At 49.4% G+C, this 115,343-nt stretch carries 95 protein-coding genes and 3 tRNA genes (1 of these 98 only partly in view); 55 read left to right on the forward strand and 43 right to left on the reverse strand.

Annotated elements, in window-relative coordinates; translation table 11 throughout:
- From ACYP03_RS13075 to folE, 8 genes are all read right to left on the reverse strand, one after another.
- Positions 1–2,118, reverse strand: partial view of an immune inhibitor A domain-containing protein gene (locus tag ACYP03_RS13075; RefSeq protein WP_459780272.1) — the 5' portion only. Its footprint begins 639 nt before the window's first position; the window shows 2,118 of its 2,757 coding nt (coding positions 1–2,118); it begins with the start codon at positions 2,116–2,118; its stop codon lies off the left edge, out of view.
- 94 nt (positions 2,119–2,212) lie between these two features.
- Positions 2,213–2,497 carry a hypothetical protein gene (locus tag ACYP03_RS13080; protein WP_248140190.1) on the reverse strand — a complete coding sequence of 95 codons (285 nt, stop codon included), beginning with the start codon at positions 2,495–2,497 and terminating at the stop codon, positions 2,213–2,215.
- A gap of 730 nt (positions 2,498–3,227) precedes the next feature.
- Positions 3,228–3,704 (reverse strand): N-acetyltransferase family protein, encoded by a 477-nt coding sequence (locus ACYP03_RS13085; protein ID WP_459780274.1) that lies wholly within the window; start codon positions 3,702–3,704, stop codon positions 3,228–3,230.
- A 107-nt stretch (positions 3,705–3,811) separates the two neighbouring features.
- Positions 3,812–4,837, reverse strand: a complete 1,026-nt coding sequence (locus tag ACYP03_RS13090) for a hypothetical protein (protein WP_459780276.1) — start codon at positions 4,835–4,837, stop codon at positions 3,812–3,814.
- Positions 4,838–5,428: 591 nt separating this feature from the next.
- Positions 5,429–6,826, reverse strand: coding sequence for a peptide MFS transporter (locus ACYP03_RS13095; RefSeq protein WP_248140180.1), 1,398 nt, complete (start codon positions 6,824–6,826; stop codon positions 5,429–5,431).
- A 408-nt stretch (positions 6,827–7,234) separates the two neighbouring features.
- A complete protein-coding gene (locus ACYP03_RS13100; RefSeq protein WP_459780279.1) occupies positions 7,235–8,644 on the reverse strand; it encodes an FAD-dependent oxidoreductase in 1,410 nt (469 codons plus the stop codon).
- 154 nt (positions 8,645–8,798) lie between these two features.
- Complete coding sequence (locus ACYP03_RS13105; protein WP_459780281.1) at positions 8,799–10,574, reverse strand: L,D-transpeptidase family protein; 1,776 nt, start codon at positions 10,572–10,574, stop codon at positions 8,799–8,801.
- A 337-nt stretch (positions 10,575–10,911) separates the two neighbouring features.
- Positions 10,912–11,565 carry a GTP cyclohydrolase I FolE gene (folE, locus tag ACYP03_RS13110; protein ID WP_248140171.1) on the reverse strand — a complete coding sequence of 218 codons (654 nt, stop codon included), beginning with the start codon at positions 11,563–11,565 and terminating at the stop codon, positions 10,912–10,914.
- Positions 11,566–11,748: 183 nt separating this feature from the next.
- Here folE and moeA point away from each other — a divergent pair, with 183 nt between their 5' ends.
- The gene (gene moeA / locus ACYP03_RS13115; RefSeq protein ID WP_459780284.1) at positions 11,749–12,984 is read left to right on the forward strand and encodes a molybdopterin molybdotransferase MoeA; all 1,236 of its coding nucleotides are present in this window, start codon (positions 11,749–11,751) and stop codon (positions 12,982–12,984) included.
- Between the two features lie 24 nt (positions 12,985–13,008).
- The gene (gene moeB / locus ACYP03_RS13120; RefSeq protein WP_459780286.1) at positions 13,009–13,764 is read left to right on the forward strand and encodes a molybdopterin-synthase adenylyltransferase MoeB; all 756 of its coding nucleotides are present in this window, start codon (positions 13,009–13,011) and stop codon (positions 13,762–13,764) included.
- A gap of 76 nt (positions 13,765–13,840) precedes the next feature.
- On the opposite strand, the gene ACYP03_RS13125 is transcribed toward moeB, so the two are convergent.
- Together ACYP03_RS13125 and ACYP03_RS13130 are read right to left on the reverse strand one after the other, a co-directional pair.
- The gene (locus ACYP03_RS13125) at positions 13,841–15,457 is read right to left on the reverse strand and encodes a peptide ABC transporter substrate-binding protein (protein WP_459780288.1); all 1,617 of its coding nucleotides are present in this window, start codon (positions 15,455–15,457) and stop codon (positions 13,841–13,843) included.
- A gap of 257 nt (positions 15,458–15,714) precedes the next feature.
- Complete coding sequence (locus tag ACYP03_RS13130; protein WP_248140163.1) at positions 15,715–16,554, reverse strand: CvfB family protein; 840 nt, start codon at positions 16,552–16,554, stop codon at positions 15,715–15,717.
- A gap of 276 nt (positions 16,555–16,830) precedes the next feature.
- On the opposite strand from ACYP03_RS13130, the gene ACYP03_RS13135 reads away from it, so the two are divergent.
- Together ACYP03_RS13135 and ACYP03_RS13140 are read left to right on the forward strand one after the other, a co-directional pair.
- On the forward strand, positions 16,831–18,174 hold the full coding sequence (locus ACYP03_RS13135; RefSeq protein WP_248140161.1) for a hypothetical protein: 1,344 nt from the start codon (positions 16,831–16,833) through the stop codon (positions 18,172–18,174).
- Between the two features lie 171 nt (positions 18,175–18,345).
- The gene (locus tag ACYP03_RS13140; protein WP_248140159.1) at positions 18,346–19,815 is read left to right on the forward strand and encodes a protein adenylyltransferase SelO; all 1,470 of its coding nucleotides are present in this window, start codon (positions 18,346–18,348) and stop codon (positions 19,813–19,815) included.
- 59 nt (positions 19,816–19,874) lie between these two features.
- Here ACYP03_RS13140 and ACYP03_RS13145 read toward each other — a convergent pair whose 3' ends face one another.
- The gene (locus ACYP03_RS13145; RefSeq protein WP_459780291.1) at positions 19,875–20,744 is read right to left on the reverse strand and encodes a putative PEP-binding protein; all 870 of its coding nucleotides are present in this window, start codon (positions 20,742–20,744) and stop codon (positions 19,875–19,877) included.
- Positions 20,745–20,991: 247 nt separating this feature from the next.
- Here ACYP03_RS13145 and ACYP03_RS13150 point away from each other — a divergent pair, with 247 nt between their 5' ends.
- From ACYP03_RS13150 to ACYP03_RS13170, 5 genes are all read left to right on the forward strand, one after another.
- The gene (locus tag ACYP03_RS13150) at positions 20,992–22,044 is read left to right on the forward strand and encodes a 3-deoxy-7-phosphoheptulonate synthase (protein WP_459780293.1); all 1,053 of its coding nucleotides are present in this window, start codon (positions 20,992–20,994) and stop codon (positions 22,042–22,044) included.
- A gap of 81 nt (positions 22,045–22,125) precedes the next feature.
- Positions 22,126–22,611 carry a YajQ family cyclic di-GMP-binding protein gene (locus ACYP03_RS13155; protein ID WP_248140153.1) on the forward strand — a complete coding sequence of 162 codons (486 nt, stop codon included), beginning with the start codon at positions 22,126–22,128 and terminating at the stop codon, positions 22,609–22,611.
- Positions 22,612–22,869: 258 nt separating this feature from the next.
- Positions 22,870–24,492, forward strand: a complete 1,623-nt coding sequence (locus tag ACYP03_RS13160) for a glycoside hydrolase family 19 protein (RefSeq protein WP_459780295.1) — start codon at positions 22,870–22,872, stop codon at positions 24,490–24,492.
- Positions 24,493–24,720: 228 nt separating this feature from the next.
- A complete protein-coding gene (locus ACYP03_RS13165; protein WP_459780297.1) occupies positions 24,721–25,338 on the forward strand; it encodes a DNA-J related domain-containing protein in 618 nt (205 codons plus the stop codon).
- 157 nt (positions 25,339–25,495) lie between these two features.
- Entirely contained in the window at positions 25,496–26,338 is an 843-nt protein-coding gene (locus tag ACYP03_RS13170) for a pirin family protein (protein ID WP_459780299.1), read from the forward strand.
- 70 nt (positions 26,339–26,408) lie between these two features.
- Here the strand turns inward: ACYP03_RS13170 and lpxL are convergent, their stop codons facing one another.
- Positions 26,409–27,338, reverse strand: coding sequence for an LpxL/LpxP family Kdo(2)-lipid IV(A) lauroyl/palmitoleoyl acyltransferase (gene lpxL, locus ACYP03_RS13175; RefSeq protein ID WP_459780301.1), 930 nt, complete (start codon positions 27,336–27,338; stop codon positions 26,409–26,411).
- Between the two features lie 529 nt (positions 27,339–27,867).
- Here lpxL and ACYP03_RS13180 point away from each other — a divergent pair.
- The 5 genes from ACYP03_RS13180 (at position 27,868) to ACYP03_RS13200 (ending at position 34,256) form a co-directional block, all read left to right on the forward strand.
- Positions 27,868–28,161, forward strand: coding sequence for a winged helix-turn-helix domain-containing protein (locus ACYP03_RS13180; protein ID WP_248140143.1), 294 nt, complete (start codon positions 27,868–27,870; stop codon positions 28,159–28,161).
- A gap of 394 nt (positions 28,162–28,555) precedes the next feature.
- Positions 28,556–29,158, forward strand: coding sequence for a DUF2760 domain-containing protein (locus ACYP03_RS13185; RefSeq protein WP_459780562.1), 603 nt, complete (start codon positions 28,556–28,558; stop codon positions 29,156–29,158).
- Entirely contained in the window at positions 29,158–30,993 is a 1,836-nt protein-coding gene (locus tag ACYP03_RS13190) for an Hsp70 family protein (protein ID WP_459780303.1), read from the forward strand. The genes ACYP03_RS13185 and ACYP03_RS13190 overlap by 1 nt, the downstream gene beginning before the upstream one ends.
- Before the next feature lie 116 nt (positions 30,994–31,109).
- The gene (locus tag ACYP03_RS13195; RefSeq protein ID WP_459780305.1) at positions 31,110–33,935 is read left to right on the forward strand and encodes an Hsp70 family protein; all 2,826 of its coding nucleotides are present in this window, start codon (positions 31,110–31,112) and stop codon (positions 33,933–33,935) included.
- A gap of 111 nt (positions 33,936–34,046) precedes the next feature.
- Positions 34,047–34,256 carry a helix-turn-helix domain-containing protein gene (locus ACYP03_RS13200; protein ID WP_248140138.1) on the forward strand — a complete coding sequence of 70 codons (210 nt, stop codon included), beginning with the start codon at positions 34,047–34,049 and terminating at the stop codon, positions 34,254–34,256.
- A gap of 74 nt (positions 34,257–34,330) precedes the next feature.
- Here ACYP03_RS13200 and ACYP03_RS13205 read toward each other — a convergent pair whose 3' ends face one another.
- Positions 34,331–34,639 carry a hypothetical protein gene (locus tag ACYP03_RS13205; RefSeq protein WP_036752808.1) on the reverse strand — a complete coding sequence of 103 codons (309 nt, stop codon included), beginning with the start codon at positions 34,637–34,639 and terminating at the stop codon, positions 34,331–34,333.
- Positions 34,640–35,191: 552 nt separating this feature from the next.
- Here ACYP03_RS13205 and ACYP03_RS13210 point away from each other — a divergent pair.
- Together ACYP03_RS13210 and ACYP03_RS13215 are read left to right on the forward strand one after the other, a co-directional pair.
- Positions 35,192–35,268 (forward strand) — tRNA-Pro (locus ACYP03_RS13210).
- Between the two features lie 772 nt (positions 35,269–36,040).
- On the forward strand, positions 36,041–37,522 hold the full coding sequence (locus tag ACYP03_RS13215; RefSeq protein ID WP_248140136.1) for an alanine/glycine:cation symporter family protein: 1,482 nt from the start codon (positions 36,041–36,043) through the stop codon (positions 37,520–37,522).
- 226 nt (positions 37,523–37,748) lie between these two features.
- On the opposite strand, the gene ACYP03_RS13220 is transcribed toward ACYP03_RS13215, so the two are convergent.
- Positions 37,749–39,008: a Y-family DNA polymerase gene (locus tag ACYP03_RS13220; protein WP_459780307.1), complete on the reverse strand. Its 1,260-nt coding sequence runs from the start codon at positions 39,006–39,008 to the stop codon at positions 37,749–37,751.
- Position 39,009: 1 nt separating this feature from the next.
- The gene (locus ACYP03_RS13225) at positions 39,010–39,417 is read right to left on the reverse strand and encodes a S24 family peptidase (protein ID WP_459780308.1); all 408 of its coding nucleotides are present in this window, start codon (positions 39,415–39,417) and stop codon (positions 39,010–39,012) included.
- Between the two features lie 104 nt (positions 39,418–39,521).
- Between ACYP03_RS13225 and ACYP03_RS13230 the strand changes: the two genes are divergently transcribed.
- On the forward strand, positions 39,522–40,076 hold the full coding sequence (locus ACYP03_RS13230; RefSeq protein WP_459780309.1) for an SOS response-associated peptidase: 555 nt from the start codon (positions 39,522–39,524) through the stop codon (positions 40,074–40,076).
- 82 nt (positions 40,077–40,158) lie between these two features.
- On the opposite strand, the gene ACYP03_RS13235 is transcribed toward ACYP03_RS13230, so the two are convergent.
- The 3 genes from ACYP03_RS13235 to ACYP03_RS13245 form a co-directional block, all read right to left on the reverse strand.
- Positions 40,159–40,635: a protein-tyrosine phosphatase family protein gene (locus ACYP03_RS13235; RefSeq protein WP_459780310.1), complete on the reverse strand. Its 477-nt coding sequence runs from the start codon at positions 40,633–40,635 to the stop codon at positions 40,159–40,161.
- Between the two features lie 156 nt (positions 40,636–40,791).
- Entirely contained in the window at positions 40,792–41,193 is a 402-nt protein-coding gene (locus tag ACYP03_RS13240) for a putative signal transducing protein (protein ID WP_459780312.1), read from the reverse strand.
- Between the two features lie 190 nt (positions 41,194–41,383).
- Positions 41,384–41,770 carry a hypothetical protein gene (locus tag ACYP03_RS13245; RefSeq protein WP_459780313.1) on the reverse strand — a complete coding sequence of 129 codons (387 nt, stop codon included), beginning with the start codon at positions 41,768–41,770 and terminating at the stop codon, positions 41,384–41,386.
- Between the two features lie 528 nt (positions 41,771–42,298).
- On the opposite strand from ACYP03_RS13245, the gene ACYP03_RS13250 reads away from it, so the two are divergent.
- Together ACYP03_RS13250 and ACYP03_RS13255 are read left to right on the forward strand one after the other, a co-directional pair.
- Positions 42,299–42,448, forward strand: a complete 150-nt coding sequence (locus ACYP03_RS13250; RefSeq protein ID WP_248140375.1) for a hypothetical protein — start codon at positions 42,299–42,301, stop codon at positions 42,446–42,448.
- Positions 42,441–44,252 carry an ATP-binding protein gene (locus tag ACYP03_RS13255; RefSeq protein WP_459780315.1) on the forward strand — a complete coding sequence of 604 codons (1,812 nt, stop codon included), beginning with the start codon at positions 42,441–42,443 and terminating at the stop codon, positions 44,250–44,252. Before ACYP03_RS13250 ends, ACYP03_RS13255 begins: the two co-directional genes overlap by 8 nt.
- Before the next feature lie 324 nt (positions 44,253–44,576).
- Here ACYP03_RS13255 and ACYP03_RS13260 read toward each other — a convergent pair whose 3' ends face one another.
- The 11 genes from ACYP03_RS13260 to ACYP03_RS13310 all read right to left on the reverse strand — a co-directional run bounded on the left by ACYP03_RS13260 (position 44,577) and on the right by ACYP03_RS13310 (position 54,547).
- Positions 44,577–44,882 carry a hypothetical protein gene (locus ACYP03_RS13260; protein ID WP_459780317.1) on the reverse strand — a complete coding sequence of 102 codons (306 nt, stop codon included), beginning with the start codon at positions 44,880–44,882 and terminating at the stop codon, positions 44,577–44,579.
- An 843-nt stretch (positions 44,883–45,725) separates the two neighbouring features.
- Complete coding sequence (locus tag ACYP03_RS13265; protein ID WP_459780319.1) at positions 45,726–46,376, reverse strand: ArsR/SmtB family transcription factor; 651 nt, start codon at positions 46,374–46,376, stop codon at positions 45,726–45,728.
- A gap of 59 nt (positions 46,377–46,435) precedes the next feature.
- Entirely contained in the window at positions 46,436–46,819 is a 384-nt protein-coding gene (locus ACYP03_RS13270; RefSeq protein ID WP_330959448.1) for an amino acid-binding protein, read from the reverse strand.
- Between the two features lie 15 nt (positions 46,820–46,834).
- Positions 46,835–47,137 (reverse strand): antibiotic biosynthesis monooxygenase family protein, encoded by a 303-nt coding sequence (locus tag ACYP03_RS13275; RefSeq protein WP_248140380.1) that lies wholly within the window; start codon positions 47,135–47,137, stop codon positions 46,835–46,837.
- Between the two features lie 376 nt (positions 47,138–47,513).
- On the reverse strand, positions 47,514–49,136 hold the full coding sequence (locus ACYP03_RS13280) for a peptide ABC transporter substrate-binding protein (RefSeq protein WP_459780321.1): 1,623 nt from the start codon (positions 49,134–49,136) through the stop codon (positions 47,514–47,516).
- 165 nt (positions 49,137–49,301) lie between these two features.
- Positions 49,302–49,634 carry a hypothetical protein gene (locus ACYP03_RS13285; RefSeq protein WP_248140382.1) on the reverse strand — a complete coding sequence of 111 codons (333 nt, stop codon included), beginning with the start codon at positions 49,632–49,634 and terminating at the stop codon, positions 49,302–49,304.
- Between the two features lie 125 nt (positions 49,635–49,759).
- Entirely contained in the window at positions 49,760–50,365 is a 606-nt protein-coding gene (locus ACYP03_RS13290; RefSeq protein WP_459780322.1) for a beta-phosphoglucomutase family hydrolase, read from the reverse strand.
- A gap of 88 nt (positions 50,366–50,453) precedes the next feature.
- Positions 50,454–51,254: a transporter substrate-binding domain-containing protein gene (locus tag ACYP03_RS13295; RefSeq protein ID WP_330959443.1), complete on the reverse strand. Its 801-nt coding sequence runs from the start codon at positions 51,252–51,254 to the stop codon at positions 50,454–50,456.
- Between the two features lie 284 nt (positions 51,255–51,538).
- Positions 51,539–52,249 carry a helix-turn-helix domain-containing protein gene (locus ACYP03_RS13300; RefSeq protein ID WP_248140384.1) on the reverse strand — a complete coding sequence of 237 codons (711 nt, stop codon included), beginning with the start codon at positions 52,247–52,249 and terminating at the stop codon, positions 51,539–51,541.
- Between the two features lie 472 nt (positions 52,250–52,721).
- Positions 52,722–53,132, reverse strand: a complete 411-nt coding sequence (locus ACYP03_RS13305) for an ester cyclase (protein ID WP_248140385.1) — start codon at positions 53,130–53,132, stop codon at positions 52,722–52,724.
- 749 nt (positions 53,133–53,881) lie between these two features.
- Positions 53,882–54,547 (reverse strand): HAD family hydrolase, encoded by a 666-nt coding sequence (locus tag ACYP03_RS13310; protein WP_459780325.1) that lies wholly within the window; start codon positions 54,545–54,547, stop codon positions 53,882–53,884.
- A 302-nt stretch (positions 54,548–54,849) separates the two neighbouring features.
- On the opposite strand from ACYP03_RS13310, the gene ACYP03_RS13315 reads away from it, so the two are divergent.
- Positions 54,850–55,161 (forward strand): high-potential iron-sulfur protein, encoded by a 312-nt coding sequence (locus ACYP03_RS13315; protein WP_248141649.1) that lies wholly within the window; start codon positions 54,850–54,852, stop codon positions 55,159–55,161.
- A gap of 73 nt (positions 55,162–55,234) precedes the next feature.
- On the opposite strand, the gene ACYP03_RS13320 is transcribed toward ACYP03_RS13315, so the two are convergent.
- The 8 genes from ACYP03_RS13320 to ACYP03_RS13355 form a co-directional block, all read right to left on the reverse strand.
- Positions 55,235–55,308, reverse strand: a tRNA-Cys gene (locus ACYP03_RS13320).
- A gap of 114 nt (positions 55,309–55,422) precedes the next feature.
- Complete coding sequence (gene btuD / locus ACYP03_RS13325) at positions 55,423–56,205, reverse strand: vitamin B12 ABC transporter ATP-binding protein BtuD (protein ID WP_459780327.1); 783 nt, start codon at positions 56,203–56,205, stop codon at positions 55,423–55,425.
- A 6-nt stretch (positions 56,206–56,211) separates the two neighbouring features.
- A complete protein-coding gene (btuC, locus tag ACYP03_RS13330) occupies positions 56,212–57,204 on the reverse strand; it encodes a vitamin B12 ABC transporter permease BtuC (RefSeq protein WP_459780329.1) in 993 nt (330 codons plus the stop codon).
- A gap of 157 nt (positions 57,205–57,361) precedes the next feature.
- Entirely contained in the window at positions 57,362–58,408 is a 1,047-nt protein-coding gene (locus tag ACYP03_RS13335; protein ID WP_459780330.1) for a succinylglutamate desuccinylase, read from the reverse strand.
- A gap of 259 nt (positions 58,409–58,667) precedes the next feature.
- Positions 58,668–58,964: an integration host factor subunit alpha gene (ihfA, locus tag ACYP03_RS13340; protein WP_248140391.1), complete on the reverse strand. Its 297-nt coding sequence runs from the start codon at positions 58,962–58,964 to the stop codon at positions 58,668–58,670.
- A gap of 441 nt (positions 58,965–59,405) precedes the next feature.
- A complete protein-coding gene (gene pheT, locus ACYP03_RS13345) occupies positions 59,406–61,790 on the reverse strand; it encodes a phenylalanine--tRNA ligase subunit beta (RefSeq protein WP_459780332.1) in 2,385 nt (794 codons plus the stop codon).
- 20 nt (positions 61,791–61,810) lie between these two features.
- A complete protein-coding gene (gene pheS, locus ACYP03_RS13350) occupies positions 61,811–62,794 on the reverse strand; it encodes a phenylalanine--tRNA ligase subunit alpha (RefSeq protein WP_248140393.1) in 984 nt (327 codons plus the stop codon).
- A gap of 246 nt (positions 62,795–63,040) precedes the next feature.
- Positions 63,041–65,134: a TonB-dependent receptor domain-containing protein gene (locus ACYP03_RS13355; RefSeq protein WP_459780334.1), complete on the reverse strand. Its 2,094-nt coding sequence runs from the start codon at positions 65,132–65,134 to the stop codon at positions 63,041–63,043.
- 407 nt (positions 65,135–65,541) lie between these two features.
- Here ACYP03_RS13355 and ACYP03_RS13360 point away from each other — a divergent pair, with 407 nt between their 5' ends.
- Complete coding sequence (locus tag ACYP03_RS13360) at positions 65,542–66,855, forward strand: polysaccharide deacetylase family protein (protein WP_459780336.1); 1,314 nt, start codon at positions 65,542–65,544, stop codon at positions 66,853–66,855.
- Positions 66,856–66,920: 65 nt separating this feature from the next.
- Here ACYP03_RS13360 and rplT read toward each other — a convergent pair whose 3' ends face one another.
- From rplT to thrS, 4 genes are all read right to left on the reverse strand, one after another.
- Positions 66,921–67,274 (reverse strand): 50S ribosomal protein L20, encoded by a 354-nt coding sequence (gene rplT, locus ACYP03_RS13365; RefSeq protein WP_248140397.1) that lies wholly within the window; start codon positions 67,272–67,274, stop codon positions 66,921–66,923.
- 40 nt (positions 67,275–67,314) lie between these two features.
- Positions 67,315–67,509, reverse strand: a complete 195-nt coding sequence (gene rpmI / locus ACYP03_RS13370) for a 50S ribosomal protein L35 (RefSeq protein ID WP_036752866.1) — start codon at positions 67,507–67,509, stop codon at positions 67,315–67,317.
- A gap of 96 nt (positions 67,510–67,605) precedes the next feature.
- Entirely contained in the window at positions 67,606–68,157 is a 552-nt protein-coding gene (gene infC, locus ACYP03_RS13375; RefSeq protein ID WP_248141651.1) for a translation initiation factor IF-3, read from the reverse strand.
- Positions 68,158–68,160: 3 nt separating this feature from the next.
- Complete coding sequence (gene thrS / locus ACYP03_RS13380) at positions 68,161–70,089, reverse strand: threonine--tRNA ligase (RefSeq protein ID WP_330959431.1); 1,929 nt, start codon at positions 70,087–70,089, stop codon at positions 68,161–68,163.
- A 285-nt stretch (positions 70,090–70,374) separates the two neighbouring features.
- Here thrS and hutC point away from each other — a divergent pair, with 285 nt between their 5' ends.
- The 8 genes from hutC (at position 70,375) to ACYP03_RS13420 (ending at position 79,564) form a co-directional block, all read left to right on the forward strand.
- Positions 70,375–71,082, forward strand: a complete 708-nt coding sequence (hutC, locus tag ACYP03_RS13385; RefSeq protein ID WP_248140399.1) for a histidine utilization repressor — start codon at positions 70,375–70,377, stop codon at positions 71,080–71,082.
- A gap of 262 nt (positions 71,083–71,344) precedes the next feature.
- Positions 71,345–72,574: an imidazolonepropionase gene (gene hutI / locus ACYP03_RS13390; RefSeq protein ID WP_459780340.1), complete on the forward strand. Its 1,230-nt coding sequence runs from the start codon at positions 71,345–71,347 to the stop codon at positions 72,572–72,574.
- A gap of 11 nt (positions 72,575–72,585) precedes the next feature.
- Positions 72,586–73,587: a formimidoylglutamase gene (gene hutG, locus ACYP03_RS13395; protein ID WP_248140401.1), complete on the forward strand. Its 1,002-nt coding sequence runs from the start codon at positions 72,586–72,588 to the stop codon at positions 73,585–73,587.
- 24 nt (positions 73,588–73,611) lie between these two features.
- Complete coding sequence (hutU, locus tag ACYP03_RS13400; RefSeq protein WP_248140402.1) at positions 73,612–75,294, forward strand: urocanate hydratase; 1,683 nt, start codon at positions 73,612–73,614, stop codon at positions 75,292–75,294.
- A 21-nt stretch (positions 75,295–75,315) separates the two neighbouring features.
- A complete protein-coding gene (gene hutH, locus ACYP03_RS13405) occupies positions 75,316–76,848 on the forward strand; it encodes a histidine ammonia-lyase (protein ID WP_459780342.1) in 1,533 nt (510 codons plus the stop codon).
- Positions 76,849–77,300: 452 nt separating this feature from the next.
- Entirely contained in the window at positions 77,301–78,170 is an 870-nt protein-coding gene (locus ACYP03_RS13410; protein WP_248140404.1) for a fructosamine kinase family protein, read from the forward strand.
- Between the two features lie 97 nt (positions 78,171–78,267).
- Positions 78,268–78,921, forward strand: a complete 654-nt coding sequence (hxpB, locus tag ACYP03_RS13415) for a hexitol phosphatase HxpB (protein WP_330959428.1) — start codon at positions 78,268–78,270, stop codon at positions 78,919–78,921.
- A 439-nt stretch (positions 78,922–79,360) separates the two neighbouring features.
- On the forward strand, positions 79,361–79,564 hold the full coding sequence (locus tag ACYP03_RS13420) for a CPXCG motif-containing cysteine-rich protein (protein ID WP_248140406.1): 204 nt from the start codon (positions 79,361–79,363) through the stop codon (positions 79,562–79,564).
- Positions 79,565–79,637: 73 nt separating this feature from the next.
- Here ACYP03_RS13420 and ACYP03_RS13425 read toward each other — a convergent pair whose 3' ends face one another.
- The gene (locus ACYP03_RS13425; RefSeq protein ID WP_459780345.1) at positions 79,638–80,246 is read right to left on the reverse strand and encodes a riboflavin synthase subunit alpha; all 609 of its coding nucleotides are present in this window, start codon (positions 80,244–80,246) and stop codon (positions 79,638–79,640) included.
- 165 nt (positions 80,247–80,411) lie between these two features.
- Here ACYP03_RS13425 and ACYP03_RS13430 point away from each other — a divergent pair, with 165 nt between their 5' ends.
- The 24 genes from ACYP03_RS13430 to ACYP03_RS13545 all read left to right on the forward strand — a co-directional run bounded on the left by ACYP03_RS13430 (position 80,412) and on the right by ACYP03_RS13545 (position 112,167).
- Positions 80,412–82,277, forward strand: a complete 1,866-nt coding sequence (locus ACYP03_RS13430) for a sensor domain-containing diguanylate cyclase (protein ID WP_459780347.1) — start codon at positions 80,412–80,414, stop codon at positions 82,275–82,277.
- A gap of 104 nt (positions 82,278–82,381) precedes the next feature.
- Positions 82,382–83,752: an MATE family efflux transporter gene (locus ACYP03_RS13435; RefSeq protein ID WP_459780349.1), complete on the forward strand. Its 1,371-nt coding sequence runs from the start codon at positions 82,382–82,384 to the stop codon at positions 83,750–83,752.
- Positions 83,753–83,867: 115 nt separating this feature from the next.
- Positions 83,868–84,929, forward strand: a complete 1,062-nt coding sequence (locus ACYP03_RS13440) for a DUF3080 domain-containing protein (RefSeq protein ID WP_459780351.1) — start codon at positions 83,868–83,870, stop codon at positions 84,927–84,929.
- Positions 84,930–84,973: 44 nt separating this feature from the next.
- Positions 84,974–85,234, forward strand: a complete 261-nt coding sequence (locus ACYP03_RS13445; RefSeq protein WP_036753032.1) for a DUF5062 family protein — start codon at positions 84,974–84,976, stop codon at positions 85,232–85,234.
- Between the two features lie 160 nt (positions 85,235–85,394).
- Positions 85,395–85,471: transfer RNA gene (locus tag ACYP03_RS13450), tRNA-Val, on the forward strand.
- A gap of 899 nt (positions 85,472–86,370) precedes the next feature.
- Positions 86,371–86,805, forward strand: a complete 435-nt coding sequence (locus ACYP03_RS13455; protein ID WP_459780352.1) for a hypothetical protein — start codon at positions 86,371–86,373, stop codon at positions 86,803–86,805.
- A 1,286-nt stretch (positions 86,806–88,091) separates the two neighbouring features.
- On the forward strand, positions 88,092–88,898 hold the full coding sequence (locus ACYP03_RS13460; protein ID WP_459780354.1) for a hypothetical protein: 807 nt from the start codon (positions 88,092–88,094) through the stop codon (positions 88,896–88,898).
- A gap of 310 nt (positions 88,899–89,208) precedes the next feature.
- Positions 89,209–89,541, forward strand: coding sequence for an STAS domain-containing protein (locus ACYP03_RS13465; RefSeq protein WP_459780356.1), 333 nt, complete (start codon positions 89,209–89,211; stop codon positions 89,539–89,541).
- 16 nt (positions 89,542–89,557) lie between these two features.
- Positions 89,558–90,391 carry an OmpA family protein gene (locus ACYP03_RS13470; protein WP_459780358.1) on the forward strand — a complete coding sequence of 278 codons (834 nt, stop codon included), beginning with the start codon at positions 89,558–89,560 and terminating at the stop codon, positions 90,389–90,391.
- A complete protein-coding gene (locus tag ACYP03_RS13475; protein ID WP_330959420.1) occupies positions 90,391–92,493 on the forward strand; it encodes an SLBB domain-containing protein in 2,103 nt (700 codons plus the stop codon). Before ACYP03_RS13470 ends, ACYP03_RS13475 begins: the two co-directional genes overlap by 1 nt.
- Positions 92,490–93,200: a P-loop NTPase family protein gene (locus ACYP03_RS13480; protein ID WP_459780360.1), complete on the forward strand. Its 711-nt coding sequence runs from the start codon at positions 92,490–92,492 to the stop codon at positions 93,198–93,200. The genes ACYP03_RS13475 and ACYP03_RS13480 overlap by 4 nt, the downstream gene beginning before the upstream one ends.
- Before the next feature lie 71 nt (positions 93,201–93,271).
- Positions 93,272–94,855 carry a SpoIIE family protein phosphatase gene (locus ACYP03_RS13485; protein ID WP_459780362.1) on the forward strand — a complete coding sequence of 528 codons (1,584 nt, stop codon included), beginning with the start codon at positions 93,272–93,274 and terminating at the stop codon, positions 94,853–94,855.
- Positions 94,856–94,903: 48 nt separating this feature from the next.
- The gene (locus ACYP03_RS13490) at positions 94,904–95,716 is read left to right on the forward strand and encodes a phosphate/phosphite/phosphonate ABC transporter substrate-binding protein (RefSeq protein WP_459780364.1); all 813 of its coding nucleotides are present in this window, start codon (positions 94,904–94,906) and stop codon (positions 95,714–95,716) included.
- Positions 95,717–95,727: 11 nt separating this feature from the next.
- The gene (locus ACYP03_RS13495; protein WP_459780366.1) at positions 95,728–98,802 is read left to right on the forward strand and encodes a PAS domain S-box protein; all 3,075 of its coding nucleotides are present in this window, start codon (positions 95,728–95,730) and stop codon (positions 98,800–98,802) included.
- Between the two features lie 195 nt (positions 98,803–98,997).
- Entirely contained in the window at positions 98,998–100,077 is a 1,080-nt protein-coding gene (locus ACYP03_RS13500) for a glycosyltransferase family 4 protein (protein ID WP_459780368.1), read from the forward strand.
- Between the two features lie 105 nt (positions 100,078–100,182).
- Positions 100,183–101,454, forward strand: a complete 1,272-nt coding sequence (locus ACYP03_RS13505; protein WP_459780370.1) for a glycosyltransferase — start codon at positions 100,183–100,185, stop codon at positions 101,452–101,454.
- A complete protein-coding gene (locus tag ACYP03_RS13510; protein WP_459780372.1) occupies positions 101,441–102,619 on the forward strand; it encodes a glycosyltransferase family 4 protein in 1,179 nt (392 codons plus the stop codon). The genes ACYP03_RS13505 and ACYP03_RS13510 overlap by 14 nt, the downstream gene beginning before the upstream one ends.
- The gene (locus ACYP03_RS13515; RefSeq protein WP_459780374.1) at positions 102,612–104,036 is read left to right on the forward strand and encodes a lipopolysaccharide biosynthesis protein; all 1,425 of its coding nucleotides are present in this window, start codon (positions 102,612–102,614) and stop codon (positions 104,034–104,036) included. Before ACYP03_RS13510 ends, ACYP03_RS13515 begins: the two co-directional genes overlap by 8 nt.
- Positions 104,033–105,544 (forward strand): O-antigen ligase family protein, encoded by a 1,512-nt coding sequence (locus ACYP03_RS13520; RefSeq protein ID WP_459780564.1) that lies wholly within the window; start codon positions 104,033–104,035, stop codon positions 105,542–105,544. The genes ACYP03_RS13515 and ACYP03_RS13520 overlap by 4 nt, the downstream gene beginning before the upstream one ends.
- 86 nt (positions 105,545–105,630) lie before the next feature.
- The gene (locus ACYP03_RS13525) at positions 105,631–106,392 is read left to right on the forward strand and encodes an acyltransferase (RefSeq protein WP_459780376.1); all 762 of its coding nucleotides are present in this window, start codon (positions 105,631–105,633) and stop codon (positions 106,390–106,392) included.
- Positions 106,382–107,509 (forward strand): glycosyltransferase, encoded by a 1,128-nt coding sequence (locus tag ACYP03_RS13530; RefSeq protein WP_459780378.1) that lies wholly within the window; start codon positions 106,382–106,384, stop codon positions 107,507–107,509. The genes ACYP03_RS13525 and ACYP03_RS13530 overlap by 11 nt, the downstream gene beginning before the upstream one ends.
- Positions 107,506–109,002, forward strand: coding sequence for a GumC family protein (locus ACYP03_RS13535; RefSeq protein ID WP_459780566.1), 1,497 nt, complete (start codon positions 107,506–107,508; stop codon positions 109,000–109,002). Before ACYP03_RS13530 ends, ACYP03_RS13535 begins: the two co-directional genes overlap by 4 nt.
- An 86-nt stretch (positions 109,003–109,088) precedes the next feature.
- On the forward strand, positions 109,089–110,243 hold the full coding sequence (locus tag ACYP03_RS13540; RefSeq protein ID WP_459780380.1) for a glycosyltransferase: 1,155 nt from the start codon (positions 109,089–109,091) through the stop codon (positions 110,241–110,243).
- Positions 110,244–110,280: 37 nt separating this feature from the next.
- Positions 110,281–112,167 (forward strand): sugar transferase, encoded by a 1,887-nt coding sequence (locus ACYP03_RS13545; RefSeq protein WP_459780382.1) that lies wholly within the window; start codon positions 110,281–110,283, stop codon positions 112,165–112,167.
- A 151-nt stretch (positions 112,168–112,318) separates the two neighbouring features.
- Here ACYP03_RS13545 and ACYP03_RS13550 read toward each other — a convergent pair whose 3' ends face one another.
- Positions 112,319–113,377, reverse strand: coding sequence for a DUF2278 family protein (locus tag ACYP03_RS13550; RefSeq protein WP_330959407.1), 1,059 nt, complete (start codon positions 113,375–113,377; stop codon positions 112,319–112,321).
- Positions 113,378–113,680: 303 nt separating this feature from the next.
- Here ACYP03_RS13550 and ACYP03_RS13555 point away from each other — a divergent pair, with 303 nt between their 5' ends.
- A complete protein-coding gene (locus tag ACYP03_RS13555; RefSeq protein WP_459780384.1) occupies positions 113,681–114,349 on the forward strand; it encodes an SDR family NAD(P)-dependent oxidoreductase in 669 nt (222 codons plus the stop codon).
- A 161-nt stretch (positions 114,350–114,510) separates the two neighbouring features.
- Positions 114,511–115,257 (forward strand): helix-turn-helix domain-containing protein, encoded by a 747-nt coding sequence (locus ACYP03_RS13560; protein WP_248140439.1) that lies wholly within the window; start codon positions 114,511–114,513, stop codon positions 115,255–115,257.
- The last annotated feature ends 86 nt before the right edge of the window (positions 115,258–115,343 follow it).

A 115,343-nucleotide genomic window follows, 5' to 3' on the forward strand; every position in this document is an offset into this window, starting at 1 on the left:
TGCATTACCAATCAGGCTGGTATCTTCCAGTACATCGCCTGTGCTGTCGACCAGACGCAGCGGTGTTTGATCATTCAGCGAGAATGCCGCGTCACGAACCTGGAACCGGGTTTGTGCAGCCTGGCCAGAGTTCGCCCAAACCAGTGCATTCTGGTCTGCATCGACAACACCCAACCAACCTTCACCCGGGTGTTTACCAACCCAGTTATCAGTCAGAGACTCATCCACATACCAAACGACCAGACCTGGTTCGAATGTCATGATCTGACCCATACGTTTGATGTTTGCCAGACCTTCGTCGACACCAGTGTGGCTACGCCATTGCAGCAGGTAATAGTGCGCAGCATCGTGGTAACCATCAGACAGTTTGTAACCGTTGAAGGCAAAGGTAGAACCCGACTCACCATCATCAATGGCTGTCACTGCACCATCAACATCCAGAACCAGGTTGTCCAGGTACATACCTTCCATGGCCAGACCACCGTCAGTGACATAGTCGAAGCCCAGGGTAACTTCCTGACCAGCCCACTGGCTCAGGTCAAACTCAGCGTCAATCCAGCCATTGGAATCACCACCAATCGCAGGCACTAAACCAGTCTTATACGGGTCGTCCATTGAGGTAATGTTACCGCTGATTTGTTGACCATTGATCAACACGCGCGCGAAGTCATAGTCTTTCTCAATCTGATACCAGGTTTTGAACTTCAGCGTAACTTTGGTACCCGCAGGAATAACCAGTTTACGACTCATGCTGTTCTTCAGATCATCACCTTTGCCGGAATGGAAAGAGTACTGGCCTTCAAATGGTTTCAGGGTTTCAATGCGTTTGTTCGGCAGTGTCACCTTCACCATGTTCGGCAGTTTGGTATCTGTTGTCTGGAACAGTGTGAATTCACGTGGTGAATTCTCCAGATCGCTCAGAGAAACCTGCTGATCATTTACCCAGTGACCACCGATCGACTGTTGCAGGAACTGCTTCGACCAAGAACTGAATGCTGTTGGCTGCGTGCCGCCAATTTTACCGGCCCAGCTGCCCGAAGACATGATTGACCAGTATGAAACAGGCTCACCTTTACCGGTATATTGCGTGTCGTACTCATCAGGCAGGCCAAGATCGTGACCATACTCGTGCGCACACACACCCGCGGCTGCATCGATTGGCTGAATGGTGTAATCGAAAGCTGCGTACTGACCGTTAAAACGCTCAGGGACATTACTCTTCGTTCCTGCCAGAATATGAGGCTGACCCAGGTTAAAACGGTGAGACCAGATTGCATCTTTACCCAGGACACCACCACCGGCTTCTTCACCGACAGATGAATGGAAGACCATCAGGTGATCGATCACGCCATCAGGCTCGCGATAGTTACCATCACCATCATAGTCATAGCGGTCTTCGACGTCGTAATCCGCCAGATTGATATTTGGATCCTGTGCCAGCTGGTTCAGTGCTTCACGGACCAGCTCCTGAGCGTTCATATCATTGTCGGTCGTCGGTGAGTTACCACCGTAAAATGCAGCATTTTTCGATGCATGATACCAACCGGCAGCCTGACCCATCACAGAGTAGGTATCGCCAGATTCCTGCTCATAGTACTGACGCATTGAGATGAAGTTCTCACCGTTCGGACCGGTATAACCTGTGCCCGAGAACAGCAGATCCTGATAGTGAGCAGCTTCATAGCTGTCATACAGCATTTCTGTATGTTCTTTCGTGAGCTTATTGTCATTCCACGGCAGATCCGGGAAGTCGATCAACAGCGCAAGTACTTTATCCGTACGTTTTTGGCTGACATCCAATGCAAAAATATTTGCACGTTGCATGCCTTTATTTTTCTGGATCGTTTTCAGTACTTTTGCACGTTTTTCCAGTGCCTGTTTGCCAAACTGAGCGTCGCCTTTAAATCCTGAGCGAATCTTATTTTCAAGGTACTGATCCAGAGCATGGCGTTTTTGTTCTTCAGATGCCCCAGCATCAACAACCCCATTTCTGACCAGCATTTCAATTAATTTATCTTCGTTCACAACACCCATGTCCACAGGTGTTTGCGCATATCCACTGCCACTGAACAAAGTGAACATTGCTGAAGCCAACAATGTTTTCTTCATGTGTTTCATTTACTGTCCTTATTTATATTTTCCATCGTGAAGTTGTCAAAACCCCAGCCGAGCAAAAAGTACCCGGCTGTTAACAACGCAGTTAAATCAGAGATTACTCAGGAGAAATACATTTCCTTTGTGCCATATCTGATGAATCTGAAGAATTTGTTGTGTCTTTTTCTGTCTGCTTTTTATCTTTCTGTTTTTTATCTTTCAAAATGGCTTTTCTATTCAGATAAATCCTGAGTGCCTCTTGCTTTTCGGCATAAGTCAGACCTTCACAAATGATCCCTTGTTCTTCCAGTGAACGGATTAACCTTTCGTCATCAGCCTGAACCTGAGCCATAGCCACACCAGGAAATAACCACAAAGCGATGAATAGACATGCACGTTTCACTACTCACCCTCCTCTTTGTAAACAATGTGTAACAAAATATATGCAACGATTTTGTTCAGCAAGCTGTCAAAACAGCATGAAGGGCTGAAAATCACACTTTCAACATAAAAAGTTAACTATCTATAAAACAGAAATCATATCTTTATCAGCTATTTAATCAGAAAATAAGAATAAATACTCAGCCCTACCTCTTTTGATTAAAGACCAAAACAGCGCACTCTGCCTTTTGATAAGGTTCACTTCTGTCTCATCTTTATATTGATATAAGCGGAAAAGCCAAACATAGCTACACAAGAGTGAATAAAAATTCTGAGATTGTGTTTATTTATTTTTGAGGATTTTTTTGAAGTGAGTCGAAAAAATGCTTCTATCAGTATTTATGAAGCTGAAACAGATGAATATTCGTGAAACACCCAATAAAAATAATTAACTCGACTATCAATAGAGAATAAAATGATGGTTCAGAATAAGAGAAGCACATGAATTACCATAATTATTTCATGGTTAATTCACAAAAAATACCGCTCTGCGCAAATGAAACCATATTATTCGTCATTATCCGGCTGCCTTTACTGGCTAAACGAGGAAGCACACCGACATAAATATGAAGCGGCCGCTCTGAGGAAAAGATAAATGAAAGGTCGTGATTTCGAAGCAGCCTGTGCAATGAAACAAAGTCAATTCACAGGTGTCATTCAAAGGTAGCTGAAAATAGAGCGTCTCAACAATATTAATGATGGCGATTACAGAAGCAGCACCATCCGTCTGTTTTCATGACAGGCATGATAAATTTAAAGCCGGTACGCTGGAAACCGGCATCTTCATAAAACTGACAAGCGACTTCACGAGATTCAGCACTGGTCACTTCCAGGCAAGCACATCCCTGCTCTGCGGCACTCTGCCTGGCGTATGCCAATAATTCTGAGCCAATACCCTGATTTCTGGAATCATCATCCACAACCAGTGCAGTCACACGCGCATAGCGCTCTGCTGTGGGAAAATAATCAAAATAAATCACTGAAATCAGCCCCACCGGCTGACCTTCAATTTCTGCTATCACAATCGTTTCAAGATCTGAATCGGCAACATAAATCATCCGTTCAATCCGCTTCGGCTCAACCGCGTAGCCAAGCTGCACCAAGAGCCGGCTCAATCCTTGTCCATCAGAAGGTTGTGCCGGGCGAATATTAAGCTGAGGTTCAATCATCATGCTGTCCTGTCTGAAAAAAGTGAGAACCCGGTAGGTAAAGTATCAAATCTCCAATACCCTACCGCAGTTCTCACCCGTTCGTCATAGTCAATTCAATGAAATGATTACTTCCAGTTTTTATACATGGCTTCCGCCAGGGCTTCATTTGAGGTCAGGATAACGGTCAAAGGGGCTTTCTCATGCTCCTGATCGAGCAAAATGACTTCATCTCTCGCCAAATAGCTCGACATCACCATCTGAGTTTCATTCCCCAGTTTCGGATTTTGCGGCGCATCGCCAAACTGAATATTAATAGTCTGGTACGGCAGTGCCGGCTTATCAGGCGCAGGCGTCGTCATCTTTGATTCAAAACTCCAGCTCGCCTGAAATTCTGCTTCGCCAAATGGTTTCACCATGACCGTCGTGTCTGTGATGAAGGTCAGTTGGGTCAGCGCTGGTATCGGCGGAACATCATTTTGAAACTCAGCAAGATCTCTTAAGTGATACCACCGCTTGCCAATGAAATCATCTGCTGTCAATTGCGTGCCGGCTTCCTGGAAAGTTGCCTTTGTTTGCCAAACCGCCAGGAGTTTTTTTGAAGCATCGTAGAACAAATTCCCCACAGCAAAGTCGTTGGAAAGATAAAGGAACTTTGCGGTCACTGCCGGTTTTGAATCCACAGTCATCGTCATGCCTGACACACGATAAGAAGTATCATCTGCGATAAAGCCAATGCTGCTGCTCGTGATTTTTCCCGCTTCAAACATTAATTGATGAGGAATCCTGACACCTATATTTGGAAACTCAAGGAAAACTGGCTCACCCCTTTCAAGAAAAGGTTTCAAACCTTTTACCCGCTCCGTTTGCGTCACCTCTCCTTTTTTATTGACGACCAGAGTGACCGTATCAAAATCCACATTATTATTTTCCAGCGTCTGGATATGAGATTTTAAGGCCTGAATTTGTATTTTCTGAGTTTCCGGCTGATTCCATACCAGCGTTTCACCCAGTATTTTGGTCATCGCCCGGGCGTACAAATGAATTTTTTTAGCTTCAGGGTTCGAGGCTTTTAACGCAACATAGTCATTTTTCAACAGCGCCGGATCCAGATTCAGGCTGGCGGCGAATTCGTCAAGAGTCTGCTGATTCATCTGGGCCAGCGTCGAAAACGGTGTCAGCAAAACTTCGCCGGCGCCAGCCAGTAATTCAGCATTCTGCCAGACATAACCGGAATGATCGCTGTCTGAAGTTTCTCCCGCGATAATCCGGGCAATCAGTGGATATTTCTGATCACTTGTCTGAATTTTGACTTCACCATTCGCGTCCGTTCTTTTCGATAAAACCTCACCTGCATCGCAGATAAAGTTCATGTTTCTGTCGACGCAGACTTCCGCATTCGACAAGTATCCGTCAACCACTTTCACGGTTATCGTTTCATCTGAATCGGAACCACCTGAACCGCCACATCCCGACAATATGACAGCCGATACCAGTAACGATAAAAACGACTTCTTCATAGACCTTTCCCCAAACGCTGAACTTCGCCAAAATGAGCGAACATTGATGAATAAAGGTTATTTTTCAGACGATTCGATTCTATGTCCATCTGCGCATATCACCAACGTGAATGAAATCGAATACAAATGAGAAGTAAGTCGCAAATCAGAGAGTATTTCAGAAGATTCAAACCATAAAAAAACGGGAGCAACAGGCTCCCGTTTCAAATACATCATGAAGAATGATTAAGCTTCTGCAGGTTTCGCATTCGGAGAAACGTCAACCGTTTTCGCGGCTTTCCCTTCTGCGCCATGCATCCAGCGAATCAGCTGATTTGAGCACACCACCAGAATCAGACCAGAAGCTGCAGCAGTCACTGCGATACCGCCGAAGATTGCCAGAGGGCCGGACTCACCAACATGCGCACCAATCATACCGGCAACATAGTTGGCCACAGCGTTAAAGCCAAACCAGACGCCCATCATCAGAGAGGCCAGACGCAGCGGAGCCAGCTTTGTAATCATTGACAGGCCAATCGGAGAAAGGCACAGCTCACCCATCGTGTGGAAGAAGTAGGCTGCAACAATCCACAGCATGGACGTCTTCGCAGACAAGTCACCGCCCTGCTGCAATACAGCACCAACCATACATACAAAACCAATGGCCAGCAGGAAAAGAGCAATCGCAAATTTAATCGGCGAACTCGGCTCTTTAGGACCCATTTTCACCCACAGGGAAGCCAGAAGCGGCGCCATGGTAATGATAAAGAATGGGTTCAGAGACTGGAACCAGGCTGTTGGCACTTCAAAACTGCCAATCATACGGTCTGCATATTCCTGCGTGTAAATGTTCATCAGACCACCCGCTTGCTCAAAGCCGGCCCAGAAGACGACAACGAACAGACCCATGATCATAATGACTTTGAGACGGTCAATTTCTTTACGCGTCAGAGGTTGTTTTTTACCTGATGAAGACATCGCAGCAGCACGTTTTGCTGCAGGAACCTTACCAATATCGCCCAGCAGTTTTTCTGCAAATACCATCTGAATGATCAGGCTGAGGACCATACCGATACCAGCAGCGACAAAGCCGGCTTTCCAGCCGTAAGCTGATGTCGCCGCTCCGGCGATGATACCAGCCAGTAGTGCACCCAGGTTAATCCCCATATAGAAGATCGTAAAAGCACCGTCGCGGCGATGATCGCCCTCTTGATACAGATCGCCAACCATAGTTGAGATGTTTGGTTTGAAAAAACCATTACCAACGATCAGCAGCGCCAGCCCCAGATAAAAAGCCATTGTGGCACTTTGGCCAACCATAGAATGCGGGAGAGCTAGCGTAAACTGGCCTAACGCCATCAACACACCACCAATAATGATCGATCGGCGCTGACCTAAGAAATTATCCGCTACCCAACCACCGATCAACGGTGCGATATACACCAGACCGGTGTAAATACCATAGAGACTGAGGGCATCCTCAGTAGACCATCCCAGGCCACCACTGACTGTTTTATCTGTCAGATAAAGTACAAGAATGGCGCGCATCGCGTAATACGAAAAACGCTCCCAAAGCTCAGTACCAAACAGCAGGAACAAACCTTTAGGGTGCCCCATCAGCGTCCCATTTCCTTTGTTGCTCATAATTATTCTCTTCGTTGAGGTAGTTATGTATCCATATATCCGGCCCATTTTATAAATTACAAACTAAATCACTGCAAACTTTAACAGAAACAGAACAAAATACGAACAACATAAGTTATTGATTTATAAGGAAGTGTTTTTTACACCCAAATTTGAAATTTTACTTTTAACTAATGAATTGGTGTTTAATTCCACAAAATAATCAATATAACAGAATTAAAACCCGCACTATTAACTATTTTTGGGTTTTAATGCTTATTTTTTTGATTATTAATGATTGTTACACTTTGAACGGGCCGGGTGAATGGAAAACAATCAACTCAATAGCAACCGGATTGAGCATCAAGTTGCAAGGTGACGAATAAAAAAAGCAGGTTGATATACCTGCTTTTGAAAAAGATGACACCATTATCCTTTATCAGCTTTTCCTGCTGAACTTGCGAGCTTAGCCAGCTGACAGTCCAGCCAGCGTGGCCGGCGATGATGATCTTCCGCCTTTTCTTTTCTGCGAATCGCATTTCTGATGATCAAAGCGCCAAACCAGCGCAGGGGTTCGGGCGGGAAGCTTGCTAACGGACCCGAGACAAGACCTGAGCGTGTCCAGGTGTTGTTTTCGCCAAGAACAAGTGAAGCAAGAATCTGCCCTCCCATCCAGCTTTGCGCGACACCATTTCCGGAATATCCCAAGCCATAAACAATGTCCGGATTCTCTTTTAAGCGGCCAAAGAATGGCATCCCAGTTGCCGAACGATCTGACGCCCCAGTCCAGGTTGAATCAATCAGCTCAAGCGGGAACGAAGGAAAAAAACGATGAAAAGCAGCATTTAATATCTGTTGATAACGGCTGGGTTCGTCAAACACCTTTGACATCCGGTTTGCGAACGAAAAGTAATTGCCGCCTTTGCCCAGCATCAGTCTGCCTTCCGGTGTCGTGCGATAGTAGTGAACAAATGTCCGTCCATCGATCACGGTTTTTCCGTCTTTGAGTCCTGTTTTCGCCAGCTCTTCAGGGATCGGCTTGGTGATCATCATGTCCGACGAAACCAGAACGACACTATTTTTAAATTCCGGAAATAACGACGGCATCCAGGCATTCAGTGCTAACACCACTTTTCCGGCTCGGATCCTTCCCTTGGGCGTCGTGATACAGACAGGCTGCTGTTTTTTTTCTATGCCGGTCATCGGCGTCCTTTCATATATGGCAACCCCGGTCTCTTCAGCGACACGCTTGAGTCCCCTGACCAAAAGCCCGGGCTGAACACTGGCAGCAGCCTCAGAAAAATGCCCTTCCTGATGCAGCGCTGAGCCGGATTCAGCCTGTACTTTTGCCTTTGTCCAGGGTTGCCATGAACTGATACTGTGTCGTTTCAGCTCATTCAGTACAGAGTCCAGTCCACCCAGCTGTGCAGCGTTTGAGGCGGTGTATAATGTGCCATGCCGTCTCAGCTGAGCGTCAATCTGAAATTCTTGACAGAATGCCTCAATCTCATCAATGGCCTGCTCCGATGCTTTCACCAGACGCTTCGCCTCTGCTTCACCATACAACTTTTTCAGGCTCAGAAATTTTGTCGACCAGGTCAGCATACAGCCGCCATTTCTTCCCGAAGCACCGCTGCCGCACAGATCTTTCTCTATCACAGCAATATTGAGGGATGGTTGTTTCTGTTTGAGTTGGATTGCTGTCCACAATCCGGTAAACCCGCCACCGACAATACATACGTCTGCATGGATATCCTGTTCCAATGCCTGAACGGTCGCGTTTGATTCACGCGCTATAGCTTCCTGAAACCAAAACGAACTGTGCTGATTCGATTGCATCACATCACCAACTGGTATAGACCAAAACAATCTATACTCTACGCAACCTGACATGTATGGCTCAAGTGTATCTGCCGCCCTGACACAGAAAATTCATTGAAACGACATGTGCCCTGTATGAGACAGGGCACATGAAGAAATCAGTATCTCCGGCTCAGCGGAAACGGCTCATCGCAATGTAATCATGCTCAGCGGGTACTGATGTATCGTCATCATAGCCGTAAATATCATCCCGGATTTGCAATTGGCCTTTTTCATCCAGCCATGCCGTGCGGTAAATAAAGTCAACAGCCAGCGTTTTTCTCAGGTTAATGGTTGCTGTCGTACGCTTTTTCAGCAGTTTTTCATAGCTGGCACTCTGACCCGCATGTTGCCGCTCCAGCAGAAAATGTGCCAGATCGTGCGCCCGCTCAACCCGCACACATCCGGAGCTGAAATTACGTTTGCTTTTATTAAACAATCGCTTGGAAGGTGTGTCATGCAAGTAGATCGAGTAACTGTTCGGCATCATAAACTTCACCTGCCCTAAAGCATTGTTGGGCCCGGCGCCTTGCTGAAACTCGTATGGAAAGCTCTTGGCTGACACTGTACTCCAGTCAATCTGGCTGGGATCAATCGATTCACTGGCATTTCTGCGCGAAACGATCCGCATGTTATGGTTCGCAAGGTAATTCAGCGACTGTTTCAATTTCGGAATGACATCCTCTTCTTTTATGGTTTCAGGGACATTCCAGGTTGGATTCACAACCATATGGTTAATGGCTGAAGAAAACAGGTAAGTCGGTCGTTCACTGCGCCCGACGATGACTTTCGATTCAAACAAAACGTCATTGTCACCCAGAATTCTCAACATAAATTCCGGAATATTCACCTGCAGGATCTCCCCGTGATTATCGCGGCGAATAACCCGGTTTCTCTGCATATTCAGCGCCAGCAGCTGAGCAACCTGCTGATATGACCGCGCCATATTCCGGGCTGTTTCCGGCCCGATAACCCCATCATCGTTTAAACCATGGCGCTGCTGAAAGTGACGAATGGCTGCATGCACCACGCCAGTGTTCACGACTGCAGCCTCCCGGGTTGCTACACTGCCGGCTTCAGCGGAGATCAGAATTGAATAATCCTGATCAGACAGATCCCCGAAAATATTCAGCATTTTGATCAGCTTTTCTCCACGCGGGATGGGTGCACCATATTGAACCGCTGGCCGACCGGTCAGATAAACGCCATGAGGTGCTAACTGTTCCAGCTGATTGATCTGAGAAACCAGACTTGAAAAGTTTGAGTCAACCGGACGTAATCGTTTAATTGAACTGAGTGTTACAGGTGCACTCACGCCTGAAGCAGCCTGGATCTCTTTCATCGACAGCGTAAAGTCCGCAGGCCGGTACAGAGTACTGGGGTCACGTTGTATTTGATGAATCATCGCCTGATACACAAACAGAGTGTCAGTCGCCAGCAAATCAAAACCACGCTGATCGCGCTTATCACGGAGTTGATTCAACTCATTGATGCGTAAGGGTAACCCCGGCACTCGCTGCGTTTCTGCCAGCACCATCAGTTGCTGCATAAATTCATCCGCAACGGCTGTATCCTGCCAGGCTGGCATAAAATCCTGGCTGGCATAGAACTTTTGCAGCTGTTCGGGAAAGCAAAGCTGATCGGATTGTGAAGGACAAATCACCCGGGTACTGGTCAGCGGCACTGAATCCAGACCCTGTCGTCCTAACTTTGGCACCGTCAGAGTCGCAGACACCATCGCTCCGGAGGCCGGAAGCAACTGGCTTCCCCCCTCTTCCGCAACCACCATTGGCGAGATCATCAGACTGGCCGTCAAGACTCCGGCTGAACCAAGCTTCAGCACTTCAGTCAACCATTCGCCCTGAAAAACCGGCTTATGTGTCACCCTGTAACTTTTTAATCCACCCATAATCAGACAACCTCAACATCTGCTCTACGCTGTGTATTTCATCCATGACAACGCGATAAAATTTCCACTGGAGACCAAATTTTTTTGTCTTTGCTTAGTTAAAGTTTATGCAAATGCACAATCGGGAAGTGTTCAAATTTTGATAATCACTGAAGTTCACGCAGCAGGCATCATCATGAACCCGCTCAAACAATCATTGACGATTTTCACGTTGTTTTTGGTGTGAATTTAGTAATTTTGTATTGCAGATGTGGAAGTGGGTACCATAAAAAAAGCCAACATAAGCATCGCTTACATTGGCTTCCCTATGTATCATCTTGAAAAATTTTGAGAATGATTAACGCAATCCGTGCAGGAATTCAGCTCGGGTTGCCGGGTTGCGTTTAAAAATACCACCCAGAGCAGTTGTCGTGGTTTCACTGGTCTGATCCATCACACCACGCGCCTTCACACAGTAGTGTGTGGCATCAATTCTGACCGCAACATCATCACTTTCCAGCAGCGTTTGCAGAGCCACAAGAATTTGTTGCGTCAGGCGCTCCTGAACTTGCGGGCGCTGCGCAAAGAACCGAACGATTCGGTTGATCTTGGATAAACCGATGATCTTTCCGCGCGGAATATAAGCAACGGTCGCCTTGCCGTCGATCGTGACAAGGTGGTGTTCGCAGGTACTGGTCATCGTAATATCTTTCACCCGAACCAGCTCATCACAGTTCATTTTGTTATCGATAACTGTGATTTTCGGGAAATTGGCATAATCCAGCCCAGAGAAGATTTCGTCCACATACATCTTGGCAATACGCTTTGGCGTATCCATGAGGCTGTCATCGGTTAAATCCAGAGACATCAACTCAAGAATTTCGCGGACATGATATTCGATGCGCTCTTTTTTCTCGGCACTGTCGACAACTTTGTTTGTCATCGGGGTTTCCAGTCCACGAGACTCAAGCGCCTGACGGACTTTCAATGCTGATTCGCTTAATGCTGTCATTCTCTCCTCCAACTGGCTCAGGCTGATGTTCAAGCCTGTTCTGCCTTGCCAGTAAACACTGAGCCCGAAGGATACCTGTATTTGCTAACAATTACACCTCGTATTTGCTGAGGTAATTCGTTCAACCGAGAATTTTTTGTCATAATAGTCAGCAATTAAGAATAACGCTTGAAGGATTAGCAAATGGGTTCTTGTGACGCACCTGGTCTGATGCCAGTAGAAACTGCAATTGAAAAAATGCTGGCTGTCGTGAAACCAATCAGCAAAACCAATACATTGCCACTGTCAGAAACACTCGGATGTGTATTGGCAACCGATCTTAAATCGCCAGTGAACGTGCCGCCGTTTGCAAACTCTGCAATGGACGGATATGCCCTGAAACGTGCTGATTTAGACAGTACAGATACCCTCACTCTGAGTGGTCAGTCTTTTGCAGGTACACCGTTCGATGGCACCTGTCAGCCCGGACAATGCATTCGTATCATGACGGGCGCAGAGCTCCCGGCAGGAACGGATACTGTCATCATGCAGGAAGAAACAGAAGCCAACGGCGATCAAATCCGCTTCCTGATTCAACCGAAAGCTGGTGACAATGTTCGCCCGGTTGGTGATGACATCAAACTCGGTGAGGTCGTGGTAGCGCAAGGCACCCGCATCACAGCACGCGAGCTGCCGTTAATCGCCTCGCTCGGCGTTGCAAACATTCCTGTTTTCGAACGCCCGAAAGTCGCTTTCTTTTCGACCGGTGATGAACTGCGCCCGTTGGGTGAGCCCCTGGCTGCCGGTCAGATCTATGACAGCAACCGTTACGGTATCCGTGCCCTGCTGGAAAAACTGGGTTGCGATGTCTTGGATTTAGGTATTATTCCGGATGATCCGGCTCAGTTAAATGCCGCGTTTACAAAAGCCACCAGCGATACGGATGTCCTGATCACTTCCGGGGGCGTCAGTGTCGGAGAAGCTGACTATACCAAAGACATCCTGACCCAACAGGGCGAAATCGGTTTCTGGAAGATCGCCATGAAACCGGGCAAACCTTTTGCGTTCGGAAAAATCAAAAGCACCTGGTTCTGCGGGCTTCCGGGAAATCCAGTGTCAGCGATGCTGACGTTTTATCAGATCGTTCAGCCGATGCTGGCTCAACTGTCTGGTCACAGCCAGTATCAGCCGCCTCAGCGACTGCCAGCTATTGCCGGCACAGTATTTAAGAAACGCCCGGGACGGACCGACTTCCAGCGCGGCATCTATCATGTGAATGAGCAAGGCCAGATTGAGGTCGCCACGACAGGGAATCAGGGCTCCGGTGCATTCAGCTCAATGCATCAGGCCAACTGCCTCGTGATTCTTGAACAGGAACGCGGCAAAGTGCAGCCGGGTGAGATCGTGACGATCGAGCCATTTAACGCCACGCTGTATTAAGTAAACGACGAGCAGGAGTCCGGAATGGAAGAATTATCTGATCAGGAAATGCTTCGCTATAACCGCCAGATCATACTGCGCCAGTTTGATTTTGAGGGTCAGGAAGCACTGAAAGCGGCAAAAATTCTGATTTTGGGTGCTGGTGGCCTCGGATGTGCATCCAGCCAGTATCTGGTCGCGGCCGGTGCCGGACAAGTCACGCTGATTGATGATGACAGAGTCGAACTGTCTAACCTGCAGCGTCAGGTACTGCATCATGATGCAACTGTCGGCATGCTCAAAGTTGAATCGGCGAAACTGGCACTTGAACAGCTTAACCCGCACAGCCAGATTCACACCATTGCCGAACGCCTGGATGATGCATCTCTGCTGTCTCTGATCGAAGCACACACGCTGGTGCTGGACTGCAGCGACAACCTGCCGACCCGCAATCAACTGAACCGTTTATGTCATCAGACCAAAACCCCTTTAGTGTCCGGGGCCGCAATTCGCATGGAAGGTCAGGTCAGCGTTTTTACGTATCAGGACGATCAGCCCTGCTACGCCTGCCTGAGCAGTTTATTTGGCGAACAAAACCTGACTTGTGTTGAAGCGGGTGTGATTTCACCGCTGGTGGGGATCATCGGGGCGGTCCAGGCCATGGAAGCCATTAAAGTGATCGCAGCCATGGGAACGCCGTTAACAGGAAAAATTCTGTTGCTGGATGCCATGACCATGCACTGGCAGGAAATGAAGCTCATGAAGCAGCCCTCCTGTCCCGTATGCAGTGCATCAGCTTAATTCCTGAGTGATGCTGAAAATGAAACACAAAGAGCCTGGCATGCCAGGCTCTTTTTATATGTCTCTCCTTACATGATTACTTCATCATATAAAGATCGCGAGTATAGCGGTATGCAGAAGCGTTCGTGGTTGAATATCCGCCCACTTTCGGCGACTTAATGACAGTTTTCGTATAGAAGTACACGGGAATCGCAGGCATATCCTCTGAAAAAATCCGCTCAGCTTCCTGGTAGTACTTTTTACGTTCTGCATCAGTCTTCGCAGCTAAGGCATTCGACATCGCCTTATCATAAGCCTTATTCGCCCAGTCTGAATAGTTCATCCCCTTACTTTCAAAGTAAGACAGGAAGGTTGAGGCTTCATTGTAATCGCCAACCCACGCATAACGAGCCAGACTGAAGTCTTTCTGAGAGAGCTTCTGCAGGAAAGTTTTCCATTCCTGATTCGCCAGATCCACTTCTACAGGCAGGCTTTGCTTCCACATTGACATCATCGCCAATGCCAGTTTCTTATGCGCTTCGTTGGTGTTGTACACCAGCTCAAACTTCAGCGGATTGTCTTTGGTATAACCCGCCTCTTTCAACAGTTCACGAGCTTTTTGGTTCCGTTCTTTTTGCGTCAAATTCGCCCAAGGCAGATTTGGCGCATCAAAACCGGCGACGGCTGGCGGAGTCACACCAAAGGCCGGAATCTGGCCCTGACCCAGAATAATCTTCGTGACGACATCACGATCGATCGCATAAGCCAGCGCCTTACGAACACGGACATCATCAAATGGTTTTTGATCCAGATTGAACAGATAGTAATAAGTTGCCAGAGACGGCATTGTCACTAATTCATCCGGACGATCTTTCTTGATTTGCTTATACTGTTCCAGCGGGAAAGTCGAAGTAATATCAATTTCGCCAGTACGATAACGGTTGTACTCAGCAGTATCATTTTCAATCGCCAGATATGATGCTTTATTGATGACGGTCTTTGCATCATTCCAGTATTTCGGGTTACGGACCAGATCAATCCGCTCATTCACAACCCAGTTCGTCAGTGTATAAGCGCCCGAGCTCACCATATGTTCCGGACGTGTCCAGCTGTCACCATACTTCTCAATCGCTTTACGATACACAGGGAAAGTCGATGGATGAGACAGCATAATCACAAAGTATGGCGTTGGCTGAGTCAGCGTAAACTGAACCGTTTTTGCATCCAGTGCTTTTACACCTAAAGTATCTTTGTCTTTTTTACCGTCGGTAACTTCAGCAGCATTCAGAATATTCGCTGTGGCCAGATACCATGAATAAGGCGCAGCTGAAGCTGGATCGGCATTACGTTTGAAACTGTATTCCACATCATAAGCCGTGAGTGGTTCACCATTCGACCATTGAACCCCGTCACGCAAATGGAAGGTCACGGTTTTCCCGTCTGCCGAAGTTTCCCAATGGGTTGCCAGTGCAGGAATTAAATTACCTTGAGTATCTTCTGAAACTAAGCCATCAAACAGATCACTGATAATTTTGCTGCTGGAATCATCTGTGGTCATCGTCGGATCCAGTGTCGGAACCTCAGTCCCAACGCCCCAGATAATTTCCTGTTTCTTCGCTAAAGCTACGCCAGCCGGAACATCAGCTGCAAAAGTGGCACCAGAAAACATCAATGCGATGCCTGCTGCCAGTGCTTTCATTTTCATTCCTTGCATATTTATTCCTTGTCACATGTTGTGTTGTCAGGTTGAAAAGAACCTTGGATGGGAGCCTGACAAATATGACGGTCAATGGTGTTCCTTACCACTGAACTCTTCGGGGTTCACGACAGGGGTCGCTCAACGTTCAAGAAATTGAAACGTCAGCAACACCGAATTGACATAAACATACGCTGATTATGAAAAAGAGGGAATAGCAGAAGTCACAAAAAAGCCGGTGTCTATCACCGGCTTAAATCAGAGTTGCAGTCTTTTCAATTATCGTTGAGACGGATACCGTCATTTTCTATCAGGAGGACGCCTTTCTTATAAAGTCCCCCAATGGCTTTCTTAAACGTTGCCTTACTGGTGCGGAAAACTTTAAAAATCTCTTCCGGAGACGATTTATCACTCAGCGGCATAAAACCACCCTGGCGCGCCAGTTCCGTCAGGATCTTATCTGCAATATCGTCAACCTTGGCTTTGCCCGCTTTCTGAAGGGATAAATTAATTTTGCCGTCCGGGCGAATTTCTTTGATAAATGCCTTCAGACGCTTTCCGACAAAGAGTTTGCCGAAGGATTCCGTTTTGAACAGCAGCCCCCAGTGCTCGCCTTCGATTACCGCTTTATATCCAAGCTCAGAAACTTCAGCGATTACCACCTGAACTTCATCACCGACCTGATAATGATGCGGTGTTTTATCCAGAAAACGATTAAATTTCATCGAACCGACAATTCTACCGGATGCTTTGTCTGTATAGACCCGGACCATAATCATCTGGCCGGCTTCCAGGCGGCGACGCTGTTCGCTGAACGGAACCAGTAAGTCTTTTTCCAGCCCCCAGTCAACAAAAGCACCGACACCGGAAATCCCTACAACTTTCAGATGTGCAAAATCGCCGACCTGGGCAAGCGGCTGTTTCGTGGTCGCAATAATGTCATCTTCCGAATCAAAGTAGATGAACACTTCCAGGTTATCTCCCAGAGCTGTACCTTCAGGAACGGACGATTTAGGCAGTAAAATATTACCGAAATCCTCACCACCATCCAGAAACACGCCAAAATCTACAACTTTCACGACTTCCAGCGTGTTGTACTGACCAATTTTAATCATAAATATGTCACTCTCAGGGTAAAATAATCCGGCGAATGTCCGCCTCATTCTCCTGCTCATACAACTTCTGACACAAAGCTGATGCGGCACCGGAGAAAGCACGCTATTTTGAAACGCGCATTATACGTGATGTTGATTCAGACTGCCTGACCAAAAACAGACTTTCTGAACAAAAAACATGCTGTCGTGCCATAAGCTATTGTCAAGTGGTGCTATTTAACGGCGGCATCAACTAAAATTACCTGAACCGACCCAATTGCGAGGAAAATCTGTAAAGTGATCACCGTTGAAAAGAAAGATGGCCATAACCTGAAACTGTCTCATGTCATTCATGAGGCCAAAAACCGTCAGCTTGATGTTTTTCTTTTCATTCCCGGTGAGCTTGGCCTGAACGCCAACATCATGTCTGAAGATGAGTTCTATCATAATGTCATTCACGGCAAGCGGACTTACTTCAGTGATGTTCATCATCTGCCTCTGGTTCACAGCCGCCTCGCCAGCCGTGGCAACCTGTCTTCGGGCCAGTACCGTTTAAGTCTGAGTTTATTTGCTTACCAGTATGCCGTCGCCCTGGAAGAAACTGTTCACCAGCTTCTTGATGAAAAAGTAGAGCGGACCACAGAAGAACTGGAAGAAGTCGCCAGCATTTCCGGCGGGATTCTGAAACGGCTGCGCAGGAATGTGCCAACCGATGAAGAACTGCTGAAATACTACCAGAACATTGATAACTACCTATCCTGGTTTACTGAGCAGCGCTTTCTTTCGCTGGTCGCCCACCTGCCCCGGACAGAAAACTATGGTGAAATCAAAAGCCTGTTTCTGGATTTCTGCGATGCGGAATCTGAGCATCGCCTGACGAACAACTACAATTCTGAGCGTGCTGCTGCCGATCCAACGCGGATGTCGAACAAAATGCGGCTGTTGCGCCGTCTGATTGAATATCCGGTGACTATGAAAGAGAACACCACCGTTCTCGGCAACACGACCAAAAAAGTGGTGACCGGATTTGCAGCAGGTTTTGTGATGATCTTTGTCACCATCATGCTGATTGAGGCCCGCGGTGTACTCGGGGACATTACTGCCTCTTTCATCCTGGTCCTTTCCGTGATTTATGCTGCCCGTGAAGTCTTTAAAGACGACCTCAAACAGGCGCTCTGGCGCTGGGTCCGAAAAGGTAAACCCAAATGGCGGAAGCAGTTTTCCGACAGTAACAGTAACAAACTAATTGGCAGACAGCTTGAGTGGCTCGAGTACATGCGGTTTGACGACCTGGAAGATAATGTCAGAAAAGCGCGCAAGCATAAGGTTTCAGCCAAAGAAGAAACGATCCTGCATTACAAAAGCACCACAAGGATGTCGACAACCAAATTTCTGACAGGTTATGAGCAGACAAAAGAATCCATTCTGTTTGATCTGCGATTTCTGTCGACATTGATGGAAAAGGGCTCGCAAAAAATCTATGTCATGCGGGATGGTCAGGTTGCCAGAGAATCAGTTGAAAAACGTCATCTGATCAACCTGATTACCTGTGAAAGCGATGAAGATCAGGAACCCAAAATTCAGCGCTGGAAAATTATCATGAACCGTTCGAAGATTGTTGATATCGAAGCAATTGACTAATCCCGGTTCAATCGGTCTCACCACTGACAGTCCGGTTGGCCTCTTCTATGCTTAATTCAGAGGAGGCCCGCCATCTGCTTCAATTAGCCCTACTTTTTGTCCCTTGTTTACTCACGGCAAGTTGTTACCCTTACTGGCAGTCCACCCGTCCCTTATTTTATGGCACCAGGCATGCGTAAACTGACCGAACTGATTTTTAACAATACCTACAGTGAATTACCCAGCCATTTTGGGACACGCATTACCCCGCAACCCTTGGATAATCCTTCTCTGGTCAGCGTCAATCCTGTGATTTGCGATTTGCTTGAACTGGATCCGGCTGAAGCAGGCACGCCGTACTTTGCCGACATTTTCACAGGGAATGATGAATTACCGGGCTTTGAACCCATTGCCATGAAATACACCGGACATCAGTTCGGCCAGTACAATCCGGACCTGGGAGACGGCCGTGGCCTGCTGATGGGTGAAGTACTGACGTCAGCAGGAAAGAAATGGGACATTCATCTGAAAGGTTCGGGACAAACCCCTTACTCTCGCATGGGAGACGGACGGGCTGTTCTGCGATCAAGCATCCGTGAATATCTGGCCAGTGCCGCGATGAAAGGTCTGGGCATCCAGACGACCCATGCACTGGCCGTTCTGGTCAGCGACACCCCGGTTTACCGTGAAAAAGCAGAACAAGGCGCGACCCTGATCCGGGTCGCCGACAGCCACCTGCGGTTCGGACACTTTGAATATCTGTTTTACACCCAGCGCCATGAGGATCTGAAATTACTGGCGGATTATCTGATCAAACAGCACTTTTCAGATCTTCGTGATCACCCTTCCCCGTACGCGGCCATGTTCCAGCGCATTGTCGATCTGACCGCTGTGCTGATTGCGGACTGGCAGGCCGTTGGCTTCGCTCACGGGGTGATGAATACAGACAACATGTCTGTGCTTGGGCTGACCTTTGATTACGGCCCTTATGGTTTTCTGGATGACTACCAGCCGGGTTTTATCTGCAATCATTCCGATTACACCGGACGCTACGCCTTTAATCAGCAGCCTTCAATTGCGCTCTGGAATCTGTCGGCACTGGGTTATGCCCTGACGCCTCTGCTGGATAAAGAAGCCATTGACACGGCTCTGCACAGTTATCAAACCCGGCTGCAGCAGGAATACAGCATCCGAATGAGAAACAAGCTGGGGATTATGGAGCGGCATGACGAAGACAGCGCACTGTTCAGCCAGATGTTCGATCTTTTGGCAACTCAGGCCGTGGACTACACACTGTTTTTCCGGATACTGACTTCGATCCCAGCCAGTCAGTTGGCTGACAGCAGCCATCTGTTTTCTGAAATCATCCGTGATACTGCGCCGCTTCAGACATGGCTCAGCTTCTATGCCAAACGCCTGACGCTGGAACAGCAAAGCGACGAAGAACGCCTTGCGCTCATGCACATGCACAACCCGAAATTCATCCTGCGGAACTATCTGGCCCAAACGGCGATCGAGCAGGCTGAAAAAGGAGACTACGGCATGATAGAAAATTTACTGACCGTACTTGCCCGACCTTTTGATGAGCATCCGGCGTTCGAACAATTCGCAGCCAAGCCACCAGAATGGGGAAAAACGCTGGAAATCAGCTGCTCATCCTGACATTTGGATCCAATCAAAAAAGGAGCCGGTTCAAGGCTCCTTTTTGATATTTCAACGAATCAGTCTCCGCAGATCACCCGACTCACATCCTGCTCAATCAGCCAGCGACGAACGGGCTCAGAATCTTTGACCGCCCGGCCAGTAAATTCACAAGGCTTGCCCGCATCCCGGCTCATCTTTAAAGCTCGCTGAGCCAGAAATATCACCGCATCGTTATTGTGCAAGGCATAATCCAGTGCTGTATTCCCCGGATCTATCGCCAGCGAAAATTGCGCCAGATGATCCAGGTTGATCACCATGCCATCAAAGTAGTGCAGAAATTTATCGGCCATCAAGGCATTTGCCGGTAAATCGCACATGAAATGTACCTGCAGCCCGGCTTTTCCCCTGAACAGTCCTTGCTCCGCGAGTAAGTCATGTACGGACGCAGCATCACTGTATGTCCGGACAAACGGAATCACGATCGCCAGCGGCAAATCACCCGTGACCAGACGCAGGCGCTTGATAAGATTGCACTGCAACACAAATAACTTCGCCCACTCAGGACGGAGATACCGTGACACACCACGAACACCCATCAGCGGGTTTGCTTCCTGGCCATCAATGTGACCCACAGGATCACCCGCTTCTGCACCACTGAATATAATTTTGAAAACGGGTCTGGTGTGCCCTGCCGCGATCCGCTTCTGGGCGAAGTCCGACAACACCTGTACCAGTTTTTCAAACCGTTCCGTCTCAACAGCAGACATCTCACATACAGCATCTGACTGACCGAATGCAGACAAATGAAGACCGATGTCAGCCATACAAGCATCCATCGCGATGAACTCCAACTGAGCCATCTGCTCCCTTGTCGCATCCATCTGCGCACAACGTGTCACCATCTTCTGATCCGACAAACCGGCTAAAACCTCTTTTGACATCTCCATGTCCCGACTCTCCTTCATCCTTCTCCACCAGCCTTGCTATATTTAATCATTGTGATGCCATCAACCAGCAACATCATCCCTTTTCATGCCATCACATCATTTTCCGGCAACATGAATAATTTTCATTTACTCAAACTCGTACAAACACACGCGATAAAAGCAAGTGAAATGAAACGTTTGGTTTATTCCTGTGGTCATTTGAGCTATCTTTACGCGTCACAATGTTATACCTGAAAGCAGGCGGATTATGCCAAGAAAAACCGATGAACTTCGTACTGTCAGTTTAGGGCGGATGCCTTCTCCTGACGAAGTTGAAGCTGCTCACCCAATCTCAGATGCCATCGCCGAACACGTCGACCGCTCCCGAAAAGAAATTGAAGACATCCTGACCGGTCAGGACGAGCGCTTGCTTGTCATTGTCGGTCCGTGCTCTGTGCATGATACAGAAGCTGCGCTGGATTATGCCCGTCGTCTGCTTGAGCTGAAAACACAATACAAAGATAAACTCTGTATTGTCATGCGAACTTACTTTGAAAAGCCGCGTACCGTCGTGGGCTGGAAAGGTCTGGTTTCTGATCCCCATCTGGATGGTAGTCTGGACTTAGTGGCTGGCTTGTATAAAGCCCGAAAGCTGCTGCTCGACATCAACCAAATGGGAATGCCTACCGCGACTGAATTCCTGGATATGATCACCGGACAGTACATTGCCGATCTGATCAGCTGGGGTGCTATTGGTGCCCGCACCACTGAATCACAAATCCACCGTGAAATGGCATCAGCCTTATCCTGCCCGGTTGGGTTTAAAAACGGCACGGACGGCAATGTAAAAATCGCGATTGATGCGATTCGCGCCACCCGGGTACCGCATGTTTTCTGTTCCCCGGCTAAAAACGGGGAAATGACTATCTATAAGACAGCCGGTAATCCGTATGGTCATATCATTCTGCGTGGCGGAAAAATGCCTAATTACCATGCAGAAGACATTCAGGCGGCCTGTGATGCGCTTGCAGACTATGATCTGCCTACCCGGCTGATTGTTGATTTCAGCCATGGCAACTGCCAGAAACAACACAAGCGACAGTTAGACGTTGCCGCAGATATCTGCCAGCAACTGAAAAACGGCAGCCGTCATATTGCCGGAATTATGGCTGAAAGCTTTATTGTTGAAGGCAACCAGTCACTGGAGCAAGGGCTGGAAGATGGCCTGACATATGGTCAGTCTGTCACTGACCCCTGTATCAGCTGGGAAGATACTGTCGACATGATTCAAATGCTGGCTGCTGCGGTGCAAAATCGCTAATTCAGCCAAGCGCAACTACCTTTAAGTCAGCGTTTTATGATATAAAAACGCCCATTAACACTGATGAGCAGGAATTAAACCATGCCTTCTTTTGATATCATTTCTGAAGTCGACACCGTTGAACTGAAAAATGCGGTGGATAACAGTAACCGAGATCTGGATACCCGTTTTGACTTTCGCAATGTTGAAGCTTCATTCAGCCTGAATAAAGAGATTGTCAAAATTTCAGCCGAAGCTGAATTCCAGGTTCTGCAAATGCGCGACATCCTTCGTGCAAACCTGGCTAAACGTGGTGTAGATGCCCGTGCCATGGAAACCAAGGATATTGTGCATTCAGGAAGAACCTTCTCGCAGGAAGCCATGTTCAAACAAGGCATTGATACACCAGTCGCCAAGCAACTGGTGAAAATGATCAAAGATTCAAAAATTAAAGTACAGGCATCCATCCAGGGCGACAAAGTACGTGTCACCGGCAAGAAAAGGGATGATTTACAAGCCGCGATGGCACTGGTTCGCAATTCGGAAGAACTGGATAAACCATTCCAGTTTGATAATTTCCGCGATTAATCTAAGCCAGCCTTCAGGAAGGTTCCCAGCCTTCCTGATTGATTCCGGAACGATCCGACTTTTTACTCAACAACAATTAAGTTTTAGCTCAATATCACAACTTCCCGGCAACAGCACCGCTGCTGCATGATTTCCCCTTGAATCCAATCGCAAATTGTCATTTCCCATCAGGACAAAATCTTGATAATCGATACCTTGAACGCAGTCTATTTTTCCGGTCTGACTGCCGGGTTTTTTACTGCACGAAAGGAACCAATCATGAAACAAAAACTGTCCCCTCAGTGGGCGCTCAGGACCTTACTGGTCAGCGGTGCGCTCTTCTCTGCCAGTGTGTTTGCAACTGCAAACTATAGCGTAAACGGCGTGTATCAGGCCGGAGAACAGGTAATTTATCAGGGCGTCACCTATGAAGCGCTCAGGACAACGGAGAATGAAACACCCGATGCTCATCTGGGAGATGCCTGGAAACAGGTGAACACCCTGCTGACAACAAGTACGACTGTCGCGTCCTACCCTGCATATTCAAACAACGCGACCTATGTCGGCGGCGATCATGTTTCCTACAACGGACAAATCTATAAAGCCAAATGGTGGACCCAGGGCGAAGCGCCGGATGCAACACCGGGTACCGGCGTCTGGGAATGGGTCAGCGTTGACAACAACCCGGATCCGGGTCCAGGACCGGATCCAGATCCAACCCCAGATCCCACACCATCCAACGGCATCATCGGGCAAAACCCGGATGGCAGTTACATCATGAGCAAAACCTATCTGGATGCCCGTGAAGCCGAACTGACCAGCTCTCCTGAATTTGCCAAGGTGTTCGAATCAATCAGCACCCGCGATAATGCCGTTGTTGAAGCCGTCGTTCCCGGTGCTTCCACCAACCCTGACAATGTTAAACGTGTTGAGTCCCTGATCAATGAACAGAAATGGGATCAACTGTTTCCGGAACGCAACACGGCCTACACCTACACCAATTTCCTGAAAGCCGTCGCCAAATTTAAAGGTTTCTGCGCCACATATACGGATGAGCGTGCTGCTCAGTCTGATGCAATCTGTGCGAAATCACTGGCGGTCATGTTTGCTCACTTCACTCAGGAAACCGGTGCACACAACCCGCATTCACCCTATGAAGAATGGCGCCAGGGGTTGTACTTTGTCCGCGAAGCCGGCTGTTCTGATGATGCAAACTCCTGTGGTTACAACAGCGAATGTGCAGCGACGAACTGGCAGACAGAACAGTGGCCTTGCGGTAAAAATCCTGACGGCAGTTATGTGAAATACTTTGGCCGCGGCGCAAAACAGCTGTCATATCACTATAACTACGGTCCGTTTTCTGACTTCATCTTCAATGATGTGAACGTGCTGCTTCAGGATCCGGATCGTGTCGCCAACAGCTGGCTGAATCTGGCTTCTGCAGTATTCTTCTTTGTTTACCCGCAACCGCCAAAACCATCAATGCTGCATGTCATTGACGGCACCTGGCAGCCAACCGCGACAGACATTGCCGAAAAACGTGTCCCGGGCTTTGGTGTCACAACCATGATCATCAACGGCGGCATTGAATGTACGCTGGAAACAGAAAAACCGCAGTCCGTGAACCGAATTCAGTATTACCGGGGTCATGCTGCTGCGCTGGGCGTTCCCGTTCCTGCTGATGAACAGTTAGGCTGCGCCGGTATGAAACCGTTTAAGAAAACGGGTGACAATACATTTGGCCTGTACTGGGAAAATGACTGGAGTTACTACCCGGATAACCCGGGTGGCAGCAGCTTTGCCTGCCGGATTGAATCAGGTTACCAGACAGCACACACCACGCTGAAAAAAGGTGACTATACCAAGTGTGTGCAAAAATATTATGGTGTAACCGTCGAATAAGACTCACACCTCCATCCGTCTGATCTCCACAAGCCGGTGCTGAAAAGCCCGGCTTTTTCAATTCCATGCAATGAAAATCGTCATGCTGTGACACCGATTCCCCTATCTGTGACCAAGCCACTGATTTTTTTGGGTCTGGCTGCCGGCTTTGCTAGAGTGCAAGAGTCTGACCGTCCCGGTGACTGTTCGACACATCTCACTCGTTTATATCACTGACGGAATTACCGAATGACACTGCCCGAGCGCCCTTCTGACGATCAGCCGGAAAACCCACTCATCTGGTCAATTTTAGGTTTACTGGAAAAGCAGCATGATGGCTGGATGGTCCACACGATGGCAGATGCGCTGAAGCAACAAGGCCTGATCAACACGCTGGACGACGTTCCCGAGCAGGATTTATTCAAACGTAACTTCCTGTTGATGAATGCTCTCTACCAGCTTCAGGATATGCTGTTGCCTGAGCAATGGCTGCAGGCACAGGCCATGGACATCAAGCTCATGGCCAATTCAGGTCATCAGCAGGTCGATGCAGCCGATCCGCTGAGAGAGTATTATCTGGACTGGCAAAACTACGAAGCAGACGCCAATGCAATCCGCGAACTTCTGTCTTCGTTCTGGAAACAGTACCAAAAGCATATTGGAACCCTCAGTGTGACAACCAATGCTTCCTGGCTGCAGGATCTGGCCATACTTGAACTGACTGCGGAAGCCAGTCCGGCACAAATCCGCCGTCAATGGCGCAAACTGGCCCTTCGCTGGCATCCCGACAGACCCGGAGGAGACACGGAGAAATTCCGTCTGGCCTGCGAAGCGTGGCAACGCATTCAAAACCGCCTTCACAGTTAGCCTGCTGACGCTGCACGACTTTTCCGTCAGCACCTCACCTCTTATTCAATTTTTTCTAATAAGCTGTTCGTCGGTTTCAACTGTTCTGCCTCCCAGAGCCGACGTACACTTTCTGTAACTCCCGGCCACGGCCGGAACCAGAAATTTGGAGGCAATCATGGCAATCAGACAAATTCAAAGCATCCTTCGCACACACCAGACTTCTGATGGAGATGGCGTCAAAATTCAGCGTGTCCACGGGTTCGAAAATGCCGCATTTTCTCCTTTCCTGATGCTGGATGAACTGAAATCCGACGAAGCCGCAGATTATGTCGGCGGATTTCCGCCACACCCGCACCGCGGAATAGAAACCCTGACCTACATGCTCAAAGGTCACTTTCAGCACCAGGATCACATGGGGAACCGGGGCGAGTTAAAAGATGGCGGTGCTCAGTGGATGTCAGCCGGTAAAGGGGTCATCCATAGTGAAATGCCAATCATGACCGACGGTCAGCTGCATGGTTTCCAGATTTGGATTAACCTGCCAGCCAGTAAAAAGATGCAGCCGGCCCAATACCATGATTTCCAGTCCGACGTCATTGCTGAAAAGCAGTTGGGCCCAAACAATCTGATCCGGGTCATCGCAGGTGATTTGACTATTGAGGGTGACACCGTCACAGGTCCATTACAGCAAACCGGGGTGCCAACCACCATCGCAGACTGGCAAACCGCTGCCGGCGGCCAGTTAAACTCCTGCCTGAACCCAGACTTTCAGGCCATGCTTTATGTCTATCAAGGCGAAATTGACATTGATGGCAGAGCTGCAAAAGCCGGTGAGCTGGCGATCCTGAATGCCGGAGAAGGACTGTCAATCAAGGCCACAGAAGATACGGGCATGCTCTTGCTTTCTGGCATGCCGATTCATGAACCCGTTGTTCATTATGGTCCCTTTGTAATGAACAGCATGGACGAAATTGAGCAAGCCATTCGTGATTACCAGACTGGCACACTGACAGACTGATATTCACAATCCACTGATAGAAAAACAGCCCGCAAAGACGGGCTGTTTTCTCGTTTGACAGTTTTATCTGTTAATACAGGGAGGCCTCGCCTTCCGGGCGGGTCTTAAACCGGCGGTGCAACCACATATACTGCTCTGGCGCTTCCATAATGATAGGTTCAACAGCATTTTTATTGATAAATGCTGCCGCCGCATCCGGATCTTTATGCGGGAAGCCTTCCAGTGGTTTAAAAATTTTCAGGGTATACATACCGTCATCCGTATCGCGGACAATGGCAATCGGCACGATGGCACATCGAGTCGCATCGACCAGAATGCTGGTCCCTGTCGTCGTACAGGCTTTATCGACTGCGAATAAAGGCGCAAAAGTTGAACGGCGGCGGCCATAGTCATGATCCGGTGCATACCAGACACGCTCTCCTTCACGGAGCGCGCGGAACATCCCTTTGACATCTTTACGATCCAGCATGTATCGGTTCGACCGTACCCTGCCATGAAACTGAAAATAATCAAAGCACGGGTTGTTGTTCGGGCGATAGACGCCAACCCCCGGAGCCCGTAAACCAAATGCACGCGCACCGATTTCCAGATTCATCGAATGTGCCGCGACCAGCAACACACCTCTGCCCTCTTTTTCCAGTTCATCCAGATATTCAACGCCTTCGAAACGAACGTGACGTTTGAAGCGCCATTCCGGCCAGAACCAGGCCATCCCGGTTTCAAACAATGCCAGCCCGGCATTATCGATATTCTGCTGAATGAGCGCTTCACGTTCCCCTTCAGACATCTCAGGGAAGCAAAGTTCAAGATTTCGTTCAATCGTAAAACGACGCTTTTTCAGTAGTTTAATCGCCAGTCGGCCAATCCCTTTGCCCATCCAGAACTGAATTCGGTATGGCAGTAAACTGATGAGCTTCATAGTGCCAATCATCAGCAAAGTCGGCCAGTATCGGGGATGGAGAAACGCGATTTTGAATTCCGGTGCCGTCAATTTGCTCATAACAGAGACGATTTTCCTTATTGTTTAAAGCCAAGCCTGCACTGTCATCGTCACGGCAGACAGGAAAAGAACAATGTATTGTATACCAGCATCTTCAGCATGCAAGAATGACGATACCTGGTCCGCTCACAGCAGAAAACCAGTCAAAAAAAGAAAGCCACCCGAAGGTGGCCAGTTGAAAGTTATTTTTGTCATCATTTTTATAGTTATCCTTTTATCCCTGCGAAGTTTCAGCGCTTCCCCTAAGCCCTGGAGCAGTGATAAAGGCTTCCCTCTACACATCGAAATCCTGTTGGCTCAGCCTGAACTCTGATGAGAACGGATACGAGCCTGGTTTCTATGTTTATAAATGCACTAATCGCGCCAACTTTTTCGGTTTCTGTTTTTCAATCACTTAAAGTCAGTGTTCAAAAACACGCGCAGGAACCTGTAAAAAGACCTGACACTTTTCTGTGCCTGTTCATCCCACCGGGAATAGTGTTAACCTGCATCCACATGCCGACAATGAAAGGGAGTTCAGTTCACAGCCATGTCCATCAGCAAAACAAAATCAAGCTTTTACCGGCGCCTCTATGTCGCCCATCTCATTGATCAAGGCATTGCTACGGTGCCCGCTCTGCTTGAATATACCGGTATGCCCAGACGGACAGCTCAGGACACGATAAAAAGTCTGTCAGATCTGGATATTACCTGTGAGTTTAAACAAACAGAGGGAGAGCGCCACCGGATTGGGCGTTATGAAATACTTGATTGGGGTGCGATCAATAAACACTGGATTGAAGAAAACCTGACCGAAATTAAATCTGTACTGGATTATCCTTAAATTGCACGGTCATTTTTGTCATGAGTCGCAACTTGCAACTCATATTGCAATGCAATTTGCGCTCTTTTTAAATCCGCACCTGCCTTCGGTTCCACAAAGCGTCAAAAAATAGACTAAAAAGAAGGTGGGGTATCGGAAAATCCAGCCACAGTTCGATTTACACCCGGGTTTTCGCGAACATACCATAAGGTCATGCAGCCAATGACAGAAAATTGTCATATTGACTTGGTTGCAAAGTAACCTAAGGAACTGTTTCTCACGAAAATAGCGCTAAAAATCGCGTACTCACTGGCAATATTAGCAATGTGTTGTGTTAGTATTCGGCCAAATTTTTCCAATAAGACAGTTTGTCACGGACAAAGAGAAGACGAATATGGCTTTAGACTTTTCAAAAATGACAGTGGATCTATCCGCAATGCCAACCACGATTGATATGGGACACGCCTGGCTGGCTGCCCTTGTTGTGATTCTTCTGCTGCTTTATGTCACAAAGAAAGGCAAAACAGTAGAAGTTGAAAAAATCGTTGAGAAAGAAGTCGAAGTTGAAAAGATTGTCGAAGTCGAGAAAATTGTAGAAGTAGAAAAGATTGTCGAGGTTGAGTCGAAGTTGAAAACTGCAACCCCGGATGCCGCATTGCAACTGCTTTCTCTGTTGCAAAAAGAAGCACGTTTTATCGACTTTATGCAGGAAGATCTGAAAGGTTTTGCTGATGCTGAAATTGGCGCAGCAGCCCGTGTTATTCACGAAGGCGGAAAGAAAGTGCTGGATGAATACTTCCGTTTTGTCCCGGTACGCAGTGAAGAAGAAGAAAGCCGTGTTACTTTACCAGAAGGCTTCAATGCTTCTGAAGTCCGCCTGACTGGCAATGTTGTCGGCAACGCCCCATTTACTGGCACACTCATTCACCGCGGCTGGAAAGTCACCGACGTTCACTTACCTAAAATGGCAGAAGGACATGATCCGCGTATCCTTGCTGCTGCTGAGGTAGAGTTATAATGCAAGACATTCAAGAACATAAATACAGTGTGGGGATCGACTTAGGCACAACCCACTGCGTTCTGTCTTATGTTGACCTGCAACAGGACGAAGCGCCCGTTCAAATAATGCCGATTGCCCAGCTCACAGCCCCTGGCAGTGTTGAGGAAAAATCGCAGCTGCCTTCATTCATGTATCAGGCGCACGAATCTGAGCTTGCTCAGGGCGATACCGCCCTGCCATGGAACGCACAGCCAAATGCAATTGTCGGTGCCATGGCCCGCAGCCTAGGCAGCAAAACGCCGATTCGCCTGATTGCCAGTGCCAAAAGCTGGCTTTGTCATGGTGGAGTGAACCGGCGGGATGCTTTCCTGCCCTTGAATGCACCGGAAGAGGTCACAAAAGTTTCGCCCCTAGAGGCCACCCGTGCATACCTGAGTCATCTGGCTGAAGCCTGGAATCACCAGCATCCGGATGCCTCCTTGTTTGAGCAGGATGTCACCATTACGGTCCCGGCATCCTTTGACCCGGCCGCACGGGATCTGACTGCCGAAGCTGCCCGTGAAGTCGGCTTCAAACACCTGACCCTGCTGGAAGAGCCACAGGCTGCGGTTTACAGCTGGATTAAAAACAACGATGAAACCTGGCGGGACCAGGTCAGCGTGGGTGACATTATTCTTGTTGTCGATATCGGCGGGGGTACTACTGACCTGTCGCTGGTTGCGGTGACAGAAGAAGACGGTAACCTGACACTGAACCGGGTCGCAGTTGGCGATCATATCCTGCTGGGCGGCGACAACATGGATCTGGCACTTGCCTTCCGGCTGAAAGCCAAACTCGCCCAGGAAGGTAAACAGCTGCAGCCATGGCAGATTCAGGCGGTCACACATGCCTGCCGGGATGCGAAAGAAGCACTGCTGAGCGACGAAAACCTGCGTGCTGTGCCGATCGTCGTTCCGAGCCGTGGTTCGAAACTGCTGGGCGGCACCCTGCAAACCGAACTGACTCAGGAAGAAGTGCAACAGACACTGGTTGAAGGCTTCTTCCCGCAGACCAGTATTGAAGAACACCCGGTTGAAATGCAGCGCGGCGCCCTGACCCAAATGGGCCTGCCTTATGCTCAAGATGCCGCTGTTTCCCGTCATATTGCCGGGTTCCTGAGTCGTCAGTCTTCAGCGGTTGATGAATTGTTTGACAGTTTTGAACAAATCCATGAAGGCTTTATCCGCCCGACTGCAGTGCTGTTCAATGGCGGTGTACTGAAATCAGATCTGCTGTCACAACGCCTGATGTCCATCATTAACCAATGGCTGACAACAGGTGGCAGTGCGGAAGCGAAACGCCTGCAGGGGCTGGATCTGGATCTGGCGGTTGCGCACGGCGCCTCTTATTACGGTTCTGTCCGTCAAGGAAAAGGCGTCCGGATCCGTGGTGGTATTGCCAGCAGCTACTATGTGGGTATTGAAAGTGCCATGCCAGCCATCCCGGGCATGGAACCGCCTGTTGAAGCACTGTGCGTTGCACCTTTTGGTATGGAAGAAGGCAGTCACGCAGATGTTCCGAGCCGGGAGTTTGGTCTGATTATCGGACAACCGGTCACATTCCGTTTCTTCGGTTCAACCGTTCGTCGTGAAGATGCACCGGGAACCCTGCTGGACTGGTGGCAACCTGAAGAGCTGGAAGAACTCCCTGCAATTCAGGTGACTTTACCGGTTTCCGATGGCCGCAGTGCCGGAAATATCGTACCGGTGAAACTTGCCGCCCGAGTGACTGAACTGGGTACTTTATGCCTGGAAGTTATCCCGACCGACGGTGGTCAGAAGTGGCAAGTCGAATTCGACGTTCGGGATAACTGAGTCGTTCACAACATTCTTTCTCACGGCGCATTTTTTGCGCCGTTATTTTACCCGGCCCCAGCACAACACAATCACCACGCTTGCGGGCAATCGGGTTGAAATGCTCGGAGTCATACATGTCTTCTCCCCGTTATTTAGTCGGTATTGATTTAGGCACCACCCACACCGTGGTTGCCTACTGCCCTATCACCGCCTCGTTACAAAATGAAACTGTAAAAATTTTCGACATTGACCAGCTGATCGCGCCGGGCGAAGTGGCACGTAAACCGCTGTTACCTTCGTTTCGCTATCACCCAACACCGGGAGAAATCCCTGCTGAACAGTGTGTGCTGCCCTGGGAAGTTCAGCCTGTCGCTGGTGATTTTCCTGAAGCAATCATTGGTGAATATGCCCGTGAACTCGGTGCCAAGGTTGAAGGCCGGCAAGTCACCAGTGCGAAAAGCTGGTTATCTCATACCGGTGTGGACCGGAATCAGCCTATCCTTCCCTGGGCTGCGGCAAAAGGCGTGAAAAAAATTTCTCCGGTGATTGCCAGCGCCAGCTATCTCAACCATGTCAGACAAACCTGGGACTATCATTATCCGGATGCAAAACTGGCACAGCAGGATGTTGTCATTACAATTCCGGCATCTTTTGATGAAGGTGCCAGGGCACTGACCGTTGAGGCAGCGAAACTGGCAGGCCTGCACAATTTCGTATTACTCGAGGAACCTCAGGCTGTATGTTATGACTGGTATGCACGACATCACACAGAAGCTGAGTCTTTGCTGAAAGACATTCCTCTGCTGATGGTCTGCGACGTGGGCGGCGGAACAACTGACCTCAGCCTGATCCAGGTCAGCTCTCAAAATGAGCGGCTACAGCTGGATCGTATTGGTGTCGGCGATCACCTGATGCTGGGCGGCGACAATCTGGATCTGGCTTTGGCTCATCTTGCTGAAAGCAACCTAAATGGTGATGGCAAACGCCTCAATGCAGCAGCGCTGTCAAAACTGATTCAACAGGCACGTCGGGCCAAAGAACAACTGCTCGCTGAACATGCACCCGAACAGGCCACAATCACTTTACTTGGCAGCGGTTCCAAACTGATTGGCGGCAGCCGTTCTGTTCCGGTCAACCAGGAGCAGGTCCGAGACATTGCCCTGAATGGCTTTTTCCCAATTTCAGCTGCTAATGAATATCCGAGTCAACGACAAAGTGCCATGGTCGAATTTGGCCTGCCCTATGCCTCAGACCCTGCGGTTTCGAAACATCTGGCGAAATTTATCAGCGACCATGACATGGTTTGCCGCGAAGCACTCAAGCGGGCTGGTACAGAACCTGAAAAAAACCTTGCTGCCGTTCCACCAGCGATTTTGCTTAACGGCGGAGTGTTCAACAGTCACATTCTGACCAACCGGATGGTGGATATTTTTACGCACTGGCGAAGTGACGGCGTCACTCTCCTGGATAACCCTCACCCTGATCTGGCTGTCGCATATGGCGCCGTGGCCTACGGAAAAGCCCGGCATGGCGCACAGCTCAAAATTGGTGGGGGTTCAGCACGTTCATTCTTCCTGGAGTTAGACAATGAGTCTCCGCCTTCAGGCATCTGCCTGTTACCCCGCGGAACAGATGAAGGTCAGGAGATTCTGCTGTCAGACAGAAAATTTGCACTGACACTGGGAGAACCAGTCCGCTTTCATTTATTTGCGACAAACGAAGATGCCCCGATTCAGGCCGGCGAAATGATGACACTGGATCACCCGCACATGGTGCCTCTGCCGCCTTTCATTGCCACCCTTGACAGCGATACAGACAGAGAATCCTTAGCCGCCAATCAAAAAGACAGAGTCAGCGTATCCCTTGCCTGTCAATTAACTGAAGTCGGTACGCTGCAACTTGAATGCATTGATACAGAAAATCCGGCAAAACGATGGCAAGTCGAGTTTTCAGTCCGGAAAGCGCCTGCCGGAAATCCGGAGCGCCAAGAGACAGATACCCCCCCCATAGATAGCGCAGCACTGCAACATGCAACGGAAGCGATTCAAAAAGCCTATGGCGGAAGTAAGAAACATGCTGATGACAAGCCAGTCAAAACTCTGCGAAATGATCTGGAAAAATACTTAGGCAAACGCGAAGCCTGGGAAATGTCACAACTCAGATCCCTGGCTGATACATTCCTTGAAAGTAAAAAGCGTCGCCGCCGTTCTGTCGCTCACGAACGCAATTGGCTGAAAATAACCGGGTATACATTACGTCCCGGGTTTGGCGACCCGGTCGACAACTGGCGTATCAGCCAGATTTGGCCGCTTTATCAGCAAAACCTGCAATTTCACCAGTCTGTACAAAGCTGGAATGAATGGTGGATCTTCTGGCGGCGTGTTGCTGGCGGGCTGAATCAACATCAGCAGGAAACGATTTATAAGGACATTGCCAAATATATCAATCCAAGCGCAACCCGACAGCCCAAACTAAATAAAGAAATACAGGAACGCGGCTATGAACAAATGGTTCGGTTGGCCGCTTCTCTTGAAAACATTACATTTGAGAAAAAATTACAGCTCATTGAATGGTTGTTTTCTCGATTACAGAAACCACAATATGCTCAGGCGCATTGGTGGGCAATCGGACGTATTGCCAGCCGTTTCCCATTATATGGCAGTCGGCATAATCTGCTCAGCGGGCAGCATATTGCCTATTGTTTGCCTGAATTACTTGATCATGACTGGCGAGAATCACCTGATATTGCTCTTGCGGCAGTGATGATGACACGTAAAACTGGCGACCGGACTTTGGATATTGATGAAGAACTTCGGCAGCAAGTGATCGATAAACTTCAAACCAGTAAAGTACCGGAAAGCTGGGTCAATATGGTTTCTGAAGTCAAAGTCCTGTCTCAGGAAGAAAATCAACGCGTATATGGCGATTCACTGCCTCGTGGCCTTATGCTATTAGAGTAAAAATTCGCTTATTAAGCTTACGTTAGGGTATGGCTGTTATTATACCGGGCATCAAATCTGCCTGGACAGTCATACCCAGCAGGCCTAAAAAGGAATAACAAGCGAGTAGTTATGGCTATCACACGAGAACAATATAAAGTAATTGCTGATCGCATTTTCAAGTCCCAAAACCAACGCACTGCTGTTGAAGCTGTCGTCTTCGAAGGCTTATCTAGTTACGAAGCAGAGAAGCGTTTTGGTGTGCCCAAGGGAACCCTATCACGCAATGTTCGTAAATATAAAAACGAAGTCGACTACATCATCACAGTCAACCAAGCATAATAAAAAAAGGAGAGTTTTCACTCTCCTTTTTTTATTTCAATTTTCTGTGCAACCTGCCTGAAAGTTCAGTCAGATTATTCCTCAACAACAGAAGAATCCATCAATTCTTCCGGATGAACGCCATCTTTTTCCATCATTGCCAGAATCTCAGTCATTCTTACCTGACGAGCTTCTTCTTTAAATTCATTCAGAACAGCAATTAAATCATTTATTTTTTGTAACGGAATGCGCTTAATGACAGCACGCTGTCTGCCCGGGACTTCATCCGCAAAATCAATCAGAGCCTGGCGATAGTCAGCTCTCGACTCTTGCAGCTTTTTACCGCTCTCTACATTCTTTAGCATCGCACTCAGTGCTTTTTCTGCATCCGAAAAGTTTGTCATGAATTACCTCTAAACACGATTTTCTGCAAACAGCACTTTCTTGTCATTGCTTCACACCTTCATGACAACCTTTGTGCTATTTGAAATAGAATAAACATTAATAAAGATTTAACCACGATCCCATGAGGGATCATGAGAACAGTATTCAGCCACTTAACTAACGTTCTGACTCCGCTGACGCCAGTGTGATAAGTTTGGTCTACACACCTAATAATTATAGAAAACTCTGTCGAGGATGAAAGAGTAGCCAGCGAGTTAATAAATAATAACCCCAGACTTTGTTCTTGTGAACATAATTTTTGTCAGCTTGACATTTCTATGACCAAACCATGTGAGAGACCATCATATTTTTCGGTCATAATGCATCTTTACCCGGGTTCCTTCATTTCTGAAAAAATGACGGAAATGTTCTCATCAAACATGCGAGCAAGAGCTTAGCCCGTACCGTTTGATGAAAATATCACCTATTTCTCAGCAATTTAGCTTTACTCTCCCCTTTAAGGGTTGCTAATATAGCCCCCGTTGAGTTAACTTAACAACAAAGCCTTTTGGCGGACATTAGCGCAGTTTGGTAGCGCACTACTCTGGGGGAGTAGGGGTCGCTGGTTCGAATCCAGTATGTCCGACCAAAGGGCTTTTTTTATTTTCAGATATTCTCTTACTAAATTTGCAATCCCTCGTATTTTTTCCAGAACGTATTTTAGCAAATGCTACTAAAGACTATGATATGCCTTTAACGAAGGAGCATAATATGGAATCAGTACCATATTGCACAGCATGCGGACAGGATGAAGAGTTCATCATTATTGATGAACACAGATATATCTGTATCTGCGGATACCAGTTCAGTTGCTTCTATCTCTTACCTTCAAAAACAATTGCATGTGATGCCCCCTCCCCGCTGCCATCTTTTGAATTCCATATTCACTAAAACACATAATAAAAAGACCGCTTTTCACCTGGCATACTTTACAGCCATCAAATGAACTTTGACGCATTCGAATCCTTTGCCCACCTCAAAAACCGATTAAAAAACCACCAAAACAGGTTAATATCAGTTTGAAATTCTGTTAACAAGAAATGAATTACAAGTTTTCAAAGTGTACCGTCAATTCATGACAATTAAATGTTAAGACATTGAAATAAATTGAATTTAGTACGTTTTCGTTGTAAATATTATGATATTAACAAACGACAACTCAGTGAAAACGTGATCCAGATCCCGAGCCATTTTCAGAATTTTATGCTAACTTCTGCGGCGCAAACTAAGTCACTAAATCAATATATGGGGATTCCTTTCGCCATGTTGCTTACTGCAACCAGGCAATGGATTGCGCCCATCACTTGGGACACAACTTGTTGTCCTGCATCTTAGTCAGTACGACATCACAGGATCATTCTATGAATGCAACGATTAACAATTGGATCGCCTCTCTCAATGAGACATTAATGTCCATTATTGGCGACATCAATGGACTGCTTTGGGGCCACCTTCTTGTATACCTCCTAGTTGCAGTAGGTATCTACTTTACTTTTCGCCTCGGCTTTATCCAAATCCGCCAGTTCCGTCATGCCATTGGCGTATTGAAAAAAGGCAAAGACTCAGACGCTGGCATCAGCTCTTATCAGGTGTTCTGCACTTCAATGGCAGCACGTGTTGGTACAGGTAACATGGCTGGTGTGGCTGTCGCACTGACCATTGGTGGCCCTGGTGCTATTTTCTGGATGTGGGCAATGGCACTGTTTGGTATGGCAACAGCCTTTGTTGAATCCACACTTGCTCAGGTTTATAAAGTCAAAGACGTTGACGGCCAGTATCGTGGCGGTCCGGCATATTACATGGAACAAGGTCTTGGCCAGCGCTGGATGGGCAGCCTGTTCTCCGTCTGTCTGATTATCGCTTTTGGTCTGGTCTTTAACGCTGTACAGGCCAACACCATTACCGATGCGCTATACCATTCGTTCGAAATTGATCGCAGCTGGATGGGTATCGCGATTGTGCTTTGCTCTGCCCTGTTCATTATGGGTGGTTTAAAATCCGTGGCTCAGGCTTCATCACGCATTGTACCTGTCATGGCTGTCGGTTATCTGGCTATCGCATTGCTGATTGTTGCGATGAATATTTCTGAACTACCAGCAGTCGTCATGCTGATTGTGAAAAGCGCATTCGGATGGCAGGAAGCTGCGGCAGGTGGTGTGGCTTACACCATTGCACAGGCAATGCAAAGTGGTATTGCCCGTGGTCTGTTCTCCAATGAAGCCGGTATGGGTTCTGCTGCGAACGTAGCGGCAAGCGCAACACCAAATCCAAACCACCCTGCGTCACAAGGCTTTGTTCAGATGCTGGGAGTGTTTGCAGATACCATTATTATCTGTACCGCATCTGCGGCAATGATCATGCTTTCCGGTGTGATGGATCAACCCGATGCAGCGACCGGTATCGGCCTGCTGCAACAGGCTCTGACCAACGAGCTGGGCGGCTGGACCACTTACTTCATGGCTGCTGCAATTGTACTGTTCTGCTTCAGTTCAATCATTGCAAACTACAGCTATGCTGAAACCAACATCATGTTCCTGAATGGAAACAGCAAGAAAGGCCTGCTGGTTTTCCGCCTGATTGTTCTGGCGATGGTGATGTTTGGTTCTGTTGCCTCTCTGCCGGTCGTCTGGAATATGGCAGATGCCTCAATGGGGATGATGGCACTGATCAACATCATTGCACTGGTTCTGTTGTCGAATCTGGCCATTAAGGTGATTAAAGACTACGAAGCTCAGGTGAAAAAAGGTCAGGTACCAACATTTGACCGCACGAAGTTCCCGGAGCTAAACAAGCTGGACGGTGCATGGCATCCACAGCCAGAGACAGCTGAAGAGTCTAAATAAACCATCAAGCTTCTGAAGCGAATCAAATCTCAAGCCAGCATTCATTCAATGCTGGCTTTTTTGTTTAATCTCTCTCGGACAGACTTTGCCTTATGAAAAATAAAACAAACGGTATCACTGACACACGGAGAACAGATTGAATCAGAAATTTCCGATCTAATCTCAGCTAAGTTTCATTTTGCAGCGCACTATTTTCCCGAAACAAAAGCGATATTAAACATTGAATTCACCCACACCTCACCTTCGGTACATCCATCCAACGCGTGGTGTACTGAGGAGACAACAGTGCCCGCCGCATCGCCCACTTTTGTTCGATACCCTGTGCAGCCAGAAACATAGAATGGCTCCCGTACTTCTGGTTGATACAGTCAAACACCTTCATCAATGCAGAATTTGGCGGTGATTCATAAAACAAGTCGCCTTGGGCATACTTTGCGCTGGTCATCGCAATAAATCCGACTCCCACCTTGTAATAACGGACACCTTCGACAAATAACGCATCAACCAGACCAGAGACCGCTTTGGTAATCACCGTTGTATCGTCAGTCGGATAAGCAAAACGGTGAACCTGCTTAAACCCCACTGGCCTCTCGTCATAAGGAGAATTCGATGCGAACACCATCATCACCTGCACCAGCGAACCCTGCCGCCTGAGTTTGGCCGCTGCGATATCTGCATGCTTACACAGCGCCTGCCCCAATGACGTTGGATCTGTAATGCGTTCACCGACACTTCGGGTGGAGAAGATCTGCTTCTTATCGGCCCTCGCTTCATCCCAGAATTTACATCGCTCCCCGTTCAGCTCTCTTATAGTCCTTTCAATTTCAACGTTGAATTCTTTCCGGGCAATCCTCGGCTTCATCCTTGAAAGCTGCAACGCTGTCTCAACTCCCATGAACTGAAGGCCTTTCGCAATGCGGGAACCAATCCCCCAGACATCAGACGTTTTCATTTGTGACAGGATAAGCGCGCGCTGCTTTGCTTCGTGAATGACACACACGCCCTGATAACCCGATAACTTCTTCGCGGCATGGTTCGCAACTTTCGAGAGCGTCAACGTGGGGCCGATACCAACACAGACTGGCAGCCGGCATTCTTTCCAGACCGTTCTTCGTATCCGCATGGCATGCTCAAACAGATCCGGAATGGCGTGATGACAGCGTTCAAACGACAAAAAGGACTCATCAATGGAGTAGACATGCTGATCCGGTGCAAAACGCCCGATGACTTCCATCATCTTTGCCGACAAGTCTCCGTATAACTCATAGTTGGAGGAACAGGCAATCACGCCCCGCGCCTGACACATAGCCCGCATCTCGAAGTAGGCGCGAAACTTCTCTACACCGGCTTTCTTTGCCTGCCGGTTCGCCGCTACAACACAGCCGTCATTATTGCTCAGCACCACCATTGGATTGCCGCGCCAGTCCGGGCGAAAGACCTGTTCCGCAGAACAATAAAATGAGTTGGCATCCACCAGCGCAAACATCTTAGTCCTCCATCAGCAAACGGCTGGGCCGGTGACAGCGAATCGAACGCACCACCACCCCTTCAACAGAAAACTGATCGACAGAAGAAACCCAAACCGGATGAAACCCCGGCGCAGCAGACAACAGCCGACGTGCTTTCATGTCCAGAAGCTTGCAGACAAACTCACCGTTCAGGTTTGCGACCACCACATCCATGTTCTGCACCTGTACATGGCGATCAACAATGAGAATGTCGCCATCGTAGATACCGACATTTTCCATGCTCCTGCCATAGGCTCTGCCGATAAAAGTGGCGCTGGGATGTTCCACCAGCAATTCATCTAAGCTCAAAGGAAGCTGTCGGTATTCCGCTGCCGGACTTTCAAAGCCGGTAATACCAGCACTTGCTAATAATGGGATGACATTCATATCGGAAATACTGGTTAAATACACAGTATCATTTTGGTCACGGATTTCCGTCTGGCCAATACGGATCGGGTTTTATATTAGGAAAGACGAATGGAAGTTTTACTATGTGTGGCAGGCTGAACATTCTCGCTAACCTGCTGAACAATCAGGTTTCTGATGAGCTTCGCATCCGGTTCGAAGCCGCAGAAAATACCGACCTATGCCCCGCACAAAAAGTGTCCACGGTCATCAAACAACCAGATGGTCTGCAGCAACTGGACATGGTTTGGGGGATTCAGCCCGGCTGGTCGAAAAAATTACTCATTAACGCTCAGGAAGAATCTGCAATGCAAAAGCCCACCTGGCGTCATGCAATGCAAACCCACAGGTGCATCGTGCCCTGTTCCGGCTGGTATGAATGGCGGGATGAAAGTGGCAAAAAGAAACAGAAGTACCTGTTCAGCCACCCGGATAACAAGCCACTGTATATGGCTGGTATCTGGTTTGAATCAGAGACGCCTCATCTGGTCACACTCACGACAGCTGCAGACAAAATGTGTAAACCTTATCACCACAGAATGCCGGTGATTATCGATATCACGGAATGTGATTCCTGGTTGGATACGAGTGATCATTCAAAGTCGGAACTCATGCATTTAAATATAGTTATCAACCAATAATTCAATGAAATGCGGCAGCATGTATATGAGTTGTCAGTTTCAATGTAATAACCAAAACATGCTGTTTATCAGGGAAGTATCATCATGCTTCCCTGATAAACAATTCTGTAAGGACTGTGACTGAAAACTCATCCCAACCAGGTGCAGTAAAAGCGATATTCCGGACGCTTTTAATAGCGAAAATAGCTTCTTGAACCTCGAAACCTTTTGATTGCATCAAATAAGCAGCAAGGGCCAATCCCGTACGATCTTTGCCAGACTTACAATGAACCAGCACCACTCTATCTCCTTGATTTTGATTTATAAAATCAATAATTCGAGGCAAGGCACCCAGACAAAACTCCAGATCACCGGCCTGAACTGGCGCATGACTTGAAAGTGGTATATGTCCATAACAGATACCCAGTTCGCTCAACCTTGAAGTGTGGACCATTTCACCGTTGTTCACGGATAGAATTGCTCTGATATTATTCCGCTTCAGTTCGTCGAGATTCCACATAATTTTGTCGGGACCACATCGACCAGCCACTGACTCATCGATAAAAAATATATCTTCCATGCATTCTCCAATCGCCAAATCACACCGCATTAAAAGGTGCAGGCAATAATGCGTTTTCCGCATTGCACTTTAAACACCAAACACAAAGCAAAATAAAAATACCCCGTGTGCTTACCCCCTCCAATTCAGCTTAAATACCTTGTAACACCCCCAGAATCAAAGCTTTTCACTGAACTCTCCACACTGATTACACTTGTAGCCATGTCTGTAAAAGAACAATGGAAAGCCGAGTATAATAAACACTAAAAATGCCGGACGCTTGCCTTTTGTATGTGCAGATAAGTCAGGGCTTCCACAATTGGGGCAAACATCCTTTGCTTCATCCGTAACAACGCCATTGTCCAATGATTGTGAGAAGTCACTGTTGAGTATTTGTACCGCTTCTTCTGCATGACCCTCCGCCACCATGAGACGAACACCACCGATAGCGTTTGAGTAAAGCCATTGAGTATTCACCGTATGTTCATCAACGATGTAACTTTCTATTCCCGCACTATCCAGACTCGCTTTTGCAATGTGGGCTTCATGAGGAAAAGAAAACCTTGCTACGACAATCACATGTTACTCCTTGTGGTATAGAACCACGTTAGGTACAGGCAAAGCTATCAACAAAACAAACCATTGCACCGCTTTCAACATATATCCTAGTGAATATTGCGGCATCTATTCCCCATTTTCTAAGCTGACATATCAACACCCTCGGTTGCTTATGCGTGTCCACTAAAACGGAGCAAGTCCAGAATCACTCCTAAACTTTGCTATACCAATTTTCATTGTGCTCGATAAATTCTGACTCAACTGCAATATATCCACATTCCAGATCTGAAATTTTTTGTTGATTTATCTCGATAGAACGAATTTCTTTCAAATACTCTAAGAACCCATCTAAGGTAAATGGGGAATATTCATCACCTTGAACTTCAAGTATGACAAAAATCGACTCGTCATACTTCTGAGCTAGTGTAATCAGTTTCTTTTTGACATTATCCCAATCACCATCAAACACTTCATAAGTTTCTAATGGCTGCATATTTAAAGCTGACTCACGTATTTGAGCAATACTCTTAGAGGTCAAGCTTCTGAGTAACTTTACACCTTTAGTTGATATATTTTGATTTGGAATTAAAACTATCAAATCCCCCCCTCACGAAACCAATCCCAGGCCCCAACTGTCTCTGACTACAACGTAAACTATATCCACGATTGACCAACAAGGTGACATTCCGCTGGCAAAAATGTGCCCGTCAGCCACAAATTTATCTAAACGCACCCGCATCCAATGTTTTCCTGATCGTCGCTTTCACATTCTCTGATCGTGGACCATGGTTCAGCTCCCAGACTTTGGGAGATGGAGAAGAACCTGAAGCTCGCTGAGCAGTATGATCATGAAAAATCGAACGTCTTACCTGAAGTGTGACCAATGAAATGATGAACAGAACCAAGATCGGATGAGTTTCAAATGTCCAGATGTTCACATTGAGCCGTGTCAGGCACAGCGCTGTTAGGCGGCTTCGATCGTAAAATCCACTCTGTGATGAACTTGCTCATTCCCCTGTGACATACTTATGACCCCGTGAAAATGTTGACTAGACTTACAGGTAAGAAATTTTTGGACGGTTGTTCTCAAGGCAATCAAAACTCAATTTGAATTCAGAAGTGTAAAATGACAAATGTAGCCAGATATATATGGAGTTTAGTGTTGGTGTGGCTGATTTTTGTTGCTGCATACTTCTATTACTTTGAAGAAACGTATGTGGTTCCAGTTGTTGAGGAGTTCCATGTAGAAGAACAACAAGAGCAAGCTCATGAATAGGAATAAAGTGATGAAATTTCTATCTCTTGAGTGCTTCCTGGCTGTTGCTTTTGCAGCAGCGGTCTCGTTTTTTATCTCGTTCAAAGTCGAACATGACATCTTAGGCAAACTTGAACGCTCGTTTATCGCACACTCTCAAAGCCTCATCCACATGAGGAGTTACGCCCAACTAGCCCAGCCTGGCAGTGAAAATAAACACATTGAAGATTTATTGGCTCAAATACAGGCACTTGACTCCGATTTACAAAACCTTGTGTCGACGACCCTGAACATCGAAGCGCTTTTCCCTGATATTATTTGGCCCAAAGGCCAGATTCAGCCACTCGTCGCTAAATATGAAAATACGGCAAAAGAGCACATGGGCCTGCTCGATGAGCTTTTAAAAGCCAAAAAGCAGCCTTTAGCCCAAGCGTCGATTGAACCGCTTCAGAGAGCAATCCTGACTGAAGACATGGATGAAGCAATCGAGCACATCCACGAAGAGTTAATGAATGAAATCTTCAAGGCAAACAATGCGATGGTCACTTCGCTCTTGCTTGCGACTTGCATTATGTTTTTGGTCGTTGTGCTTTACCTCTATCGTTATATTGATGCTCTGAGAGAGGCACAGATTGCGCTCAAAGAAGCAGTAAAAACCGCTCAGGAAGCAACCGCGGCGAAGTCCATGTTTCTCGCCACCATGAGCCATGAGTTAAGAACACCAATGAACGGTGTCATCGGGATGGCGCAGATCATCGCCTCTGAAATGCAGGATGAATCGCAGAAATCCAACCTGAATATCTTGCTGGAATCGAGTGAACATCTGATGTCCGTTCTCAATGAGATCCTGGACTTCTCTAAATTAGAGCAAAACAAACTGGAGCTGGTCAGAGAGCCATTTCCTGTCATACAGCTGCTGTCACCTGTCGCAAGCAGCTTCTACCCGCTAGCTGCAGAAAAAGGCATCGTGTTGCAGCTTCATACCCAAAATCTTCCTGATGGCACTATCTTAGTGGGCGACAAAGCCAGAATTCGGCAAATTGTATATAACTTAATCGGCAATGCCGTGAAGTTCACCCCACAGGGGCATATTGATATTTCACTCGAATTTAAAGAAAGCGATGAAACACTGACGATTACTGTTACAGACACAGGGATTGGGATACATCCAACCAGGCTGGACAGTATATTTAATTCCTTTGAACAAGCTGACGCGACAATCAACCAAAATTTTGGTGGGACCGGACTGGGTTTATCCATCGTGAAACATCTCTGTATTGCGATGGGTGGCGATGTGTCGGTCAGTAGCGAGGTTGGCGTTGGCAGTACTTTTCAAGCCATTATCAAGACACCAAAGGGAATCACTGACTCAGCCAATCCTAACGCGCAACAGCTTGAAAAATTCAACTTGTCTGAACTTTCTGTCCTTCTGGTTGAAGATAACCGGGTCAATCAGCTGGTAGGGAAACATTTGTGTGAAAAGTTAGGATGCCATGTTTCTGTTGCTGAGAATGGCCGCATGGCTATAGATATGCTGCAAGAGGAATACTATGACGCTATTCTGATGGATAACCGAATGCCCGAAATGAACGGGATAGAAGCAACACGCTTCATCAGACAAAGTTTGAATTACCAGGGGCTTATACTGGCCTGCACCGCAGATGCGACAACGGATACGTCTTCAGAATTCCTGGCTGCAGGAGCCGACAGAGCGATCAGTAAACCTTTGCGGTTAGAGAAGCTGGAAAGCGTATTGACCCATTACTTTCAACAGCACGATACTCGTAAAGATTATCAATCCGTCAGCGTAGAAGATAGAGCATGACACGACAGAACTAAAACCCAAACCGCTTATTTTTTCTGATATTACGAATTCCGTATCTAATTGAATTTTAATCATAAAATTCAGCATCAATTTGTTCACGGGTTACTGCTTTGACTGTGTGGGATGGGTTTTCTATGAGAAAAGACGGATAACGGTTTTACCCTGTGTTGCAGGCTGATTATTCACACAAGCCTGCTGAAGTATGCATGTTGGTGAATTTCCTATTTTAAGTCATCTCGACTCACTCCGAATCAATCTGTTTTTCCCCTAACGCTAAATCTGACCTACCTGAACCGGTAGGCCAGAAAGGGAATGCTGGCTCTTTCAGCAAAGATCACTCATAAGAGTCTCGTATTCTTCCTCGGCCTCATCAATCAGCCGCGTGAGCTCTTTGGCATCCTGACCAGTGAGCTCAACATGCCAACAGAGCTGCTTTGGCCTGTCATGTTTCTGACAAACAAGGACAGTGACTTTCCCTTTTTCTTTAAATAATAAATCCTCAAAATCGCCGTCAAGCTCACGCTTCTCATCTTTGACATCGATATGAAGGGTCCCAGTAGGATTGACTGTAACCTGAGCTTTTGGATGTGTTTTTCCAGCGAGAATATAGGAACATCGTTTGGCAAACATGAGATATCTCCTGGATGTGGGTGGGAGAATTCATATTTAAATTATAGTATTACCCGCCCCCTCCACCAGCGTAAATCAAGGTTGATTGATGTAGCTCAAACTCTGCCAACGTTAGCCCGTTTCAGCGCTCCGTACGCACAGCAGCACATCTGGATTTGCCAGTTTTTCACACACTATGCTTTGAGAACGACGCGTTTCGTTGTCGTGATGCCATCAAACAACGAAGATCCTTCTTGCTTGCTATATACGTCGCTACTGGCAAGTCAAGAGGAAAACAAATCTGGCCTTTCCTTTAGACCTAACCAATCCACTGCTCAGTGTTAGCCTCGGAGAGATCATTGCCATGTGCAGGAGTAATGTTGTGATGCATTTCATTCTTCATCAGAAAAAACGGTTACAGCAAACACAGTCAGGTGCCAATCAAGGTCAACCGGCTCTCACGTCACCTTGCTGATGTAAGAGACAGTAAAGCTCTCACCGTGGAAGGCACCCCATCCTTCCACGAACTGCGATCTTTAGCAGAAAGGACTGATAACAAAATTGGGATTGAGACTCAGCTCCTGCTTGGTCACCACGATCGCCCCATGACAGATAAATAACCGATATCAGCGGAGCTGAGTATGTGGTTGTGAGCAGATAGGCTTTTTCTGATGGTCGACTTAATCATAATTGTCCCGAAGTGAGTTCCAGGGTGGTTCGTAGCGTACGGTCCGTGTTTTACGAACCGAGAAATTTTTGCCCCAAAACATGCTAATAGTGTAGGCTTCAGTTGACTCGAATTTAAAAACCTTCAATTCATACGCTAATGTGTAGCCATCTACAAGGGATATTATTGGCTGACAGTTATTCATCAATGAGGAAATGCCTATGAAGTTCTTTTTTACCTTTACTTGTTATAGCAACTTCGCGATATCCAGGGACTCTTTCAATCCAGTCATTACTTTCAAAAAAACTAAGTAGTGATGCCCCTAAGTGACCACCAACGTGGAACTTTCTTTCGCTCCAATCTAAGCATGGACAACATTTTTTCCTTCTAGTTTTTGCATCTATATTAATACCTAACTGTAAGAGCTTTTCTTGCCCTTGCACAGTAAGCTCTTTGCCCTCACTATCCATCCAGTTATTTCTCACTAGAGAATCATACAATTTAACCGCTATTTCACCGGCCAAATGATCATAACATGTTCTTGCTCTTAGCAGTTCTTTAGGCACTTTGGTACGAGATGGACTACTTACTTGAAAAGTAATTCCCATCATATTTTCTAGTAATGCAGCGACGTTGCTACTATAGAGGCGAAAATATCTATGTCGCCCCTGAGCTAAACATACTACAAGATTAGCTTTCAGTAGACGAGATAGGTGAGCGCTAGTAGTCGATGGTGCAATATCTGCTATCACGCTTAGTTCAGTAGCTGTCCAAGCTTTTCCATCCATTAACGCACATAGGATTTTCATCCTAGAAGCATCCGACATGGCAGCCGCTAAGGCTGCCATGTCGGTTTCCTGACTATAGTCTAATAATTCTATTGAAGAGATACTTTGTTTGCTCAAGTTTAGACTGCCCAATCAACCGTTGCATTTTCGGCCAATGTATAGTTATCAGTTACAAGTATCAACCGATTATCATGATCACTATACTGAACAATAATGTTAACACCTTTATCCGCTAACGCTTTAGCTATCGCACCAAGCTCACCTGGTTGTTCTTGTTTGAGTTTTCGTATAAGTGGAGAAACGACTCCCTTTACTTCAAACCCATTATCAGTAAGAACATCCCTAGCCCTTTCTCCATCTTCAACTAGAAAATGAGCATGGCTATGATTTTCATGAACAAATACGCCCCCGCCTTCTAATCCAATTCCATTCCTTCCAAGGATTTCTCCAAAACGAGATAATTCTCCGGGACTATTTTTTAAAATCACATGTATATCATGCATATTTCTATCTCTATATTATTGAGAACAATATTCTCGAGTTGAGGTTAAAACGTTAATTTTGTAAGCAGAGAAAATAGAAGATTTCCCTTCGTCTTGAGCAAGCCTGTGCTGTACATTTTTCTTCCAATGCTTGATTGCTTCTTCATCTTTCCACCAGGATAGGGATATAAACTTGTCTGGGTTAGTTGTGCTTTGAAAACGTTCGATTGATATAAAGCCATCGATATCACTGAGAAGTGGTTTTAACTGTTCTGCCAACTGGAAATATCGGTCTCTCTTTTCGGCAACCGCCATTGCCTCAAATAATACGGCTATCATTACTTTCCCTATCTATGTCACTTAATTGTTGCTGGTACTATAGCGACTTGGAAAAGAGATGCTTCGTTGATGACCGAAATATGGTTGTCGTATGATTACTGTTCAGGAGAGGAGAGTTTACAAACAACACAGTTTTCCATATCTGTGCTAATTCGTGGTTGACTAAATTAAGTTGTAACTCTAAGAAGTTTTGTCCAATTTCGTTTTACGTGATTACTCAAAGCAACACCCACTTCAAAAATATCTGAAACACAAAAAGTTACAGCGTAACTAAGGTTCACAATGCTTTCCACTTGGTAATGGTCGTGAGAACTTACTGTCGTTTTGGAGGGAATTATCAAGCAATAAAAAAGCCTGTAAAAACAGGCTCTTCAAATCACTTCGCTACGAAATACATGTCCTTCGCATAGATATTCCCTTTCGGGTTGTTGCGCGGGAAACCTTTCAGGTTACTTTTGACCAGTCTGGTGTGGTTGTAATAATAAACAGGCATGACCGGTGATGCTTGATCCAGAATCTGCTCCGCCTGACGATACAATCCGTACCGTGTGGTTTCATCAGAGACATCGGCCGCTTGCTTCAGCAGCGCATCAAAATCCGGGTTACAGAACCCGGTTACGTTCCCTGGATGACCACAGGTAAAACTGTTCAAAATAGATGAAGGCTCAGCATAGTCACCAAAAGCATAAGAACGTGCAACGGTAAAATCTCCAGCAGCTTTCGCGGCCAGATAAGCGTTCCACTCCATGTTTTCCAGTCCGACGTTTACACCGAGTGTTTTCCACATCGCAGCAATGGCTAATGCCAGTTTCTTGTGGTTTTCACTGGTGTTGTACGTGAGCGTTACGTTTAAAGGCTTTGTCTGGCTATAACCTGCTTTCAACAGCAGTTCCCGGGCTTCTGCCATTCGTGCGTCATGACGCATCAGCTGATACGCCGGAGTATAATTCCTGTAATTCGGGATAATGTCCGGCACCACAGAAAATGCGGCCGGTTCACCCTGCCCTGTGACTTTTTGCACCAGCACATCCCGGTCAATTGCCATCGTCAGGGCGCGGCGCACATCCGGGTTATCAAATGGTGGTTGCTGGGTATTGAACGCGTATACATACGCCCCCAGCAGTCGCAATGACTTTAACTGTTTCGGGTTGTCTTTCATCAGCTTCTGGTAATACTCAAGCTGAACCCGGTTCGTCATATGAATTTCGCCAGCCTGATATCGCAATAACTCAGCATGTTGCGACGATAACGCCAGATAAGTCACACCGTTAATCACAGTAGAGGCGTTTTCCCGGTAGCGCTCATTCCGGGCCACCTCTACTCGTTCATTCGGTACCCAGGATTTCAGAACATACGCACCATTCGAAACAAAATGCTCCGGACGGGTCCAGCTGTCCGGAAATTGGCTGACAATATGTGCCGGTACCGGAAAGAAAGTTTTAATGCTCATTAAACTGAGGAAGTAAGGTGTCGGCCGGGACAGAGTGACTTCAAGCTGATGAGAATTGAGCGCTTTCACACCGAGCGCTTCAGGGGGTTGCTCCCCATTCAGAATAGCTTTCGTGTTGAGGATATTAGCTGTAGCCAGATTAAAACCGGTATTGTTCCCGGTTGATTGATTGACTGCACGACGCCAGGCAAACACAAAATCTGCTGCAGTTAAAGCTGTGCCATCTGACCATTGCAAGCCGGGACGCAACTGGAAGCGATACGTTTTACCATCATCGGAAACTGACCAGGATTCTGCCTGTCCCGGGATGATCTCACCGTCAAGGTTCTCGATCACCAGTCCCTCGAACAGATCATTAACGATCACATCGCCCGGACTGCCTGAACCGACAAAGCCCGGATCAAGCGTACTGGGTTCAGCGCCATTGGCACGGACGAGATGCTGTGTTTTTGCCAGTTTGACGCCGTCAGGGACAACGGCAGCCGTCACCGAAACAGAACAAAAAACTGCGGTGAGCGCAAAACCAGCAATCAGAATTTTTTGATTCAAGACGAGTTCCCTTCGGTCTTTATCCCATCAACACCTGAAATCCTTGTGTCTGATGTACGCCTGTTTCAGCGATCCATAGAAAGTGCGGGGACTAGATAAAATGATGCCAGACCCTCAAAATGATTCAGGTCTGGCCAAAAGCAAAGCTTTTTTCTTTTCAATCAATTACTTGGGAATGTTAAAACTTTTGTCATTCAGACAGGTAAAAGTGTAGTATTCCGAACGTTCATTGAAATGGCTGAAGCCCTTGCCCTGACAGTATGCACCGTTGATTTCATTCATCACAGTCAGTGTTTGCTGACTCTTCACAGAGAAATAGCTGTCATTTTCACAGACGACCCGGATCTTGCCATCATCCCCCTGAGAGAATGCCCGCACTTTGGCAGCACACAATGAGTAGCTCACATCGACAAAGTCATTTGCTCTTTCATCTACCGATGCACTACAACCCGCAAGCATTACCGCTGAAACTGCAGCGAGACTAATTAAGGCTTTCACGATCATCTCCTTTTTTATATACCTCAGTTAGATTGTAGTGCGGTCGTAAATAAATCGCATCAATTTCCTGCTACTGAATCAAAAATATTTCGCATGGAATCATAAATTTAGACAAAACTAATGTATCACTCCAGGGAAGAAGCCGATGTAAACTCTTTAATTTTTCCTTCAACCACCAGAAAACAATCCATGCCTGCTGCAAGTGCAGCCTGACGTCCAAGAGAAGTGTCCTCAAACACCACACACTGAGAAGGCACAAGGCCGATTCGTTGAGCAGCTTCGAGGAAAGTATCCGGGTGAGGTTTGTGATTTCGGACGTCGTCCGCGGTGACCAGTGCATCCAGTGAGGGAAGAATGTCCGTCATTGAGAGTAATTCCAGCGCATTGGACTTTCGGCAGCCTGTGCCGACGGCAATTTTCTTTTCCCCCCGGTAGCGCATCAGCAGCGAAAAGGTGGCAGGAATCACCTCCCCTTTATGCTCAAGGGCTTCAAAGAATTGCCACTTTGTATCTGCGACTTCCTGAACACTGTGCTGCAGCTGATACTTTTCATTCATCATTTGCGCGGTTTTGACTGTCGGAGAGCCTCCCAGACTCATCAGCCATTTCGGATCAAACGGTATACAAAACTGTTCACACGCAGCACGCCAGGCCTGAAGATGCGCAGGCATTGAATCAATCAAAGTGCCATCCATGTCGAAAATCAGACCGTGATATTGAGACAGATCCATCCTTAACCTCCAAATCAACACGTCTTCCATATTGGCTTAAAGTGCCTTTTCAGATCCAGATCTGTTTTCATCACTTACCGGCGAAAAGTCACTCGATATCCATCACCACCAGTCCCCATTTCTCGGCGATCCGGTCGAAAAAACCCTGCGTTTTCTTCAGTTCAATCCAATGGTTAATAAAGTTAATCCAGACCTGATCATCACGAGGTAACAGCATCGCCAGAGGTGTCGCTCGCCGCATGCCCCGGACATTGGGCACAGCCAGCTGTGCAAAGCGGCTGGTCAGTGTGGCAGCCTCAATATTAGAAGTCACAATCACGTGAGCGCGATTGGACAACAACGCCTGATACGCTTTGCCGCTCTCAACCACTTCTTGTCTGGCTTTCGGGAAAAACTCTTTCACCATCATTTCTTCCACAGAGCCCCGACGCGATGCCACAGTGACTGACGATGCGTTAAAGTCGCTCCAGTACCTGAAACGACTCTGAATTGATTGATGCGTCACCGGCACAAATCCCAGATAGTAATAAGGACGGCTGTAGCCTACGATTTTCGCCCGGCTGATATTCAGCGCTGCGCTGCCGGTCAGATCATATTTCTCCGTAACAATCCCGCTGACCAATGTTTTCCAGTCTGTTGCAACATATTCCACCGTCACGCCCAGATCTTTAGCCAGCTCTGTCGTGATATCAATGTCATACCCTTTGTAGAAATTTGTTGCAGGATCCCGCATGGTCATGGGTCCCCAGTCCCCTGTGGTTCCGACGCGGAGTACCCCCCTGTCCATCACTTTCTGTAAACGACTTGAAGCAGCATGAGCCTGGCTTATCATTACGATACACAACAGAAAAGCCAGAAACAGCAGTTTGAAGGACAAGGTAAGCCTCATCAGGACACCTCCGGAAACAACAGCGCAATCTTCACTACGTTTTGAATTAAAGATAGCATTGTCTGTGTAAAAATTTGTTGTGGCAGACAAGTTAATTCTGTCTCAGAAGTACAACATCAGAGGGAATGATGAAATGAAAGTCACTGAAGTAAGGTGTTTTCTCAAAAATAAGAAATCACATCAAAAAAACTGCATTACTGTTGTAATGCAGGAAACACAATATAAGGAATATTCTTTCGCTTGATTGCAAAGGTGATTATTTTCCCCGAACGTGAACACCAACATTAATTGTGGTTCAGATTGTGTTTTCTCATTCGGAATTCACCCGGAGAGCAGCCCATGTGCTTTTTAAACACTCGCGAAAAATATGAAACATCTTTAAAGCCTGCCGAGTTCGCAATCTGAGATATTTTTTCACGATCTGAACTCAGCAATCCGCAGGCAAGATCCAAACGTTTCTTAATAATGTACTGCTTCAGTGTCACGCCCATGATGCTGTGGAACAAACGCGAAAAATAGGTCGGAGAATACTGGCATGCGTTTGCTAAGTCCTCTTCCCTCAACGGTGAGCTGAGGTTTTCATCAATGATCTTGAGTGCCGGTCGGATCGACATCTCTCGATTCTCGAATCCTGGCTCAATATCAGCTTCGATGTTATGCGTATGAAGGCGGCTGAAACATTCTTCCAGTTCCTGTCGGCTCGCATTCGCCGGTAATACATCTTCACCACCGGCCCGGAGGACGTTCAACGCCAGATTTCCGTCGAGATTATGATAGACGACAACGACTTTTGCGGCAGGGAAGCGAGTTTTCACTGCCCGCAGCAATTCAAATCCTTCCGATGTCGAGTCAATGACCTCAAGAAAAACAAGTTCCTGCCCTGTCATTGATGACAATAACTCGTACGGAGAGATCTCGACGACCTTATGCGAAAGTTTCAGGTTTTCTTTCGCTTCTACCTGCTTGTCATGATGACTACTACTAACCCAAATCACACATTCACCTTAAACTACTCGTGTCATATTCCCATGTACATCAATTGATATGTACATGAATGGTGGTTGACACTCCTTGTCGATGAATAAAAAAATATTTATAAGAATACGTATGAATATCAGGGCAAAAATGTATTTACTTAAAATAATTAAGGTTCATTAAACTAAATTAATCCAGTCTTTCCGAAATGTTTCAAATATAAGCATCAATTCTTTGAAAGTCTGCTATGAGTAAGACTTCAGTCAGTTGACATAGTTCCGTCATATGGATGATGTCATTTTTTAGTACTTATAATTATAATAATTAAAGCACTTATCACAAATAAGTCTATTTTTTTCACAGTGCTGACTTGTCGCAAAAAAAGACCAAAAGACAAAAAAGTCTGACAGCGAAGCTTAGAAATGCGGTCTTGGAAGGCTATATTTTTGTTTCAAAGGCGTTTTTCAGTATCACCTGAGATCCCATTGACTCCTACTTCAGGTAGCCCGTCAGCTGTTGATACAGGTCAAAACTGCTGTCCTCTAACCAGCATTCAGTGATGAAACCCGCTTCCAGCCGAAACTGAATCATACCTGTCATCTGAATGACCTGCTTTTTGCCCGGTATATTCAGCCAGCCGCCCTGGTATTGAGCCTGACAGCGATATCTCACCACGGTTAGCGGAGGCTGACAGACGGTATCAGATATAGAGAACACAACTGATTTAAATTTTTGCCGCCACAACTGAAGGTAGGAAAGGTAACTCTCATGGGAGACCTGCTGCTTACGGCCGCCCGGCAAATGAAAAATGAAAGGATCGGAGACGTATCTGGTCAGACTGTTACTATCGGCATTTGCCCAGATATCCTGGAACCAGGCATCGACCCATTCCCTTGTTGTCATCTCAGTTACAGCTCCGCTTCAATTCATCGGGACATCGTATTACACAGACTCGAATGCTGCGAAAATTGTGACATTAAAATGCTGCCTCAATTTATACTAGACCTGCATCAAATCCTATGTCGGGGTTTATTATTGCAAATTTTCTTCGCACAATATCAAATTTACTGACAATGAATAAAGTTAGCGTTGTGCATGCCACATCCGGCGAACATCAGACAAATTCTGTTTCGCCTGATCAGACGCATCTGAGAGAAAGAGCTCAGCCTGCCTCAGGTAAAACTTTGCTTTTTCTGGATCTTTTATTAAGAAATAGTTGTGCGCAATCACGCCCAGCAAATCAACGAATGCGCTTTTATCATGGGATCGGCTTGCCTGGGGCAGCATCGACTGAAAAATGAGAAGACTTGTTTCCGGTGTATTCACAGACATAATCTGCGACAGATCAGGGCTGACTGAATCGGGTGTGGCATAACAGTATGTCTTCGTATCATCTGCCCGGACGAAGCTACTCGCTGACAGCAGGCAGTAAATCACAATGCACGGGTAAAATTTTCTCATCACGCAACGTTTCGCTTTGTCCTGGCGGGGTACGCCAAAAGTAAAACAAGAAGTCATGTGCAGAATCATACTGATAAGTTCAACTGCCGCCGCACCAGTATTGTGCTGATTGTGCCGGCTTTGGTGATGGCCTCTCAGAGCCAAAGCAACTGAGAGGTGTGTTACCGTCAATAATACAAGTCAGATATCATTCAGAGCGGATCACTCATGTTCAGTCTGGATAATGCAGCCTGATAATAAGACAGGCTGGGAATGTGGGTATGGTGGCTGAGTTTCTTGCCAACGGCCACAAAATCATACCCCAGCTCCTGAGATGCTCTCTGGTTCCACTCCCCTTCGGCAAATACAATCCGTCTTTTAAATGTCATTCCGGAATCCTGTTTGGCCCTGAATGCAGCGAGCGCCATAATCTCAGTCCGGCTTGGTGCATCAGATGATGAGGCGAACGTCATTTTACTGACATCAATCCCAACCGCTTTCAGCTTCATGCGGCTGACTGCCGCCCAGCCGCCGCTGGTAATCGCAACATGGGTGTCCTGACGAGTCCCCATCAGCTCGAGGAATTCCCGTGCGCCTTTGCTGAGCACAGTCTCTGCCGGAAGCGAAGTCAGTTTGTCCGCTAAATAGTCCAGATACTTTTGCTCCACCTGACGATGAATGATGGACCGGCTTGTTTCCACCGGGAACTGACGCAAGATCTCATCCAGCATTGCTGAATCAGTCACCCCTTTTTCCTGATAACGCGATTTATCTAAAGTAATGTGGAGCACATCTTCAATTGCCTGAAGAAAACAGCTCATGTCGATTCCCTGCGCATTCACCAGCGCACCGTCCACATCAACTAACAACAGATTCATCAAAATACCTTTGTTTATATCTTGGGAGATTGCGCCGTACAGCATGAAGATGTAAACAAAATGTTTCAATAACAATTTTGTTAAACTTCATTACTTTTTGAGTCGACTCAAACTCTTATCGTGCCATCAGATGCATTGCGTGTTCAGAACACAGCAAAGGATTACCACAAACCGCATGGTTATCAACAAAAATTTAACATCGTGATTTCTTAGCGATATTTCAGATTCTTTCCCACAATTATTCCGTTCGCCTCAAGAAGCGAGCCATATGTGAGTAATGAAGCAATCAAAGGATAATTATGATGAAAACTTCAACAGACCGCCGGCGTTTCCTGCGTCTGACCATGGCAGGAATCATTGGTATCACACTGGGTGATCAAATCTTGCAGAGAAAAGCTCTGGCCAGTGAAGAGCTCCCACACTTGGAAGAGGATGATCCGCAGGCTTCGGCGCTGACTTATACGCACAAATCACCTCATGCAGACAAACATTGCGGAAATTGCATGTTACTCCAGGGCAACGAAGGTGATGAATGGCGCCCCTGCTCAGTTTTCCCGGGTAAATTAGTGAATGTAGAAGGATGGTGCGCAGCCTGGACAGCCAAACCTGCATGATTCCGGAAAGCCCGTTCCGCGGGCTTTTCCCACCCGATTTTGGAAAAGATAGAATTTCAGAACAGATATCGAATGGAGGCGCGTCCCGGAGTCGAACCGAGGTCCACGGATTTGCAATCCGCTGCATAGCCACTCTGCCAACGCGCCTTATTGAAGCTTGTCTCAGAAGACGAAGCGCATTATCCAAATCCTGATAAAAAGTACAAGCCTTTTCTTCATCGGCCCGAATCAATTGGCGAATCTTCCGCCAAATGAAAGAAATCAGCCAAAAAACAGTCCGACCCGGTCATGGAGATAAACCTGCTCAACGGTTGTCTCGAAGATTTGCTCAAGACATTCCACGGTCATTACTTGCTCAGGTGTCCCTTTTCCGACACAGGATCCCTGCTTAAGGATGATGACACTGTCGGCATGCCGTAGTGCCCGGTTCAGATCGTGATTGGCCATGACAACCGCAATCCCCTGCTCCGACAGCTCGGCCAGAAGACGGTACAAAGCCGCTTCCTGACCGATATCCAATGCGGTTGCTGGCTCATCGAGCAGCAGCAGACGCCCCTCTGAATGCAGTTCCGGCCAGATTTGCAGACAGGCCGCTGCAAGCCTGACCCGTTGCCACTCGCCGCCAGAGAGCTGCTGAATATGTCGTGACAGCTTATCTTCAATCGACAAACGGCGACAGATCTCCAGAATCGCCTGATGAACACGTTCCGCCTCGGCATCAGGAATGGCAGACACCGCAAGTTGCAGATACTGATACACCCCGACTGCAAAACCGGGCTTATCCTGCTGAGGGAGATAGCTGCGATATCTGGCCATGTCATGCAAGTCCATCGACGAAAGCGCTTCACCCGCCAGCATGACCTGCCCTGAACCGTGAAATAATCCGGAAAGGCATTGAATCGCTGTACTTTTGCCACTCCCATTCGGACCAATGAAATGGACAATTTCGCCCCGCCGGACCGAAAAACTGAGTGGCAACAATCTGGTATCAAACGCGATATTGTCCGCCCAAAGGATTTCTTCTTGTCCTGTCTTATCTGTCATCTTCAATTACTCGGCCTGCGAACGCATCAGCATCCAGATAAACACAGGCGCGCCCAGCGTCGTTGTCACGACCCCAACCGGCAGTTCTGCTGCCGGTAACGCCACTCTTGCCAGTACATCGGACAAAGCCAGCAGCAACGCGCCAAAGCCAGCAGAAAGCGGCAGCAGATAACGGTTCTCTGTCCCCAGCGCCAGGCGCAGCAGATGCGGAACAACCAGTCCAATAAACCCAATCACACCGGCCAAAGCAACGGCAGCGCCGACCAGCAAAGCAATGACCAGAATCAAACGCCAGCGAAGCGCAGAGACATCCAGACCCAGCTGACGTGCATGAATTTCTCCCAGCATCAGAATGTCCAGTTGTTTACCGCGTGTGCAGAGCCAGATCAGGGCTGGCAGCAAAATCGCAAGGACACTGAGCTGCCCCCAGCTGACACCACCCACACTCCCCATCAGCCAGTACAGCAGCTGACGCTGATTCAGGTCATCACTGAAATAGAATGCCCAGGTCACCACAGCACCGGACAAAATACCCAGCGCGACCCCAATCAGTAAAAGACGCGTGGTTGAGACCCGCCTGACCCTGGCGAGACTGACCAAGAGCAGCGTAAAAACTAATGCACCCGACATCGCGACAATCATCGTCAGCCAGGGTCCTGGCACCCAGGGCAGCAAAAACAGCATCAAGACCAAAGCCAGACTGGCACCACCGGATATGCCCAAGACACCGGGTTCTGCTAACGGATTGCCAAGAAGAACCTGTAATACAGCGCCGGATGCAGCCAGCGCGGCACCAATAGCCATTGCCGCGACCAGACGGGGAAATCGGATCTGCCACAGTAACTGTTTTTCCAGATCACCCTGAGGCAACCAGGGCAGCACCCAAATCTCACCGACGGACAGCGACAAAAAACTACAGCCAATCAACAACAGAACCACCAGCCAGACGCTGAATTTCCATTGGGATTTCCGTCGCTGTAAAAAACGCTCTAAGTGCATGAATTCGATTATTTTCGTGTGATGGAGTCAGAAAAGAAACATACAGTGTCTGCTAATAAATGAAAAGCAAGCCAGAACAATTGGCTTGCTTTTATATTCGGACAACACTTGTTTTAAAGCAATGGGCAATCATCACCCATTGCTGAGAGTCTGTGAATCAGACTTTCGCCCGGACCTGATCCGTCAGCTCAATGTCTGCTTTTTGTACCAGCAAGCAGGCGCGCTGTCCCAAGGCGACATTGGGATTCGGAAAAACAACCGATTCCCCGCCTTCAGCTGCGACATAAGTTTCCCCGTTGTCCTGACCCAGCACTGTGCCTTCAGCAAAGTAAGTAAAATTGGCCTGATTTGCCGGGAAAGTAAAAGAAAAATCAGTTGTCTGTTTGGTCAGTGTGCGGGTGACACGATAAACACAGACTTCTTTGTCACCTGCATAAGCCGCCAGTGAATCCTTTGACACCAGTGCCAGCATCGCCTGGTTAAAGGCTTCCAGCCGGTGAAGATCGTTCTCTCCCAGCCGTGCGACCCGCCCGAGTTCCATTGTCAGCGCCTGAGCACCGTAATAATGCGCACTGTACCAGCTGAATGTTGGCGATGCAGAACCCGATAACATCATGGCTTCAATTTCACCGTGATGCAGGAAATTGAACAGCGCCAGTCCCCGGGTTTTCTTTTCACTGTAAGGGCTGACGGCAAACGTATAATGAGCGGATTCACGAATCGCACTGTGCAGGTCTAAATGCCATCGTTCGGCGTTTTCCAGAGGAGAGTTCTGGTAAAAGTCGTCTACGGCTCGCATCAGTAGATTCGCCTGCCGGCGATCAACATTACTCTCTTCGTTGATGCCTGCAAAAAGGCGGTTCATATTTTCATCAATGAAACGGGTATGCGCATTAATCGCTTCAGGATGACCGATAATCAACAGGAGTCGATGCTTAGGGAGCAGCTCCCCTTGCATAATTTTTTTCACCAGTTGCTGAAGCAGCTCAATTGGCCCTGTTTCATCCCCGTGAACCCCAGAGGACAGAATAATATCTTTACTATCTACTGACAGTGAAGGCGGTGTCACGGTTAACACACCACGTGCGGTCAGCTCACAGCTGACGCCATTGTCTAATTGCCATTTTCCGGCTTCAAAAGGTCGTGTTAAATCCAACGTTGCGGAAAGAAACTCTCCTTCCTGTACTGCCTTGACCAAAGCCATCATGACCTCCTCGTCCGTGCAATCGGCATACTTAAATCAAGATTGTTTTATGCAGACATAAAGAATAAATAACCAATAAAACCAAATGCTGTCATAAAATCAGTGAAATAAACTGATTTCACTATACATCTTGGCTACATAGTTTCAACAATATCTTGATGATGGCAGGTAATAATGAGACGAAGGTAGACTGAGGCCATAAAATGAAAAACCCAAGTAAGCGAATCGTCTTACTTGGGTTCTTACTAACTTAAACCGCTTACTTTTCGATTTTGATACTCTCAACGCGTGCTTTAAGCTTCTGGCCCGGGCGAAAGGTCACCACTCGCCGTGCCGAAATTGGAATATCTTCACCGGTTTTAGGGTTTCGTCCAGGCCGCTCATTTTTGTCTCGCAGATCAAAATTACCAAAACCGGATAATTTCACCTGTTCGCCGTTTTCAAGTGCCTTTCTGATTTCTTCGAAGAAGACTTCCACCGTATCCTTGGCGTCCCGTTTGCTTAATCCCACATTCTCAAACAGGTTCTCAGCCAAATCGGCTTTTGTGAGCGCCATAGATAACTCCCTCAAGACTGTGTTGAACGATTAGTAAACATATTCATCAACATGCTTACTGCGAATTAGTCATTACAAGACAAACACCGCGATATGCATTTAAATGCATTATAGCCTTCTCTTCAGTGCCTGACCTTAACTAGTGACAAGTTTATGCCAACTCGCTGATTTCCGCCAACTTTTTTAGGCAAACTTATTGTCAAACCCTCGATATATATATACCGGAAAAGCATGACAACATGCACCTTGTTGTGCTTAAACTTGCAAATCGACAACAATAAATACCAAAAATAACAAAAGTATCAGTCAATATGACTGACAAAATGAAAGCTATAAGGAATTCTTACTATTTATCAGAATCTTAGCTCTGTCTGCAAAAAAATCAAAAAAAAGCAGCCTCTGCGGCTGCTTTTTCATCAAATCTCAAGTGATTACAGAGGGTTAATCACGCAGACTCGCACCAAATTGTTCGCCCAGTACGGCAACAATCGCTTCAACTGCCCCCTGAATATCCGCTTCTTCAAGCGTACGCTCAGCGGATTGCAGGTAAAGGGCTATCGCCAGACTCTTCTTACCTTCTTCAACACCTTTACCACGGTAAACGTCGAACAGGTTAACATCAGTCAGCAACTCACCACCATGTGCCTGACAAGCTGCCAGAACCTCACCAGCAGCTACATCTTCTGCAACCACAACAGCAATGTCACGACGGTTTGCCGGGAACTTGGAAACAGGCTGAGCCTGAGGGATTGCACGGCTTGCAATTGCAGTCCACTCAATTTCAAATACGATTGTACGACCATTCAGATCGAACTTACGCTCCAGCTCAGGGTGCACCGTACCGATAAAGCCGACTTCCTGGCCATCGACAATAATCGCTGCAGACTGACCCGGATGCAGAGCCGGGTGTTTGGCTGCTTTAAACGTAAAGTCAGCGTTCGCTGTCAGTTCCAGAATCGCTTCCAGATCACCTTTCAGGTCGAAGAAATCAACCGTGTTTGTCGCGATGTCCCAGTGCTCTTCACTGCGTGCACCGGCAATCACACCTGCCAGCATCGTTTCCTGACGAATGCCATTTTCTGCATTCTCATCCGGAATAAAACGCATACCTGATTCGAACAGACGAACACGCGGCTGCTGACGATTCTGGTTGAACGCAACAGTATTCAGCAGACCAGGCCACAGGCTCAGGCGCATCGCTGACATTTCAGCAGAGATAGGATGCGGCAGAATAATGGCGTCGATTTCAGGAACGATCAATTTCTGCTGCTCTGGCTCAACAAAGCTGTACGTAATCGCTTCCTGATAACCACGATCAACCAGCAGATCACGTACGCGTTTCAGCGGCAAATTTGCTTCCTGATGCAGATTCATGCTCAGCGCAGCCACCGGAGACTGAACCGGAATATTGTTGTAACCATAAATACGGCCAACTTCTTCAACCAGATCTTCTTCAATCGCCAGATCGAAACGCCATGATGGCGCAACCGCACGCCAGCCAGTATCTGTTGGTTCAACGATACAGCCCAGACGGCTCAGGATTTCAACCACGTCTTCATCGGAAACAAAATGGCCCAGCAGGCTGTCCAGTTTACTGCGACGCAGGATAATGCTGCTTTGCTGAGGCAGAGACTGCTCAGATTCAGCTTCAACAATCGGCGCAACGTCACCACCGCAAATCTCAACCATCAGCGCAGTCGCACGCTCCATGGCTTTTGTTTGCAATGCCGCATCCACACCGCGCTCAAAGCGGTGAGAAGAATCGGTGTGCAGACCGTAGCTACGTGCACGGCCGCGGATTGCATCCGGTGCAAAGAACGCACATTCCAGCAGCACATCTTTGGTTTCTGCGCTCACACCTGAGTGTTCACCACCAAAGATACCGGCCATCGCCAGTGCTTTCGACTGGTCAGCAATCACCAGCGTATCGCTGTTCAGTTCAGCTTCGGTCCCGTCCAGCAGCGTCAGCTTCTCGCCCTGCTCTGCCATACGGACCACAATACCGCCATCGATCTGGTTCAGATCAAACGCATGCATCGGCTGACCCAGCTCCAGCATGACATAGTTGGTGATATCGACGATTGGATCAATTGAACGAACACCACAACGACGCAATTTTTCCGTCATCCACAGAGGAGATTCAGCTTTCACATTCACATTGCGAATGATACGGCCCTGATAGCGCGGACAAGCTTCCGGCGCTTTCACTTCGATGGAAATTTTGTCGTCAATTGCAGGTGCAACGACTTCAAATGCTGGTTCAGTGACCGCAGCACGGTTCAGGACACCGACTTCACGAGCCAGGCCAGCAATGCTCAGGCAGTCTGCACGATTTGGCGTCAGATCAACATCAATGATGACATCGTTCAGGCTCAAGAATTCGCGGAAGTCAGTACCGATCACGGCACTTTCCGGCAGTTCCATGATGCCGTCGGAGTCAACATCAATACCTAATTCAGAAAAAGAACACAGCATGCCGTGAGAAGGCTGACCACGCAGTTTCGCTTTCTTAATTTTGAAGTCACCCGGCAGTACAGCGCCTACCGTTGCTACCGCAACTTTCAGACCCTGACGACAGTTTGGTGCACCGCAGACGATATCCAGCAGTTCTTCTTCACCCACATCAACTTTGGTGACACGCAGTTTGTCGGCATCAGGATGCTGACCACACTCAACCACCTGACCGACTTTCACGCCGTTAAAGGTGCCTGCGACAGCTTCAATACCGTCAACTTCCAGGCCCGCCATCGTGATCTGGTGAGCTAGTTCTTCGCTGTTGTTAGCAGGATTAACCCACTCGCGTAGCCAAGATTCAGAGAATTTCATAATTTGCTAGCCCCTAATGCTTACTTGAACTGTTTCAGGAAACGAAGATCGTTTTCGAAGAATGCACGCAGGTCGTTCACGCCGTAACGCAGCATGGTCAGACGCTCGACACCAATACCGAAGGCAAAGCCTGAGTATTTTTCCGGGTCGATGTTTACAGCGCGCAGTACATTAGGGTGAACCATACCGCAACCCAGAATCTCCAGCCATTTGCCGCCTTTACGACGCACATCGACTTCTGCTGAAGGCTCTGTAAACGGGAAATAAGAAGGACGGAAACGAATTTCCAAATCTTCCTCGAAGAAGTTTTTCAGAAAATCGTGCAGAATGCCTTTCAGCTGTGCGAAGTTGACATTTTCATCAACCAACATCCCTTCAACCTGATGGAACATTGGTGTATGGGTCTGGTCGTAGTCGTTACGGTATACACGGCCCGGTGCGATAAAACGCAGTGGCGGCTGACTCGCTTCCATCGTACGAATCTGTACACCAGAAGTGTGCGTACGCAGCATCAGATCCGGATTAAAGAAGAATGTATCGTGGTCGGTACGAGCCGGGTGATCTTTGGCAATGTTCAGCGCATCAAAGTTATGGAAACCATCTTCGATCTCCGGGCCGGATTCAACGGTAAAGCCAAGTTCGCCAAAGAAGCTTTCAATACGCTCCATTGTGCGGGTAACCGGGTGCAGACCACCATTCTCAATGCGGCGGCCCGGCAGGCTGACGTCAATGGTTTCTGCAGCCAGTTTGGCTTCCAGTTCGGCACGTTGCAAAGCGTCTTTACGAGCGGCAATTGCCTGCTGAACAGCTTGTTTCGCCTGGTTGATCAGCTGACCAGCTTCACGGCGCTCTTCAGGTGGCAATTTACCCAGACTTTGCAGTTGAAGGGTCAGGTCACCCTTCTTACCCAGATATTGGACACGGACTTCGTCCAGAGCGGCGACAGATTCAGCCTGCTCAATCGCTGCCGTTGCGTTGGCAATAATCTCTTCTAGATGTTGCATCGTTTCCTCATCCACACAAGGTGGCATCCTTCAAGGGAGATGATAAATTCGCGTAACGATACATATTAATGAAAGCTGATGCTAAATCCAAACGCAATCGCCACTTAGCGGTGCATTTGCTTAAAAAAATTACCAGCCTGGAGCCTAAAAAGCTGGAATCTGTCCCTTTTTGCAAAGTCTGCGCTGTCAGCATCCCGGCCCTCCTGCAACTGAGGGGCCGGAAGCCATGGACATCTCGCAGTGTGCTTACCATTTATAGGCAACAGAGAACCGGATATCACGACCTGCACCCGGCACCCCTGCCGCCAGATAAGGTTCGTAGTAACGATCCGTCAGGTTTTTCACCGTCAGACGTGTGATGAAATCCTGATTTGATGGCACGGGCAGCCATTCTGCATACAGTTCCTGCAACGTATAAGATTCACTTTTCACTGAGAGGTAAAACAGATCGTCAGCGGGCGGCGTCCGGTGCTGTTCGTCGTACCAGCGAACTTTCCAGCCTGTTGTCAGCCCTTCATACCATTGATATCCCAGGCCCAGATTGACATTGAGCGGTGCAATACCCGGCAGGTATTCATTCGTGCCGGTACTGTCAGCAAGAGAACCCTCATGTTTCCCTCTCAGTACACTGGCTGACAGATCGGTATACCAGCCGTTCAGGCGATAAAAAGCCCGGAAATCCGCACCATAAATATGGTAACCATCCAGATTCGTGCGCCAGCCCTGCAACTGTTCAGTCGACTTCTCACCACGGCGCTGTGCAACATCGTTTTCAGCCTGATTCCAGTGCAATGTCAGTTCAGCAGCCAGATGATCCCCTGCCGCCACAAAACCTCTCTCCTGATGCAGCACGCCAAGCTTGTACGCATGAATTCGCTCCAATTCCAGATCCCGGCTGCTGCTGATTGCTTTACTCGCACGGGCATACTGGACCGAATAAATATCATCAATACTGGGTGCCTTGAGGCTGTAAGCGTAAGCAAAATTAAACGCTGTGGTCGGCAGCCACTGATAATTCAACGCCAGTCGAGGGCTCCAGCCACGATGTGAGACTTTGCTGTAATCATGCCCGGCATCGGGATCATTGTAATCACTCGCCAGATTCTCTTTCCCTTCACTCACGATGTAATCGTAACGAAGTGAAGGTGTGATCAGCCATTGATCGGTCAGGTGATAGTCATCCTTGATATAGAAGGAATAAGTATCCTGCGTCCCGGAAGGTTCAAAATACGGTGTGTAATAGCCGAAATTCTTTTTCTCGTTCTTCGCGGCACTTTTATTGAAGACATGAGAGTTTCGATCAATCGATTTATACTGGAGACCGGTTTCGACCACATGCTTACCCAATGTGGCGGTATTCGTCAGGCTGGCGTAGTCACGTCGATAACTCAGCCAGGATTCATGACCATAGTTACCTACGCTGACGTACATCTTGTCCCATGCGATATCCGGCCGTACCCAATGGCGCTCATTTTTCGAGTGGGCAAGGACAAGCTCGACATCAACCCAAGGACTGATCGGAGAATACTGATAATTAAAGGTGGTTGTCTCATCCGTGAAGGTATTATTGACTGTGTATGCATATAAGGCTGCATCATAAGAGCCGTATTTCTCAATCAAACGATCGGTAATTTCCGGCATGCCCCCCCGTCGGGTTGCCCAGGGTTTCTGGCCTGTATCTTTGTAACGGCTGTGGCTGAGCATCAGCCGGTGCTCCAGGTTTTCATAACTCAGCTTCGCCAGCAAGTTGTGCTGCTCATAAGCTGAATAATCCAGTGTCTCCCCATTCCCGAGCGTGACGTCGTTTGACTCGCGAAAAACACCATTGACCAAAAATTGCCAGTCTTCACCGAGCATGCCGTACGCAGTCGCACTGTAACGTTCCAACTCATCGTTTGTGTTGTAACCGCCTTGCAGACGAACACCAAAAGTATCGTTTCCACGCAAGAAATCGGACGCGTCTTTGGTCGTCAGCTGCATGGTGCCGCCAAAGCCACCATTACCGGTACGCACTTCATGGGCACCTTTGGTCAGATAAACTTCGCTGATCAAGGCTGGATCAAAGAAGAAACTGCCGTAACGATATTGCTGAAAACCAATGGGCGCGCCGTCAACCATGACATTGATATCATCCGGATCAGAGAAGCCCCAAATGCTGATTCGCTCGCCGCTGGAGCGTGCGCCGCCATCCAGATTCACGCCCGGTATTGCATCCGCCAATTCAGCCAGATTTGTGGGCTGAAGCTCTTCAATTTCACTCAGGGTCATGGTGACTTCACCTGGCTTTGTCAGCACAACCGGCCTGGCCATACGCGTACCAATGACATCAATCGTCTCCATCCCGGCTTCGTCATACGTTGATGGTGCAGCAATAGATAAAGGAGATGAAACCGCCAGAAAAACAGCGACAGAACATAATCTTACTTTAAATAACAACATGCTTAATAGGTAATAAACTGCATAGAACGAAAGGTGCGGGGATTCTATCGCAAGGACGCCGCCCTTTAAATGAAAATAATTATCATTTGTAAGTAAGAAGTGCGGATTGATTACATCTCGAGCAGAACAAGCCATCACTGATACCGGATCAGTCACTCTTCCCTTTGCAACGCTCTTCATTTATCAGAATTAATGCCGGAACTTTCAAAGAATTACTTTTTCATCATTCCTTAGCATCAAGGTTGTCATTTCTTTCTGGGATGATGTTTTTTTCATTCTGTTTTTTACTCGCGAAAAAGGAACCACTGATGAAAAAACACACAGCCACAATCTTATCTGGTCTTATATTGGCTTCATCTGACCTGGTTTATGCAGGTTTATACCCCGCTCAGCAAAACAGTCCGATAGAAACGGTAAAAACACCTATGTTTATCGCACTGGGTTTTGACGACAATACAGAAGCCGATGGTCTGCGATGGGTCGAAGCAACCCTGAACAGCCATACCAACCCCCGGGGGCTGGATGCATTTGCCGGTTCACCTTTAACTTCCACCTTTTTCATGCATTGCCAGCCGGCAAGAACTCTGCCAGGAATTGTGTCACTCTGGCGACAGCTCAACCGAGCTGGCCACGAGATTGCCAATCACACAGAAACACACCCCGATGACAAAGTGAACTATAACCCGCTGGAACCCTGGATGACTGCGGCGCAATGGCAGCAGGAAGTCGCCCGTTGCAATCAGTTTCTGACGCAGAATGTTGAACAAGGGGGTATCGGCGCACCCGCTATTGCAGGATTCCGGGCCCCATTTCTGACGTATAACGACAATACATTAGATGCGCTGACAGCCAATGGGATTCAATATGATGTGAGTTTTCCGGCAGGCATTACTGCCGAAGAAGACGGCACCAACAATTACTGGCCCCACACACTGGATAACGGCAGTCCGTCACAATTCATTGCTCAGCAAGGTGGTTGGAAGCCTGTGATGAAAAATGTCACTGGGCTGTGGGAAGTACCAATGCAAACGCTGATTGTGCCAAACGATGAAGAAGCCGCTGCGTACGGACTGCCCTATTCACTCAATGACAAAATAACCAGCCGGGTTTCCTATTATGATCCGCAGACCAGAAAAGCTGATAATTTTGACTGGAACCTATACACCACAACCGATTGGGGTGGATATGGCCTGAATGCTGCCGATGTACTCGCGCTGTACAGATACAACCTCGACCTCCATTTACAAGGAAATCGTGCCCCGTTAGTGCTGGGCTTACACTCAGCTTTCTACGGCACAGTCAACGGCGGCGAACACATCGGTATGCCTGACACCACGGTCTCTGAACGCCAGGAAGTGCTCAGATCATTTATCCGGTATGCGCTGACCAAACAGGAAGTTCGCTTTATCTCCCATCGTCAGTTAGTCAAATGGATGCAAGCCCCAACGCCTTATCTGAGTTGCGTTCAAGAGGCATGGTCTGCTCATCGGACATACCGAGCCGGTGATCTGGTGAAATATCAGGGCAGTTACTGGCAGGCAAAATGGTGGACCGTTCAGGAAATACCGGGCGCGACACCTGACAGCCCCTGGGAAAAACTAAAGGGTTGTGAAGAGAAATAATCGAATCAATACAAAAAGAAAAAAGGAGAGCCGAAGCTCTCCTTTCCCATCAAACTGAACTGTAATTACAGTGCAGCTTTCGCTTTTTCAACCAGAACGGTGAAAGTCGCTTTGTCGAAAACAGCGATATCAGCCAGGATCTTACGATCGATTTCGATAGATGCTTTCTTCAGACCGTTGATGAATGCGCTGTAAGTCATGTCGTTTTGACGTGCCGCAGCATTGATACGTGCAATCCACAGTTGACGGAAAGTACGTTTCTTGTTGCGACGGTCACGGTAAGCGTATTGACCGGCTTTAGTAACTGCTTGGAAAGCTACGCGGTATACACGTGAACGTGCACCGTAGTAACCTTTAGCTTGTTTAAGAACTTTTTTGTGACGTGCACGTGCTTGTACACCACGTTTTACGCGAGGCATAGGAAACTCCTAACTTAAATTAAACGAGAACTAAAAACGATTAAGCGAATGGCAGCATACGTGCTACTGCTGCTACTTCACATGCTGGAAGAATGCAGTTTGGACGCAGCTGACGCTTGTTCTTAGTCGTACGTTTGGTCAGGATGTGACGCTTAGTCGCACGCTTGTACTTAAAACCACCAGCAGTTTTCTTAAAACGCTTAGCAGCACCTTTGTTGGATTTCATCTTAGGCATGATGAGACTCCGCATTGTTGATAGTTAATAACACAGTAATCAGGCGAACAAAAAGCGCTGCTCAAAGCAGCGCTTTGTGCTACTTGAAGGCCTAAATTACTTCTTCTTAGGGGCAAGCATCATGGTCATCTGACGACCTTCAACTTTATTAGGGAAGCTCTCGACGACAGCGATGTCGGCCAGTTCATCCTTAATGCGGTTGAGCAGATCGATACCCAGACCTTGGTGGGCCATTTCACGACCGCGGAAACGCAGTGTGACTTTACCCTTGTTGCCCTCTTCTAAAAAGCGAGTCAGGTTGCGCAGTTTTACCTGATAATCGCCTTCATCTGTACCAGGACGGAATTTAACTTCCTTCACTTGGATTTGTTTTTGCTTTTTCTTTTGCTCTTTAGCAGCCTTGCTCTTTTCGAACAGGTACTTGCCGTAGTCCATCACACGACAGACAGGTGGCTCGGCATTAGGGCTGATTTCAACGAGATCGACACCAGCTTCATTCGCTGTTTCCATTGCTTCTTCAATAGAAACAACACCGATAGATTCGCCATCGATTCCAGTTAAACGAACTTCGCGTACGCCACGGATTTCGCCATTGACACGGTGTGGATTTTGCTTAACTGGTGCTTGAGTTCTTCTTCCGCCTTTAATACCTTATTCCTCCAAAACATTGAGCTTACGACTGCTAATCTCTTGCTGCATGTAAGCAACAAAATCGTCAATCTTAAATTTACCCAAATCGTTACCCTTGCGAGTCCGAACTGCAATCTCGCCTGCTTCGACTTCTTTGTCGCCGCAAACCAGCATGTACGGAACTCGCTTCAAAGTATGTTCGCGGATTTTAAAGCCAATTTTCTCATTTCTCAAGTCCGCATTGACTCGGATTCCACTTTTTTGCAGTTTTTCTACAACTTCGCGAACATATTCTGACTGACTGTCAGTGATATTCATGACAACTGCTTGTTGTGGCGCCAGCCAGGTCGGGAAATAACCTGCATACTCTTCAATCAGAATACCGATGAAACGTTCCAGGGAGCCAAGAATTGCACGGTGAATCATCACAGGCGTGTGACGCTCGTTATCTTCACCCACATAAGTAGCACCCAAACGCTCAGGCAGAGCAAAGTCTAGCTGAACAGTACCGCACTGCCAAGCACGATCCAGACAGTCATGCAGAGTGAACTCAATCTTAGGTCCGTAGAACGCACCTTCGCCTTCCTGAATGTCATATGGAATATTCATGGATTCCAGTGCAACTTTCAGGTCTGATTCCGCGCGATCCCACATTTCGTCAGAGCCGACACGCTTTTCAGGACGCGTAGACAGTTTCACCACGATGTTATTGAAACCAAAGGTCTCATACATGTCGTAAACCATCTTGATACAAGCCGTGACTTCTTCCTGCACCTGATCTTCAGTACAGAACACGTGAGCATCATCCTGAGTAAAGCCACGAACACGCATCAGACCGTGCAGTGCACCTGATGGTTCGTTACGGTGACAGCTGCCGAACTCCGCCATACGCAGCGGCAGATCACGGTAAGATTTCAGACCCTGATTGAAGATCTGAACATGGCCCGGACAGTTCATTGGCTTGATGGCATATTCACGCTTCTCAGATTCAGTGGTGAACATGTTTTCAGCGTACTTGTCCCAGTGACCAGAACGTTCCCACAGCACGCGGTCCATCATCAGCGGGCCTTTCACTTCCTGGTAATCGTACTCAGTCAGTTTGCTGCGAACGAACACTTCCAGCTCACGGAAAACAGTCCAGCCGTTGTGATGCCAGAACACCATGCCCGGTGCTTCCTGCTGCATGTGGTACAGATCAAGTTGCTTACCCAGTTTACGGTGGTCACGCTTGGCTGCTTCTTCCAGACGAGTCAGGTGTGCTTTCAGCGCTTTCTTGTCATGGAATGCTGTACCGTAGATACGCTGCAGCATTTTGTTGTCGCTGTTACCACGCCAGTACGCACCGGCAACGTTCAGCAGTTTAAAGTGCTGACAGAAACCCATGTGTGGAACGTGCGGGCCACGACACATGTCGATATATTCTTCGTGATGGTATAAACCCGGACGATCTTCGCGAGAAACATTCTCGTCCAGAATTTCCATCTTGTACGGTTCGCCACGTGATTCAAATGTATCACGCGCTTCCTGCCAGCTGACTTTCTTCTTGATCACCGGATATTTGGTTTTCGCCAGCTCCACCATACGTTTTTCGATCTTTTCCAGATCTTCGGTGGTCAGCGGTTGCTCGAGATCAACGTCATAATAGAAACCGGAATCAATAGTAGGACCGATCGCCATTTTCACATCAGGATAAAGCTGCTTGATCGCATGACCCAGCAAGTGTGCACAAGAGTGGCGAACGATTTCCAGACCGTCATCGTCTTTCGCAGTGATGATTTCCAGGTTCGCGTCGTTTTCAATCAGATCGCACGCATCAACGCGTACGCCATCAACACGACCAGCGATACAGGCTTTCGCCAGACCAGGGCCGATTGATGCTGCGACATCCATTGTAGAAACCGGGTTATCAAACTGGCGTTGACTGCCGTCAGGAAGAGTAATTACAGGCATTCATTAATCCTTTGTTCAGTGGTGCCACATACCAAGTAGCACATGCAATTTTTTGTTTGACCGCCTGCCAAGATGCAGTACGGTGATGAGAAAGCGTCTGTTTCGGTACGAATTTTGGTACAAATCAAAATTGCTGACCCCAGACAGAAGGCGAATTGTAATGGAATGACTCATAAAACTAAAGGAAGAAAAGCCTTTGGGATGTGAGTCACTTGCAAAAAAAGGCAAAAGTTGCTTTCATTTGTATAGGCAATTTAAAGTCGCGTATGACTCAGAGACAACACCATGGCAAACGCACCGCGTTATCAGCAAATTAAAGACTACCTCGATCAGAAGATTCAGAGCCGCGAGTGGCCCCCTGGTCATAAAATTCCAACCGAAATTGAGCTGTCTGAACAATTTGAAGTCAGCCGGATGACGGCGAATAAAGCGATCAAAGAACTGGTCAATGAAGGTTTTCTGGAACGCACGCCACGGTTAGGCACTTTTGTCTGTAATAAAAAAGCCGAATCTCCCCTGATGGAAATCCGCAATATTGCAACAGAAGTTACCAGCCGGGGGCACCAGTACTCCAGTAAAGTGATCACCCAAAAGCAAGTGAAAGCCCGCGATGATATCGCATTGCGTCTGGGGGTGCGTCATGACACCACAGTCTACTTTACCCAAATTGTCCATTACGAAAACAGCGTCCCGATTCAGCTCGAAGAACGCTGGGTCAATCCGTATTTTGCACCGGACTACATCCAGCAGGATTTTACGACACAAACGCCGAATGAATACCTGATGCAAACATGCCCGCTCAGTGACATCGAGCATACGGTTGAGGCCATCTTGCCGCCGCCCCACATCAGTGAGCTGCTTGAAATGACTGAAGCATCTCCTTGTCTGCTCCTGAATCGCCGTACCTGGAGCAGTACAAATCTGATCAGCACTGCCCTGCTCTACCATCCGGGCGACAAATACAAACTCAGTTCCAGAACCCGGGTGGGATAACCTGCCACTTCAGCCCGGAACACAGCATACAAAGTCTCCTATCTCTGCTATCTGACTGATTACAAAGCCTGAATGTCATTTTCAGGCTTTTTTGTATACCTCACGCATGTCTTCTTTCACTGACAACAAACACTGCATTCTCAACAGCTGTTAATAGAATCATTCAATATTGATCACATTTTTATTACATGACGTCTTGAGTTTTATCGCATTTCAGACTTTAATTTGTATATACATAAACAACCCCAAGAGATGCAGCTCAATGGAACGCATTCTGACCAATCTCAAACTTGTCACGATGGCACCGGAACACGGTTATCAGGTCATTGATAACGCGATGGTGATCATTCGTCAGGGCAAGATCAGCTATGCGGGATCGTATCAGGCGGACCAGCTCAACCATGCAGAGCGTCAGGCTGAGATTATCGATTGCCGGCAAGCACTGGTCACACCGGGATTCATCGACTGCCACACGCATCTTGTCTTTGCAGGCAATCGTGCCAATGAATTCGAACAGCGTCTGAACGGCGTGCCTTATGAAGACATTGCCAAAGCTGGCGGCGGTATTTTGTCTACCGTACGGGCCACCCGGGAAGCAACCGAAGACGAGTTGTTCGAAACAGCCATGGAACGTCTGGCTGGCCTGAAACGTGACGGCGTCACTACAGTGGAAATCAAATCCGGCTATGGCCTGACCACAGAATATGAACTGAAGATGCTGCGTGTTGCCCGTCGTATCGGTGAACAGGCAGATATCAAAGTCTCCACCACCCTGCTGGCGGCCCATGCACTGCCACCAGAATTCGCAGGCCGCAGTGATGCTTACATTGACTTAGTGTGCGATGAAATCATTCCCGCTGCAGCGCAGGAGAATCTGGCTGATGCAGTCGATGTGTTCTGCGAAGGCATCGGGTTCTCCCCTGCGCAATGCGAACGTGTTTTCAATGCTGCAATCAAACACGGCCTGATGATCAAAGGCCACACCGAGCAGCTGTCGAATCTGGGCGGGAGTGCATTAGCCGCTGAAATGGGCGCCAAGTCAGTCGACCATATTGAATATCTGGATGAAGCGGGTGTGGAAGCACTGGCGAAACACAACACGGTCGCGACGCTTCTGCCGGGTGCCTTCTATTTCCTGCGTGAAACCCAGCAGCCGCCTGTCGCGTTGTTAAGGGAAAAAGGTGTGCCGATGGCAATTTCCACCGATTTCAATCCGGGGACCTCTCCGATTGCTTCCCTGAGAACCATGATGAACATGGCCTGTACCTTCTTCCGTCTGACCCCTGAAGAATGTCTGCGGGGCGTAACCGCCAATGCGGCACAGGCACTGGGACGGAGTGAAACATGCGGGCAAATCCGCGAAGGCATGGCTGCTGATCTGGCACTATGGCGCGTCGGTTCTCCTGCAGAACTGTCTTATCGCATGGGCGTACCGGATTTGATTGCCCGTGTCGTTGACGGCGAATTCTTTTATCAACCTGAAAATCAGTAACAGGAGGCTGTATGCCGATTGATATGAGTGTCTGGCAAGGCCGCAGTGATCCTGAAGACGGCAACAAAGGTCTGCGCTGGCACGAAAAAGTCCAGCCTGCCGACAACGCAAATGACAGCGGCATCATGCTGCTGGGCTTTGCCTGCGACGAAGGGGTATCCCGCAACAAGGGCCGTACCGGCGCCTATGATGCCCCGGTTGCCATTCGCCGTGCACTGGCCAATCTGGCCTGGCATCACGAAGGGCCGGTGTATGACGGCGGCAACATCAGTTGCGATGACAGTAACCTGGAACTGGCGCAACATCGCCTGTCTGAAGATGTCAGCCGGGCCCTGCGTCAGAAGCACAAAGTGATTGTGTTTGGCGGCGGCCATGAAGTGGCCTGGGGATCGTTTCAGGGCATCGGTAACTACCTGCTGCAAAAACAGCATGTTGCGACAGAAGGTAACGACGAAGCACCACGCATTGGCATCATTAACTTCGATGCCCACTTTGACCTGCGCAACCCGCCGGGTGGTCAGCAGTCCCAAAAAGGCAGCTCTGGCACACCTTTTCATCAGGCGGCCCGCTTTTGTGAAGTGCATAACTGGCCGTTCAAATACGCTTGTCTGGGCCTGGCACGGACCAGCAATACAGAAGCGCTCTATGAAAAAGCAGACCGGCTGGGCGTGTTTTACAAAGATGACCATGAACTGAACTATCAGAAGATTGAACAGACACTGGTCGAACTGCAGCGTTTCATTGATCAGTGTGACTACCTCTATCTGACCATTGATCTGGATGTGTTCCCGGCCTCAGTGGCACCGGGCGTCAGCGCCCCGGCCGCCCGCGGCGTGCCGTTCGACATCGTAGAAATGCTGCTCGAACCGATTTTAAAAGCCAGAACCCCGAAAGGTGAATCGAAGATCCTGGTCGCGGATCTGGCTGAGTACAACCCTCGATTTGATATTGATAATCAAACTGCACGGTTAGCTGCACGGCTGGCCTGGACTATCGCCCGCGCGATTCGTTAATCGAAGAGCGGCAAGGAGAGCAAAATGACACAACATAATTCACGACTGGATACCACCCGTACCATCAAGGCGCCAACCGGCACGACGCTGAATGCCAAGTCATGGCTGACAGAAGCTCCGCTGCGCATGCTGATGAACAACCTGCATCCGGATGTCGCTGAACACCCGCATTCACTGGTGGTTTACGGTGGTATTGGCCGTGCAGCCCGTAACTGGGAATGTTATGACAAAATTGTTGAAGTTCTGAAGCGTCTGGAAGACGACGAAACGCTGCTGGTTCAGTCCGGTAAACCTGTGGGTGTATTCAAAACACACAGCAACGCACCACGAGTCCTGATCGCAAACTCGAACATTGTGCCACACTGGGCAAACTGGGAGCACTTCAACGAGCTGGATAAAAAAGGCCTGATGATGTACGGCCAGATGACTGCGGGCAGCTGGATCTACATCGGCTCTCAGGGCATCGTGCAGGGCACTTACGAAACTTTCGTTGCGATGGCACGCCAGCACTTTAACGGCGATGCTTCCGGTCGCTGGATCCTGACCGGTGGTCTGGGCGGTATGGGTGGCGCTCAGCCGCTGGCAGCAACCATGGCAGGTTTCTCTATGGTTGCCGTCGAGTGTGACGAATCCCGTATCGATTACCGCCTGCGTACCGGCTATGTCGACTGTAAAGCAACGACGCTGGATGAAGCACTGGCAATTATTGAAGAAGCAAAACAAACCGGTAAGCCTGTGTCTGTCGGCCTGCTGGGCAATGCCGCTGACGTTTTCCCTGAGCTGGTGAAACGCGGTATCGTGCCAGACTGTACGACAGACCAAACCTCTGCCCACGATCCGCTGAATGGTTACCTGCCTCAAGGCTGGACCATGGCACACGCGGCAGAAATGCGTCAGAAAGACGAAGCTGCCGTTGTGAAAGCAGCCAAACAATCCATGGCGGTTCAGGTTCAGGCGATGCTGGACTTACAAAAAGCAGGTTCTGCAACCGTCGACTACGGTAACAACATCCGTCAGATGGCGCTGGAAGAAGGCGTTGAAAACGCATTTGATTTCCCTGGATTTGTACCGGCTTACATCCGTCCGCTGTTCTGTGAAGGTGTTGGTCCGTTCCGTTGGGCTGCCCTGTCCGGCGACCCGGAAGACATCTACAAAACCGATCAGAAAGTCAAAGAGCTGATCCCGGATAACCCACACCTGCACAACTGGCTGGACATGGCGCGCGAGCGTATCCAGTTCCAGGGACTGCCGGCGCGTATCTGCTGGGTCGGCCTGAAAGACCGTGCCCGTCTGGGTCTGGCATTCAACGAAATGGTCCGTAACGGCGAGCTGAAAGCCCCGATCGTAATTGGCCGTGACCACCTGGATTCAGGTTCTGTTTCCAGCCCGAACCGCGAAACTGAAGGCATGATGGACGGTTCAGACACCGTATCCGACTGGCCGCTGCTGAATGCCCTGCTGAACACCGCTTCCGGTGCAACTTGGGTATCTCTGCACCATGGTGGTGGTGTGGGTATGGGCTTCTCCCAGCATTCAGGTATGGTGATCGTCTGTGACGGTACCGACGAAGCTGAAGAGCGTATCCGCCGCGTTCTGCGCAACGACCCGGGTACAGGTGTGATGCGTCACGCAGACGCTGGCTACGACATTGCGATCAACTGTGCCAAAGAGCAGGGCCTGGATCTGCCAATGATCACTGACAAATAATTTCGAGCAGGAACAATGACTATGTATCAATTAGAAATCATCCCGGGAAAACTGAATCTGAAGCAGCTGCGTGAAGTGAGCCGCAACCCGGTGAAATTGTCTCTGCATGATTCAGCACTGGCAGGCATGAAAGCCAGCACTGAAGCGGTTGAAAAGATCATTCGTGAAGACCGCGTGGTTTACGGTATCAACACCGGGTTTGGTCTGCTGGCCAACACGCGGATCGCAGTGGAAGATCTGGAAACCCTGCAACGCAGTATCGTCCTGTCACATGCAGCCGGTATTGGCGAATTCATGGATGACGCGACTGTCCGTCTGATGATGGTACTGAAAATCAACAGTCTGTCCCGTGGCTTCTCCGGTATCCGCCCTGAAGTCGTCAATGCCCTGATCACTCTGGTCAACGCTGAAGTGTATCCTTGCATTCCGAAAAAAGGCTCTGTCGGTGCATCCGGTGACCTGGCGCCACTGGCACACATGAGTACTGTCCTGCTTGGCGAAGGTCAGGCACGTCACCATGGTGAGATCATTTCAGGTGCTCAGGCACTCAAAGCTGCGGGTCTGGAGCCGATTGTCCTGGCACCGAAAGAAGGTCTGGCCCTGCTGAACGGTACGCAAGCCTCGACTGCCTTTGCACTGGAAGGTCTGTTTGCCGCAGAGGATCTGTTCTCTGCAGCGACCGTATGCGGCGCAATGTCTGTCGATGCAGCACTGGGCAGCCGTCGTCCGTTTGACCCGCGTATTCACAGCGTTCGTGGTCATCGCAGTCAGATGGATGCCGCCGCAGCCTACCGTCATATGCTGGATCACCGCAGTGAAATCGGTGACTCGCACGTCGACTGTGAAAAAGTGCAGGATCCGTATTCCCTGCGCTGTCAGCCACAGGTGATGGGTGCCTGCCTGCAGCAAATCCGTCAGGCCGCTGAAGTGCTTCTGGTTGAGTCCAACGCGGTTTCTGACAACCCGCTGGTCTTTGCGGAAGATGATGACATTATCTCCGGCGGTAACTTCCATGCAGAACCAGTCGCCATGGCAGCTGATAACCTGGCGCTGGCAATTGCTGAAATCGGCAGCCTGTCTGAGCGACGCATGGCGCTGTTGATTGACAGTGCACTGAGCAAACTGCCACCGTTCCTGGTGGACAATGGCGGCGTGAACTCAGGGTTCATGATTGCTCAGGTGACGTCTGCAGCTCTGGCAAGCGAGAACAAAACCCTCGCCCACCCGGCTTCGGTTGACAGCCTGCCAACCTCGGCGAACCAGGAAGACCACGTCTCAATGGCTACTTTTGCCGGTCGCCGTCTGGCGGACATGGCTGAAAACACTCGCGGTATTCTGGCGGTTGAACTGCTGGCTGCTGCGCAAGGGCTGGATTTCCGTTCACCGAGAAAGAGCTCCGGACGAATCGAAGAAGCCAAAGATCGTCTGCGTGAGCGCGTCAGCTTCTATGATAAAGACCGCTACTTCGCGCCTGATATCGAGAAAGCCAATACGCTGCTGCTTGAAGCCAGCTATAACAATCTGATGCCTGAAGCACTCCTGCCGAGTGTATAAGTCAGACAAAGGTTAAAAACGAAGCCGGGATTATCCCGGCTTTCTTTTTGCCAGAAACTATAACCATACACTGCCTTGCTCATTCATCTGGCTTCATTTTTCTTGTCCTGCGCGTAACCATCATTACACCATTCCCACAAAGATAACCCGCCACGTGAGAGAATCCAGGTCATTCCTATTTTTGCAAAGCCAATTGCCTGTTTTTGCTCTTTAATCAGTAGAAACACAAGAAATAGTCTAAGCTGTGATGAGGTAGAGCCGGGGCAACTGATATAAATCAAAGAGAATGAATCGCATCAGGCCATAATAGCCGGTAACTGTCAGCGAATACGCGGCAGGCTAACCTGTGCCCCTACAGATTTGGCGTCACTGTCTTTTAAATTCAGTCCGATTGGACTGTGTTGTTCCGTTATTTGATTTGTACCCAAACTGGTTTGTACCCGGAGGATGCTATGTGGCAAGCGATTTCCGATCAGCTTTCAGACGTACTCGAACACCCCTTTACAATCCGAGAGCGGGATACCCTCCCCGGCGGGGATGTGAACGACTGCTACTGCATCAGCGACGGGGACCAGAGGTACTTCATCAAACTCAATGACAAAGAACACCTGCCCGTCTTTGAGGCCGAAGCAGAAAGTCTCCGCCTGTTAAATGAAACCGGTTTTGTCACCGTCCCCGTCAGCCGGTATATGGGGGTCAGCCGGGACAAGGCTTTTCTGGTGCTGGATTTCATGCCCATGAAAAGTATGGATACCGAAGCTGCACATACTCTGGGGCAGCAACTGGCGCATTTGCATCAATGGGGGGAACAGCCTGAATATGGCTTCGATATGGACAATTTTATTGGTCTGACCCCTCAGCCCAACCAATGGCGGCGAAAATGGTGCCGTTTCTTTGCCGAACAGCGCATTGCCTGGCAGCTTCAGCTCTGTGAAGAAAAAGGCATGGAGTTCGGCAATATTGATGTCATCACCGGAAATGTGATTGAAATCCTGTCTGCCCGCCAGCCCAAACCTTCCCTGCTGCACGGCGATTTATGGCATGGCAATACTGCCCTGAGTGTCGACGGCCCGGTCATTTTCGATCCGGCCAGTTACTGGGGAGACCGGGAATGCGACATTGCCATGACAGAGCTTTTCGGTGGCTTTCCTGAAAGCTTTTACAATGGCTATCAGTCGGTCTTTCCGCTGGATGAAGGCTACAGCCAGAGACGGGATTTATACAACCTCTACCATCTGCTGAACCACTGCAACCTCTTCGGTGGTGAATACTTAGATCAGGCCGAACACTGTATCCGTAAACTGGACCTGAACAGCAGGTAATCTCCCGCCGCTCACTGCAATTTGACTACCGTCTTCAGGGCTGAAGTGATAAGGTTCACACTCCTTAAGTTTCACTTCAGCCCAAGACAGGATTCAAATGTTAAAAGCCGCAATCTTTGATATGGACGGCCTTCTGGTCGATTCTGAACCTTTCTGGCAACGTGCTCAGGTCGAGGTATTTTCTTCTTTGGGAGTCAAAATTTCTCAGCAGGATACGCTGGAAACCATGGGACTCCGCATCGACCACATTGTTGACCTCTGGTTTGAGCGTCAGCCGTGGCAGGGACCAAACTGCCAGGAAGTCAACGACCTGATCACCAAACGCGTCGAAGCACTGGTTCAGGAGCACAAACCCATGTTACCCGGTGTTCTGGAAGCCATCCAAACCTGCCAGGAGCTGGGCCTGAAAATTGCCCTGGCTTCATCTTCACCAATGAGTCTGATCCACGCCACGCTGGATGCGCTGTCGCTCACCGAAGCTTTCAGTGCACTGTTCTCTGCCGAGCACCTGCGTTTTGGTAAACCTCACCCGGAAGTGTATCTGAATGCAGCTGATGCACTGGGTGTTGAGCCCCATCTGTGCGTCGCATTTGAAGATTCGCTGAATGGCCTGCTGGCGGTGAAAGCGGCACGGATGAAAAGCATTGCTGTTCCGGAAGCTCAGCATCGCGAGGACCTGCGCTGGTCCATTGCCGACCGAAAACTTAACTCGCTGCTCGAAGTAAATAAAGAATTAATCACCGGTCTTTAATCAGCTTCAGTGATGATTAGCATTTCTGTTTTTACCAGCAGAGATGCTAATCCATTGAATTCTCAGTTCCTCTGCTTTTTCCAGCCGCATTGAGGCTGTTTTGACTCAAAAAAAATAGAGTTCACTTCACACCTTCAGACGCTTGTCCACCGCAGATTTCCGAAGTTGCCAGGCACCCGCTTTCCAATCCGCAAAACTTCTCAGCAACTCAAAGTTTGCGGTTAATTCACGGCAAAAACTAATCCGGCTCGCTAGGATTAACATAACGGTTTACAAATCGATTCTCCGTGTCATTTCAGGACGAGGCGCTTTATCTCATCCTCCGGGTTCAGCGCAGAGCCGGACCCGAATGCACAGGGAAAATACCACTCTCCAGTAAGGAAGTTGGACGTAGTGTCTGTGTGCCATTTGGTGTTAGGTACATGTTAAGGAGTTTAGAATGAAGAATTACAGCGAGCAGAGTGTGATTTGTCCGCATTGCGGCCACAATATCCGCATTACGCTGGATACCAGTGCCGGCAGCCAGGAATTTTATGATGATTGTCCCGCCTGTTGTCATGCCATCCACCTGAACATGCAGGTCGATGATCTGCACAAAACAATTCATTTGTTTGTGGATGCAGACGACGAGCAAATTTTCTGAGCACACCTCCGTCGGAGTGTGCATGAAACACCGCCCTGCCTTATGGCAGGGCGAATAATTTGTGGGCCACGCATCAGCTGCGGGCGGCCATGACACGCTCTACAGTATCAACAACAGCCTGAGTCTGAGGATCAATCTCAATATTGATTGCATCCCCCGGACGCCGGGTTGCCAGATTGGTTCTGGTGAGCGTCTCCGGAATCAGATTGACATTGAAGCGTTGTGCTTCCACATCACCAATCGTCAGACTGGCACCATCAATGCCGATATAACCTTTCGTGAACACATATTTCATCAAAGACGACGGCATCGAGAACCAAATCTGGTAATTGTTTTCAGATTCAATCACCTCATCCACCGTTGCGGTTGTCATGATATGTCCCGACATACTGTGACCCCCGATTTCATCCCCGAATTTCGCCGCACGCTCGATGTTCACCCGGTCCCCTTCACGGAGCAAACCAAGATTGGTCACACGCAGGGTCTCCTGCATCAAATCAAACGACACAAGATTGTCATCGATTCGGGTAACCGTCAGACAGCAACCGTTATGTGCGACGGATGACCCAAGCTCTAAGCCATGAATGAGCTCATCCGGCAAACGAAGCACGTGTGTCTGGAAATCTTTTTTCTTTTTAATTTCAACAACTTCAAAAGTTCCCTGAACAATTCCTGTAAACATCTGTCCTCCGCATTTAAAAGCAAAAACAAGCTTTAACTCACAATTTGACCACAAAGTTAGAACAACTGTCCCAAAATTTTGTGACTCGATTGTATTGGGTCAGGCAAATACTTATCCTTACTCACCGTAATGTTTCGCAGCGGTATTACGCTTAATTTCCTGACCATGTTTAAATCGCACACCAATCACCTGGGCTTCCGAATCCAACTTACTTTAACGACAGTCATTCTTCTGAGTGCCATTGGTGTCGGCATGATTTGGTACAACAGTTCTGAACGCGCCATCACCCAGGCGATTGAAGGATTTTACCGCCAGAGCAATGACGTCGTGAAAGATCACCTGGATGAATTTTTTAACAATGTCCGGCTGATCTACAAACAACAGGAACTGATGTCTGACGAACTGGATGCGATCGTTCAGGACAGAACAAAAATGCAACAGTACCTGACCGATTCTCTCGTTCAGCACCCTAACATAGAGCACTTTTACTTTGCTACTCCGGAAGGCGGATTCAGGCTGATTGGCCGCGACCCGGATATTGTCCGGTTCAAACTGCCTGAAAGCTATGCAAATTATCTGGAATTTATCGAAACTGAGCGCCCGGAAGCAAGTGCGCTGCACCGCTACATTATTCATCCGGAAAAACAGAACATCCTGCTGAATACCAAGGAATACTATGACGCCCGTAAGCAACCCTGGTTTTTTCAGGCGCTGACTCATGACCAGGCCGTATGGAGTGAGCTGATCAAGCGTGAGGAACAGCAAGGTGAGCTGGGGGTTACGTTATCAAAAGCAGAATACGACCAGGCCGGCGAACTACTGGGTGTCTGGGGCATGGATATTGATTTAACGCCACTGATTGATGAGCTGGAAAGTATCAAAATCAGTCCGAACAGCGTCATCACCATTCTGGGCCGACAGGGAACAATACTGACCAGTACCCGGCCGGATCATGTGGCTGCCTACGGGGAACTGAAAACGATTGATCCTCAGCAGACGCCGCTTCTCTATAAAGTCTGGAAATACAGATACGGGCACACAACCGAAGTCAGCCCGGTCTACCGTTTTCACTGTCAGGGACAGGACTGGCTGAGCTATACCGGCTATTACACTCTGGACGGGGATGACCGGGTCACCATCGTCATGCTGTCGCCGTTAAGCGACTTCACTTCTGTCTTCATGACAGCCAAAGATACGGCCATCATCCTGACCCTGGTGCTCATGATCATCGCTGCCATCTACGGGTACTACGGAAACCGTTATATCCTGACGCCCATTCAGCGCCTGACACACGCGATTAACAATATCAGCAAGGGTCATTGGGGGCAGACACTGAATCTGAAACGGAATGACGAAGTGGGCCAGCTGGCGGATGCATTCGATGATATGAGCCGGCATCTGGAACAAACCATTACCCACCTGGATCAGGAGCGCGAAGAAACGGCCAGACTCAACCTGTTACTGGAAAAACAGAATCAGGAACTGGAGGCCAGAGTCGCAGCCCGCACTCTTGCCCTGAAGGAAGCCAACAGCCGTCTGGAAAAACTGGCTTTTTATGATCCCCTGACCAACGCACCGAACCGCCGTTATTTCTGGCAGCGGTTCAATGAAATGCGGGATCGGCAAGGGTGCTGGCTGATGTTACTGGACGTGGATAATTTCAAAAAACTGAATGACACCTACGGACACCAGGTTGGCGATCAGGCCCTTCAGCATCTGGTCAATATCTGTAATGACACCTTTGACGAACCTGACTTTATTGGACGAATCGGTGGCGAGGAGTTTGCAATCTGCTCTCTCGCTCCGGATGAAAGCACCATTCGCCGGATTGCAGATGATCTGTTGAAGCGCATTGCTTCAATCCCGGTTTCACTGGGAGACACGTTGATCACCATCACCGTCAGTATGGGGATCACCCAGTGTGAACCCGGCAGTAAAGGCTGTTTTGGCATTGCAGACGGATTGCTTTATCAGGCGAAACAATCGGGTAAAAACAAAGCACTGATGATGAATCTGCAAGAGCGCGGCTAGCTTAGTGAGACTGATTGAATAAATCGTTGTCTGCCGGAGGGAAGCCGATATAATCACTACTGAATAATCTTCCAACAAGATATCCCTGCCCGCTGGAGCAATTTGTGCATTTTTATCGTCTTGAAACTAAGCGATTGCTTAAACTCGCTATTCCCGTTCTGATCGCTTCTGTTGCCCAGACTGCGATGAGTTTTATTGATACTGTGATGGCCGGTAGTGTCAGCGCAACTGATATGGCTGCGGTCTCCGTGGCTTCCAGCATCTGGATGCCTGCAATTCTGTTTGGAATTGGTGTACTGCTCGCCATGGTACCCATCGTCGCTCAGCTGAATGGTTCCGGACAGAAAGAAAAAATTCCGTTTCAGGTTCAGCACAGTTTTCTCTTAGCGCTGCTGCTGTCTGTCCCTGTGATTCTGGTGCTGTATAACGCTGGCGTCCTGATCGATTATATGGCACTCGAAAGCGTCCTGTCTGAAAAAACCATCGGTTATCTGCACGCGGTTCTTTATGCCGTTCCGGCCTTGTTTCTGTTTCAGGCTTTACGCAGCTTCTCTGAAGGATTATCCCTGACGGTTCCGGGCATGGTGATTGGTTTCATCGGCCTGCTTGCCAACATTCCGCTGAACTGGGTCTTTGTTTACGGCAAATTTGGCGCACCGGCTCTGGGCGGCGTAGGCTGCGGCGTCGCAACAGCCATTGTCTACTGGCTGATGTTCTTTGCCATGCTGATTTACGTCCTGGTGAACAAAAAACTCAACCGGATTAGGCTGTTCAACACCCTGTATCAGCCTGAAATGAGTACCGTCACCCGCCAGTTCAAACTAGGTTTTCCGATTGCGGCCGCACTGTTTTTTGAAGTCTCGCTCTTTGCCGCCATTGCCCTGCTGATTGCGCCGCTTGGCTCCATTGTGGTGGCCGCGCACCAGATTGCGATTAACTTTTCCTCGCTGGTCTTTATGCTCCCGATGAGCCTGAGCGCAGCGACCAGTATCCGGGTTGGACATCAGCTGGGTGAGAAAAACTTCGACGGCGCCAGAATTTCCAGCCATTGCGGTATCTGGCTGGGCGTCGCTGTCTCTCTGACCACCGCGGTACTCACGGTCATTTTCCGTGAACCCATTGGGTTACTTTATACCGATAACCCGGAAGTGGTCAGTCTTGCCGCCCAGTTATTGTTCCTTGCAGCGGTTTACCAATGCAGTGATGCCATCCAGGTGGTCGCTGCCGGTGCACTCCGCGGGTATAAAGACATGCAGGCAATTTTCGTCCGGACTTTCATTGCCTACTGGATCTTCGGCCTGCCGACCGGTTACACCCTGGGGATGACGCATCTGGTCACCGAACCTATGGGCCCGCACGGATTCTGGATTGGTAACGTGGTTGGTCTGACGGCCGCTGCCATCATGCTGACAACACGCTTACTGTGGCTGCAACGTCAGGATCACGACTTCCAGCTGGCCCTGTCAGTCCGCTAATCCGGGCTCTGTAATCTGGCAACATCACATAGAAGGCAGCGAAAGCTGCCTTTTCTTTACCTGAAAAGTCAGCATGTTAGCGTATACTTTGAAAAAACCGTCTGAAGTATCGCCCATGCTTTTTGTTCTCCGTCATTTTATTGCTGATCTGAAAGTCTTCCTGCTGTCGCTCTGCCTCATTCTGCTGAGTGGCTGCGACACACCGTCGTCAGAAAGCAGTTTCACAAATTATACCGATCGTCTGGCCTCGGTTCTGGACAGCAGTGAACCCGAAGCACCCAAGACTGCAATCCCCCCGCTGCCGGAAGTCAGTGAACTGCTGCAACAGACAGAAGATGTCCGCATGGGGCTGCTGGATGCTTACGAGTTAAGAACATGCGGCCTGTTTCAGCTGATTGCGGAGCGAAATTCCGTGCTGGGTAAAGTTCAGGACCGAACAAGGCAACTGCGTTACGAATTACTGTTACTGGACGGTATCGGTCACTGCCTTGCCATGCTGCCACAGAACAGCAAACTACAGGCACAGCTCATTCAGGTCCAGCGCATCAAACAGCAGGATTTACCCAAATATTTCTGGAACATGCTGCTCACCGGAGAAGAATGGCAGAAGCAATTCAAGCCGACCCATATCGCTTTCCCGTTAAACGCTATGCCCGGCGCTTCTGAAAGTCAGCATATTTTCCGCGGAATCGCCGAGATCGCCCGACAAATCAGCGCAGGACAGACGGTGACGTCCCAAGCCGCAGACAACTTGCTGACCTATCAGGCAGACATTCATACCTTCCGTTATCTCGGCCAGTTGTTTTACACCATGGCCCGCGCACGGGACTGGCTCAATACAACCACCCGGTTGCTGAACAGCCAGGATTCGCTGGTGATGTGCGGTCCAAACCGCAACCAGCAACAAGCCGATTACCTGCAGAACGTGTTTTATAAGTTTTATGTCGGCGAGATTCAGCCCTATCTGGCAAAACTCGACAGTCAATACCAGGAAATTTCGCCCGACCTGCAAGCCTTATTTACAACGCCAGCACGCCCCGCTGCACTGGCTGACTACCAGAGTTATTACATTGACGGTGCATTACACAGCCAGTTTCGTGAAGCCACGCTCAACCATGTGCATTACTGGCAGACACTCTTCAAACGCTGTGGGATAAAGGTCGGACAGACCGGATAGCCTTCGCTATGCTTGATGAACAGAAATCGCGATGGAGTGACGCAATGAAAAAAATAAAAAATGAGCAAAAGTTGCTGAAAAAAGCCATGGAACTCGGCATCGCCTTTGCCCGAAAGCAGGGATACGAAGATTTTGGCAAAGGCATCTCTGAAAAAGACAAAGTCGAATGTATCTATCGCCTGCTGGTCGACGTCAAACAAATCACCCCCCTCGCCCCGGATCAGGAAGACGGCCCCAACATGCGTCACAAACTGGCCATCTGGATTTCCCGACTGTTACCGCCGGATCATGAGTTACTGCAATAATTCTTCCCGAAAAACAATTACTCACTGACTGAAAGCGCACCAGGCAGTACAAGTTGCAACCAAACAGTCACGAAAAATAAAAAAGCCAACTCAAACACTTGCACCGGAGGGAGTGAATCGCTAATATTCACCCCGTTCTGATGCAGAGCACTTCCATGATACGACCGTAGCTCAGCTGGTTAGAGCACCACCTTGACATGGTGGGGGTCGGTGGTTCGAGTCCACTCGGTCGTACCAAACAGAGAAGCCCGTTCGAAAGAGCGGGCTTTTTCTTTGCTAAGAAGATGTATTCCACTTCTCTACATCGTACTATTTTTGCCGGATCCTAAAACTGCCTAGCCATAGCTTCATCACTATTACCGGAAAGAGAGTGTTTCTGCAGGTCAAAGACACTCAGGAAAAATTCTGATTGGTTTCCCCCTTGCCCGATAATGGAATAGTAATTAAGAACAAGTGAGATATTGAGAATTAAGCTGCGCATTTCCTGATTCCTTCTGAAAACTGAAGTCAGTCATCATCAGGGCTCGGACACCGCAGTAAGATTATGAGTTGCGCATTCTGCCGTTATACGCAACTGGGTCTAAGAAGTTGGGGAAAGCAAAAATGATACAACAAGGTCCTTTGCAAAAAGTATGGTTGATCGAAAGAGTTAATAGATACAACATGTTGCTTGTTTTTGGTAAACGACAAGCACTAGTGTAGTGCAACTTGTTCGATTGTATTGCTCCAGTGTTTTGGGACTCTTCATAAAATAGCAGCATTATAAATTGTCCTAGAGATAGTAGTTGCTATGGAGAACATAACTCTCCACTCCAATTTTCGACCTTAAAACCCAAAAAATCAGTACTCAGAGTTAAACACCATTTTGTGACACATCTCTATTAATTATGGTCGCATATAAAAAATTTCAGTCTACATTATATATACAACTGATTACTTTTCGTTAAGGGAACACTTGACGATCATATACTAGAATTACGCATTTAGATGTATGACCTGTCTGAATTCCTAATTCCCTCTAACTTTTGCTCAATTCAAATTGTGTATCTTTTGTTACTAACTTTCATTAGTAGCGCGACTAAAACTGAGGCAATCGCCGATGGCCTTTAATCATTGAATCATGGAGACATCTAAATATGAGCATATTACAAATAAACCATTCAACACTTACTCACTTTGATGGCGGTTTTAATGACAACATAAATAATGTAGGATGGTATTCTGGAATATTTTTCAATTTAAAAAATACATCTGATACAACAATTACAATAAATGAACTGGAGTTTAATATAGGTGAAATTTTATTTTCCGAAGTTTTATTTAATGCAGTCGACAGTGTCTATGATACTTTTACACTTGAGCTACGTGAACTGGATGTAGAGTTGCCGATTGTATTAGGACCAGGTATAGAACATAGATTCAGTGGTAATATCACTAGAATTAAAGCAGTCAACAACCAAGAAATATATGGTTCGCCAGCAACTGGTAGTTATGGCGTGTTTGTGAACAGCACAACTTTAAATTATACACAAGAAAATTCATCTCATATCTCTGGTAATGTAGTAAGCTAACAGAACTATCACTATTAAAAAACCATTAATATGCCACTATTTTTGAATACAGGGGAGAGTGAACAACAAAATCACTCCCCCTCCATTAATCGCGCTGATTTATAGGGTATTTTAATTAACATTCAATAAATTTAGTTCAATATTCTCGACAGAAGACACTCTCTGTTAAAGTAGGCCTGATAAGCTTCAGAGCTGATAGAGGTTTCAAACTCTATGGAAGGATACTACCTATTAAAGAGATATAAAAAATCTCAAAGTAAAACCTACCAGTTATGATAAATTCATTGCATGTAACAACGCTAAACTTATACCAATTTGAGTTAGAATTGAATATACCATTACTCATATTTTTAAAAAATTTAAAGCAATTTTAATAATTACATATTTCATGAGCCATTTGAAACAATAGGTGATTTACAATTTATCCTATCACTCAAAAACACCTGGAATTTCTAATTGCAGATATAGTCATACTCACTATTTTAACCACCAAACCAGAGCATAAATTTAATGAAACCATATCACCTAGTTCAATTTACTTCACCAAAAAACTCAAACACTATCACCCTGATTTGATGAGAAGATTCGGAAATAATAATCTGTTTTCTTTGTTAGAGTAAGAGCACACTGAATCATCACCCAGCCGTGTAACCATTTGATTTTCATATATCGAGTTTCTCTTTGTCCACCTGTATAATAAGGTCCAAAAACTAAATAAAAAAGATCTGACTCCCCCCAAAAAAAGTTGATGACATTGCCATCAAACTTATTGGAGAATCGTTCCACTAAAGTTTTCGTTGTAATCAACTGATAATAGTAGCTAAGCGTGTAATTTATCCACCTACTTAAACGTAAGGGTGGAATTATTCTTGTTTTTTACTTTAGTGAGCGTAGCCATAAGTTTGTTTATGATTTGGACAACTGAACCCCCATTATTGAGCAGTTTCTTGACCAACTTTAATTCATTTTCAGATAGTGATCGCCCTAATTATTTTTCAATTCTTTTGATAATTAATTCAAAATCCTTAGGTACCAAAGCCAGTTCCAGCCTATCAATAAAATTCATTTCATCACCTCAGTTAAATAATTCATTCTATCGACTTTAAAATTATATTTCACATTATTTTTTGACTATTCATAAAAAGAAGTAGGATTTTTCGCGCCTACTCAGTCTCGCGAATATTCTCTAAGCGAAGCGTCCACCACAATCAAATATGATTCTGAGTGAAATGTGTACCAGACTTAGCGCAATAGCTTTCAGACAACCACAGATGGGATGGTATCCAGTGAGAACCTTTGAACATCGCCTTCGTTTTATTCAGCAAGACCGGGCCCAGTCTAACTGGGCAGAAAGCTTAGGCATGTCTGAGCGCGAGTTTACAGCCCTGTTTACCGGCCCGTTTCCTGATACAGCGTCCCTTCAACTGCTTCGACGGGTTGAAAACGCAAATCTGAACTGGTTACTGTCGAATAATGGCGAGCCCTTTTTCGTCAACCATCACCTCTCGGGAGAAGCGTTTTCGGATACGATTCAGGCGAAATTAGAATACAAACCCTGGCAGGTGTATTTGTGTTCACTGGCCGAGCACACAATGCTGATCCTCACCCATCCTGCTCAGGTTGAATACAAGGGCAAGACGGTCGATTATCAGCAGCTTGAGATTCATGTCGGTCCGGGCAGTCTTGCACTGGCCGAAGCACTTCATCCGTCGGCAGAAAAAGGACAGGTCCTTATCCCACATTTCGGTGCGACCGAGAAAAAATCTATTGCCAACGGCCAGCTGGGCACCTACGGCTTGATGCGAAATGGCGTCACTTTAAAAACCGAGTGTCATGTTGCCCTACCTGACTCCCTGCATTTTCCGGACAAGCACGAAGCAAAAGATCAAGCAGACACGATTTTGTTAAAGGTACTCATGGCACTGCTTGAACAGTGCCTTGCTGAATCCGGTGAAGAGCTCAGCGCTGATAACAGAGCCAAAATTATTTCGACACTTTACAGCTTTGCAGGCCAGATGAAAATGACGGCGACAGACCTGACTCCAGCACTGATCCGCACCGCGATTCAGATCATGTACGAACAGAACCAATGAACCGTTTTCTGTCATCGTTCGGGCCATTCAGGCTGTAATCAGCAAGCTCTCTTTTCCACTGCGGATGTTAAGTTGCTGATCTGGATTCGAAATGCAACTTGATTCGCAAAATGCAAACCTCGTCTTTCCCATTATGTCCTGCCTTCTCGTTTGATTGCGGGACACAGCAGCCATCCGGCATTTGTATCCCTGCCCTGACAAACCATCATTTTTTGGCATGCTTCCTGCCTGAGCATTCACGAGCACATTTCATGTCTTGTTTTCAATGTATTGCATTCACAGTAATGCTCAGAACGTGTCGGGAGTGGTTATGAAGCTGGAATATATTCAGGGAAAAGACAGTCAGATTACTTTGGTCATTCAGGGCGAGATGGATGCAGATGGCTGCCGGGACATCCAGCCTTATCTGGACCAGATAATTGCGCAGGAAAAAGGGCCAGAGGTCCTCATCGATTTAAATCAGGTCCCCTTTATTGATTCATCCGGCATTGGCGCCATTGTTTATCTCTACAAGCGTCTTCGCGAACAGAATTGCACACTGTCACTGAGTCAGGTTCACGGCCAGCCGCTGGAACTGCTCAAGCTGCTCAGAATCGATCAGGCGATTTCCATCAATCCCTTTGTCCCGGTGACAGAAAAATAAGCTCAGGGAAGTGCCCATGCGTACGGACAGCACATGCAGCATCGCTTTGCTGCTCATCTTCCCCCTGCTTCTGCTGAACGGCTGCTCGGTCTGGCCGGAAAAAGGAAACGGGGGCATGGCAGAACATTATCCGGTCACTCTGGCACCTGTAATGCCCGATAAGCCGCTGGAGCCGGAGCATGGTCTGCGGTTTGAACTGGACATGGTCAGCCAGCATCTGGACATTCTGGTGCTGGAAGGCGCTGAGCAGTGCTTTCCGGCAACCGTCGTACAGGCAAAACAAAATCAGCAGCGCATTACCAGAGAGCTTGAAGGCGGGCTGAGTTACGATGCAGCCAACGATTTAATCGTTCAGCGCAATCTGCTGAAAAGACTGGAAAACCAGCTTGATGATGTGAAAAACAAAGGGGCATGTCATCCTCAGACGGCGAATATGCAGGCACCGGCGGCGCTCGCCAGCAAGCTGTACCAGTTGCTCAACAGCGACAATCAGTTTGCGTTCAACTCACCGGAAGTAAACCCCAAGTACATGGGACACCTTGCAGAGGCCGCCATTCTGCTGCGGGACATCCCCACTTACCGCCTGCACATTACCGGCCATGCCGACCGGGTCGGCACGCCTGAATTCAATCAGCGGCTCGCACTGAACCGGGCAAAGCAGGTTCAGCGATACCTCGAGATTTTCGGGCTTCCTTCAACCCGGATCACTATCGCTTCCGTCGGCAGTGAAGACCCGTTATTCGACGGCCACGGCCCGGAGGTTCGTCTGACGAACCGCCGAGTCAGCATCGAGCTCGTCGAGATCACCCGCCCCATGCCTGGGCCCATGCAAGGTAAGGAGTCACCATAATGTCAGGCTTACGTCTATTCCTCTCGGTGGTTCTGGTCATTGTGATGTCTGCAACCGCATCCGCGTATTCCATTCAGCATGGTGACCAGCTGACCATCAGCCTGCCGGGGGAGCAGTCTCTGAACCGGACCTTTCAGATTGACCGTCAGGGCCAGATTCAGTTACCGGAAATCGGCCCTGTGAAAGTCGCCGGACAGACCGAAGCTTCCGTGACCGCTTTCATTCGCGACAAACTGGAGAGTGTGATTCGCGATCTGGATAATCTCAGCGTTTATGTCAGCAAACGACAGTTACTGATCAGCATCCAGGGCTATGTCAACACACCCGGCGAATACACCTTACCTGCCAGCGCGTCGGTACAGGCCGCGATTGTTGCAGCCGGTGGAATGCGGCCGGGGGCGCAGCTGAATGTCATGCAGATCAAGCGCGCCGGCCAGACCCGCACATTTAACTACAAAGCCTTTCTCGACTCCGGCGATCAGTCTTTACTGCCTGTTCTGCAATCTCTGGATGTCATTTTCGTTCCGGCCTCGCCCATGATCGGGAATATCGAGCAGGATTTTGACCCCCAGAATCTGGCAGATGCCGGGGATGCAGCCAGCGACAGAGGTGCAGTTAAAGTGTTTGGTGAGGTCAATCACCCCGGCAGCTTTTCTCACAAAGACACGGCGAATCTGGTCGACCTGCTGATGCGGGCCGGTGGCGTCACCCGTTACGCCGGTGTCGAGCAAATCCGGGTCATTTCAAACAATGAGCCCGTCATCTTCAATCTGAAGCAGTATCTGGATACCGGTCAGGACACGCTGTTACCACCAATCGAGCCGGGTGCGACCGTCTTTGTTCCCCGCCAGGAAGAAGAAGTGAAGCGCGGTGCGAACACCATTTATATCATGGGTGAAGTCGCCAAGCCCGGCGCTTACGAGACCAAACAGGGCACATCCTTTATGGATATTCTCGCCAATGCCGGTGGCCCGACCCGCTTTGCTGAATCCCGCCAGATCCGCATTATCACGGCACAAGGAGACATAAAGTCCTTCGACTTGTCAGGTTTCACAGAAGGCACATCCCGCAGAGCGCTCCCGCAGGTTTCCCCGGGGGACGCGATTTTCATTCCCGAAAAAACCGACATGAACGAAAAGTCATGGCTGAAAGTGTCGCCGCAGCGCGCGGTCAGAATCATGGGGGAAGTCGTGCGCCCCGGACGGATTGAATGGTCCAGTGAAATGAATCTGCTTGATTTGCTGGCCCATGTCGGCGGCCCGACGTCACGGGCAGATACAGCCAGAATTGAAGTGATGACCCCGAATGCTGCCGGTGTGAACCGGACCTATGTGTTCAATCTGGACCAATACTTGAAAAACGGTTCCCACAGCAGTGATTTACCGCCGGTCCGTGCGGGGACAACCGTCCGGGTGCATGATCTACCGCAGGATCCGACCGACAACAAATCGCAATGGGTCCGACAGAGTTCTGAATTGTCTATCTATGTGTTCGGGCAGGTCGGTGCACCTGGTCGGTATCGGTTTACAAACCGCATGCACTTTCTCGATATTCTGTCAGCAGCTGATGGCCCGACCTCCAAAGCGGATATCCACAATATCCGGATTACCCACCGCAACGGCGATTACGCCAGAGTAACCAAACTGAATCTCGCGTTATATTTCGAAACCGGCGATGAAAATCTGTTGCCTAAAGTCACCACGGGGGATGCCATCTACATTCCGGAAAAAGACCGCAACTGGCTGGAAGAAAGCAAAGAATCCACCATCCGGGTGCTGGGCGCGGTCAATAAACCGGGACGGTACCGCTTTGATGACAACATGACTCTGCTCGATTTACTCGCACAGGCTGGCGGACCGAGTAACAACGCCTATGTCGAAAAAATTACCGTGGTGAATTTGTCCTGTTGCCGGGATCAGGCCAGAACGTTTGATCTCACCGAGTTTGGCCGGACCGGTAATTTCAGCCTGCTTCCTGTGATTCGTGCCGGGGATACCGTCTATATTCCGGATCGCAGTGAGAGCACGATGGAAGCCTTTCGGCGCGGCATGAACGATTTGTTCCAGCTGGCCGCCACAGCCGCACTGGTGGGCTTACTATGACAATTTTTTCTCCCGACTCACCCCAGATTGAGCAGATCTATCGTCATCTTGTTCAGGAAGAACTGAAAAGTGTCGCGATTACCTCTGTCAATGCTGAGGAAGGTGTCACCTCTCTGGCTCTGGCACTCGCCCAGCGGCATTTGCTTTCAGGCCGCAATACACTGCTGGTCGATCTCAATCTGAACCATCCCACCCTGCTGCCGGTTCAGCTTCACCCCGAAACCACCGCAGAACCTGAATTTGGCACTCCCTGCACGGTTTGTATTGATGCTGCACCTGTAATTCTCAACGGCATCATTGCCCCCTCAGGCAGAGCCGACAGAATGATGCTGCGCCGCCCCCATGCCATTTCAACCTGGATCAAAGAATGGCAGGCGACTTATGACCTCATCATCTTTGATACATCCCCGATCTCACAGACAAGCCATGACTGTATTCCACCGGAAAGCGTTGCAGCCGCATGTGATGGCTGCCTGATGGTCGTGATGGCAGGCAAAACAACCGAAAGTCTGGCAGAGTCCTGCGCCCAGTCTCTGCGCTTCGCCGGTGTCCGACTGACCGGCACAATTATCAACGATCAATGTAATCCGGCACTCCGTTCTGAAATACAGCGTGAACTCGGCCGACTGCCGCAATGCTGCCGCCGGTTGGTCAAAGCATTACGTAAAAAAGTGTCTGAAAACAAACTACTCTCCATAGAGCTGTAACATGGATGACAAGTCAGCCGCCGGACAGGTGCGAACATGCAATGGACCTGGATATGGACACGGATAAGAACATGGATATGAACATAAAAACTGTTTTACTGGACATCGAACAACCCGCCACACTCGCCAGTGTCACGAAAATCCGGCGACTGCTTCAGCAGGCACTGGGCCTGAGTAAGGCCGACAGTCAGACCGCCAATCAAATCGCTCTGTGTTTTGCCGAAGCTGCAACTAATATTGTCCAGCACAGTTCCCCGTCGGCCCGGATATTGAAAGTCAGATTCAGCATGTCCTCTCAGAACTGGCTGCTGACGCTTGAGGACGATGGCGGGAGCTGGGATCCGACTCTGTTAAACCCGGCCGCGCCGGACGCCCTGACCCTGGATACGCTGATGCTGGATGCTCTGGCGCTGGATGCCGAATCCGGCCGCGGAATTGCGCTGCTGAGATCGCTCAGTGATGAACTCACCTATCAGGCCGCTGGCACGGATACCGGTGCGTTCAATTGCCTGACGGCCACCTGGCCGCATTGCCAGCAAGATGACAAGCCAACCATTTTTATTGTCGATGACGAGCCGTCACAACGGCGCCTTTATCAAACCTATCTCTCAGACGACTTTCATGTTCTGACCGCCGACAACGGCCAGCAGGCACTTGCGACGATCGATCATCAGCACATTGATTTAGTGCTGTCAGATATTCAGATGCCCGGTATGAACGGTCTGGAGTTCCGTGAACAGCTGAACTCACTGTCTCCCGGCGCTGCCGTTCCCTTCATTTTTCTGACAACAGCCAATGCCAGTGAAATCTTTCAGCAGGCTGCCACTATGGGCATTGATGACTACCTGACCAAACCCGTCAGCAAGCAACTGCTGTTGCAAACGGTGCACCGCGTACTTGAACGTTCCAGACAGGTTTACCGGCATCTGACCGGTCAGGTGAACCGGCAGATTGCCAGTGCCTTATCGCCGCAGCTCCCTGCGGGTTGTCCGGGCTGGCGGCTTGCTGTCAGGCAGCGAAATACAGGGATCGGCGGCGGTGATTTTGTGATGGCTCAGCCGTGCGAGAACGGCTTTTTTATCGCGGTTACAGACATCATGGGCCACAACGATACCGCCAAATTTTTCTCTTATGCCTACGCCGGTTATCTGCGGGGAATGTTGCTGAATCTCGCAGAGATTGACTGCCCGCCGGATGAAGTGTTGCGGCGTCTGTCTATGGGCGCGCGCACCGATCATTTCTTGTCTCAGGTGACCCTGACCTGCAGCGCACTTTGTCTGCATCCGGACGGACAGGTCGTTCTGGCCTCTGCCGGGCATCCACCGCCTCTGCTCATCACAAAGCAGCGCATTGAGGCAGTCGACATCAGCGGTATTTTGCCCGGGCTGCTGGAAGACCCGCATTACCCCGCCGTCACTCAGCTGCTGGAACCCGGACAACGTCTGGCGGTGATCAGCGACGGGCTGTTTGAATCGGCAATGACGCCGGATGGCCGGCAGGAACTGGAACGAAAAATGCTTGATGCACTCAGGAAGACACTTTCCCAACCGCTCGAGGAAGCCATTGAGCAGGTCATGCAAGTCTTTGATGACTGCACTGAGGGAAAGCCGAACGATGATGCCCTGCTGCTTCTGATTGAACGGGATTGCCAATGAGTCAATTTCTTCAGATGCAACAGCGCAAGCAAGCCCTAAGGAGTCAAGATGAGAATTCTGATTGCCCTGTTCCTTGCCATTCTGGCTGCCATGCCGGCGCATGCCAGAGAGATTATTTTTGGGATCGTGCCTCAGCAAGCCGCCAGTAAACTCGCCCGTGTCTGGACACCTATCCTCACGCAGGTGTCCGAACTGAGCGGCCATACCATTCACTTTGCCACCGCACCAGATATCCCCACCTTCGAAAAACGTTTAAAAAACGGGGAATACGATATTGCCTACATGAACCCGTATCATTATGTCGTGTTCCATCAGGAGCCGGGTTACCGGGCCATCGCCAAGGCAGCCAATAAGCAAATCAAAGGCATTATTGTGGTCCGGAAAGACAGCGGGATCACCGCCCTGTCTCAGCTGGATCAGCAGACACTGGCATTTCCCTCTCCGGCCGCATTTGCTGCCAGCATTTTAACCCGCACCGATCTGTCCGCCGCCCATGTCCGGTTCACGCCAAAGTACGTGTCGTCCCACGACTCCGTCTATCTGGCGGTGGCTCAGGGCATCTTTCCTGCCGGTGGCGGTGTGATGCGCACGTTCAACAGCATTGACCCGGCGCTGCGAAACCAGCTGACCCCCATCTGGACAACCCGGGGATATACCTCACATGCCATCGCTGTTCATCCGGGAATCGACAGTCAAACCGCCACCAGTATTCAGCAGGCCCTGATCACCCTCGCAGCAAAGGAAGACGGCAGGAAAGCCCTGGCTGAATTAGCGATTTCGGGGTTTGAGGCTGCCGAAGACAGCACCTGGGATGATATTCGCGCCCTGCAAATCGATCTATTACAAAATTTACTGCACTGAAGGAGGCCATGATGAGTATTCGTCTGAAAACCATTCTGGGCATTGCCTTCATTGAAGTGCTTGTACTGGTGCTCTTAGTCAGCAACGCACTGACCTATCTCAGTCAGTCAAACCAGTCCCAACTGGAACAACGCGCACAGGCAGCCACAACGCTGTTTGCCCGGGCCACCAAAGATGCGGTGCTGTCTTACGACCTGGCAACATTAAACAGTCTGGTTGACGAGATCATGGCGATTTCAGACATCAAATACGTCCGGATCTGTAATCAGGTTCAAGTGCTGGCTGAAGGAGGTGACGTGCCTGCCACCTCGCCGCACACAGACAAAGATCAGGGGATCAGTGACGTCGATGACGGCATTTATGACATCCACTATCCGATCGTTGAGGCCGGAACCGTCTACGGCAGCATTGAAATTGGTTTTTCAACCTCCAAGCTGGAAACCCTGCTCACCGACGCCGGGAAGATGTTTACGTCCATTGCGGGACTGGAGGTCATTCTGGTCGCCGTCTGTTCCTTTGTTCTGGGGACGGCCCTCACCCGGCAGTTAAGCCGGCTCAAAATGGCGGTTGATGAAATCACGCACAACGGTCCGGGAATGACACTGCCCAGCCACACCAACAATGAGCTGGGAGCAGTCGTCCGCTCATTTAACACCATGTCACTGACGCTGGCGAAAAATCAGCAGGAAATCCAGGATTTGCTGGCGGACAAAAGCCGGACCCTGCATGAGCTGCATCGTCACGAAAAGATCCAGCAAACCATCCTGACCGCATCTCTGGATGCCATCATTACGATCAATCAGTCCGGCTACATCGTCGATTACAATACCAATGCCGAACACATCTTCGGCTGGCAGAAACATGAAATTCTGCATCAGGACATGGCGAAATACCTGATCCCGCAACACCTGCGTTCGCAGCACTATCAGGGCATGGCGCATTTCATCAGAACCGGTGAAGGACCGGTGCTCGGACAACGCATAGAGACCCTTGCCCTACATAAAAACGGGCATACATTTCCGGTTGAACTGGCCGTCTCTCCGGTTGAAGTTGACGGGGACTACCTGTTTGTATCGTACATCCGGGATATTACGGCCCGGAAAGTCGCCGAAAAAGAACAGCTACTGGCGGCTCAGGCCTTTGACGCTCAGGAAGCCATCTTTTTTGCGGATGAGTCTGGTCAAATTCTTCGCTACAACCCGACATTTCAGCAGCTGACCGGTTATGATCCGGCATCCTGTTCACCATTGCCCAGCCTCAGCAGCCTTGTGTCCGTGCATCAGGCAATGTGGCAAACCATTCATCAGGGCGGGAAATGGTCTGGCGAGCTGGTATTACAACCCATCCGCGGTGAAGCACTCCCTATTTATTTCAGTGCCTCCCCGGTGTTCCCCGACGAACACGCCGTACTCTACGTTTGCCACTTCATTGATATTTCAGAACAAAAGGCACACGAGGCCACACTGCAACGCGCTCGCCGGGAAGCAGAAAAAGCCAATGAGGCCAAAAGCCGTTTTCTGGCTTCCATGAGCCATGAAATACGCACCCCCATGAATGGTGTGCTCGGTATCCTGGATATCCTGCAGGGGGAAACCCTCTCCGCGCATCAGAAAAGCCTGGTTCAAACGGCACATGAATCCGGTAAACACCTGGTTGCGATCATCAATGACATTCTGGATTTCTCCAAAATGGAGGCCAACAATCTGGTGCTGAACCATGAGCCTTTTCATATTCAGCAGGTTTTTCACCAGGTCATTGAACTGATGACGCCGCTGGCAGAGAAGCATCATCTGACCCTGTCATTAACCTTGCCCCCGGAAGCCAACAACTTCGCTCAAGGGGATGCAGGCCGTATCCGTCAGATTCTGCTGAACCTGATCCATAACGCCATCAAATTCACACCTCAGGGCGGGATTCGCGTCGAAGTGTCGCTCACGAAAACCGCTCTCAACACGAAAGCAGGCTGGCTGCTGAATTGTCATGTGATCGACAGCGGGATTGGTATTGCTCCAGAGGCACAGGAAAGCCTGTTTGACGAATTTACCATGTCTGATCAGGGTTATACACGGGCCACGGAAGGCACCGGGCTGGGGCTGGCAATTTGCAAACGCCTGATACAGCTGATGGGAGGTGAATTGGGTCTTTCCAGTACCCTTCAGACCGGGAGTGATTTCTACTTTTCCATTCCGTTGGCAATTGCATCGCAAGATGCGACGCATCCACTGAGCCAAAAACAACTGCCGATTCTCCGGGCCGGGATGAAGATTCTGGTCACCGAGGACAACGCGGCAAACCGTCTGGTGATTGGCCATATGCTGAAAACCGCGGGTATCGAAACCGATATGGTCACCAGCGGCGAGCAGGCGATTCTTGCTGTTCAGCAACGCCACTACGACCTGATTTTTATGGACATCTCGATGCCCGGTATGGACGGCATGGAAGCAACACAGCGGATCCGAGCCCTGTCGCCGGAGAACCAGTCACTGCCGATCATTGCTTTGACCGCTCATACCCTGACAGGGGACAGAGAACGCTTCCTGTCCGCCGGGATGACCGACTACCTGAGCAAGCCCATTCACAAAGCACAGTTACTGGACTGCCTGAGCAAGTGGGTCAAACCTGTTTCCCACAGCAACGAAAAGCGGTGCACTGTACCGTGTCAGTCCATTGATGAAGCAGAAACCTTCTGTGCGAATAAAGACGAAATTCCTTTATCGCTGTATCCGCTGGTTGATCCGACAACCATCCATCAATTGATCGAGGACACCTCCTTCGAAGATACCGACATGCTGGTCGAGCTGTATCTTGAAGACAGCCAAAACCGAATCGCCACTATCCGCAAAGCCATTGAGGACAACAACCCGGATCAGCTGCAGTTTGAAACCCACGCGCTCGCCAGCAGCGCTGGCAGTTACGGCAATATCCGGCTGTCGATGCTGGCCAGACGCATTGAACATTTGTGTATTCAAAATTGCAAAGCGCATGCGATTGAACTGGGTGAGCAATTGCTGACGGTCGCGGAAAAGTCATTCCTGCAACTGAAAGCCTTGGATATCCATAATATTGTCCTGAAAACAGGCAGTTGATCTGCCGGATGAAGACGCACTTTGAGTTGCAGAATGCAACTCAGGTGAGTACAAGGCCGGACATGGCACGAAAGCATGCGTGTCCAGTCAGCCCATATGCAGCCTCCCTATATGCAGCCTGCCTATATGTAGCCTGATAGAGTGGCATCAAATTTGCCGGGTTTCCGTATTCTCTTTTTGTCTGCGGGAACTCACATGAGCAAGAAGACCTTCACTGCGAGACCAGCGAGCCGCCCGATCTGGCTGATTGCTGACAGCCGGACACTGGGCGGGATTGAAACTCATATTCAGGAACTGGCGACCGCATTAAAGACCAGCCGTTATGATGTGCAGGTCATCCTGTGGCAGGATTACGACCAGACTCACCCGCTGATCGCCAGACTGTCGGCCCAGGCTGCGCCCCGGACCCAGCCCGTCCCCGTGTTTGTGCTGGACGGTAAACTCCGTTCCCTGCTCCGCCTTGCCAGACAGATGCGTCCTTTACTGGTGCATACCCACGGGTATAAAGCCGGGATCCTGTGCCGTCTGCTCAAACCCTTTTTGTCCTGCCCGGTTGTGTCGACCTATCATGCCGGAGAAACCTGCCGCGGCAGGCTGGCGCTCTATGATATGGCCGACAGAGCTACGGCCTGTCTCGCCAACGCTACTTTTGCCGTCAGTCACAGCATTGCCAGCCGCCTTTCCCGGCCATCGGTCGTACTGGATAACTTCACCAATCATCTGAGCCAGACGGCTTCTCAAGGACACCAAATTGCTTTTGTCGGCCGACTCAGCCATGAAAAAGGCCCGGATCGCTTTGCCGAACTAGCCCGCCAATGTCCGGCACTTCAGTTTGACTGCTACGGCGACGGCCCGCTCAGAACAGCATTAGAACAAGACAGCCCGGCGAATCTGCACTTTCACGGCATGCAGCAGGACATGACTGACATCTGGCCGAACATTGGCCTGCTCATCATGCCTTCCCGGCACGAAGGGCTGCCAATGGCCGCGCTGGAAGCACTCTCATTCGGCATCCCTGTCATTGCAACAGAGGTGGGCGCTATGAGCCGCGCGATCATCCATGACCACAACGGCTGGCTGATATCCCCGGATGAGCCTGAACAGCTGTATCACTGGCTGAAACACTGGTTTGCCCTTCCCGCCGAACAACGCATGAGCATGCGCCAGCAAGCGATTCGTTCCGTCCGGGAGAATTTTTCAGCCGAAGCGGTTCTGCCCGCACTGCTGGCACAATATTCGCTTGTCGTGAATCTGACACCGGCAAAGCTGGCCTGAGAGCGCAACCCGAATGTGCTGCGCGGCGTCTGAATTGCTCAGCCTATTCGCACGAAGACACACCGAAACACACGAACACCGATCGACATCGGTTCGGAGGCACTGATGAACAGAGAATCAACCACTGCCAAAACCATTTTATTTGTTCACTATGGCGACGATGGTATCCGGGGAAGTGAACGGTGTTTGCTGAATCTGTTCGCACATCTGGACAGAAAAGCCTTTACGCCGGTGCTGTGGTGTAACAGCCAGGAGCTGGCCATGGCGGCCAGAGCCATGGGCGTCGCCTGCCATGCCACCCCCTTTTCGCTGTTGCTTGGCTGGGAAAAACCCAAACTCCGGCTCTTCGGGTGGTGGCAGCTGGTTCGCGCCGGTCAGCGCCTGATTCATGCTTACCGGGCCGATGTGGTTCACTGCAACAGCGGTGCCCCGTGCCAGTGGATGCACTGGGCCGCGAGATGGTGCCGGACTCCGATGCTTGTTCACCTGCATGCCCACTATTCACTTCGGGATCGCCTGACACTGGGGCTCTATCAGGCCCCTTTGCTGGTCGGCGTCAGCGACTATGTGCTTTCCCCTTTTATGCAGGAAGGATTTTCTCCTGAGAAGTGCCAAATCATTCCCAACGGCATTGATATCGAGGCTTTGGACGCAGTGGAAGCATTCCCTTTCCGAAACACCATGGACATTCCCGATGATGCCATTGTCCTGGGCTACGCCGGGGCCATGCTGATGGAAAAAGGCATTGATCACTTACTGAATGTCACCCACAGACTGATCGCAAAAGGGTATCCGGTTCATTTAGTGCTACTCGGAAACGGGCGGGATCAGCCAACATTTGAAGCAATGGCGGAGAAACTGAATATCCGTGATCGGGTTCATTTTGCAGGTCAGCAGGCCGATGCCATTGCCTGGATGAAAGGCGGCATGGATATCTATATCTCCAGCGCACACTCCGAATCTTTTGGTCTGGCACTGGCGGAAGCAAGTCTGGCCGGACTGCCCGTGGTCGTCAATCATATCGGCGGTGTCGGCAGCGTGATTAAAGATCAGGTCACCGGGCTTCTCGCCGCCACAAACAATGAAGTCGATTTGCTCGCCAAAATCGAAACCCTGCTGACCGAGCCGGACTTACGGCAACGGTTAGGCGCCTCCGGACGAGACTTCATCCGTAACAACCTGACCATTGAGAAATACTGTCAGTCGTTTGAAACACTCTATCACGCCATCGCCAGCGACGCGGACAGCATCCCGCGCCTGCATAAAGACTGGCACCTGCACGCAATGTACCGGGGCATCCTAAGCTTTCGGCCAAACAGACTGACCCGGTTTCAGGCGCAGCGCTGGTTAGAGGAACCCTGCCATGGCGAAAAGTAACACCCTCTTCATCATCGATCCCATCGCTTTTGGCGGGGGCAGCAAAAATGCGACCGTTTCCCTGTTAAAACAGCTGCCCGCCAGGCAATTTCATATCCGGGTCCTGACCAATGACCCGGAGAGCTGGCCCCTGCCAGACTGTGAACATCTCCCGCTGTGGCGCCCCCGGTGGCTCCCCGGAGGAAATCACGGTCTCGGTTATCTGATTCGTCACCTGCTGACTGCAGCAACGGGATTGAAAGCCTGCCTGAAACATGGCCAGCCAGCACTCTTACTCGGGGCGTCCGGCCCCGGAGTCGATTTTTCTCTTTTCCTGCTGAAAAAACTGACCGGCTGGCCGTTGCTGCAACTTGTTCATGGGCCCGTCGGACATTCCCGTATGCTCGGACGAAGCCTGGCCGCGGCCGACAAAGTCTGCTTTCTCGACAGTTGTCAGGACAGCATGACTGCGGCGCTTCGCAAGGCAGGCTATAGATTTACTCCCGTCAAAGCCAGATTTCAGTCTTTCATCAACGGGCTTTGCCCCGACCAGTGGCCTGGTGCATGCCAGTATGAACAGCCCCGCTTGCTGTGGGCCGCTTCTTTGCTGAAATGGAAAGGGCTGGACCGGCTGCTGCAGGCCCTTGAGTCGCTGCCGGTTGAGCACCGTCCGGATTCGGAGATCTGCTATCTCAGACCCAGACAAACCCAGCTGCCCGTTTCTGAATCCGGGCAGCCGATTGCCCGGATTCACTGGCATGAAAATCCGGTCAACTTCGATGCCATCCGGGCCCGCTGTAACCTGTTTATCTCTACCAGTGTCAGGGAACCCTTTGGTCTTTCCGTTCTGGAAGCCATGGCTGCGGGACATTGTGTGGTGATCCCGGCCGACGGCGCTTACTGGGATTCAGTGTTAATGGACGGCGTCCACTGCATCAAGTACCCGCCTGGTGACCACGATGCCCTGGCCAGCACCATTTTATGGCTGAGCCGGGACATGAAATCAATTCAGCGCATTGGAACCAGAGCACGCCAGCTGGCCGAAAATTACAGAGCGGAAACATGCTACCAACCTGTGGTCGATATCATCACCGAACTCTGCTCTCCGCCTGCAGCCGGCGTATCCGTCAGGCTGCCGTTTATCCAGCGCGTGAAAGCCCGCATCGGAGGTGCCAGACATGGTTAAACTCCCGGTTCCCAAAGCCATGCAATACATGGTGTTGTATGGCATCAGCATTGTGCTGATGAAAGGCGTTTCCCTGTTTATGCTGCCATTTATCACCCATCAGTTGCCGCCGGATGAATTCGGTCGGCTGGAAGTGCTGACCAGTATTGCGATGTTCGCCAGCATTATTCTGGGAATGGGGTTAAGCGAAGCGCTGTACCGCTTCGCCGGTGCCGCGCAAAATGAACAGGCGCAGAAATTCCATGCCAGTCAGGTCATGGGGATCACCCTCTGCATTGCAATCCTGACCTTGCCTTTCGTCTGGACAGCCGCTGCGCTGATTGGTGATCTCAGCCCGGCCTTATTCTCCCGTTACGAGTTAAGTCTGATGTTCACCGTGCTGGCCTTCGAAAGCTGCATCGCTGTCCCACTGGCATGGCTGAGAATGCGAGATAAGGTCTGGACGTTCTTCTTGCTGACCACAGGCAGAGCCATCAGTCACGCGGGCTTGATTCTTCTGATGCTCCATGCCGGTAAGGGGGTGACCGGCATTCTTGAAGCCGGGTTTATGGTCGCCATGACGCAGGCCGCGCTCCTGCTCATCATCCAGTACCGGGACACCGGCATCCGCATCCAGCGGGTCAAAGGACGCGAGATTCTCAGCTATTCCTGGCCGATCATGGGCAGCGGCTTACTGGCATTTACTCTGAACGGATTCGACCGGTGGGTGCTGGCCCATTTCGCCGGCCTGCAGGATGTGGCTCAGTATGCCGTCGCCAGCAAATTTGCGCTCGCCGTGGTGCTGATGATGCAGCCCTTTGGAATGTGGTGGATGCCCAAGCGTTTCGGGATACTGTTTGGCGAAAATGGCCGGTATCAGGCCGCCCGGATGACTACCCACGGCCTTGCTCTGCTCGGACTGATAACCGTCAGCGTCAGTCTTGTCGCCCCTGTATTCATTCACTGGCTCATGCCGGCCAGCTACGCACAGGCCAGCCTCTATGCGTTTGTCCTCATCCTCATCGCCGCACTGCGTGAAATCTGCGAGTTACTGAATCTCGGCGCTTTGGCGACCAAAAGCACCCGCTCGCTGATGATGATTCAGGGGCTGAGTGCCGTCGTCGGTGTCTGCCTGATGATTCTGCTTACACCAGCCTGGTCTGTCTGGGGAATTCTGGCTGCGCTGCTTGCCGCCCAGTTCATACGTGTCCTGCTGATCTGGCGTTTAAGTCAGGCCCGGCATCCCCTGCCTTTTCGCCGGAAAGCCCTGGCGGCAGGCGCTGCCCTGACCGCCATCGTCATGAGCCTGAGTGTGATTTCCTGGAACGCGATAACCCAGATTCTGGTTGCCGGTGTCGCCACCCTCATGCTGGCCTGGTGTTTTCACCACCTGCAGCTTCTACCGGATTTCATCCGGCACAGGGTTCTGTCACGATGACCGATGCGCGTCTCAGGTCATCCAGAAATCAGTGCCTGCTCGGGCTGGCACTTTGTGTCGTCTTCGGCGCAATCTGGCGGCTGATTCCGCATCCCCTGCTGCTGCCGGTATTTGGCCTGATTCCATTTGCGATTTTATTTGTGCTGACCCGCCCCTTCCTCATGGTACTGCTGTTTGTGGTTTTTTCTTTTTTCCGCATCCATGAAGTCTTCCCGCAGCTTTATTCGCTGAAAATCCCGCTGCTGCTGTCGCTGGCTTCTCTGGGAGCACTGTGCTGGCATATTGGGATCTCACAGCGGTATCGCGCTTACTGGCACCGGGATCTGACCGTGCTGACCACCTTCGCCATTCTGGTTCTGATTGGTGTCATCATGGCTGAAAACCGCGGTATTGCGCTGGCTTACTTCAAAGCCACTTACTGGAAAATCCTGATCATGGTCTTTGCGATCGCCTGGTTGTCCCGGGCCGCAAAGGATTTTGCCCTGTCCTCCAACGTGATTGCGTTTTCAGGCATGGTGGTCGGCCTTGTCGCTCTATACAACAAAGCCAACGGGATCGGGCTGGTAGAAGGCACCCGTGTCACCATCGGGCGTGCAATCGGTTCGATGCTGGGCGATCCCAATGATCTGGCACTGGTCCTGATGTTCCCGACCTCATTCGCGGTCGCACTGCTGCTGACCAAATCCATGCCGCTGTACAGCCGTCTCATCGGATTGTTATCGACTCCCATTCTGTTCAGCGCAGTGCTTGCCACCCAAAGCCGTGGCGGTCTGCTGGGGATCCTGACCGTCTTCGGATTATTCGGCTACCGCCGGATGAAGTCCAAAACCCTGTTCTTCTCACTTGGCGCACTGGCAGCTGCGTTGCTCTTTCTGGCCGCCGGTATTTCAGACCGGGCTTCAGGCGGTGCCGTAGAAGAAGGCATCGATGCCTCTGCCATGGGCCGTTTGTATGCCTGGGAAGCAGCCACAAAAATGGCGGTTGCGCATCCATTTACCGGCGTCGGGCTGGATAATTTCTATGCCAATTACTTTTTCTACAGTCCGCACTGGGACGGCCTGAACCATGCGGTTCACAGCACCTGGTTCGGTGTACTGGCTGAAACCGGATTCCTGGGTCTCACGGTTTTTGTCACCATGATTATTTGCCTGATCCGCACCGCTTTTGTCACTCTCGGCCGGATTGAAACGAATCTCGCCCACTACGATCCTGCCGTCTATACAACGGCGCAGGCTGTCCTTGCCGGGTTACTGGGCACCGTCGTGTCCGGCACCTTTCTGACCCAGGGGTTTACCTGGCCAATCTATATTCTGGCGGCACTGGTGATTGCGGTCGGAAACTATGTGAAAACCCAAGCGTCGCAATCCAGCCCGGAACCACGACGACAGCCTCAACCACATCCTCAACAGGAGACTGCATCCGGCGATTCGTCCGTTGCATTTTGCGAAGCGAAATGTCCTCACGCTGAGAACATTTCGGACTCTTCTCAGAAGACACTGCCTGACTGACAAGCTGGCACTACCTATGCATAAGCCAGATACAAGCCTGATTGATAACATTGATTGTTTCAGCAAGTGTTCCAGCAGGAGGTCTCATGTCAGTTGTGTCGGTCCATCATGTAAAACAGTGGCTCAAACACAGCCAGAATCCTCTGGCAAAGCGGTTATTTCACTTTTGTCTGTGGCTGCGCCGTTTGGAAGTTCCTGCGCCGCGCCTGCTGAGTCTGCCGCTTTATCACGGCTGGAAAGTCGCTCTCACCTCAGTACAGACCCTGGTCCGGATATGCTGGTGGACCCCGCTGTTCAAAGGCCGTCTGACAGCGTGCGGCCGCGGCTTAAACCTGTATGGCGGCCTGCCATTTATCTCCGGTCCGCTGAAAATCACCGTAGGACATCGCTGCCGGATCTCCGGACACACAACTTTCAGTGGCCGAGCTCACGGAACCTGTCAGCCGGAGTTACAGGTAGGCGATAACGTCGGAATTGGCTGGCAAACTACCATTGCAGTGGGCACTCAGGTGATTCTGGGCAATAACGTCCGAATTGCAGGGCGCAGCTTCTTGTGCGGCTATCCGGGTCATCCGGTTGACCCTGTCGCCCGGGCAGCCGGACAGCCGGATGCCGACTCACAAACCGGCGATATTATTCTGGAAGACGATGTCTGGCTGGGCACGGGTGTGTATATCATGCCCGGTGTCCGTATTGGTCAGGGCACGATCGTCGCTGCCGGGAGCATTGTGACTAAAAGTCTGCCACCGGGTGTGCTGGCTGCCGGAAACCCGGCGAAGGTACTCCGTACATTGGCCCGCCAAAACCCTCTGACCCGGCCGGATGAGGAGAAAACAGATGCCGCATGATCTGATCGTCTTCGGCGAAGACTGGGGTGGCCTGCCGTCCAGTACCCAGCATCTGATCCGGTATCTGGCACAGGATCGGCAGGTGCTTTGGATCAATTCAATTGGCCTGCGTCGCCCGGCCCTGACCGGCCGGGATCTTCAGCGCGCCTGGCGAAAACTGTTCGCTGCACGACAGTCCGGCCAGCAACCTCAATCCGGAATATCAGTGCCAGACCAAATGCAGGTCATCAATCTGAAGACGATTCCAGCACCTCGCACCCGTTGGGAACGAAAACTGGCCGCCTGGCTGATGCGTCGCCAATTGCTTCCGATAATGCGGCAATCCAAACTGCACGCTCCCATTTTGTGGTCATCGCTGCCGACCGCCGCCGATTTATGCGGACAACTGGGCGAGTCTGCGGTGGTTTACTACTGCGGCGATGATTTTTCTGCCCTGGCGGGCGTCGACCACCAGACCGTCTCCCAACATGAGCAATCACTGGTCCATCGTGCCGACCTGATCATGGCGGCCAGCCCGGTGCTGGCTGAACAGTTTCCGGCTTCGAAAACCCGGCATCTCCCCCACGGGGTTGATTTCTTGCGCTTCAATTCACCCGTACCGCGGGCCGCAGACTTACCGGATGACGGCCGGCCAGTCGCCGGATTCTACGGCAGTCTGTCTAATTGGCTGGATTATCCGATGCTGGCTGAGGTGATCAAACGCTTACCGGACTGGCATTTTGTCTTTATCGGTCAGATTCACACAGACATCAGTCCGATCGCCAAATTGCCTCAGGTCCATCTTCTGGGTCCCCGAGCGCATCACCAGCTACCGTCTTACAGTCAGCACTGGCAAGTCTCTTTATTGCCTTTTGTTGATAATGCACAGATACGAGCCTGTAACCCGCTCAAGCTGCTTGAATATCTGGCTGCCGGTCAGCCTGTGGTTGCAACCCCTTTTCCTGCGCTGAAGCCGTACCGGGAACTGATTCACGTTGCCCGGAGCGCCGATGAGATGGTCAACGCCATTCTGCGGGCCGGTCAGCAATCTCCGGCACCCCATCAGGCAAATGTTGCGGCGGACCATACCTGGCAGCAAAGAGCGGCTCAGGTGAGCCAGTGGCTGGAGGGACTGTGATGCGACTGTCTCATCGGTTTCTGATCATTCTGGAAGCGGCCTGGCGGCGGCGTTATCTGATTGTGTTGCCGATTCTCATTCTCCCGGTGTTCGGCGGTATCATCGGAACCTTCAGCCCGAAAACCTACCGTTCCCATACCAGTATGCTGATTCAGGAAACCTCGAAAATGAATCCGTTTCTGGAGGATCTCGCGGTTTCAGCCATGCTGAAAGACCGCATGGACGCCTTAAAAACCCTGCTGCACAGCCGCCACATTCTGGGCGCTGTCGCACGCGACCGCGGGCTCATTCACGATCAAACCAGCGATGCCGAAACCGATGCTGTCATTGCCCGCCTTTCTGCCGGTCTTACAGTCAGTATGATGGGCAAGGATCTGATCCGGATTGACTACCGTTCCGGTGCCCGGGAGGGTATGAAGGAAACGCTGGATATTGTGAGCCGGCATTTCATTGAGCAAGTGCTCGCCCCTGAACGGTCTTCCATGAAAGATTCCAGCTACTTTCTGTCTGAGCATATTCAGTACCGCCGGGAAGAACTGGAAAAAGCCGAACAGGCACTCGCCAGTTATAAAAGTGAGCACATCACCGTACTGCCCGAGTTACAGGTATCGACCATGACGCAACTGGGTCAGCTCAAACAGCGTCTGTCGGAAAAAAAATCTGAATTGGCAGGCGCCGTGCGCAGTCTCGGCGGTCTGGACCAGCAGCTGTCCAGAACCAACCCGGTGATTGGGCGCATTGAAGAACAAATCATCAAAACCCGCAGTGAAATCACCCTTCTCCGGGCCAGATATACCGATCAGCATTCCGCAGTTCAGGGCGCGCTGCGTGAACTCAGAAGGCTGGAAGATGAAAGACAAAAAGTCCTGTCGGCCACACCCACCCCGGTGAACCCGGAACAGCTCTGGGACATCGCCTCACACAACACGGTCTATGACAACGGACACACCCAGCCGTTACTGATTTCTCAGCTCGAACAGCTGCAGTTAGCACGCAGCAAAGTCGATGCGCTGCAGGAAGAAACCGCCAGCCTGAAAAACATGGTGCAAGAACTGGAAGCAAAGGCGCACGCCTTCAGTAATAAAGAACAGGAACTGAAGCGACTGGAGCGGGATCTGGCCGTCAAAAGCCAGCTGTATGACGAACTGCTCAAGCGCTATGAAATGGCCCGGCTCACCAGTTCTCTGGGTATTTTCGAGCAGGACAAACGCATCAAAGTGATTGATCAGCCCTTTACGCCGAGCGGACCATCGAACCTGCCTGTGATTGTTTTCATTCTGTCTGGCGTGTTTGGGGGCATTTTGATTGGCAGTGGTGCGGCACTGGTGCTTGAACTGACCGATACATCAGTCCGGCGCAAAGACCGCCTGTACAGCCTGACCGGTGTGCCTGTGCTGACCCGCCTGCCGCCACAACCCCAGGCAGCAGTCAGTTTGGATCTCTGTGCCTCGTTTGCAGAAAGACGCACAGAAAACAGCATCCCGTTGCCATAAAACTGCACCGTTTTCATCTTGAGTCTCAAAATGCAAAAAAAACGGACATCCGCCAGCAGGACTTCGTGATTTATCAGGAACTCAGGATGGGTTCAATCATGGCACAGCAATTGCTGAATCAGGAAATGAGCATCCAGCCAGGTAAGGTGAAGCGAATGAAGACAGTCATCCAAGTTGTACAACACTTGAAACCGGGCGGTCTGGAAGCACTCGCTCTGGATATTCTCCGGTTTTCTGCCAATAAAGACAGCATGTATATCCTCAGCCTTGAGGGCACCAAAGCTTCAGCGCTGGACCAATGGCCGAGACTCGAAGCCGTCGCGGATAAACTGATCTTCCTGGACAAAGAGCCGGGCTTTTCCCCTGAACTCATCCTGACGCTCACCCGCATTTTCCGCCGGATGAACGCCGAGATTGTCCATACACACCACATCGGGCCATTACTGTATGCCGGTCTGGCTGCAAGGCTCGCAAGAGTTCCCACGCTGATTCATACCGAGCATGATGCATGGCATCTGGCGAATGAAAAACGGTGCCGGCTGCAAAAACTTGCACTCACTTTCAGTCGCCCGCTTCTGGTTGCAGACGGTGCTCAGGTCGCATACCAGTTGTATCAGCGTCTGAAACGCCGCAACGTCATGACCATTCTGAACGGCATAGATACAGAACGCTTTCAACCGGGCAGTCAGGAAAAAGCCCGCCAGTCTCTGGGACTGCCGCAGGATGCGTTGCTTATCGGGACTGCCGGAAGGCTTGAGCCCGTCAAGCGGCAATTCCTGCTGATCGAAGTCCTGCCGGAATTACCCCATCATGTCCATCTTGTCATCGCAGGACACGGCAGTATGGCCGATAAACTGTTCAACCACGCCATCAGCCTGAATGTCACGGAACGCGTGCATTTTATGGGGCTGGTTGAGGATATGCCCCAGTTTTATCAGGCTCTGGATTTATTTTGTCTGGTTTCTGCGGCGGAAGGCTACCCGCTGACCCCGCTTGAGGCCCAGGCTTGCGGGATCCCGGCAGCGGTTACGGATGTTGGTGCCAGCCGGGAAACACTGTGCCCGTTCAGCGGCATGATCCTCAGTCCGGAAGACCCGCGAACCCTGACCTATCAACTGACAACAGCGTTAATGACGAAGCCGAGACAGAACCCGCGACATCATATCCTGCAACATAACGATGCCCGGAAGATGGCACTGGCATACGATGAACTTGGCCGTCTGGGGAAGCTCCCGGCCTAAAACCGACAGAGAACCGGCATAGAAAAAGGTGACCGATATGTGGCAGCAACTCATCAGCTCTCTCACCCTGATTGCGATTGTTCTGATCATTTATCATCACCTTGGCTATCCATTGCTTTTACGCTGGCTGAGCAAAAAAACGTCATCAATCAAACCACAGACCGTCAAACCGCAGGCCATCAGCCGGGCATTTCAGGACAGCGCATCTGATGCAGACTTACCCCGGATTGCCATAATGGTTCCTGCCTATAACGAAGCTGCCTGGATCGCAGAAAAAATCCGGAATCTCGCTGCGCTGGACTATCCCGACAGCAAACTCAGTATCGTCATTGCCTGCGATGGCTGTCAGGATGAAACGGCCGCGCTGGCAAGGCAGACAGCCGATGAAATGGCCTGCCGGCATCTGAATATTACCGTGATGGAATTTGCAGAGAACCGCGGAAAAGTCGCAACGATGAATGAAGTCATCCCCTTGCTGGCATGTGATCTCGTGGCGCTGAGCGATGTTTCCGCCATCATTTCCTGCGATGCATTACTACAGGCCGCGGCAAGTTTTGCTGATCCCGCGGTGGGAGTGCTCAACAGCCATTATCAGATCTACCAGCCGGGCACCGGCGGCGAAGAAACCTACTGGCAATATCAGGAGCGGCTCAAGACTCAGGAAGCGGCGCTGGGGGCGACGCTGGGTGCCCATGGCGCCTTTTATCTGTTCCGGCGTGAGCTGTTTGAACCGCTCCCGGCTGACACAATCAATGATGACTTTGTTCTGCCGATGCGGATCGTGGCCAAGGGCTACCGGGCAGCCCATGAAAACCAGATTATTGCGCTGGAACTGGAAGCTTCGTCTGTCGCCATGGATTTCAAACGTCGCCAGCGAATCGGCGCGGGCAACCTGCAACAAGTCGTCCTGTTGAAACAGCTGCTCAGCCCCAGATACCGGGGCGTCGCCTTTCTTTTTACTTCCGGCAAGGTCCTGCGGGTTCTGAGTGGTTATCTGATGGTGTTTGCGCTGGTCGGCAGTCTGCTGCTCGCCGGTGAATCCAGCGTATTTCTCTGCCTTGCGCTAATTCAGAGCTTTCTGTATCTGATTGCCGTCACGACGTTGATTTTCCCGGCCGCACCAACAGGCAAACTGGGACACACCCTCGCTTATCTGGTCAGCGGTCATGCCGCCAGTCTGATCGGCAGTCTGAGGTATGCCCTGGGTCTGGAAAAAGGTCGCTGGCAGCGGGTCACAGCTCTCTCCGCATCTGACAGACGCCCGTTCATTATCCACTCCAACCAACGCCGGAGCAGCGCCATGAATCCGATCACCGCCAAAACAAAACGCGTGATGGATATCATCATTGCCGGACTGGGGCTGGCGCTCACGCTTCCCGTCTTCCCGGTCATCGCACTGGCCATCAAACTGGACTCCCCCGGCCCTGTTTTTTTCCAGCAGCGCCGGATCGGACAAATGCTGCCTGAGCAGACCCGAATCTTTAATATCCTGAAATTCCGGACCATGGTCGTGAACGCGGAATCCGTGACTGGTGCCGTATTCGCGTCCAAGGCAGATCCACGCATTACCCGCGTCGGTTCGTTCCTCAGAAAAACTCGACTGGATGAACTCCCCCAGCTGATTAATGTGCTCCGGGGTGACATGTCAATCGTCGGTCCCCGGCCGGAAAGGCCGGAATTTTATCAGCAGCTCGAATCTGCCATTCCCTTTTTCACCGAACGGACGTACGGAATTCTGCCCGGGATTACAGGTCTGGCTCAGATCAACCAGGGCTATGACACCAGTATCGAAGATGTTCGCAGCAAAGTGGCTTTCGACCACAGTTACGCGCTGATACTGGGGTCGTTCTGGCCATGGTTCAGAACTGACCTGATGATTATGGGTAAAACATTCGGGATCATGCTGGGTCGCAGAGGGCAATGACTGTGGTCACCGGTCCGTTTGTTCTCAGCCGTGGTGAGATACGTATTGAACTGTGAACCGGCGTGACAAGAAATTAAAACAGCCCCTGCGCTGGCAAGGGCTGTGGTTATCCATGAAGCTTTGACCCAACAATACTTTCAGGCAAACACCATTAAACAAATACGACGGGGCGTCCTCTGCGGGAAGCGTCTTTCTTGGTGTAGGCAACACCGTCAACTTTGAATCCGCGGGCATCCAGTAAGGTGATGGTTCCGCCTTTATTCGACAGCTGGGCACCTTCCCCTGAAAGTCTGATCACAGCCGTTTCACCGGGCTGAACGACAGCATCCGGCACATCATCAAAGTTGTCATTGCGGTCGAGTACTTTCCAGCCGCTCAGATCCAGTGGTTCCTCTGAGATGTTGAGAACGGTGACAAACTCGTTGCCTTCATCTTCAGCAAACGGATTGACCATGGCCGCCACAATCCGGGCTAAATGATACGGTGAGTCAGGTGAAACGACTGGCCACGATGGTGCATCACCGTGAGACGGAATTTCAACATGAACAACCGATGGCGCGCCGGACATAGGCGTTGCATCCTGATCATCTGTATGCCAGACCTGATTCTGGAATTTCAGGAACAAGGCAACTGACTGATTTGAAGACGGAAAGTCAATAAACAAGGCACCATCGCGGTAAGTTCCGTGATTATCACTGGGGTCGCCCTGATTCATGTGAATCATATGCACGCCATTCCCGGGCAGAAAATCAAAGTACTTATCTTCTTTGTCATCTTCCGGTCCCCAACGTTCGCCAAAGGCATACACTGTTGCGTCATCTTCCCGGATAGCCCTGTCAATTAACCCTTCGATGTATTCGAATAAGTCGTTATTCGGGCCGGGTTCCATGTGAACAACCGGCTTCATGTCAGTGGCACGGAACATGTTGCTTCGGATGTAATCCAAGGCGGCTTCATCATCAACACCATCACGTAAATCATTCCAGCCGATCGGTAACTCCCTTGCGTGATCCAAGGTCGGATGCTGAAAATCATGGACAATCAAGTGCTCAATCAGGCGGCGATGAACCGGCCCTCTGCTGGATCGAACGTTAATCGCAATCCGGTAATCCACACCATTCGCTTGTAATAACAATTCTGAATGAGGGGAATTGTCATTATCGCGTACATAGTTGATAACCGAGCCTTTCAAAACACCGTAGTTCTTCATTGGCTTTCTCTCAGTGATATGCAGTTTAAGGAATCTACAACGCGCTGAGCAGCAGAAAAATCCACCGTTCAGCCCCTGTTTGTGACCAATCACACCAGCAATTGCACGTCAGGCAATAGTCAATTGGTTTCATTCTAGCCAACACGAAAAATGTTTAAAAATATCTCAGTAGAAATATCCACACACATCACTGTTTGAAATTCAGGCTGTCTTGCGAAGCCCGGCGGCGATTTTCACGGTGTGACCATGCAGAATGATCACTATACTTGGCCCTATAACCCCATAAGAAACAGAAGGTAAGCAATGATCCTCATTACCGGGGCCAGCAGTGGACTGGGCGCTGCGCTGGCAAAAACTTATGCTCAGGATAAGCACACGTTAACGCTGACAGGCCGTCATGATGAACGGCTGCATGAGGTGGCTCAGGCTTGTCAGCCTGCCAATATTTGTACGCTGACTGCAGATCTTTCTGATCCCAAAGCAGTCACCCGGCTTTTTGACCAGCTCCCCGCGACACCGGAAACCATCATTTTCTGCACCGGCAGCGGCCACTTTGGCACGATTGAAAAACAGGATCCCGAAGCAATTGCCCGGCTGATACACAACAACCTGCTGTCTGCAGCCTATTTCCTGCGTGAAGCCGTGATCCGCTATCGCAATACTCCGCTAACCATGGTGATGGTGATGTCTACAGCAGCGCAAACCGCAAAAGCCGGTGAATCGACCTATTGCGCCGTGAAATGGGGCGTCAGAGGATTGATGGAATCCGTCCGGCTGGAACTGAAAGATAAACCCATGAATCTGGTGGGCGTCTACCCGGGCGGCATGGCAACCGATTTCTGGGCCACCAGCGGGAAAAGCATGGATCTCAGCGGCTTCATGACAGCAGATGAAACAGCAAACATGCTGAAAAAATCTCTGCATCATGCCAACCATGGTTATATCTCGGACATCACAATCAACCGTTACTGATTCCCTCACTTTTTCAGGGAACAGTTTCCAGGCATCAGCCAGTCATCCTGGCTGGCTGACGCCCTGTGACCTGTGACTCAAGACACAACCGCGCCAAACTCTGTTTGCATACAATCGGTTAGCATTGTTGAATTACATTTCGCCCCACAAGAGAAAATTACATGTCCGAATGCTACCAACTGGTCTCTGAACTCAAAAAGCAACTCAAATTACATGGCGTTCAATATCAGGACATCGCCCGTACTCTGGCACTGAGCGAAGGCTCGGTGAAGCGGTTACTGGCAGATGGCAGCAGTATCAGTCTGGAGCGGCTGGAAAAAATCTGCCAGCTCATGGGTATGGACATGGCTGAACTTTTTCAGCTAACTGCGTCAAGTGAGTCCGGGTTGCAATCGCTGACCCATGAGCAGGAAAAACAGCTGGTTGAAGATAAAGCGTTACTGCTGGTGGCCGTCTGTGTGCTGAACGGCTACCGCTTTGCCGACATTCTGGAACAGTATCATTTTTCAGCCCCGGAACTGATTCAAAAGCTGGCACAATTGGACCGGCTCAGGATTATTGAATTACAGGCAAATAACCGCATCCGGCTGAAAATCTCCCCGTCCTTTTCCTGGCTTGCCGGCGGCCCGATTCAGTGTTTTTTCCAGCAGCAGGTCCAGAAAGAGTTTTTTGCCAGTCACTTCAACGACGACGGCGAAAAACTGGTGATGACAACCGGGCTCATGTCGCTCCCGAGCAATCAGAGAATGCAGCAACGCCTACAGAAACTGGTCAGCGAATTTTATGCGACCTGCCGGGATGATGAGAACCTGAGTATGGATGCCCGACACGGGACGTCCATGATTCTTGCGATTCGTCGCTGGCAGTTTCCTCTGTTCGATGAATTCCATCCGGCACCAAAGTCATAACCTGTGTCACCTCAGGTCTCATGAGAAGTAACCTGTAATTTAACGCTGTTCGATTCTATCAAGTTCCGCCAAGCTTCCCTGCGTAC

It is taken from the genome of Photobacterium sp. R1, assembly GCF_054600795.1.

Excerpts from the sequence above, each read along its gene's own strand:
- ACYP03_RS13445 (WP_036753032.1), top strand. The coding sequence starts at position 84,974 with ATGAAAAAAATAAAAAATGAGCAAAAGTTGCTGAAAAAAGCCATGGAA.
- ACYP03_RS13230 (WP_459780309.1), top strand. The coding sequence starts at position 39,522 with ATGTGTGGCAGGCTGAACATTCTCGCTAACCTGCTGAACAATCAGGTT.
- ACYP03_RS13470 (WP_459780358.1), top strand. The coding sequence starts at position 89,558 with ATGCGTACGGACAGCACATGCAGCATCGCTTTGCTGCTCATCTTCCCC.
- ACYP03_RS13490 (WP_459780364.1), top strand. The coding sequence starts at position 94,904 with ATGAGAATTCTGATTGCCCTGTTCCTTGCCATTCTGGCTGCCATGCCG.
- ACYP03_RS13275 (WP_248140380.1), bottom strand. The coding sequence starts at position 47,137 with ATGATAGCCGTATTATTTGAGGCAATGGCGGTTGCCGAAAAGAGAGAC.
- ihfA (WP_248140391.1), bottom strand. The coding sequence starts at position 58,964 with ATGGCGCTCACAAAAGCCGATTTGGCTGAGAACCTGTTTGAGAATGTG.
- ACYP03_RS13505 (WP_459780370.1), top strand. The coding sequence starts at position 100,183 with ATGAACAGAGAATCAACCACTGCCAAAACCATTTTATTTGTTCACTAT.
- ACYP03_RS13170 (WP_459780299.1), top strand. The coding sequence starts at position 25,496 with ATGGCAATCAGACAAATTCAAAGCATCCTTCGCACACACCAGACTTCT.
- ACYP03_RS13205 (WP_036752808.1), bottom strand. The coding sequence starts at position 34,639 with ATGACAAACTTTTCGGATGCAGAAAAAGCACTGAGTGCGATGCTAAAG.
- ACYP03_RS13105 (WP_459780281.1), bottom strand. The coding sequence starts at position 10,574 with ATGGGTGGATTAAAAAGTTACAGGGTGACACATAAGCCGGTTTTTCAG.
- ACYP03_RS13195 (WP_459780305.1), top strand. The coding sequence starts at position 31,110 with ATGTCTTCTCCCCGTTATTTAGTCGGTATTGATTTAGGCACCACCCAC.
- ACYP03_RS13315 (WP_248141649.1), top strand. The coding sequence starts at position 54,850 with ATGAAAACTTCAACAGACCGCCGGCGTTTCCTGCGTCTGACCATGGCA.
- ACYP03_RS13560 (WP_248140439.1), top strand. The coding sequence starts at position 114,511 with ATGTCCGAATGCTACCAACTGGTCTCTGAACTCAAAAAGCAACTCAAA.
- ACYP03_RS13525 (WP_459780376.1), top strand. The coding sequence starts at position 105,631 with ATGTCAGTTGTGTCGGTCCATCATGTAAAACAGTGGCTCAAACACAGC.
- hutG (WP_248140401.1), top strand. The coding sequence starts at position 72,586 with ATGCCGATTGATATGAGTGTCTGGCAAGGCCGCAGTGATCCTGAAGAC.
- hxpB (WP_330959428.1), top strand. The coding sequence starts at position 78,268 with ATGTTAAAAGCCGCAATCTTTGATATGGACGGCCTTCTGGTCGATTCT.
- ACYP03_RS13515 (WP_459780374.1), top strand. The coding sequence starts at position 102,612 with ATGGTTAAACTCCCGGTTCCCAAAGCCATGCAATACATGGTGTTGTAT.
- ACYP03_RS13495 (WP_459780366.1), top strand. The coding sequence starts at position 95,728 with ATGAGTATTCGTCTGAAAACCATTCTGGGCATTGCCTTCATTGAAGTG.
- ACYP03_RS13150 (WP_459780293.1), top strand. The coding sequence starts at position 20,992 with ATGCCAAGAAAAACCGATGAACTTCGTACTGTCAGTTTAGGGCGGATG.
- ACYP03_RS13185 (WP_459780562.1), top strand. The coding sequence starts at position 28,556 with ATGACAGTGGATCTATCCGCAATGCCAACCACGATTGATATGGGACAC.
- ACYP03_RS13465 (WP_459780356.1), top strand. The coding sequence starts at position 89,209 with ATGAAGCTGGAATATATTCAGGGAAAAGACAGTCAGATTACTTTGGTC.
- ACYP03_RS13355 (WP_459780334.1), bottom strand. The coding sequence starts at position 65,134 with ATGGAGACGATTGATGTCATTGGTACGCGTATGGCCAGGCCGGTTGTG.
- ACYP03_RS13235 (WP_459780310.1), bottom strand. The coding sequence starts at position 40,635 with ATGGAAGATATATTTTTTATCGATGAGTCAGTGGCTGGTCGATGTGGT.
- ACYP03_RS13180 (WP_248140143.1), top strand. The coding sequence starts at position 27,868 with ATGTCCATCAGCAAAACAAAATCAAGCTTTTACCGGCGCCTCTATGTC.
- ACYP03_RS13305 (WP_248140385.1), bottom strand. The coding sequence starts at position 53,132 with ATGACAACAAGGGAATGGGTCGATGCCTGGTTCCAGGATATCTGGGCA.
- ACYP03_RS13225 (WP_459780308.1), bottom strand. The coding sequence starts at position 39,417 with ATGAATGTCATCCCATTATTAGCAAGTGCTGGTATTACCGGCTTTGAA.
- ACYP03_RS13455 (WP_459780352.1), top strand. The coding sequence starts at position 86,371 with ATGAGCATATTACAAATAAACCATTCAACACTTACTCACTTTGATGGC.
- ACYP03_RS13100 (WP_459780279.1), bottom strand. The coding sequence starts at position 8,644 with ATGCAATCGAATCAGCACAGTTCGTTTTGGTTTCAGGAAGCTATAGCG.
- ACYP03_RS13255 (WP_459780315.1), top strand. The coding sequence starts at position 42,441 with ATGAATAGGAATAAAGTGATGAAATTTCTATCTCTTGAGTGCTTCCTG.
- ACYP03_RS13215 (WP_248140136.1), top strand. The coding sequence starts at position 36,041 with ATGAATGCAACGATTAACAATTGGATCGCCTCTCTCAATGAGACATTA.
- ACYP03_RS13545 (WP_459780382.1), top strand. The coding sequence starts at position 110,281 with ATGTGGCAGCAACTCATCAGCTCTCTCACCCTGATTGCGATTGTTCTG.
- ACYP03_RS13250 (WP_248140375.1), top strand. The coding sequence starts at position 42,299 with ATGACAAATGTAGCCAGATATATATGGAGTTTAGTGTTGGTGTGGCTG.
- ACYP03_RS13485 (WP_459780362.1), top strand. The coding sequence starts at position 93,272 with ATGGATATGAACATAAAAACTGTTTTACTGGACATCGAACAACCCGCC.
- hutI (WP_459780340.1), top strand. The coding sequence starts at position 71,345 with ATGGAACGCATTCTGACCAATCTCAAACTTGTCACGATGGCACCGGAA.
- ACYP03_RS13140 (WP_248140159.1), top strand. The coding sequence starts at position 18,346 with ATGCGTAAACTGACCGAACTGATTTTTAACAATACCTACAGTGAATTA.
- ACYP03_RS13500 (WP_459780368.1), top strand. The coding sequence starts at position 98,998 with ATGAGCAAGAAGACCTTCACTGCGAGACCAGCGAGCCGCCCGATCTGG.
- ACYP03_RS13125 (WP_459780288.1), bottom strand. The coding sequence starts at position 15,457 with ATGCAAGGAATGAAAATGAAAGCACTGGCAGCAGGCATCGCATTGATG.
- ACYP03_RS13190 (WP_459780303.1), top strand. The coding sequence starts at position 29,158 with ATGCAAGACATTCAAGAACATAAATACAGTGTGGGGATCGACTTAGGC.
- ACYP03_RS13260 (WP_459780317.1), bottom strand. The coding sequence starts at position 44,882 with ATGTTTGCCAAACGATGTTCCTATATTCTCGCTGGAAAAACACATCCA.
- ACYP03_RS13085 (WP_459780274.1), bottom strand. The coding sequence starts at position 3,704 with ATGATTGAACCTCAGCTTAATATTCGCCCGGCACAACCTTCTGATGGA.
- moeA (WP_459780284.1), top strand. The coding sequence starts at position 11,749 with ATGGGTTCTTGTGACGCACCTGGTCTGATGCCAGTAGAAACTGCAATT.
- ACYP03_RS13095 (WP_248140180.1), bottom strand. The coding sequence starts at position 6,826 with ATGAGCAACAAAGGAAATGGGACGCTGATGGGGCACCCTAAAGGTTTG.
- ACYP03_RS13425 (WP_459780345.1), bottom strand. The coding sequence starts at position 80,246 with ATGTTTACAGGAATTGTTCAGGGAACTTTTGAAGTTGTTGAAATTAAA.
- ACYP03_RS13160 (WP_459780295.1), top strand. The coding sequence starts at position 22,870 with ATGAAACAAAAACTGTCCCCTCAGTGGGCGCTCAGGACCTTACTGGTC.
- ACYP03_RS13200 (WP_248140138.1), top strand. The coding sequence starts at position 34,047 with ATGGCTATCACACGAGAACAATATAAAGTAATTGCTGATCGCATTTTC.
- ACYP03_RS13265 (WP_459780319.1), bottom strand. The coding sequence starts at position 46,376 with ATGGCAGCCTTAGCGGCTGCCATGTCGGATGCTTCTAGGATGAAAATC.
- rpmI (WP_036752866.1), bottom strand. The coding sequence starts at position 67,509 with ATGCCTAAGATGAAATCCAACAAAGGTGCTGCTAAGCGTTTTAAGAAA.
- btuC (WP_459780329.1), bottom strand. The coding sequence starts at position 57,204 with ATGCACTTAGAGCGTTTTTTACAGCGACGGAAATCCCAATGGAAATTC.
- ACYP03_RS13090 (WP_459780276.1), bottom strand. The coding sequence starts at position 4,837 with ATGAATCAGCAGACTCTTGACGAATTCGCCGCCAGCCTGAATCTGGAT.
- lpxL (WP_459780301.1), bottom strand. The coding sequence starts at position 27,338 with ATGAGCAAATTGACGGCACCGGAATTCAAAATCGCGTTTCTCCATCCC.
- ACYP03_RS13520 (WP_459780564.1), top strand. The coding sequence starts at position 104,033 with ATGACCGATGCGCGTCTCAGGTCATCCAGAAATCAGTGCCTGCTCGGG.
- ACYP03_RS13480 (WP_459780360.1), top strand. The coding sequence starts at position 92,490 with ATGACAATTTTTTCTCCCGACTCACCCCAGATTGAGCAGATCTATCGT.
- ACYP03_RS13145 (WP_459780291.1), bottom strand. The coding sequence starts at position 20,744 with ATGGAGATGTCAAAAGAGGTTTTAGCCGGTTTGTCGGATCAGAAGATG.
- ACYP03_RS13155 (WP_248140153.1), top strand. The coding sequence starts at position 22,126 with ATGCCTTCTTTTGATATCATTTCTGAAGTCGACACCGTTGAACTGAAA.
- ACYP03_RS13550 (WP_330959407.1), bottom strand. The coding sequence starts at position 113,377 with ATGAAGAACTACGGTGTTTTGAAAGGCTCGGTTATCAACTATGTACGC.
- ACYP03_RS13295 (WP_330959443.1), bottom strand. The coding sequence starts at position 51,254 with ATGAGGCTTACCTTGTCCTTCAAACTGCTGTTTCTGGCTTTTCTGTTG.
- folE (WP_248140171.1), bottom strand. The coding sequence starts at position 11,565 with ATGACAGCATTAAGCGAATCAGCATTGAAAGTCCGTCAGGCGCTTGAG.
- ACYP03_RS13540 (WP_459780380.1), top strand. The coding sequence starts at position 109,089 with ATGGGTTCAATCATGGCACAGCAATTGCTGAATCAGGAAATGAGCATC.
- ACYP03_RS13430 (WP_459780347.1), top strand. The coding sequence starts at position 80,412 with ATGTTTAAATCGCACACCAATCACCTGGGCTTCCGAATCCAACTTACT.
- ACYP03_RS13360 (WP_459780336.1), top strand. The coding sequence starts at position 65,542 with ATGAAAAAACACACAGCCACAATCTTATCTGGTCTTATATTGGCTTCA.
- ACYP03_RS13310 (WP_459780325.1), bottom strand. The coding sequence starts at position 54,547 with ATGAATCTGTTGTTAGTTGATGTGGACGGTGCGCTGGTGAATGCGCAG.
- thrS (WP_330959431.1), bottom strand. The coding sequence starts at position 70,089 with ATGCCTGTAATTACTCTTCCTGACGGCAGTCAACGCCAGTTTGATAAC.
- hutH (WP_459780342.1), top strand. The coding sequence starts at position 75,316 with ATGTATCAATTAGAAATCATCCCGGGAAAACTGAATCTGAAGCAGCTG.
- hutU (WP_248140402.1), top strand. The coding sequence starts at position 73,612 with ATGACACAACATAATTCACGACTGGATACCACCCGTACCATCAAGGCG.
- ACYP03_RS13555 (WP_459780384.1), top strand. The coding sequence starts at position 113,681 with ATGATCCTCATTACCGGGGCCAGCAGTGGACTGGGCGCTGCGCTGGCA.
- ACYP03_RS13420 (WP_248140406.1), top strand. The coding sequence starts at position 79,361 with ATGAAGAATTACAGCGAGCAGAGTGTGATTTGTCCGCATTGCGGCCAC.
- ACYP03_RS13270 (WP_330959448.1), bottom strand. The coding sequence starts at position 46,819 with ATGCATGATATACATGTGATTTTAAAAAATAGTCCCGGAGAATTATCT.
- ACYP03_RS13130 (WP_248140163.1), bottom strand. The coding sequence starts at position 16,554 with ATGATTAAAATTGGTCAGTACAACACGCTGGAAGTCGTGAAAGTTGTA.
- ACYP03_RS13165 (WP_459780297.1), top strand. The coding sequence starts at position 24,721 with ATGACACTGCCCGAGCGCCCTTCTGACGATCAGCCGGAAAACCCACTC.
- pheS (WP_248140393.1), bottom strand. The coding sequence starts at position 62,794 with ATGCAACATCTAGAAGAGATTATTGCCAACGCAACGGCAGCGATTGAG.
- ACYP03_RS13290 (WP_459780322.1), bottom strand. The coding sequence starts at position 50,365 with ATGGATCTGTCTCAATATCACGGTCTGATTTTCGACATGGATGGCACT.
- ACYP03_RS13510 (WP_459780372.1), top strand. The coding sequence starts at position 101,441 with ATGGCGAAAAGTAACACCCTCTTCATCATCGATCCCATCGCTTTTGGC.
- btuD (WP_459780327.1), bottom strand. The coding sequence starts at position 56,205 with ATGACAGATAAGACAGGACAAGAAGAAATCCTTTGGGCGGACAATATC.
- moeB (WP_459780286.1), top strand. The coding sequence starts at position 13,009 with ATGGAAGAATTATCTGATCAGGAAATGCTTCGCTATAACCGCCAGATC.
- ACYP03_RS13335 (WP_459780330.1), bottom strand. The coding sequence starts at position 58,408 with ATGGCTTTGGTCAAGGCAGTACAGGAAGGAGAGTTTCTTTCCGCAACG.
- pheT (WP_459780332.1), bottom strand. The coding sequence starts at position 61,790 with ATGAAATTCTCTGAATCTTGGCTACGCGAGTGGGTTAATCCTGCTAAC.
- ACYP03_RS13410 (WP_248140404.1), top strand. The coding sequence starts at position 77,301 with ATGTGGCAAGCGATTTCCGATCAGCTTTCAGACGTACTCGAACACCCC.
- ACYP03_RS13475 (WP_330959420.1), top strand. The coding sequence starts at position 90,391 with ATGTCAGGCTTACGTCTATTCCTCTCGGTGGTTCTGGTCATTGTGATG.
- ACYP03_RS13530 (WP_459780378.1), top strand. The coding sequence starts at position 106,382 with ATGCCGCATGATCTGATCGTCTTCGGCGAAGACTGGGGTGGCCTGCCG.
- rplT (WP_248140397.1), bottom strand. The coding sequence starts at position 67,274 with ATGCCTCGCGTAAAACGTGGTGTACAAGCACGTGCACGTCACAAAAAA.
- hutC (WP_248140399.1), top strand. The coding sequence starts at position 70,375 with ATGGCAAACGCACCGCGTTATCAGCAAATTAAAGACTACCTCGATCAG.
- ACYP03_RS13440 (WP_459780351.1), top strand. The coding sequence starts at position 83,868 with ATGCTTTTTGTTCTCCGTCATTTTATTGCTGATCTGAAAGTCTTCCTG.
- ACYP03_RS13220 (WP_459780307.1), bottom strand. The coding sequence starts at position 39,008 with ATGTTTGCGCTGGTGGATGCCAACTCATTTTATTGTTCTGCGGAACAG.